Genomic DNA, 99,601 nt, shown 5'->3' with positions numbered 1-99,601 from the left:
GCCGCCCCCTCCTCGTGCTGTCGGGTCACCTCGGACTCGTGCTCGCACGTCCACGACGCAGCGAATGCGACGACGGTGGTCAGGCACCGATCCCGCCCGAGAGGGCATGGCCCAGGTCGCCGGGATCGGGCCCCGTGCTGCGGACGGCGAGCGAGGTGACCGCCGCCGTCGGTCCGGGCGACACGAGCGGGACGAATGGCGCGGGACCGGGCACATCGCCCGGCGGTGCGCCACGATAGGGGCATGACCCGAGACGCACACGAGGGGGACCCTGTGGCCGAGGACGCGACGATGGTGGACGAGCGGGCGGCGGAGATCCTCGCCTTCTGGGAGCTGGCCCGACCCAGCGCAGGGATGGCGAAGATCGGCGTCGTCACCGGCGTGACCGTGTCCGAGAGCGTGCCGCCGCCGGCGTGGTCGTTCGGGGACAACCCGGCCCTCGCCGACGACCTGCTCGCCGCGGTGCTGACGGGGGAGAAGACCGCGACGTCGTCGGCCCTGTGGGAGTACGAGGACTCGGGCGAGCCGGTTCCGCGGGAGGGCGAGCTGTCCATCCTGCTGGACGGGGGCGGGCACCCGCGCGCTCTGATCCGGACGACGTCGATCACGATCGTCGCGTTCGACGACGTCGACGCGGACTTCGCGCGTGCCGAGGGCGAGGACGACCGTTCGCTCGAGTCGTGGCGTGCCGAGCACGAGAAGTACTTCGACCGCGTGCTGGAGCGCGACTTCGCGCCGGACATGCCGCTGGTCTGTGAGCGCTTCCAGCTGCTCTACCCGCGCTGAGGCGGGGTTGAACGGTGACCGGCCGTGCCACGGTCGGCCGGTCACCGCTCGGCGGGGCAGGTGAAGAGGACTACCCCGGGAACGGAGGCGCGACGACCTGGACGTGGTCCGGTCGTCCCGCGGCGGCGAGCAGGCGGGATCGCACGTCGTGCGCGACGACGGAGCGCGCCCCGCGCAGGACCGCGAGCTCGGGGATCGCGCTGGCGACCACGGAGCCGGCGGAGAGATCCGTGCCGCGCAGCAGGCCCGCCGTCGCCTCCGCGAGGGCCGGTCCGCAGGCGACGCCCGTCGGGCCGCCGAGCACCATGGCGTCGGGCTCGAGCACGGCGACGACGGGCTGCAGGACGACCGCGACCCGGCGGGCGAGCTCGTCGACCACGGCACCGACCGCCGGCGTCCCGGCGTTCGCGGCGATCGCGGTGACGGCGTCGTCGTACGGGGTGGTCGGCCCGACGCCGGGCACGCCGGCGCGTGCGGCGATCTCCACGACGCGCAGACCCCCGACGAGGTCCTGGACGTTGACGGAGTCGTCGATGCCCGCCGCGGGGACGGGCAGGTAGCCGATCTCGCCGGCCCCGCCGGCGGTTCCGCGGTGCACGTGCCCGTCGAGCCACGACCCCAGGCCGATGCCCGCGCCGAGCCAGAGCAGCGCGAAGCTGTTCTCGTCCAGGCCGGCGTCCCGCTCGGCGATCGCGGCGAGGTTGACGTCGTTCTCGATGCGCACCGAGATGCCGAGCGCGTTCTCGAGGTGTGCGCGCAGCCCGCGGCGCGGCCAGCCCGGCAGCTCGCCCACGAGGGCGAGATCTCCGCTGCGCGGTTCGGGGGCCGCCTGCACGCCGACGGCGGCGCACGCGACGCGCTCGCGCGGGATGCCCGCCGCCGCGCACGACTCCTCCCACGCGGTCCGCACGTCGCCGAGCGCCGTCCTGTCCGGGCCGGCCTCGACGACGCTCTCGCCGAGCGTGCGACCCAACGCGTCGACGACGCTCGCCCGCACCCCGGTCGGCACCACGTCGAGCGCGAGCCCGACGACGACGTCGGTGCGTGCTGCGTACGTGGTGGCCTGGGGGCCTCGAGCGCCCTGCACGGACCCGGTGGGCTCGATGAGGCCGGACTGCTCGAGGCGTGCGACGATCTGGGAAGCGGTGGGGCGGGAGACGCCGGTGCGATCGCCGATCTGGGACCGCGTGAGGGGTCCGGAGTCGAGCAGGAGCTCGAGCGCCGCGCGGTCGTTGATCGTGCGCAGGAGCCCGGGCGTGCCCGGGAGCCTCGACGTGGAGGGCGCGGTCATCGGCAGTCCTTCGAGCGTGTTTAGGAAAGTTTCCTAATAGTGCCCGCTTTGGCCAACCCGTGCAACTCGGGCAGTTCGCCGTTCGACGGCGACGAGCGCCGGGTCCGGCTGCTCAACATCGACACCCCGGAGTCGGTCGACCCCGACGCGCCGGTGGAGTGCCTCGGTCCCGAGGCGTCGCAGTTCCTCGCCGCGATGCTGCCCGCGGGCACCGAGGTGGGGCTGGTGTACGACGACGTCCGCAGGGACCGCTACGGCCGCGACCTGGCCGGGGTGTTCCTCGACGACGCGCTCGTCAACGCGGAGATCGCGCGCGCGGGCCTGGCGAGCACGCTCGTGGTCGACGGCAACGACCGGTTCTACGACCAGGTCGAGCAGGCACGCGCCGAGGCCGAGGAGGCGGGCGTCGGGCTGTATGCCGAGGACGTACCGTGCACGCCGGCAGCGCAGGTCGCGGCGTACGAGGACCAGGTGGCCCAGACGCTCGCGCAGGCTCCCGTGGCCGGGGCGCCGCTGGCCGACCTCGACGCCTACGGCGAGACTCTCGCGGCGCTCGCCGTGGCAGGAGCGGCGCTCGACGCCGTCCTCACGAGCGACGACGGCGACGGTCGACGCCTCTCCGCTGCCGCCCTGCGCGCGCTCGTCGAGCGTCGGGACGCCGGCGTGGCCTCGGTCGGCGCCGCCCAGGAGCAGCAGCGCGCTGCGCGCGCCGCGGAGGAGCAGCGGCTCGCGGCCGAGGCCGCGCGGGTCGCCGAGGAGCAGCGGCTGGCGGCGGAGCGCGAGGCGGCACGTGTCGCCGCGGAGGAGCAGGCGCGCGCCGAGCAGGACCGTCGCGCCTCTGAGCGTGCTGCTGCCTCTGCCGGCAGCAACTCGGCGGGTGGCTCGTCGGCGCCGGCTCCCTCGGCGCCCGCCCCGTCGGCGCCCGAGCAGCCGGCGCCCCCGCCGGCCTCTGGCGGGTACGACGGCTACACCGGGTGCCGTGCCTACGGGAGCGGTGGGACGTCGGTCGACGAGAAGGGGCGCCCGTACACGAAGATCGACTGCACGACGAAGCTCCCGATCGGCTGACAGTCCGAGACGTGAGACCTGCGTCCCGAGGCGTGGCACGGGGCGTAGGCTCCCGGGCATGACGCGCACCATTGATCTGGCAGTCGTGGCCGGCGACGGCATCGGTACCGAGGTCGTCGAGCAAGGGCTCTCCGTGCTGGAGGCCGCAGTGGCCGGCTCGGACGTGAAGGTCTCCACGACGCCGTTCGACCTGGGTGCGCGGCGCTGGCACGCGACGGGCGAGACGCTCACGGACGCCGATCTGGAGGCGATCCGCGGGCACGACGCGATCCTGTTGGGTGCGATCGGCGACCCGAGCGTGCCGTCGGGCGTGCTCGAGCGCGGGCTGCTGCTCAAGCTGCGCTTTGCGCTGGACCACTACGTCAACTTGCGCCCCGGCAAGCTCTACCCCGGCGTCACGTCGCCGCTCGCCGACCCGGGCGAGATCGACTTCGTCGTCGTGCGCGAGGGCACCGAGGGCCCGTACGTCGGCAACGGCGGTGCGCTGCGCGTCGGCACGCCCCACGAGATCGCGACCGAGGTGTCGGTCAACACGGCGTTCGGTGTGGAGCGCGTCGTGCGCGACGCGTTCGCCCGCGCCCAGGCGCGCCCGCGCAAGCACCTCACGCTCGTACACAAGCACAACGTGCTCGTGCACGCCGGGCACCTGTGGCGCCGGACGGTCGAGGCGGTCAACGCCGAGTTCCCCGACGTGACGACCGACTACCTGCACGTCGACGCCGCGACGATCTTCCTCACGACGAAGCCGTCGCGCTTCGACGTCATCGTCACGGACAACCTCTTCGGCGACATCCTCACGGACCAGGCCGCCGCGATCACGGGCGGCATCGGCCTCGCCGCATCCGCGAACATCAACCCCGACCGCACGGCCCCGTCGATGTTCGAGCCCGTGCACGGATCGGCTCCGGACATCGCCGGGCAGGGCAAGGCCGACCCGACCGCCACCGTGCTGTCGGTCGCGATGCTCCTGGACCACCTCGGCCTCACGGGCGAGGCGCAGCGCGTGGAGGCGGCCGTGGCGGCCGACCTCGCCGAGCGGGGGGGCCGAGTACGCTCGACGGCCGAGGTGGGCCGCGAGCTCGCCGCTCGCGTCGCCGGCTGATCCGGAGCACGGGACGCCACGGCGCCCCGGCAGCGGTCGTCCGCAGTCCCCGCACCTCGGTCGTCATCACCCCAGGACCGGAACCCCTCCCGTTCTGACCCGGTGACGCCGTTCCCGTCGTCGTGCCCTCGCGCAGATCGCCGCGCGCGCCGTACGGTCGTGGAAAACTAGGCGGAGACCACCCGGGTCGCCAGGTGAAAGGCCTCATGATGAGCACCCTCGCAGCGCAGCACCAGCCGTCCTCCTCGACGGAGGACCTCATCGCCCTGTTCGACGTCCGGCCCACGGACACGCCGACGCCGCCCGCCGAGCGCGAGGCAGCGATCGCGGCACCCAAGTTCGGCACGGTCTTCACGGACCACATGGCGCGCATCAGCTGGAACTCGACCGACGGGTGGGTCGACCGCCGCATCGAGAAGTACGGGCCGCTCCTCCTCGACCCGGCGACCGCCGTCCTGCACTACGCGCAGGAGATCTTCGAGGGCATGAAGGCCTACCGGCACGCCGACGGTTCGGTGTGGACGTTCCGTCCCGAGGCGAACGCGGCGCGGTTCGTGCAGTCCGCGCAGCGGCTCGCGCTGCCCGCGCTCTCGATGGACGACTTCCTCGGCTCCATCACGGCGCTCGTGCGCACGGACGTCGACTGGGTGCCCACGGGGGACGAGGCGAGCCTGTACCTGCGCCCGTTCATGTACGCGTCCGAGGCGTTCCTGGGCGTCCGGCCCTCGCTCGAGGCCGAGTACCTCGTCATCGCCTCGCCCGTCGGCCCGTACTTCTCGGGCGGCGTGAAGCCCGTGTCCATCTGGGTCGACCGCGAGTACAGCCGCGCCGGCGCCGGCGGGACGGGCGCCGCGAAGTGCGGCGGGAACTACGCGTCGAGCCTCCTGCCGCAGGTGGTCGCGCAGCAGCACGGGTGCGAGCAGGTGTGCTTCCTCGACTCCGGGACGCGGACGTTCCTCGAGGAGCTCGGGGGCATGAACGTGTTCGTGGTCAAGGCGGACGGGTCCGTCGAGACGCCCGAGCTCAGCGGGTCGATCCTCGAGGGCGTCACGCGCTCGTCGATCATCCGGCTCCTCACCGACCGCGGCCACGAGGTCGTGGAGCGACGTATCCCGCTCGCCGACATCCTGGGCGGCATCCGGGACGGCTCCGTGACCGAGGTCTTCGCGTGCGGCACGGCCGCCGTCATCACGCCCATCGGCCGGCTCGCTGGCTCCGACTTCGACCTCACGATCGGCGGCGGCGAGGCCGGGACGCTCACGATGGCGATCCGGACCGAGCTGACCGACATCCAGACCGGTCGCGCGGCGGACCGGCACGGGTGGCTGCGCCGGCTCGCCTGACAGACCCTGTCACGCCAGTCCGCACCGTGGGGCGTCGCACCACAGCACGTGGCGGTGGAGCATCAGCACCGGGCGGTCCTGCTCGTCGACCGAGATGCGCACCTGTGCACGTCGCGCGGTGGGGTCGGCCCCGATGCCCCGGGCCCGCTGCACCTCGTCGTGCGGGATCTGCTCCACCACGGCCGAGGAACGGGTGCGGCACGTCTCGTCGTGGCAGGAGAGCAGGACGAGGTGCTCGGCGGTGCCGTGGAGGACGAGCGGACGGCCGGTGCCGTCCACGGCCACCTCGAGCTCGAGCACGGTGTCGATCGGCTGGGCGCTCCAACTCGCGCACGTGGGGTCGTCGCAGCGCAGAAGGGCGGCCTCGCGCACCTCGTCGTTCAGCCCCTTGGCTGCGCCGAGGGCGATCCAGGGGCGACCGTCGCCGCCCACGGCGATCGAGACGGCCCTGTCGTCCGGAGGGAACCGGTCGTGCGCGAGCACCCGAGGACGAAGAGTTCCGGAACCGTCACCGACGAGCATGACGGTGGCGTGGGAGCCGTCCACCTCTCCGTGCGCGATCGTGTAGGTCGTGCCGTCGGGTCCTACGGCGAGCCGCAGGGTCGTGTACTCACCCGGCAGGAAGCCGTCCCAGGAGATGCCGTCCACCTGGGCGTCGGCACACGAGACGTCTGCACAGGTGGTCACCTCGACCGAGCTCTCGGTGGGTGGGTCGTCCCGGCCGATCTCGTCGCCGATGTCCCTCGGCCTCCAGACGGAGGCGAACGCGATGCCCCCGCCCGAGCCGTGGGGGACCGGCGCCGCGGTGACGTGCGGGGTGCGCGACTCGTCTCGATACCCGAGGGGCCGTCTCTCGGCTGCGACGGTCGACAGGACGGTGGCGCTCGGCGGCACGTCGTACCAGGTGGGATCGGCGGCGTCCCGCGTCGACGTCTCGCGGGAGAGGCGGGCGAGGTCTCGCGCCGTGACCGTGTCCGAGACGAGCTCCGCGGGGGAGGCGTCGGGACTCTCGTCGTCCTCCAGGCGCCAGGTCACGATCCCCGCACTTCCGTCCGGCAAGGGTGCGAGCGCCGAGGGGTAGCCTCCCAGTCCCACAGCCGGGCTGCACCGGGCGCGGGTGCAGGTCGAGACGAAGCTGTGATCCCAGTCGGGTCGTGCCACGAGCAGCCCGCCGTCGACGAGCGACGCGTCGGTCCTGTCTCGCCAGTCCCACCAGATGGTGGAGAAGGGCTCGTTCCTGCTCGTGCTGGTCGGCAGCGGCGTGACGGCGCCGGCCGGGAGGCCGAGCGGACTGGTCGCCACGACGGTGCCGGTGAGCAGCGAGACCGCCAGCAGCCCGGCGACCGAGGCGTAGGTCGCGTGCGGCGGTGACGTGGTGGTCCCGACGGGATCGAGCCGGCGGACCGGCGGTCGGACCATCTGGTCCGCCTGTTCCTGCGCGATCACGAGGGCGACTAACCAAGCCGCCGTCGCGCCCAGCAGCACGTAGCCGACGCTCTGGACCGCTCCGCTGACCCACGGCGACGCGAGTCGCCACAGGACGAGCGGGACGCCGACCAGTGCCGGCGCGAACAGGGCGGTGCGTGACTTCGTTCCCATCAGACGCAGTCGATCGCGCCACTCGACCTCCGCCGCGCGGCGCACCAGGGCAGACGTCCACAGCTGCCATACCGACATGGTGCGCGGCGTCACCCGTGCGTCGATCAGTGAGGCGATCTCGGACGCCGCGGCGCGCGCCCCCACCAACGCCCCGGCGGTCACCCCGAGGGCGAGCGGCGCGAACCACCACGAGGGCGGCGTCGGGGTCCCGACTGCGAAGAGCCCACCGCTCGCTACCACGTAGGGGCCGTCGAGCAGCACGGTCGCGACGAGCAGCGCGAGCCCCCCGCCGACGACGATCGGGGCGAGCGCGAGGACGGGAGCCCGGGACGTACGGAGAGCCGCGACGGGAAGCGGGCGGGCGAAGGGCGGCGGTCCGGGGCGCATCTACGGGCTCCTGGTCGGTCGGTACGGGCAGCGCGAGCGGCTGCACCGTACCGACCGGCCGACATCGGCGGCCGTAGTTGTCCACAGGTCCCGTGGCCCCGTCGGGCGCGGGGCGTCGGAGCCTTCGCCCGCCGACGGCTCAGACCGCGGGGCGCGCGACGATCGTGCGCCCGGCCACGCCGGCGAGGAGCGACCACACGGCGATGCCGATGAGCAGGTTGATGAGGCCCGACAGCGCGGCGGCGGTCGTGTCGTCCGACCACGCGAACGGCAGGACCGCGATCACGACGACGACGAGCGCCATGATCCAGCCGAAGAACGCGCGGGGACGTGGGGTGCTCAGAACGAGCAGGTGCAGGATCCCCGCCGCCAGGATCGCGAGGATGGCGCCGTCGATCGCCCAGGCGACCTGCCGCGACTCGGTGCCGAAGAGGTCGGGCGGGGGGACGAGCGTGATCGAGAAGATCCGCTCGAAGATGATCACCCCGAGCAGCCCGATGAGCGCGGCGACGACGGCCGTGGCCGCCGCACCGGCCCAGAAGCGCCCGGGCTCGACCGTGAGGCGGGGGTCCGCGGGGTTGACCGGGGCGTGCGGCTCAGGGAAGGCCGCCTGGGAACCGTTCGGCTGGAGCGCGGGCGGCTGGCCGTGCGGCGCAGGGCCGGGTTGGGCGGGGGGCTGGCCGTAGCGGCGGGTCGGCGGGTTCTGCGGGTCGTACCCGCCGGGCGTCGGGTCGCTCATCGTCACTCCTCGGTCGGTCGCCGCTCGCACCCGTCCGGGGGCGAGCGGCTCAGTGGATGGACGCTCCTGTCCATCCTGTCGGAACCTGTGGCACCATGTGCCCTGTGACACACCTCGTCTCCCAGCTCATTATCGAGTAGCGCGCCCGGTACCACCCACCGGACGCGCTCACCTCCCGCACCCTCGGGGGGTTTTTTTGTTGCTGGGCACCACCCCCGCTCGGCGACACGGACGCCGGGCCACCCGCCTCACGAGGGCAGCAGCCCGGCATCCTGGGAGAAGGTCCAGGACGGGCGGCATCTCGCCGCCCGCGCAAGCGAACGGCAGGAAGAGGCACCATGACCTCGGCGACGACCCCCGTGACCAGCCCTCACCGCCCGCGGGTCTTCCACGTCTACGACACGACCCTGCGCGACGGCGCGCAGCAGGAGGGGATGAACCTCTCCGTCGCCGACAAGCTGGCCATCGCGCCGCTGCTCGACGAGCTGGGCGTCGGGTTCATCGAGGGCGGCTGGCCGGGCGCGGTGCCCAAGGACACCGAGTTCTTCCGGCGCGCGGCCAAGGAGCTGGAGCTCAAGCACGCCGTGCTCGCCGCCTTCGGGGCGACGCGCAAGGCCGGGCTCCGTGCGTGGGACGACCCGCAGGTGCGCGCGCTCGTCGACTCCGAGGCCCCCGTCGTGACGCTCGTCGCCAAGTCGGACGTCCGCCACGTCGAGCGGGCCCTGCGCACGACGCCGGACGAGGGCCTCGCAATGATCACCGACACGGTGTCGTTCCTCGTCGGCGAGGGCCGCCGCGTCGTCGTCGACGCCGAGCATTTCTTCGACGGCTACCGGTACGACCCCGCGTTCACGCGGTCCGCCGTGCAGGCGGCGTTCGAGGCAGGGGCCGAGGTCGTCGCGCTGTGCGACACCAACGGCGGCATGCTGCCCACCTGGGTCGGCGAGATCGTCACGGAGCTGCGCGACGCCGTCGGGCTGGGTCACGGGCGCGACGCGCTGCCCGGCGACGCGCTGCTCGGGATGCACGCCCACAACGACTCGGGCTGCGCCGTCGGCAACACGCTCGCCGCCGTCGAGGCGGGCGCCGCGCACGTGCAGGGCACCGTCAACGGCTACGGCGAGCGCACCGGCAACGTGGAGCTGCTCACCGTCGTCGCCAACCTCGAGCTCAAGTACGGGCTGCGCACCCTCGCGGGGGAAGGGCTCGACGACGCCACGCGCATCGCGCACGCCGTCAGCGAGATCACCAACATCTCGCCCTACGCGCGCCAGCCGTACGTCGGGGCGAGCGCGTTCGCGCACAAGGCGGGCCTGCACGCGAGCGCGATCAAGGTCGACCCGGACCTGTACCAGCACATCGACCCGACGGCGGTCGGCAACGACATCCGCATGCTCGTCTCCGACATGGCCGGCCGCGCGTCGATCGAGCTCAAGGGTCGCGAGCTCGGCTTCGACCTGTCGGGCCAGGGCGAGCTCCTCACGCGCGTGACGAACCGGGTCAAGGACGACGAGGCCAACGGCTACACCTACGAGGCCGCCGACGCGTCGTTCGAGCTGCTGCTCCGCGAGGAGATGACGGGCGAGCGGCCGCCGTACTTCCGCGTCGAGAGCTGGCGCACCATCGTCGAGCGGGCCGGGTCGCGCGGGACCGAGGCGACCGCCGAGGCGACCGTCAAGCTCCACGCGGGCGGCGAGCGCATCGTGACGACCGGCGAGGGCAACGGGCCGGTCAACGCGCTCGACCACGCCCTGCGGCTCGCGCTCACGCGCGTCTACCCCGAGATCGAGGCGTTCGAGCTCATCGACTTCAAGGTCCGCATCCTCGACACCGAGCAGGGCACCGACGCCATCACGCGAGTCCTCATCGAGACCACCGACGGCTCGACGTCGTGGTCGACCGTCGGGGTCGGGCCGAACCTCATCGAGGCGGCGTGGGAGGCGTTGACGGACTCCGCGATCTACGGGCTGATCCACGCGGGCGTAGATCCTCGCTGAGGTCTCGGTCTCGGTCTCGCGCGCGGGCGTGTGGGCGTGGGTCCGCGGGTGGGCCGGAGCGGGCGGGGTCGCGGGTCTACCATCCGCCGCTCGTTCCTCGCGGCTCCCGCCAGACCCACCACGACCCGCGACCCCGCCCGCTCCGCCCCACCCGCTCGTCCGTCGCCTCACCTGCCGACGTGAGTGCCCCGGCCCGCCGAGGGAGAGCTTTGGTCTGCCGAGGTAGAGCCATGGTCCGCCGAGGTAGAGCCCTGGTCCGTCGAGGTAGAGGTCTGGTCGGGGAGGCAGGGTCGAGTTCGACGGCGGTCCGTGGGTCCGGCGGGCTTAGGCTGGGCGGGTGCGCGGAGAGTACAAGGTCCCTGGTGGCAAGCTCGTAGCGGTCGACGTCGAGGTGGAGGCCGGGCGGCTCGCCCGGGTCGCGGTGAGCGGCGACTTCTTCCTCGAGCCCGACGACGCGCTCGAGGACATCGACGGCGCGCTCACGGGGATGCCCGAGACCGCGACCGTGCTGCAGCTGGCGAACGCGGTCCAGGGGGTGCTCGGGGACGACGTCTCGATGATCGGCTTCTCGCCCGAGGCGGTCGCCATCGCCGTGCGCCGTGCGCTGGGCCATGCGACCGGGTGGCACGACCACACGTTCGAGCTGATCCACGAGGGGCCCGAGAGCCCGGCTATGCACCTCGCGCTCGACCAGGTGCTCACCGAGGAGCTCGACGCCGGCCGGCGCGGACCCACGCTGCGGATCTGGGAGTGGGCGTCGCCCGCCGTGATCATCGGGTCGTTCCAGTCGCTGCGCAACGAGGTGGACGCCGAGGGCGCCGAGCGTCGCGGGGTGACCGTGGTGCGCCGCATCTCGGGCGGCGGGGCGATGTTCGTCGAGCCCGGCAACACGATCACGTACTCGCTCTACGTCCCGGCGTCGCTCGTGGAGGGACTGAGCTTCGAGCGCTCGTACGCGTTCCTCGACGACTGGGTGCTCGGGGCGCTCGCCGACGTCGGCATCGAGGCGACCTACAAGCCGCTCAACGACATCGCGTCGCCCGCGGGCAAGATCGCCGGGGCCGCGCAGAAGCGGCTGCGCGGGGGAGCGGTGCTCCACCACGTGACGATGGCGTACGACATCGACGCGGACAAGATGACCGAGGTGCTGCGCATCGGGCGCGAAAAGCTCTCGGACAAGGGGACGAAGAGCGCGAACAAGCGCGTCGACCCGCTGCGCTCGCAGACAGGGATGTCCCGCGAGGCGGTCATCGAGGCGTTCGAGGACCACTTCCGCTCCCGGTACCGGACCGTCGACGGCAAGGTCACCCCGGAGGAGCGAGCAGCCGCCGAGGAGCTGGCCCGGACGAAGTTCTCGACCCCCGAGTGGACCTCGCGCGTGCCGTGACCCTCGCGCCGCGTCGATCCGGCCCCGGACCAGGGTTCTACCTCGGCCTACCAGGGTTCTATCTCGGCGGACCGGGGTTCTATCTCGGCGGATCCGGGTTCTCTCTCGGCGGTCCGTGGTCGGCGGCGGTCGGGTCGGTCGGCCGGGTTCTCGCCCGCTGATTGTTAAGAACGTGCAACATCCGTGCGGGTGGCTTCCGTTCGCGCAGCGATGGCAGTAATCTTCACGCATACGCCTACTGGTGGAAGTAACTTTCAGCGCGACCTCTCCGGCCGCGCGGCATCAGGGCATACGACACGGCCGTCTCCCCAGCGGCCGACCAGAAAGGAAGTGTCACGGCATGCAGCGACGCAGCACGGTGGCCGTCACGGGCACCCTCTTCCTCGCGCTCGGCCTGTCCGCGTGCGGCGGGTCGAACGGTGGCGGCGACGCGGAGACCTCCGCGGACGCCGGCTCCGGCGACTTCTCGGGCGAGACCCTCACCGTCTGGATCATGGAGGGCACCAACCCCGACGCCGACGCGTTCTTCGACGAGGTGACGACCGCCTTCAAGGAGGAGACGGGCGCCGACCTCCAGATCGAGTTCCAGCCGTGGGCGAGCGCCCACGACAAGTTCACGACGTCCATCGCGGGCAACACCACGCCGGACGTCGCCGAGGTCGGCACCACGTGGACGGGCGAGTTCGCCGACGTCGGCGCGCTCGCGGACCTGTCCGACCGCATCGCCGAGGCCGGGCTCGAGGACGACCTCGTCCCGGGCCTCGTGGAGTCGGCCACGCTCGACGACGGCGTGTACGGCATGCCGTGGTACGCGGGCGTGCGTTCGGTGATCTACCGGGCGGACCTGTTCGAGGCCGCGGGCATCGAGCCGCCGACGTCGTGGGACGAGCTCGTCGCCGCGGCCGACGCGCTCAAGGCCGCGAACCCCGAGATCATCCCGTTCCCGGTCGCCGGTGACAGCCAGTACGGCGCCATGCCGTTCATCTGGGGCGCCGGTGGCGACCTCGCGGTGCAGGACGGCGACACGTGGGTCTCCGAGGTCAGCTCGCCAGAGTCCGTGGAGGGTCTCGAGTTCTACACCGGCCTCGCCACCGAGCACGGCTTCTCGACGGCCGCCGCGACGACCTGGAAGGAGACCGACCTCCTCGCCGCGTTCGAGCAGGGCCAGGTCGGCATGATGATCTCCGGCTCCTGGACGCCCGGCAAGATCCTCGCGGACGTCCCGGACATGGAGGGCAAGCTCGGCGCCTTCCCGATCCCCGGCCAGACCGAGGGCCTGTCCGACTCGTTCCTCGGCGGATCGCACCTCGGCGTCTTCGAGGCGAGCGAGAAGCAGGACCTCGCCTGGGAGTTCGTCGAGATGATGACGACGGGCGAGTTCGCGGAGGAGTGGGGCCAGCAGTCCGGGTACTTCCCGGGCCAGACGTCGCTCCTCGAGAAGGTCATCGAGGAGGACGACCCGATGGTCGCGCCGTTCGCGCAGCAGATGGTCGAGGCCGGGCGCTCCGTCCCGGTGACGCCGCTGTACGGCCAGATCCAGGGCAAGAAGACGCTGGAGACGATGCTCCAGTCGATCCTCTCGGGCAGCGCGACCGTCCAGGAGGCCGCCGACACCGCGGCCGCCGACATGGACGAGACGTTCGGCTCCTGACGACCAGGCCCGGCCGCGGGGTGAGCACCTCGCGGCCGGGCCGCCGCGCGCACCCCGACAGCACCGCACCCCCGCGACAGGATGACCATGGCAGACCTTCGAGCCGCGCCCGGCGCGTCGGTGGACCCCGACGGCCCGGGCGGCCCCGCGCCGTCGGGCACCACGACGACGCCGCGCGCCCCACGCCGCCGGACCGGCACCCTGGGCCACCGTTCCCCGCTGCGACCGTGGCTGCTGCTCGCGCCCGCGCTCGTCGTGCTCGGCGTGCTGCTCCTGTGGCCGCTCGTGCGGGTGGTCCTGCTCTCGCTGCAGGACTACGGGCTGCGCCAGATCGCGAGCGGCGAGTCCAACTGGATCGGGCTGCAGAACTACGCCGACATCCTCGGCGACAGCTACCTGTGGACCGTCGTCCTGCCGAACACGGTCCTCTTCGCGCTCGCGTGCGTCGTGCTCACGGTCGTGCTCGGCACCGCGGTCGCGCTCTTCCTCAACACGCTCGGCGGGTTCTGGCGGGGGGTCGGCGCGACGGCGATCATGGTCGCCTGGGCCGTCCCGGCGATCACGGGTACGTACGTCTGGGTCTGGATCTTCGACCCCCTCAACGGCCTGGTCGCGTCGATCCTCGAGGGGCTCGGCACGATCGAGCCCGGCACGGTGAACTGGTTCACCGAGCGGCTGTCGTTCTACGCGATCGCGACGCTCAACGTCGTGCACCACGGGTTCCCGTTCGTCGCGATCACCGTGCTCGCGGGTCTCATGACCATCCCGAACGAGCTGCACGAGGCCGCGAAGGTCGACGGCGCCTCGGCCTGGCGGCGCTTCTGGTCCATCACCGCACCGATCCTGCGGCCGGTGTTCGCCGTCGTGACCATCCTGTCGACGATCTGGGACTTCAAGGTCTTCACGCAGATCTACCTCATGCCCGGCGGCAACGGCGGGAACAAGGACGTGTTCAACCTCGGCGTGTGGTCGTACATCGAGTCGTTCGCGCAGGGCAAGTACGGCATGGGCTCGGCGATCGCCGTCCTGCTCACGCTCATCCTGCTCGGCATCACGCTCGTGTACATGCGCACCCTGTTCAAGGAGGAGGAGCTGTGAGCGCCACCGCCGTCGACGCCCGCACCGACGCCGTCCCGGGCGGCCCGGCCCGCCCGCCGCAGACGCTGCGCACCCACCGGCGCGACCCCGGCGCCGCGACCGCGAAGACGGTCGGGATCGTCGCGCTGCTCGTCTTCTCGCTGTTCCCCGCCTACTGGATGTTCTCGTCGGCGATCGACCCCGAGGCCGCGACACGCGGCGCGCGCCTGCTGCCCGTCGGCGTCACGTGGGACAACTTCGTCACCGTCATCGACGACGGCGGGTTCGGTCACTACCTGCGCAACTCCGTCCTGGTGGCGGCCGGCACGGTCGTCGCGTCGTCGCTCGTCGCGCTCCTCGCGGCCGTCGCGGTGAGCCGGTTCCGCTTCCGGTTCCGCCGCTCGATGCTCGTGCTCATCCTCATGGTGCAGATGGTGCCGCTCGAGGCGCTGGTCATCCCGCTGTTCATCCAGATGCGCAACCTCAACATGCTCAACTCGCTCCTCGGCCTGACGATCGTCTACCTCGCGTTCGCCCTGCCCTTCGCGATCTGGACGCTGCGCGGGTTCGTCGCCGCTGTGCCCGTCGAGCTCGAGGAGGCCGCGTTCCTCGACGGCGCGTCGTGGGGCCGCATGTTCTGGCGCATCCTCGTGCCGCTCGTCGCCCCGGGCGTCGTCGCCACCAGCGTGTTCTCGTTCATCACCGCGTGGAACGAGTTCATCTTCGCGCTGACGTTCCTGCAGCAGTCGAGCAAGTACACGGTGCCGATCGGTCTGCAGAAGTTCTTCGGCGAGAACACCACCGACTGGGGTGCCGTCATGGCCGCGTCCACGATCATCACGCTGCCCGTGCTGATCTTCTTCGTGCTCGTGCAGCGCAACCTCTCGTCCGGGCTCACCGCAGGGTCGGTGAAGGGATGAGCGCCGCGACCGCGTCCGAGGACGTGCTGCGCGCCGTCAACGGTGTCCTGCTCCCGGGCTTCACCGGCACGGACGCCCCGCCCGCATGGCTCGTCGACGCCGCCCGGCACGGCCTGGCCGGGGTCCTCTACTTCGGGCACAACACGCCCGACGTCGCGACGACGGCCCGGCTGTCCGCGCGCCTGCGCGAGATCGCACCGGACCTGCTCGTCGCGATCGACGAGGAGGGCGGCGACGTGTCGCGCCTCGAGGCCGCGACCGGCTCGAGCATCCCCGGCAACGCCGCGCTCGGGGTGGTCGACGACGTCGCGGTCACCGAGGCGGTCGGGCGCGCCCTGGGCCGTCTGCTCACCGCGACGGGCGTCGACCTCGACCTCGCACCGGACCTCGACGTGAACTCCGACCCGGACAACCCCGTGATCGGGGTGCGCTCGTTCGGCGCCGACCCGACGCTCGTCGCGCGCCACGGCGCGGCGTTCGTGCGCGGCCTGCACGCGGGCGGCGCGGGGGCGTGCGGCAAGCACTTCCCCGGGCACGGCGCGACGAACGTCGACTCCCACCTCGCGCTGCCCGTCGTCGACGCGAGCCTCGACGAGCTGCGCGCGCGAGACCTGCCGCCCTTCGACGCGACCATGGCGGCCGACCCCGACCCCGGCAGCGCGCCGGACGCGCGGCTCGACGCCGTCATGACGGCGCACCTGGTCGTCCCCGCCCTCGGCCCGCTGCCCGGCACGCTCGAGCCCGCGGTCGGCGCGCTCGTGCGCGAGCTCGGCTTCGACGGCCCGATCGTCACCGACGCGCTGGACATGGGCGCGGTCACGGCGTTCGGCGGCAGCGACGACGCCTACGGCTCCACGCGCGGCGTCGGGGAGGTCGCCGTGCGCGCGATCGAGGCGGGCGCCGACCTGCTGTGCCTCGGCACGACGGTCGGCCGTGACGACGAGGCGCTGTTCCGCCAGGCGCACGACGCGCTCGCGGCGGCGGTCGCGTCCGGGCGGGTGACGGTCGAGCGGCTGCAGGAGTCCGCCACGCGCACCGCCCGAGCCCGCACCGCGATCCGGGAGCGTCAGGCGGCGTCGGGCGTCGAGTGCTCGCCCGGGTCGGCGCTCGCTGCGCTGGAGGAGCTGGGCACGATCGGCACAGCGGTCGCCGCGCGCGCCGTCCGCCTGGCCGACGGTGCGCGGCCCGAGGGCACGCCCGGGGCGCTGCCGCTCACGAGCACGCCCGACGTCGTCGACCTGCGCCTGCGGTTCGACCACGCGGCCGGCCGCACGGCCCAGCACGTCCAGCGCGCCCTCGACGAGGCGTTCGGGCCCGGTGTGCGCCACCTCCGCCCCGCCGACGACGCGGCGTGGGCCGAGGCGCTCGCGACCGTGCGGGCGAGCGACCGTCCGCTCGTCGTGCTCACGCGCGAGCCCGTCGCGGGCTCGGGCGAGCGGGATCGGCTCGTGACGCTGGTCGCGGATCGGCCGGACGCCGTCGTCGTGCACACCGGGTTCCCCGGTGCCGTCGACCAGTGGTTCGGCCCCGGTCTCCGCGCCGAGGCGGCCTCGGGCAGGGCGCCCGCACAGGCACCAGGCCCGGTCGACGACGGCCCCGGCCCGGTCGTGGTCGTCGCGTGCGGGACGGGGCGGGCGAACGCCGTCGCCGCCGTCGCGCTCCTGCGCGGGGCGCCCGTGATCTCGGAGCTCGCCGCCGACTCGCCAGGGGAGGAGATCCGATGATCGTCCTCGGGCTCTCCTCCGGCACCTCGGTCGACGCGATCGACGCCGCCGCCGCCGACCTGACGCTCGGCCCCGACGGCGTGCTGCGCATGCGGCCCCTCGGGCACACCGAGTACGCGTGGCCGGCCGCGCTGCGTGAGCGCATCCTCAAGGCCCTGCCGCCCGCCGCGGTCGACGTAGCGGAGGTCGCGCAGCTCGACACCCTCATCGGCCAGGAGCTCGGGCGCGCGGGCCGGCGGGCGATCGACGACGTCGCGGGCGGCGACGTCGACCTCGTCGCCTCGCACGGGCAGACGATCTACCACTGGGTCGTCGGCGCGCGAGCGCGTGGCACGCTGCAGCTCGGCAACGCCGCGTGGGTCGCCGAGCACGTGAAGCGGCCCGTGATCAGCGACTTCCGCGTCGCCGACGTCGCGGCGGGCGGCCACGGCGCGCCGCTCGTGAGCGTGCTCGACGCGCTCTGGCTGGGGCGCGACGGCGACGCGGTCGTCGGCCCGGCAGGTGCCGGCCTGACGGCCGCGCTCAACATCGGCGGCATCGCGAACGTCTCGCTCGTCGGCCGGGTCGACGACCCCGTCACGGGCTGGGACACCGGTCCCGGCAACTGCCTGCTCGACGTCGCGGTCGCCGCGATCACCGACGGCCGGCTCGCCTACGACCGCGACGGCGAGCTCGCGGCGCGGGGCACGGTCGACGCGGTCGCGCTCGCCGCGCTGCTCGACGACCCGTACTTCACCGCGCCGCCCCCCAAGTCGACAGGCCGCGAGCTCTTCGACGCGACCTACGTCGCGCGCCGGCTCGCTCCCGTCCGGCCCGACCTCACGGGCCCCGACCTCGTCGCGACGCTCACGGAGCTCACGGCCGGAACGGTCGCCGACGCGCTCGCCGGGCACGACGTGCGCCGCGTCGTCGTCTCGGGCGGCGGGGCCCGCAACCCCGTCCTGCTCGACCGTCTCCGGGCGGCGCTCGCCGGTCGCGTGCCGCACCCCGTCGACGTCGTGACCTCCGACGCCCTCGGGCTGCCCGTCGACGCGAAGGAGGCGTACCTCTTCGCGCTCCTCGGGTTCCTGTCCGCGCACGGGCTGCCGGGGACGGCGCAAGGCGAGCACCGCCGTCGGGCGACCGGGGCGCGCCGCGCCGTCGTGCTCGGCTCGCTCACCCCGCCCACGCCGCTGCCGTGGCCCGCCGCGAGCGGGCCCGTGCGTCGCCTGCTGCTCGCGAACACCGCGCACGGTCTCGTCCCGAGCCCGCGCGAGAGGGGTCCGCTCGCGGACCCGACGAAGGGAAGCACCCGATGACCGACCCGACCGCCACGACGACAGCGGAGGAGTGGCACGACCTGCTGCGCCTCGCGTCGCCGACCGAGGAGCGCAACCCGCGCACGAGCGACGTCGACCTGCTGCCCACCGCCGACGTCGTGCGTCTCATCACGGACGAGGACGCGGGCGTCGCGGACGCCGTGCGGGCGCAGCGCGACCGGATCGCCGCGGCAGTCGACCTCGCGGTCGAGGCGTTGCGCGCCGGTGGACGGGTGCACTACGTCGGGTCCGGCACGTCAGGTCGGCTCGGGGTACTCGACGCCGTCGAGCTCCTGCCGACGTACGGCGTCGGCGAGGAGTGGTTCGTCGCGCACCTCGCCGGGGGAGTGGGCGCCATGATGCTCGCGGTCGAGGGCGCGGAGGACGACGTCGAGCTCGGCCGCGGCGACGTCGACGCCGTCGGGCCGCACGACGTCGTCGTGGGGCTCGCCGCGAGCGGCCGCACGCCCTACGTGCGCGGCGCGCTCGACCTCGCGCGCGAGCGTGGCGCGCGCACGGTCCTGGTGTCGGCGAACCCGAACGCCCCGCTCGCCGTGGATGTTGACGTGGCGGTCCTCGTCGACACCGGACCCGAGGTCGTCACCGGGTCGACGCGCATGAAGGCCGCGACGGCCCAGAAGCTCGTGCTCAACACGTTCTCGACGGCGGTCATGATCCGGCTCGGCAAGACCTACTCGAACCTCATGATCGACGTGCGCCCGACCAACCAGAAGCTGCGCGCCCGCATCGTACGGATGCTGGTCCAGGCCACGGGCCTCGAGGCGGAGGCGTGCGAGGACGTGCTGCACGCGGCCGACGGCGAGGTGCACGTCGCGCTCGTCATGCTCCTGGCCGGCGTGGACGTCGAGGCGGCGCGCGACGCGCTGCACGGAGACGGGGTCGCGGGTGTCCGCGAAGCGCTCGCACGCCTCGGGTCGCTGCCCGTGAAGTAGGGGGCCCCCGCCAGACCCCCACGACCGCGCGCGCTCCTCGTCCCTGTGCCCTACCTGGGCGTGGGGCGGGGGCCGAAGACGGCGGTGCCGACGCGGACGATCGTCGCGCCCTCGGTGACCGCGAGCTCGAGGTCGCCGCTCATGCCCATCGAGAGCTCGCGCGCGTCCGCGGTGCCCGGCGCGCCCGAGCGCACGACGGCGTCGCGCACGTCCCGCAGTCGCGCGAAGCCCGCGCGGACGACCGCCTCGTCGGGCGAGTTCGCGCCGATGGTCATGAACCCGGTGAGCCGCACGCCCGGGAGCGCGGCGACCGCCGTCGCGAGCGCGGGGGCGTCGTCGGGACGGACGCCCGACTTCGACTCCTCTCCCGAGACGTTGACCTGGACCATGACGTCGAGCGTGCGGTCGTCACGCGCGCAGCGAGCTGACAGGGCCTCCGCGAGCGCGAGCGAGTCGAGACTCTCGACGCCCGTGGCCGTCGCGAGGACCTGGTTGACCTTGTTGCGCTGCAGGTGGCCGATCATGTGGACCTCGACGCGCCCGGCGGCGACGAGGTCCGCGAGGTCGGGTGCCTTCGCGACGAGCTCCTGCACGCGGTTCTCGCCGATGAGGTCGGCGCCCGCCTCGACGACGGCGCGCACTGCCTCCGCGGGCTGGGTCTTCGTCGCCACGAGCAGCCGCACGTCCGACGGCGCACGGCCCGCCGCGCGTGCGGCGTCGTCGACCCGGGTGCGCACCCGGGCGAGGTTCTGCGCGACCTGCGCGGGCAGCACGGACGGCGGCTCGGGGAGGGGCATGCCGCCAGTCTAGAGAGTCGCGCTCGTGAGACTCGCGATGGGACCGGTCTGTCCCCTGTCACGGACGGCGCCTACCTCAACGATGAGCACGGGTAGGTGTTGCGCGGTTGCGATCTCGGCGCTCAATGCGCCAGCCAGCGTGTCGCAGACGCGCGCCCACGTGCCGTCAAGCTTCCACTCGGCAAAGTAGTGGGACGCCGTGCTCGTCGAACCGTAGGCGTCGCGGAGCATCGGCCAGGAGGCGCCGGACCGGACTTTGGCGAAGATCGCGTCAACGCTTCGCCGAACACGGTCCCGTCGGCCCGGGGGAAGGAACGGCGCGATGGACGCCCACTCGCCGTCGGAAAGGTCATGTGGCAATGCGCCGATCCCGCGTGCTCTGTGCCAGGCCCCAGCGGCGCAAGGTGAGCCGCCACGACGGGTGTCGCGATCCTTGACCACCTTCACGGTGACGTCCAGCTGGCTCAGCGCGACCTGACGTAGCTCAGGGTTCCCCAGCTCGAAAAGCGTCGCGTCCTCGGCCCTCAGCTTGCGTAACACGTCCCGAACCACGGCGGCATGAACGTCGCCACCAGTACCACGAACCCCTAGGCACCCGCACACCGTCTGCCAGACGTGGGCGTCGACGAGGTCGGCGTCGAGCGTCGAACATGTGCATGTCGCGCCGTCGGCTTGATAGCGACCCGACAGCGATACCCGCGGTAGCCCCAGGAGAGCGAGCTCGTGTCGGCGCCTGTGTACACCTCGCCGCAGGGCGAGATCATCCTTCCGGAGAGCGGGTAGACCGATGGTGGGCGTGGCGAAACCGATCGGCGAAAGCGCGCCACGAGAGCCTCCGCGTCACTCTCGCTGATGATCCTCGGGAGCGAGATGGCGACGCTCTCTCCCCAGAGTGGGCTTCCGTCCAGCCCTCGAAGGGCATGATCTCCGCGAAAGCGGACAACGGCCTCGAGGGTCGTGGCCGAGAGGATGCGACTCCGTAGGTTGGCCGCGGTCCAGGGGCGACCCGAACGAGTCAGTCGGCCCTCAGAGTTGAGGCGAGCGGAGGCCCTCGTGAAGGATGAGCGCTCGCGCAGGAGGATGTCGACGGCGGCGGTGATCGTCCCTGCTTCCTCCGGGTCGATCTCGAGGAAGGAAGCGTTTCGCAGGTCACCGCCGATGCGGTAGCCGAAGGGTGGGCGACCTCCGATATGAGGCGCGCCCGGCGTCTCCGCTTTCGCTTGGAGCCCGCCCTGGGTCCGGTGACGGATGTCGTGCACCTCAGCCGATGCGCGCGCTGCGAGCTGTTCGACGACAGGGCGTCCCAACCGATACAGGTCCGCAAGCCTGAGCGCTGATACGGCGACAGGCACGCCGAGGGCCGCCAGTGCCGAGACCGCGTCCCAGACATCGCGTCCGGCGCCCAGCCTGTCGATGTTCTCGATCACCACGACGTCGAAGTCGTGCTGTTTCGCTCCGGAGACCAGCGCTGCAAATCCGGGCCGACGGAACGGGGCGACGAGCCGCGAGATACCGAGGTCGACGAACGTGCGCTGATAGCGCCACGAGCAGTTCTCCGCGAAGCTGCGATTCTCGTCCTCTTGGCGGGCGAGGCCGAAGCGATCACCTTGCTGCCTACGGCTGACCCGCTGATATCCAACTGCTCGATCTCGAGAGCCGCTCGACGACGTGACTTGAGGCTCCACGCTGCACCCCTGCCGCTCGTGAACGGCCGATCCCCGGCTCGTTCGATGACGGGAGGGTAGCGGCCGTGTCTGACAGCGCTTGTGTACGCTCCGACCTGCGACGACTATCGCGCGATCGCCGCTGTCGAGGCTGTAGTGAGGCGCAGAAGGTCCGACGGCGCGAGGCCGACGTCGAGGCCGCGGCGGCCGCCCGAGACGTAGACGGCGTCGAACGCGAGCGCGCTCTCGTCGAGCACCGTGCGGTGCCGCTGCTTCTGCCCGAGCGGCGAGATCCCGCCGACGACGTAACCGGTCGCGCGCTCGGCCGCGGCCGGCTCGGCCATCATCGCCTTCTTTCCGCCCGCGGCCTTCGCGAGCGCCTTGAGGTCGAGCTGGCGGTCGACGGGCACGATCCCGACGACGAGCGGACCGCCGTCGACGACCGCGAGCAGCGTCTTGAACACCTGCTCGGCCGGGACGCCGATCGCCGCCGCGGCCTCCAGGCCGTAGCTCAGCTCGCTCGACGGGTCGTGCTCGTACGGGTGCAGCGTGTGCGCGACGCCTTCGCGCTCGAGGAGGACGACGGCCGGGGTCCCGGCGTGCGCGGACGACTTCGACTTCTTGGCCACGGGCCGATTCTGCCCCAGGCACTGCCGAGACGGAGGTGCGACGAAATGAGGAGCGCCCCGACGGCGCGGTGGTGTCTGATCGAGCCATGGCGATCGAGATGGGCACCCCGACGGTGGACGGGCTGGGCGAGGTCGTGGACGCCCTGCGCGTGTGGCAGGACGACGCGGTGCCCCTGCAGCTGCACCCGGGCGACGTGGGCTGGTTCTGGCGCTTCGGCGCGGCGGCGACCGCCGCCGCGCTGCGGACGTGGCGCCGCGACGGGCGGATCGTCGCCGTCGGGCTGCTCGACGGGCCTGACCTGCTCCGGCTGGGGATCTCGCCCGACGCACAGCGCGACGAGGAGCTGGCCCACCGGCTCGCCGAGGACGCCGGTCGACCCGACCGCGACGTGCTGGGGGAGGGAGCGGCGTCCGTCGAGGCGCCCGTGGGCACCCTGGTCGACGAGCAGCTGGCCGCTGCGGGGTGGCACCAGGACGAGTCGTGGGCCCTGCTGCGCCGCGACCTGACGGAGCCGGTCGAGGACCCGGGCGTACGGGTGCGGGTGGTCGGACCCGCGGAGGCGCGGGCGTGGGCCGAGGTGCTCCGCTCGGCGTTCGGTGGGTCGACGCCCGCGCCGGAGCGCTGGCACGCCCTGGCGGCCGGGCTCCCGTTCGCCGACGCGCGGTGCCTCGTCGTCCACGACGGCGCGGGTGACCCCGGGGACGGCGGCGCCGCGACGAGCACAGCGGCGGTGGGCGACGCGGCCGCAGTCGTCGGCGTGTGGTCGGCCGGCCCGGGGCGACCCGGGTTGATCGAGCCGATGGGCGTGCACGCCGACCACCGCGGCCGCGGGCTCGGCCGGGCCGTCACGCTCGCCGGGCTGGCAGCGCTGCGCGAGCTGGGCGCGTCGAGCGCGCTCGTCGCCACGCCCGCGTCGAACGTCGGGGGCGTCGCCACGTACCTCTCCGCAGGGTTCGGCCACCTGCCCGCGCGGCACGACCGGCGTCGTGACGCCGCCTGACCGTCCGCCTACCGGGCGAGACCCTTGACGGGGGCGGTACCCCACCCCCTAGCCTGCTCGATGTGACGCAGGGGGCGCGACGGCGTGCTCACGGCCGCGAGAGAGCGCGCGACGCCGTGCGCTGAGGGTCGCTCGACGGCCCCTCCGAGGTTCTCTCCTCGTCCCACCCACGGACCCGGACGAAGGAGAGCACCCATGGACGAGGCCACGACCCGCAAGGAGCGTTACGAGCAGGGTCGGGAGGTGTTCGACGCGGTCAACGGTCCGGCGGGGACCGCGGTCGTCGACGCTCTCGTGGACGTCTCGCCGGAGCTCGAGCACCAGATCTCTGCCTGGGCGTACGGCGAGATCTACGCGCGCCCCGGCCTGGAGCCGCGGGACCGTCAGCTCGTCACGCTCGGCATGCTCGCCGCGCTCGGTGGCTGCGAGCCGCAGCTCGCGCTGCACGTCGGCACCGCGCTCGACGTCGGGCTCACCCCCGAGGAGGTCGTCGAGGCGCTCCTGCAGTCGGCGGTCTACTGCGGGATCCCGCGCGCGATGAACGCGACGCTCGTCGCGAAGCGGGTCTTCGCCGAGCGGGGTCTGCTGCCGGTCGGCTGAGCACGGCGCGGAGCCGTCCCCGCGGCCAGAGCCTCGGTCGCGCCCTACAGCGGCCCGACGGCGAGCACCGTCACCACGGGCTCGCCCGCCTCGTCGCTCGCGGCGAGGTCGACGCTGGCGGTGATCGCCCAGTCGTGGTCGCCCGCGGGGTCGTCGAGCACCTGCCGGACCAGCCACGTGCCCGCCGGCACGACGCCGCCCGGGGCGTGCGCCGTCGTCGGACCCTCGTGGCCCGCCGGGAGGTCGGCGCCCGCCTCGACGACCCGGAACAGCGCGGCGGAGCGTGCGCCCGGCCCGATGCCGACGGCGTCGTCGCCCTGGTCCTCGAAGAGCGGGTCGAGGGCGTCGCCCCACGCGTCGGCGTCCCACCCGGCGGCGCCGTCGAGCGCCCCGAGCGCCCGGTAGTCCTCGCGCGACGCGAGCTCGACCCGGCGGAACAGCGCGTTGCGGACCAGCCGGCGGAACGAGCGCGGGTTGCCCGTGACGGGCCGGGTCGGCGCCTCGGCCCCGGCGCCCGACAGCGGGCCGTCGCCCACCTCGGTGTCCGCGTCGTCGTCGACGGGGTGGGCGAGGCGCTCCCACTCGTCGAGCAGCGAGGAGTCGACGCCCCGCACGAGCTCGCCCAGCCACTCGACGATCTCCTGCACCTCCTCGGTGCGGTGCTCGTCGGGCACGACCTGGCGCAGCGCGCGGTAGGCGTCGGCGAGGTAGCGCAGCACCACGCCCTCGGTCCGCTCGAGGCCGTAGACCGACACGAACTCGGTGAACGTCATGGCGCGCTCGACCATGTCCCGCACGACCGACTTGGGGGACAGCTCGGCGTCGGCGACCCAGGGGTTGGACCGCTTGTACGTCGCGAACGCGGGTTCGAGGAGATCGGCGAGCGGCTTCGGCCACGTGACCTCCTCGAGGAGCGCCATGCGCTCCTCGTACTCGTAGCCCTCGGCCTTCATCGCGGCGACGGCCTCGCCCTTCGCGGCGTTCTGCTGCCCGTAGAGCACCTGGCGGGGGTCGTCCAGCGTCGCCTCGATCACGGAGACGACGTCGAGCGCGTGCGTCGCGCCCTCGACGTCGAGCAGGTCGAGGGCCGCGAGCGCGAACGGCGACAGCGGCTGGTTGAGCGCGAAGTCGCGCGGCACGTCCACGGTGAGCCGCACGCTCGGGCGGTAGCCCTCGGGGCGGGACGCGTCGTCGACCCGCACACGCTCGACGATCCCCGCGACCCGCAACGAGCGGTAGATGCGGAACACCTGGCGCACGTGGTCGCGACGCTGGGACTCTGTGTCGTGGTTGGCGAGGAGCAGGTGGCGCATGGCGGCGACCGGGTCGCGGCGGGGGTCGTCGGCACCCACGTGCGCACCGTGCCCGTGCTGCTGCGTGCGCGCGAGCACGTTGAGCACCATCGCGTGGTTGACGGTGAAGTGGCTGGTCAGCGGCTCGGGGTCGGCGTCGCGCAGGCGCTCGAACGTCGCGTCGGTCCAGTTCACCGAACCCTGCGGCGCCTTCTTGCGGACGATCTTCTTGAGCTTCTTCGGGTCGTCGCCCGCCTTGGCGAGCATCTTGCGGTTCTCGATGACGTGCTCGGGCGCCATGACGAGCACCTCGCCGACGGTGTCGTAGCCGGCGCGCCCCGCTCGGCCCGCGATCTGGTGGAACTCGCGCGCGCTGAGGTGGCGCATGCGCTCGCCGTCGAACTTCACGAGGCTCGTGAGCAGCACCGTGCGGATCGGGACGTTGATCCCGACACCGAGCGTGTCCGTGCCGCACACGACCTTGAGCAGGCCTGCCTGCGTGAGGCGCTCGACGACGCGCCGGTACTTGGGCAGCATGCCCGCGTGGTGCACGCCGACGCCGTGCCGCAGGAACTTGCTGAGCGTCTTGCCGAACCCCGTGCCGAACCGGAAGTCGCCGAGCTCGGCGGCGATCGCGTCCTTCTCCGCGCGCGACGCGACGTTCATCGACAGCAGCGACTGCGCGCGCTCGACGGCGTCCTTCTGCGTGAAGTGCACGACGTACACCGGGGCGCGGTGCGTCGTGACGAGCTCCTCGATGACCTCGGTCAGGGGCTCGACGACGTAGCTGAAGTGGAGAGGGACCGGCCGCTGGGCCGTGGTCACCTCGGCCACGGGGCGGCCCGAGCGCTCCTCGAGCTCCTCGACGAAGCGGGTCGTGTCGCCGAGGGTCGCCGACATGAGCAGGAACTGCGTGTTCGGCAGCTCGAGGAGGGGCACCTGCCACGCCCAGCCGCGCTGCGGGTCGGCGTAGAAGTGGAACTCATCCATGACGACCTGGGAGATCGCGGCGTCGTCGTCCGGGCCTGCTGCACCGCCGTCGCCGCGGCGCAGCGCGATGTTCGCGAGGATCTCGGCGGTGCAGCAGATGATCGGGGCGTCGGGGTTCACCGCGGAGTCGCCGGTCGTCATGCCGACGTTCTTCGACCCGAACGCCGTGACGAGCGCGAAGAACTTCTCGCTCACGAGGGCCTTGAGCGGCGCCGTGTAGTACGTCCGGCCGCCCCGACCGGAGCGGTGGGCGGCGAGCGCCGCGAACTGCGCGCCCATCGCGACGAGCGACTTTCCCGAGCCCGTAGGCGTCGACAGGATGACGTGCGAGCCGCTGACCAGCTCGATGAGCGCCTCGCTCTGGTGCGGGTAGAGCTCGAGGCCCTGCTCGGTCGCCCACGTCGTGAACCCCTCGTAGAGCGCGTCCGGGTCCGGGGCCTTGCCCGTCGGGGCGGGCACGTGCGCGAGGAGAGCCGGGGTACGGCCGGTCGTGGTGGTCACAGGGAGAGTCTGTCAGGTGGCTCGGACGTTCGGTCGACCCGCGAGCCACGGCCGTCCACCTGGCGATCACCTGCTCGTCACCCTCGTCTGACACGGTGCCTCGGGCACGCTGTCCGGACGCCCGGTCCGTGCCCACCGTCCGTGCCACCCATCGATCCTGAGGACGCCATGAACCATCGGTTCCCTGCCGCGGGCGCGCGCCGCCCCGTCCCGGCTCCCGACGCGCACTCCTCCGCGCGGCAGGCCAGTGCACCCGTCCGCCGTCGGAGCCGTCGCCTCGTCGCCGGCACCGTCGCGGCGGCGCTGGCCGTCGTGGGACTCGTGCCGGCCGCGTCGGCGGTCGCCGCACCCGCGGCGCCGGACGCGCTGGACCTCGCCTCGCTGGTCGACGTCTTCGTCGGCACCGAGGGTGACCACGGCAACGACATGCCCGCCGCGCAGGCGCCCAACGGGCTGGCCAAGGTGAACCCGCGCACGACCCCGGGGCGCAACAACACCGGCTACGACTACGCGCAGTCGCAGATCTCGGGCTTCACGCACACCAACCTCGACGGTGTCGGCGGCTCCGGCGGTGGAGGCGACATCCTCGTCGTCCCGACGTCGGGCACCTACACGGCGCGTCCCGGCACGGGCACGTACGCGCACACCTTCTCGCACGACGACGAGGTCGGGAGCCCCGGCTACTACGCGGTGGGCCTCGGCAACGTCGCCGGCACGGACGGCGGGATCACGACGGCACCCGGCACGATCGAGGCCGAGGTGGCGGCGACCACGCGCTCTGGCGTGCACCGCTACGCGTTCCCCGAGGGCCAGACGCCGAGCCTCGTGGTCGACCTCGAGACCAACAACACGAGTCGCCGGTCCTCCTCGGTGCAGGTCGAGACGCGCGCGGACGGCACCGTGGAGCTGACCGGGCAGGTCACCGGCTACTTCTACAACGCCGCCTACACGCTGTACTACTCCGCGCGCACCCTCCAGCCCGCGACGGTGCAGACGTGGGGCGACGACGACCGGCTCGTCGACGCGACGTCCCAGGACGGCGTCGACACCGGCGCGATCCTCACGTTCGACCAGGCCCACGCAGGGGACGTCGGGCTGCAGGTCACGCTGTCGCCGGTGAGCGTCGAGCAGGCGCGGACCGACCAGCAGGTCGAGCTCGGCGAGCTGTCGTTCGACGAGGTCCGCGACCGCACGCGCGCGGAGTGGAACGCGACGCTCGGGCGCGTCGCCGTCGACGCCTCGACGGCCACCGACCCGACGGGCGATCTGCAGAAGCTCTTCTACACGCACCTTTACCGCATGTCCGCCATGCCGATGAACGCGACGAGCACGTCGGGCACCTACCGCGGCGTCGACGGTGCGGTGCACGCCGCGCAGGGCTTCACGTACTACGACTCGTGGGCCACGTGGGACGACTTCCGCAAGTTCTCCGTCATCGCCTACATCGACCCGGCGCTGTACCGCGACATGGTTCAGTCGCTGATCTACCTGTTCGCCGACGCCCAGGCGACCGGCACGGGCAGCGGCCTCGGCGGGTTCGTGCACTCGGTCCCGACGGTCCGCTGGGAGCGGTCCGCGGTCGTCGTCGCGGACGCGATCGCGAAGGGCTTCGACGGCTTCGACCGCCTCGACGAGGCGTACCCGGCGCTCGAGCGCCTCGTCGGGGAGTACAGCGCCGACGAGCTCGAGCGCGGCTACGTGGCGGGCAACCCCGGCGCGTCCGTGCAGCGCGGCTACGACCAGTACGGACTCTCCGTGATCGCGGACGAGCTCGGCCTGACCGACGAGGCGCAGACGATGCGCGAGCAGGCGTCGTGGCCGATCTCCACGCTCACCAAGCCGGGCGCGTGGACCGCGGCCGACGGCACGCCGGTCGGCCTCCTCACCCCGCGCGCCGCCGACGGCTCGTGGCAGACCGCCGACCACGAGAGGTTCGAGGCCGCGAGCCTCTACCAGGGCACGCTCTGGCAGTACCACTGGTACGACGCGTACGACATGGACGCACTCGTCGAGGCGATGGGCGGCGCCGAGGCGGCGCGGCTCGCGATGCGCCACATGTTCGGCGAGCACTCGCCGGACGACGGCACGGCGATGCTCCACTCGAACGCCAACGAGATCGACCTGCAGGCGCCGTACCTCTTCAACTACACGGGCGAGCCGAGCCTGACGCAGAAGTGGACGCGCGCGATCTACACCAAGGAGACCTGGAACCGGTACATCGCGACCGGGTCGTCCGGCGCGGTGCCCAGCGGCGGCGGCGAGTTCACGCCGCCCGTGAAGACGAAGGTCTACCAGCTCGACCCGCGCGGCATGCTCCCCACGATGGACAACGACGCCGGCACGATGTCGACGATGTTCGTCGCCGCGGCCGTCGGCCTGTTCCCCGTGACCGCCGGGTCGTCGCAGTTCCAGATCGGGTCGCCGTTCTTCGACTCCACGACCATCACCTACGACGACGGCGCGACCTTCGCGGTGACCGCTGACGGCGTCTCCGAGGACGCGTTCTACGTCCAGTCCGCGACGCTCGACGGCACGACGTTCGCCAACACGTGGGTCGACTACGAGACGGTCGTCGGGGGAGCGGACCTCGCGTTCCGCATGGGCGAGCAGCCGAGCGACTGGGGCACGGACACCGCGCCTGCCTTCTCGATGAGCACCGCCACCGACGAACCGGCCGAGGGCCCGCGCGTCAGCGCCGACCCCACCACCGTGCAGACCGGCGACGGCGGCGCGCTCGACGCGACCGTGACGCTCACGCTCGACGGTGCGCGGTTCGCCGGCTCCGCCGGCACGGACCTCGTCGCGAGCGGGGACGCGAGCGTCGTCGGGCTGCCCGACGGCGTCGCGGCGGCCGTGACGGTCGCGTCGCCGACCGCGCTGGCCGTCTCCCTGACGGGGACGGCGTCCGCGGACGCGCGCTTCTACGTCCACCTGCGCGACGGCGCGCTCGCTGACGGCGCCGCTGCGTCCTCGCTCCGCGGCGAGGGCATCTCGGTGCTCTCCCCGCTGCGCCTCTCGGCCGCGTCGGCCGAGCGCGACGCGCTCGCCGCGCTCGTCGACGACGCCGTGCGCGTGCGGCACGGCAACTACTCGTCGGTGACGTTCGACCGCTTCTCCACCGCGTTGACCCAGGCGCAGGAGACGCTCGCGGACGAGGCCGCGACGAGCGTCGCGCTGCGGTTCGCCGCCGACCGGCTCGGCGCCGCGATCGACGCGCTCGACCTCACGGGCGGCGGCTACCGCACGCTCGAGGCCGAGAAGTCCGAGGCGTGGTCGGGCGGCGAGCTGAAGAACGAGGCGAACGGCTCGTCCGGCAACCTCGGCGGCGTGCGCTCGGGGTCGTGGGTCCAGTACCGCGACATGACCTTCGAGACCGCCGCCGGAGACACCCCGCCGCGCTTCCTCACCGTGCGGTACGACACGAGCTTCGGCCCCACGGAGACGCCGAGCACCGTGCGCGTGCACGCCGGCGACGCGACCGGTCCCGTGGTCGCGACCGTGGACCTGGCGGGCACGAGCGGCTGGGGGAGGTACACCGAGGTGACGGCGGAGCTCGGCGACGTGCAGACCCTCGTCGACGCGAGGGCCGTCACGTTCGAGCTCCTCGCGCCGTCGGGGCGGAGCTGGGTCGGCAACGTCGACTGGTTCCGCTTCAGCGCCGAGGACCCGGCGGCCCCAGGCCAGCCGGGTGAGTCGCCCTCCGTGACGATCGAGGCCGAGGACTGGACCGCGAACTCCGGCCGCGGGCTCAAGAAGGAGTCCTCGACGTGGACGAGCGGGCCGGTGACGAACGTCGGCGGCACCGCGGACGGCGACTGGCTCGCCTACGGGGCCGTCGACCTCGGTGAGCTCCCGCTCGGCGAGCTGTCGGTCCACTACGTGCACAACACGAACCGCTCGGGGAACAACTCGACGCTGTCGGTGTACCTCGACGCGTTCGACCCGGCGAACCCGGGCGAGCCGTTCGTCACCGTGCCGTTGCCGAGCACCGGCTCGAGCTGGACGACGGACGGGGTCGCGACCGTCGACCTTCCGAGCACCGTGCGCGGCACGCACGAGGTGTTCGTCCGCCTGTCGACCGAGGCGTACGCCGACCACCCGTACGTCGCGAACCTCGACAGCCTGACGTTCTTCACCGACGTGGAGGTCCCGCCGACGGACACGACCGCGCTCGCGGCGACGGTGGCCGACGTCGAGCACCTGGAGAACGAGGCCGACCGCTTCGGCCGGATCGACCTCGGCGTGTTCACCGCGGAGCTGACGGCGGCTCGCACGCTCCTCGACCGTGCCGAGGCGACCCAGGCGCAGGTCGACGAGCAGACGCGCCGTCTGCGGCTGGCGGCCGAGCAGCTCGTCCCGCTCGAGCCGCAGCTCGTCACGGTCGAGGTGAGCCCACGTTGCCTCACCGGCACGCCGTACGTCGCGGTCCGAGCGGTCAGCACGGCCGACGAGCCGGTCGACGTCGTGCTCGCGAGCGCGCTCGGGTCGCGGACGTTCGACGCCGTCGCGCCGGGGGCGAGCGCCTACCAGTCGTTCGCCGCGCGGTCGGTCACGGGCGAGGTCGTCGTGACGGTGACCGCGACGGGGCCGGCGGGCACGCAGACGGTCGAGCAGACCGTCGTCGTCCCGGCCTGCGGCTGAGAGGCCGACCCGGGAGGCTGCTCCAGGAAAGCGGGCAGGCCTCCCGGGTCACCACCCTGGCGCCCCTGGGCACTGAACGGGCACGCTGGAGCCTCGACCGACGACGGAGGGCACGTGAACGACGAGTACCAGGGACGGCCCGCGTTCCACGCCGAGACGCCAGGGTCGTGGCGCGCGTGGCTGGCCGAGCACCACGACGACGCCGAACCCGGCGTCTGGCTCGTGACGTGGCGCCGGGAGAGCGGCCGGGACACGTACGGCTACGAGCCGTGGATCGAGGAGGCGCTCTCCTACGGCTGGATCGACGGGCAGGCGTCCACGGTCGACGACGAGCGGCACGCGCTGTGGTTCACGCGGCGCCGGGTGGGCAGCCGCTGGACCCGGCTCAGCAAGGAGCGCGTGGCGCGGATCGAGGCCGACGGGCGCATGACCGCGGCCGGTCGCGCCGTCGTCGACGCGGCGAAGGCCGACGGGTCCTGGACCCGGCACGACGACGCCGAGGCGCTCGTCGTGCCCGACGACCTCGCCCAGGCGCTCGCCGAGCGGCCCGGGGCGCGCGAGCGCTTCGACGCCTTCACGCCCGGGGCGCGGCGCGCGATCCTGGGATGGATCGTCGAGGCGCGCCGTGCCGACACCCGGGCGCGGCGTGTCGCGCAGACGGCGGAGCAGGCCGAGCAGGGCGTGCCGGCCCACCAACCGCGCAGGTAGGCCGAGCTCTCAGCTCGGGAAGCTCGCCACGCCCACGTGCACCGGCGTGAGGTCGCTCCGTGGTCGTGACGGTCGCGTCCGCCGCGTCCGGCGGGAGGGTGAGTCCGCGTCCGCGTCCGTGATCGTGATCGTGATCGTGAGCGGCCCGATCTGGGTCGACTTCATGCCATCCCAGTTGTCCGTGCTGCACGTCCGGCCGGCCGGGCTCATCACCGCGGTGAGCACGTTCCTCGACCGCGCACCCGCCGCCCACCACGCCTCATCGTGAGTGCATGAAATAGTCGCGGTCGCATCGATTCGACCGCGACTATTTCATGCACTCAGCGGGTGGGGGTGGTCAGGAGAGGTCCCAGAGGAGGCGGTAGTACGCGATGCGCTCGGGGTCGGGGTCGGGGTCGATGCCGTAGCCCGCGTAGACGTGGCCGTCGTACCCGGGACCGTAGTTCCACTCCGTGCTCCAGGCCGCGACGGCGAGGTCGGCCCACCGGTCGGCGACCCCGAGCGAGCCGAGGTCGACGTGCGCGGCGAACGTGCCGTCGTCGTGCAGCAGCGTGTTGGGCACGCACGCGTCGCCGTGGCACACGACGAGGCGGTCGACGGCGGGCGCGTCGTCGAGCAGGGCGCGTGCCCGCGCGGTACCCAGGCCGCGGTGCTCGGGGAACCACTGCGCGGGACCGTCGCCGCGCGCGAGCCGGACGTCGGCGTTCGCCACCCGGTCGTCGACCGACCACGTGAAGGGACACGACTCGACCGGCAGCGCCTCGTGCAGCGTGCGGAGCCCGCGGCCGATCGAGGTCGCCGCGACCTCGGGGTCGCCCGCCCAGCGGGCCTCGACCGCCGAGCGTCCGGGCACGGCCCGGGTGACGAGCCACGCGCCGTCGTCGTCCGCACCCTGCTCGAGGACACGCGGCACCGGGGAGCGGTCGCCGACCCACGCGAGGCGCTCGGCCTCGCCCGGCAGGTCGAGCTCCGGGGTGCCGGCGGGCACCCACTTGGCGTACCGGGTCCCGGCGTCCGCCGACTCGAGGCGGAACGTCAGGCCCCCGAGCACGTTGCGCCACACGGGGGTGACGACGTCGTCCCCCGCGAGCGCGCGGATCGCCTCCGGGACGGTGACGGGGCCGGTCGGGATCTCGGCGATGGTCAGGGCGCGGCTCACGCGAGCGATCCTTGCACGCTGCCCGAGCGAGCTCGCGATGTATTACGGGCCGGGTCGGCGCGCTCTCTCCGGACGGGGCGCGGGTGCTCCACGGCGGACGACCCGCCGGGCCCGTGGCCACGGGAGGGAACGACGATGACCACCGTCCTGACGACACTGCCGCCGTGGCCGCGCGTGCGCCGCGGCGCGAACGGGCACCCGGTCCAGACGCTCCAGCACCTGCTGCGGCACCGCGGCCACGACCTCGTCGTCGACGGGGTGCTCGGGCCGCTCACCGAGGGCGCGGTGCGCGCCTTCCAGGACGCGTCCGGCCTCGACGTCGACGGCGTCGCCGGGCCGGCGACGTGGGCTGCGCTCGTCGTGGTCGTGCGGCGCGGGAGCGTCGGGGAGGCCGTGCGGGCCGTGCAGCGCGAGGCCGTCGCACGCGACCTGTCGGGCCGGCCCGAGCCGGTGCTCGTCGTCGACGGGCAGTTCGGGCCCAGGACCGAGGCCTGGGTGCGCGGCTTCCAGGACGCGCTGCACGCAGGTTTCCCCGAGGTGCTCGTGGACGGCGTCGTCGGCCCCGTCACCTGGCGCTGCCTGGTCAGCGGGATGCTGTCGCACTGAGGGGTGCGCCGAGGAGCGCCTCGCACACGTCGATCAGGCGCTCGCGCAGCGTCGCGCCGCGCTCGGCGAACGCCCGCTGGTGGCGCACGTACTCGGCCTTGCCCTCGGGCGTCTCGATCGCGACGGGCTCGAGCCCGTAGGAGGAGACGTCGTACGGCGACGCCTGCATGTCGACGACACGCACGTCGCGCGCGAGCTCGAAGCAGTCGAGCACGAGGTCGCCCGGGACGGCCGGAGTGAGCTTGAGCGCCCACTTGTAGAGGTCCATCGTCGCGTGCAGGCAGCCGGGCTGCTCCATCGCGGGCTGGGTCTCACGCGAGGGCTGGAGCCGGTTGAGCGGACCGGCCTCGGGCGTGAAGAACCGGAACGCGTCGAAGTGGGAGCACTGCACGGGGTGGGTCTCGACGACCTGGTCGGTGCCCTCGTGCCCGAGGCGCAGGGGCAGCGGGTGCCGTTGGTCACGGCCCGCCGCACGGTCGCGGTAGACCATCGCCCACTCGTGCAGGCCGAAGCAGCCGAACCGTCCCGCGCGCGACGCCGTCGCCGCGAGCAGTCCGTGCAGGTGGCGCACGGCGTCGCCGCGGTCCGCGAGGAACGCGTCGGTGTCGAGGGTCAGCCCGTCGCCCGTCCGGCGGTACCAGCGCCACGTGGCGCGCTCCTCGTACGGGGGGCCGAGCACGACGCCCGGCCCCGGGTGCCAGCGACGCAGGTGTGCCGGGCGGGTCGGGTAGTAGGTGAAGAGGAAGTCCTCGATCGCGTGCTTCTCGCCGAGCGGCTTGCGCTGCCGCCACCCCGCGGTGAACGCGTCCGCCCGCTCGGCGTGGGCATGCTCCAGTGCGAGCCACTCGTCCGCGCCGAGCACGACCGGCCCGACGGCGGACGTCGGCCGCGCGGTCAGGGTGACGGTCGGGGGAGCGGGCACCGTTCCAGGGTACGAGAGGCCGCAGCCTGGTCGGCACGACGGATCTCGCTCCTGTGGACGTTTTCCCCGATGTCGGTCGCACCCGCAAGAATGGGCGCGTGAACGTGCTGTGAAGACCCGGCACGGTCAGGTCCCCGGGTTACCCCGAGCCATTCCCGAGTCAGTCCCGAGTCGCGGCGAGGCCGCGGAGGAGCACCATGACGCAGCCGCCCACCGGCCCGCACGACCCGTACCAGTTCGACCCCTACAGCGCGGGTCGCCCGGACCCGGCCCAGCAGGGCGCGTACGCCCCGCAGGCGGAGCCCCAGGGCGACCCGTCGACCCAGCCCTACGGCGCGCCCGCGTCGTCGTACGCCCCGGCATACGGCGCCGAGCAGCAGCAGGGGTACGGCCAGCCGCACGCCGCCGAGCCGCAGCAGGGCTACGGCCAGCCGTACGCCGGTGACCAGCAGCAGGGGTACGCCCAGCCCTACGGCGCTGACCCGAACCAGCAGCAGGGGTATGCCCACCCCTACGGCGCCGACCCCACCCAGCAGCCGCCGTACGGCGCTCCCTACGGCGGGTACCCCGCCTACGGCGCGCCCGGGCCGTCGTCGACGAACACGCTCGCGATCGTCGGCTTCGTCCTGGCGATCCTCGGCTTCCTCGGGAGCTGGATCCCGGGCGTGAACTTCTTCTGCGCGGTGCTCGGCCTCGCCGGTCTCGTGCTCGGCATCGTCGGCCTGCTGCAGGTGAAGAAGGGCAAGACGGGCAAGGGCTTCTCGATCAGCGCGATCATCCTGGGCGCGCTCGCGATCGTCGTGACGATCGTCATGTGGGTCGTGATCTTCGTGGCCGCCAACAACGCCACCTCCGAGTACGAGCAGTCGCTCGCCGAGCTCGAGCAGGACGCCTCGGAGTGGGAGGACGAGGCCGACCGCATGTCCGGCGACGCGACGGACGACATCCTCGCCAACGACCTCGGCGTCGAGTTCGGCGCGTTCTTGGGCACGGTCGACGAGTACGACTGGGTCGAGTCGTCGCTGCCGGTCACGCTCACGAACACGTCCGACGAGCCGCTCACCTTCGACCTCGACATCGACGCCGTGGCATCCGACGGCACCGTGATCGAGTCCGACTTCGCCTACACGGAGACCCTGGACCCCGGCGCGTCCGAGACCGTCGAGGTCTTCGACTACATCGACGCGGCGAACCTCGACGCGATGACGACCGCGACGTTCGAGGTCACGCGCGCCAGCGCCTACTGATCCCCAGCAGGACCTGACCCGGTGAGACGTCGGGCCAGCGAGGTACGAGACCGGAGAACGATGTGAGCCACCCGACGTGGAGAGACCAGGGCGCGCAGGGCCCGAGCTCCTTCGCCCCGCCATCGCCGAGCGCGCACGGTCCGGCCGCACGCGTGCCCGAGCAACCGGGCCCCACGTGGCCGCCCCAGGTGGAGCGCCCGTCGGCGCCCTCGTACGGGACGGGGTACACGTCGGCAGGCGGGCCGCCACCGCGACCTCCGGCCGGCAACGGCGCAGCCGTCGCCGCCCTGGTCGTCGGGATCGTGGCGCTGTCCCTGTGCCTCGTGCCGGTGATCAACCTGGTCGCGGGGCTCCTCGCCCTCGTGGCCGTCGGGCTGGGGATCGCTGGACTCTTCCGGGCGGGCCGGGTGCCCCGGGGGACCGGGCTCGCGGTCGCAGGTCTGTGCCTCGGCCTGGCCGCGGGGCTCGGGTCGATCGTGTCGACCGTCGCCTACGCCGCGATGCAGCCTGCCGACGTCACCTGGGTCGACACCGCGGAGCCCGGTGAGATCGCGGCTCCCGAGGCGGACGTCGCGGCTCCCGAGGAGGTCGACGTCCCGGCGCAGGACCCGTCAGCTGCGCAGGAGGCCCCGGTCGAGGAGCCGGTCGCCCCCACCCTCCCGGCGCTCGGCACCCCTGTGCGCGACGGTGACTTCGAGTTCGTCGTCGGGGGGATGGAGTGCGGGGTCATGCGCGTAGGCGACGACTACCTTTTCGAAACTCCGCAGGGCCAGTACTGCATCGTGTCGCTGACGGTCACGAACGTGGGCGACTCCGCGCAGACGTTCTTCGGGAGCAACCAGTACGCCTTGAACGCCCAGGGGCAGGAGTACTCGGCCGATGACGTGGCAGGTGTCTATCTCGGTGACGACGCGCAGGGATGGGCCGAGCCGGTGAACCCTGGGAACTCCATCTCGCCGCGCGTCGTCTTCGACGTGCCTCTCGATCGCGCACCGGTCAGCATCGAGCTCCACGACTCGGTCTTCTCCTCCGGAGTGCTCGCGGCGCTCGGATGACAGATCCTCGACCGGTACGCCGCGACGGCGTGTCACTCCGTGCGCTCGAGGTAGTCCTTCGCGAGCCGCTTCGGCGCGCGGGCGAGCCACGCGTCCTGCACGAGCTCCTCGAGCTCGGGCACGGGGACGCTGTCGAGGCGCCCGAGGACGATCGCGTACCCGTCGAAGTGGGACGTCGTGAAGAACGCGGCGGGGTCGTCCTCGAGCAGCGCCGCCTTCTCTCCCTCGTCGGTCACCCAGAACGCGACCGGGTCCTCCGCCGGCGCGGCGTCACCGAGCTCGGCACGGTCCTTCGCGCGCAGCGGCCGCTCCCAGACGAACAACTTGCCGTGCACCGTCCACTGTCGCGGCCCCTTCGCCGCCGTGTCCGGAAGCACGGTGACGATCCGCTCGACGTCCTCCCACGTGGCCATGCCTCCACGGTAGGACGGCGGCGCCGTACGAGCGCTCCGAGATCAGAAGGGAGCGACCTTTCCGGCGGGCGGGAAGATCTCGTCGAGCTCGGCGAGATCTTCCGTCGTGGGGGTCCATGCCCCGGCGGCAGCGTTCTGGCTGACCTGCTCGGGCTTGGTCGCACCCGCGATGACGCTCGACACCTGCGGCCGCGAGAGCAGCCAGCCGAACGCGACCTGCACCTCTGAGATCTGGCGCACCTGGCAGAACGCGCCGAGCCGCGCGAGCGCCTCCCACGGTGCGGTCTCGAGAAGGTGCGGCTTGGAGCGGACGAGGCGGCCGTCGTCGGGCCGCGCGCCGTGCGCGTACTTGCCCGTGAGGAGGCCGTTGGCGAGGGGGAAGTAGGGCAGGACCCCGAGCCCGTACGCGGCGGCGGCGGGCAGCACCTCGCGCTCGGCGGCGCGGTCGACGAGGTTGTACTGGTTCTGTGCGGACACGAAACGGACCGTGCCGCCCGCGCGGGCGGTGAGCTCCGCCTCCGCGATCTGCCAGCCCGCGCGGTTCGAGTGCCCCACGTAGAGGACCTTGCCGGCGCGCACGAGGTCGTCGAGCGCCGCGAGCGTCTCGTCGATCGGGGTCAGCGGGTCCGGCGTGTGGAACTGGTACAGGTCGATGCGGTCGGTGCCGAGACGCCGGAGCGAGTCCTCGACCGCGCGCACGACGTAGCGCCGTGAGCCGCGCGCGCCGAAGTCCTCTCCTGCCGTCCCGCGCATCGACATGCCGAACTTGGTCGCGACCACCACGTCGTCGCGCCGCGACCCCAGCGCCTGCCCGAGCAGCTCCTCGCTCAGCCCCGGGCGCCCGCCGTACGTGTCGGCCGTGTCGAAGAACGTCACCCCGGCGTCGATCGCCGCGTCGACGACGGCGCGCGTCCCCTCGAGCGTCTCGGTCACCGTCTGCGGGCGGCCGAAGTTGTTGCACCCCAGCCCGACGGCGGACACGGCGAGGCCGGAGCGGCCGAGCCGGCGCAGTGCGGGGGCGTCGTGGGTGGCGGAGGAAGTCGTCATGGGGCCGACCCTACGACGGCGCGTCCCCTCCCGCGGGTGGGGCGACGCCGTCGTCCCGGGCGGTGGGTCGCACCCCGGCCGGCGCACTGCCGGGGAAGCCGCGCGGCGCCGTCGTGACGCTCGACGCACGCGCGGCGACGGACGCGAAGAGGCGCTCGAGCGGGCCCCGCCCGAACGCCCAGCGCCACGCCGTGGCGACGGCGAGCGTCGCGAGGACGAGAGCCAGGAGCGGGCCGTTCGTCGTCTGCTCGAAGGCCTCGTCGCCCCACGACCACAGGACGACGATCTGCGCCGAGTACACCGACAGGGCCATCGCGCCGACGGCGGCGACGGGAGCGAGCACCCACCGGCCCACGCGGCCGACGAACAGGCACAGCCCCAGGACGGCGACGGCGAAACCGCCGGACCCGACCACCTCGGGCAGCGTGTCCGTGTGCGGGCCGGCGAGCCAGAGGTAGGCGCTCGTCGGCCATGGGGCGTCCCACCCGGGCGGGTCCGGTCGGTACGTGCTCGACCACGCCGCGGCCGCCTCCTCGACCGCCTGCGGCCCACCGAGCGGGTCGACGACGGCGGACGAGACGCCGTACCCGATCACCGCGGCGAGCAGGCCGCCGCTCACGAGCACGACCCGGACGGGCGTCGAGGACAGGTCGCAGCGCCCGATCGCGATCCCGACGAGCACGTACGCCATCCACACGATCGCGGGGTAGTGGCCGGAGAGGAGGAAGTCGGTGAACGCACCCGAGCCGTCCTCGGGCAGACGCAGTCCGCCGCGTGCCAACGCCTCGGACCCCCAGTAGGCGAGGACCGGGCCCACGACCGCGATCCCCGCCGCGAGCAGGACGAGGTCGCGGGGGCGCCAGTGCAGGAACGGCAGCGCAAGGACGAAGAAGGCGGCGTAGAAGCCCAGGATGAGCAGGACGCGCGTGCCGAGCAGGTCGAGCAGCGCGACCAGTCCCAGGAGCATGACCGCCCGGACCAGGATGCGCGTGCGGACCTGCAGAGCGGGCAGCCCGTCGACCGGCGTCCGGCCGCCCGAGACGATCGCGAGCGACACGCCCGCCACGAGCGCGAAGAGGATCGACGACCGACCGTGGGACAACGAGAGCCAGCCGGCGACCTCGCCGAAGTCGTCGGACGTGTACCCGACGTGCGCCGTGAACATGCCGAGGACGGCGATGCCGCGCGCGATGTCGACGCCCGCCACGCGACTCGGCCCGCCGAGCAGGAGCGCGGCGTGGCGTCGTGCGAATCCGCGGCGCGGGGAGGTCGTCGTGCCGGTGGCGGCCGTCATGGGGGGATTGTCCGCCGTCGGGTGCCGTTCGGCACCCTCGCGCCACGCCGTTCCTCGTCGCGTCCGCACGGCTGCGCCCGGTGCACGACCACGACGACCAGAGTGTGAGAACGGGGTCGAGAACGGTGCACGTCCGGCCTACGGTGCGGGTATGACGGAAACTCCTCACGGCGCGGACGTGGCCGCCGACCACCGCGACGCCCCCACCGGGGCGGGCAGCGACCCCTCGCACGAGTCCGAGTCGTACACGCACGGGCACCACGAGTCGGTGCTGCGCTCCCACCGGTGGCGCACCGCCGAGAACTCCGCGGGCTTCCTCCTGCCGCACCTCCTCGAGGGCATGAGCATCCTCGACGTGGGGTGCGGCCCGGCCACGGTCACCGTCGACCTCGCCGAGCGCGTTCCCGCCGGACGGGTCGTCGGCGTCGACGCGTCCGCCACCGTGCTCGACAGCGCGCGCGAGCTCGCCGCCCAGCGCAAGACCGGGAACATCGCGTTCCAGCAGGCCAACGCCTACGAGCTCCCGTTCGCGGACGGCACGTTCGACGTCGTCTACGCCCACCAGCTCCTGCAGCACCTGTCCGACCCGATCGCGGCTCTGCGCGAGATGCGGCGCGTCGCGAAGCCCGGTGGCCTGATCGCCGTGCGCGACGCCGACTACGCCGCCATGACCTGGTACCCCGAGTCCCCGGGCCTGACCGAGTGGAACACGCTCTATCACGAGGTCACGCACGCCTACGGCTTCGAGGCCGACGCCGGCCGTCGACTCTTCGCCTGGGTCCAGGAGGCCGGGTTCGACCCTGCCGGGATCGTCCCGACCGCGAGCACCTGGTGCTACGCGACGCCCCAGGACCGCACCTGGTGGGGCGGGCTCTGGGCGGAGCGCTGCGTCGCGTCGAACTTCGCCGTCCAGGCCAAGGAGTCGGCGCTCGCGGACGACGTCGCGCTCGAGCAGCTCGCGCAGGACTGGCTGCGCTGGGCCGAGGAGCCCGCGGGCTGGTTCGCGGTGCTCAACGGCGAGGTGCTCGCCCGGGCCTGAGCCCGGGCGGTCGCGCGGGCGTGGTGCGGATAGCCTGAGCCCGTGCGCATCGCGAGATTCACCACCGGAGACGACCCCCGCTACGCCCTCGTCCAGACGGAGGGGGACCGCACGTACCTCGCGGTCCTCACGGGTGACCCGCTGTACATGCCCGTCACGCCGACGGGCGAGCGGATCGAGCTGGGCGACGGGGTGCGCCTGCTCGCGCCGGTGATCCCGCGCTCCAAGATCGTCGCCGTCGGCCGCAACTACGCCGACCATGCGAAGGAGATGGGCAACGACGTCCCGTCGAGCCCGCTGCTGTTCCTCAAGCCGAACACGTCCGTCGTCGGCCCGGACGACCCCATCGTCCTGCCCGACTTCACGCAGGAGGTCTCGTACGAGGCCGAGCTCGCCGTCGTCATCGGGCGGCTCGCCAAGGACGTCACGCCCGAGGCCGCGCCGGGCTACGTGCTCGGCTACACCGTCGCGAACGACGTCACCGCGCGCGACGCGCAGCGCACCGACGGGCAGTGGGCCCGCGCCAAGGGCTTCGACTCCTCGTGCCCGCTCGGCCCGTGGATCGACACCGACCTCAACCCCGAGGACATCGGCGTCCGCAGCCGCGTCAACGGCGAGGTCAAGCAGGACGGCCGCACGAGCGACATGATCTTCGACATCCCGTTCCTCGTGTCGTACATCTCCGAGGCGATGACCCTCCTGCCCGGCGACGTCATCCTCACCGGGACGCCCGCCGGCGTCGGCCTGATGGACGCGGGCGACCGCGTCCAGTGCGAGGTCGAGGGGCTCGGCGTCCTGAGCAACCCGGTCGTGCGGCGGGGCTGACGATGCCGCCGGGACCGTTCCGCACCGTCGTCCGATGGATGGCGGCGTGCGCTGCGGTGCCGAGCATCCTCGTCGCGCTGCAGGCACTCGTCGTGACGATCGCGGGCGGGGCCGAGCCCGTGAGCGCGGCGGGCACCGCGATGCTCGGGATCGTGATGGTGGCCCCCGTCGGCGCTGTCGTCGGAACGGTGCTCGGCATCGTCCACGTCGCCGTCCGCGCACGGTGGCGGGCGCCGTCGGGCAACTAGGCTGGGGCCGTGATCCCCGCACCTGGTTCCTCGCCCGTCCGCGTCCGCTTCTGCCCGTCCCCGACCGGGACGCCGCACGTCGGTCTCATCCGCACCGCGCTGTTCAACTGGGCGTACGCGCGGCACGTGGGCGGCACGTTCGTCTTCCGCATCGAGGACACCGACGCCGCGCGCGACAGCGAGGAGAGCTACCAGCAGCTCCTCGACGCGCTGCGCTGGCTCGGGCTCGACTGGGACGAGGGCGTCGAGGTGGGCGGCCCGCACGCGCCGTACCGGCAGTCGCAGCGCGCGGACCTCTACCAGGACGTCGTCGCGCGGCTCGTCGAGGGCGGGTACGTGTACGAGTCGTTCTCGACCCCGGAGGAGTCCGACGCGCGCAACGCCGCGGCTGGGATCAAGACCAAGGGGTACGACAACTTCGACCGCACCCTCACCGACGAGCAGAAGGCCGCGTTCCGCGCCGAGGGCCGCGAGCCCGTCCTGCGCCTGCGGATGCCCGACGAGGACATCACCTTCACCGACCTCGTGCGCGGCGAGATCACGTTCAAGGCGGGCTCGGTGCCGGACTACGCGCTCGTGCGCGCGAACGGTCAGCCGCTCTACACGCTCGTCAACCCGGTCGACGACGCGCTCATGGGCATCACCCACGTCTTGCGCGGGGAGGACCTGCTGTCCTCCACGCCGCGCCAGATCGCGCTGTACCGGGCGCTGCTGGAGATCGGCGTCGCGCAGGTGATGCCGGAGTTCGGCCACCTGCCGTACGTCATGGGCGAGGGCAACAAGAAGCTCTCCAAGCGCGACCCCGAGTCGAACCTGTTCCTGCACCGCGAGCGCGGATTCACGCCCGAGGGCCTGCTCAACTACCTGGCGCTGCTCGGCTGGTCCATCTCGCCGGACAACGACATCTTCTCCGTCACTGAGATGGTCGAGGCGTTCGACGTCCACGACGTCCTGCCGAACCCCGCGCGCTTCGACCTCAAGAAGGCCGAGGCGATCAACGCGACGCACGTGCGCCTGCTCGCGCCCGAGGACTTCCGCGACCGGCTCGTCCCGTACCTGCACGCGGGCGGCCTCGTCCCGGCGGACTCGTTCGCCGACCTGTCGCCGCGCAACCAGGAGATCCTCACGGCGGCCGCGCCGCTCGTCCAGGAGCGCATGGTCCTGCTCGGGGAGTCGGTCGGGATGCTCGGCTTCCTCTTCACGGCCGACGACGCGCTCGTGGTCGAGGACGACGCGCGCGGCGCCCTGCGCGACGACGCGAAGGAGATCCTCACGGCCGCGATCACTGCGCTCGACGTGCTGCAGGACGGTGAGTTCGTCACCGCCGCGATCGAGGAGCGTCTGCGCGACGCGATCGTCGAGGGCATGGGCGTCAAGCCGCGCTTCGCGTTCACGCCGCTGCGCGTCGCGCTCACGGGCCGCCGGGTCTCCCCGCCGCTCTTCGAGTCGATGGAGCTGCTCGGCAAGGGCTCGACGCTGGAGCGCCTCGTGCGCCTGCGGGACGCGCTGTGACGGCGGCGGCCCCCGCGCCGATCGAGGGCGTCCTGTTCGACGTCGACGACACGCTCGTCGACACGCGCGCGGCGTTCGCCGAGGCGATCGCGGCGTCGTCGCGCGTCTGGCTGCCGCACCTGCCCGAGGAGCGGTACGACGAGGTCCTCGCGCTGTGGCGCTCCGACCCCAACGGCCACTACCGCGCGTACACGCGCGGCGAGGTCGACTTCGACGCGCAGCGCATGGCGCGCGCCAACGAGCTCCAGGCGACGTTCGGCGGCGAGCCGCTCGACGACGCCGCGTACGTGGACTGGAAAGACCTCTTCTGGGGCACGTTCGAAGCGTCGTGGACGGGTTTCGACGACGCGCGGCCGGCCGTCGACGCGCTCGCCGCCGCGGGGGTGAAGGTCGGGTCGCTGACGAACGCCCGGGTGGAGCTGCAGACGCGCAAGCTCGCCGCGGCGGGCCTGCCCGACGTCCCGCTGCTCGTCGGCGTGGACACCCTCGGGTTCGGCAAGCCCGACCCGCGCGTGTTCGCGGAGGCGTGCCGACTGCTCGGCACGGACCCGGCCCGCACGGCCTACGTCGGCGACGAGCTCGACGTCAACGCGCGCGCCGCGCTCGCGGCCGGCCTCGTCGGCGTCTGGCTCGACCGCCCCGGCACGCGCCGCGGCGGCCCGCACCCCGAGGACCCGGCGGCGGCCCGCGCGTCGGGCGTGCGCGTGGTCCACGGCCTGGCGGACCTCCCCGCGACGCTCGGCGTCCCGGCGGCGACCCACGTCGAGGCCCCCACGCCGAGGTAGAACCCCGGTCCGCCGAGATAGAACCCTGGTCATGACCAGGGTTCTACCTCGCGTGACCAGGGTTCTACCTCGCCGAGCCACCGGGCGGGCAGCTCGCGCGGCACGGTGGTGATCAGGTGAGGAGCAGGACGCCGACGAGGGCCGTCGTGGTGACGAGGAGCGCCGACAGGCCGCCGAGGACCAGGGCGCGGCGCCCGGTCCGTAGCAGGTAGGGGACGTCGACACCCAGCCCGAGCGCGAACATCGCGGCGACGAACGCGACCGTCGTCGCGGTCGCGAGCACGGCGAGCACGGGCGCCGGCACCACGCCGAGGCTGCGCAGGGCCACGGCGAGCACGAACCCGACGACGAACCACGGCACCGGGGCGACACGCGGTGCGGGCGCGGCTGCCAGGCTCCCCGTCCCGTCCGCATCACGCTCCGCAGGTGACCCCTCCTCGGCCGGGCCCCGGACCGCGCGTCGGGCACCACGGGCGACGACGACCCCGACCACCATGACGAGCGGCGCCAGCAGCGCGACCCGTGCGAGCTTGGCGACGGTCGCGGTCGCGAGCGCCGGGTCCGAGATGGTCCCGGCGGCCGTGACGACCTGGGCGACCTCCTGGACGCTCGCGCCGATCCAGAGCCCGGCCTGGTCGTCGGCGAGTCCGAGCGTCGACGCGAGCCAGGGCAGGGCGACGATCGCCAGGGTCCCGTAGACGGTGACGAGCGCGAGGGACGCCGCGACGCCGTCGTCGCCCTCCCGGACCTGGCCCGGCGACCGGCCGGGCCGCGACACGACCCCCTGCATCGCCGAGATCGCCGCCGCGCCGCACACGGAGAACCCGGTCGCGACGAGCAGCGTCGTGACCCGCGGGACGCGCAGCGCCCGTCCGATCGCGAGCGTGCCGGCGAACGTCACGGCCAGGGTGACGGTCACGACCACGAGGCCGCGCCAACCGAGCGCGAGCACCTCCGGCAGCGAGAGCTGGAACCCCAGCAGCACGACGCCGGTACGCAGGACCGTGCGCGACGTCCAGGCGATCCCGGGTCGGGTCGCGGCCACAGCCGGTGCGGCTCGACGCGTCGCGGCGACGCGGGCCAGCGCGGGCGCCACCAGCGCCCCGAGCACGAGCGCGACGACGAGCGGGGAGACCGTCGGCACGGCCCGGGCGCCGAGGAGGACCACCGCCGTCGCCGCGGCGACGAGGACGAGCCCGGGGACGAGCGGGCGCAAGGGACGGGCCATGCTCTCGAGCCTGAAGGTCGGCGGGCGCGCGCGGAAGGACGAGGTGCTTCACAAGCCATAGGCTGGGCCTATGCCCTCTCCGTCACGGGACCGCACCTCGCTCGGTGCGCTCGCCCTGCTCGTCGCGACCGACTCGCACGGGTCGATCAGTGCAGCGGCGCGCGCTCTCGGTGTCTCCCAGCCGACGGCGTCGGCCGGTCTGCGGGCGCTCGAGCGGCGCCTCGGGCTGGACCTGCTCGAGCGCACGACGCGCGGCGCCCGCCTCACGGAGACGGGTCGCGCGACCGCGGCGTGGGCACGTGAGGTCATCGAGGCCTCCGACCGCTTCGAGACCTCCGTCGTGTCCCTCCGGGAGGCGCCCACGACGCGGGTCCGGGTCGCGGCGAGCCTGACCGTCGCCGAGTATCTCGCGCCGCGCTGGCTGGCGCGGCTCGCGCTCACCGAGCCCGGTGCCGGGGGAGCGCCCGACGTCGAGCTCGTGGTGCGCAACTCCCGCGAGGTGACGGACCTCGTCCTCGACGGCGGCGTCGAGCTGGGGTTCGTCGAGAGCGCGACCCTGCGTCGCGGGCTGCGGAGCCGGACCGTCGCGCACGACCGGCTCGTCGTCGTCGTCGGCCCCGGCCACCGGTGGGCGCGCCGCAGCGCGCTGCGCGTCGACGAGCTGCTCGCCGGAGGGCTGGTCGTGCGCGAGCGCGGCTCCGGGACGCGCGAGACGCTCGAGCGGGGGCTGGCCGCGCTCGACGAGCGACTGCCCGACCATCTGCCCTACCTCGGCTCGACCGCGGCGCTCAAGACGGCCGTGCAGCACGGCGGCGCCGTCGCGGTGCTCTCCAGCCTCGCCGTCGCGGACGACGTGGCGCGCGGGGCGCTCGTGCGGGTCGCGGTCCCGGGGCTCGAGCTCGACCGCAGGCTGCGCATGGTCTGGAAGGACGGGACGGCGCTCTCGGCGCCCGCGCGGCGCATCGCGGCCGCTGCAGCGGCGTCGTCGGGGTGGCCGTAGGGCCCGGTGAGCGCCTCGGTCGTGGTAGCCCCCTCAGAGCACGGTCGCGTCCCAGCGCCAGCGCGTGAGGCGCTCGCGACCCTCGAGCGCGCCGCGCCCCGTCGCCCAGAGCAGGACGAGGTCGGGGTCCTCGCCGGGGAGCGGAGACGCCCCCGGGAAGAGGCGTGCGAGCACGCGCGCCGCGAGGCCCTCGGGGAACGGCGTGTGCTCGCCCGTGAGCCCGAGGAGCACGTCGTGCCCGTGCACGAGGACCTCGACGGCGCCCATCGCGGCGAAGCCCTCGGGGTCCGCGAGGCCGTACGGATGGTACGCGCGGACATGGTCGGGGCGGGTCTCCGCGAGCGAAGCCAGGAGCTCGGCACCACCGACGAGGGCCTCGGCGAGCCCGGGCGTGCCGGACGCGCGGTCGACGTGCGCGATCTCGTCCTCGCCCCGAGGGCCGACGAGCGGGACGTAGGCGAGCCGGGGGAGCGCCGCGAGCTGCATCGCGTACGCCAGCAGGTCGTCGACGACGTGCTCGGCGGTGGTCCAGCACGACCACCGCACCGGGCCCGCCTGGGCGTCGAAGGCGTCAGTCGGGTGGGCGACGAGCCGATCCACGAGCCAGCGGGCGGCGACGCGGACGTCGTCACCCGTGACGCTCTCGCGGACGGACGCCGGACCACCGTCCTCGACGGAGGCGGCGAAGTCGGTGCGGGAGCCCGGGTCCGGAGCGTGTGCGGGAGCCATGGTCACGACGCTGCCAGACGAGACCCGGTCCGTCGAGGGGCCGTGCCGGACGATGGTCCTACGGGATGGACCTACGGGATGGACCTACCCGGATGGTCCGAGCGGCCGGACGGGCGGCGGTCGAAGGGCGAGGCTGACCAGCGGGTCCGCGAGCGGCGCATTTGGTCTCGGTCCCGACGTCCGGTAATGTTCTCGCCCGGTGAGACCTCCACAAGAGGGAGTCAGGGGACCGGTGAATTCCGGTCCGATCGACCCCCTCCACGACGGCGGTCCTACCCCCATGGGGTATGGTGTAATTGGCAGCACGAGTGATTCTGGTTCACTTAGTCTAGGTTCGAGTCCTGGTACCCCAGCGAAGAGCTCCGGCTCTTGCAACGAGCGGTCAGAACCGCGCCGAGCATGAGGTAGAGTTCTCACCGGAGAAACGGCCCGGCAACGGACCAGAGCTCCACAGGCCCCCATCGTCTAGCGGCCTAGGACGTCGCCCTCTCACGGCGGTAACACGGGTTCAAATCCCGTTGGGGGTACAGAGGAAGGCCCGGTCACCACACGGTGACCGGGCCTTCGTCGTTCCGTCTGGTCGTTCCCTGCTCGTCGGCGCGGCTCGCCGGCGTGTCTCGTCAGGGGGCCTCGTCGCGCCCCGGGCCCGGCTCGTACGGCTTGGGGACCGGGGTCGCGATCGGACGGGGGTGGACCACCGGCACGTACGTCGCGCGGTGCTCGCCGGACACGGCCCAGCCACGCTCGTCGTCGTCGTGGCGCACTGCCGGGTAGTGCCCCGCCCCGTGATGCCCGGCATCCTTGCGGCCGCTCACCTCGATGGGCTGGGTCGGCCCGCTCGACTTCCCGGCGGCACGTTCGGCTCGACCGGGGACGACCACTACCGGTTCGTCACCGCGGGCGGGTGCGGGCGGCACGGGCGGTGCCGGCGCGACGTCGGACGGCGTGCGCCCGTCCCACGCCGGAGCGGGTGGGACAGGCGAGGGCTCGGCGGGGCGTCGAGGTGCGTCGGCCGCCGGCGTGGCCGGGGCGACCGAGACGGGTGGTTGCTGCGGGATGCCAGCCGGCGCCGATGGAGGGAAGCCGGGCCGCCCGGACGCCCCGCCCTGGCCGAAGAGCGTGTCGCAGAGCTTGCGGTACGTCGCGTCGGGGCGAGACACCCAGTCGATCTGGCGCAGCGCCTGGTCCTGGCCCGCCGACTCGAGCAGGAACTGGCCGTAGCCGAGGAACCGCCCGAGCAGCGACCGCCCGTAGTTCATGTCGGTGACCTTGGTGAGCGGCATCATCGCGACCTTGTGCGTGATCAGCCCGTAGAGCAGGAGGAGCCGCTTGTCCGTGGCGACGAACCACTCGTTGCGCCACTCGAAGACCTTCCACACCAGCCGCGCGGCGAGGATCAGCCAGAGCCACCACAGGACGAGGACGCCGTCGCCGACCGCGGGACCGGCCTGCGCGACGAGCCACCCGATGACCAGGGCTCCGGCCACGGTCGTGGCCACCGGCTCGACGAGCATCCCCCAGTGGTGCCGCGTCGCGATCACGACCCGTTCACCGCTCAGCACGTAGCGTTCGAGGATCCTGCTCCGGGGGCCGCCGAGAGCCACGGTCAGTCCAGGAGCGAGTTGAAGAACTGCCCGATGGAGCGGAAGGCGCCGAGGATGACGTCCCAGATGCCTTCGACGATGTCGGCCGCGCGGTCGGGGCTCTTGATCACCGCGTAGACGACGAAGATCACCAGGACCCAGATCAGGATCATCTTCGCCTTGGGATGCATCGGGACTCCTCGCGGTTCTGAGGTCGGTCAGGACGAGCGCCCCCTGCGCACGCCAGGCCGCACGGGTCGTTCAGCACGCACAGCATGGCAGCAGACCGTGTCATTTTGACAGTGCCCGTCCCGTTTGCGCCCGCGGCGCGCCGAGGACCGCCCGGACGGGACGGCGTCGATCACTCGCCGGCGCGGCGCAGCACCTCGGTGAGACGGTTCGCGGCAGCGACGACCGACCCGGAGTGCAGGCGACCGGGCTGGCGGCTCAGGCGCTCGACCGGGCCCGAGATGGAGACGGCGGCGACGACGCGCCCGGACGGCCCGCGCACGGGCGCCGAGACCGAGGCGACCCCCAGCTCGCGCTCGGAGACGGACTGGGCCCAGCCGCGGCGTCGGACACCGGAGAGGATGGTCGCCGTGAAGACGGCCTCGCGCAGCCCGCGGTGGAGCCGGTCGGGCTCCTCCCAGGCGAGCAGGATCTGGGCGGCGGAGCCCGCGTTCATCGTGAGGGTCGCGCCCACCGGGATGGAGTCACGCAGGCCGACCGGCCGCTCGGCCGCGGCGACGCAGATGCGGTGGTCGCCCTGGCGGCGGTAGAGCTGGGCGCTCTCGCCCGTGTGGTCGCGCAGCGCGGTGAGCACCGGGTTCGCGGCGGCCAGCAGGCGGTCCTCACCGGCGGCGGTGGCAAGCTCGTTGAGCCGCGGGCCGAGCACGAACCGGCCCTGCATGTCACGCGCGACCATGCGGTGGTGCTCGAGCGCGACGGCGAGGCGGTGCGCCGTCGGACGGGCGAGGCCCGTGGCCGTGACGAGCTGGGCCAGGGTGGCCGGTCCGGACTCCAGGGCGCCCAGGACGGAGGCCGCCTTGTCCAGCACGCCGACTCCGCTAGTATTGTCCATAGGTCGATATTGACGTCTCATGCTCTGAGATGCAAGCCGGAGCTGAGATGCAGGTCCGGCACGGATGTTCCACCCGCTGGACGTTCTCCCCGACGGGGCGCCGGAGGACGGACGATCGACCCAGACGGCCCGCCGTGCCCCCGCGGAGGTGCCGTGACAGACGACGAGGAGATGAGCAACATGGCCGGCACGCTGGCAGAGAAGGTCTGGGACGCGCACCTGGTGCGGCGAGGCACCGACGGGTCGCCCGACCTCCTCTACATCGACCTCCACCTCGTGCACGAGGTCACCAGCCCCCAGGCGTTCGAGGGCCTGCGGCTCGCGGGCCGTCCGGTCCGCCGCCCTGACCTCACCATCGCGACCGAGGACCACAACACCCCGACGCTCGACATCGACCTGCCGATCGCGGACCTCACGAGCCGCACCCAGATCGACACGCTGCGTGACAACGCGCGCGAGTTCGGCGTCCGGATCCACTCGCTCGGTGACGCCGACCAGGGCATCGTGCACCAGGTCGGGCCGCAGCTCGGCCTGACGATGCCCGGCCTGACGGTGGTATGCGGCGACTCGCACACCTCGACGCACGGCGCGTTCGGCGCGCTCGCGTTCGGCATCGGCACGTCCGAGGTCGAGCACGTCCTCGCCACGCAGACCCTGCCGCTCGCGCCGTTCAAGACCATGGCGATCAACGTCGACGGCGAGCTCCCGCCGGGCGCCACGAGCAAGGACATCATCCTCGCGATCATCGCCAAGATCGGTACCGGCGGTGGCCAGGGCTACGTCCTGGAGTACCGCGGCGAGGCCATCCGCACGCTCTCCATGGAGGCGCGGATGACGATCTGCAACATGTCGATCGAGGCCGGTGCGCGCGCGGGCATGATCGCTCCGGACGACACGACGTTCGAGTACCTCAAGGGCCGCCCGCACGCGCCCGAGGGCGCCGACTGGGACGCCGCCGTCGAGTACTGGCGCACGCTGCGCTCGGACGACGACGCCGTCTTCGACACCGAGGTCACGCTCCAGGCGTCCGACCTCGAGCCGTTCGTCACGTGGGGGACCAACCCCGGCCAGGGCCTGCCCATCTCGGCGACCGTGCCCGTCCCCGAGCAGATCGCCGACGAGAACGAGCGCGTCGCCGCCGAGCGCGCCATCGAGTACATGGGCCTGGTGCCCGGCCAGCCGTTGCGCGAGATCCCGGTCGACACGGTCTTCATCGGGTCGTGCACCAACGGCCGCATCGAGGACCTGCGTTCGGTCGCCAAGGTCGTCCAGGGCAAGCGGAAGGCCGACAGCGTCCGCGTGCTCGTCGTCCCGGCCTCCGCGCGCGTGCGCCTCCAGGCCGAGGCCGAGGGGCTCGACAAGATCTTCCTCGACTTCGGTGCCGAGTGGCGCAACGCCGGCTGCTCGATGTGCCTCGGCATGAACCCTGACCAGCTCCAGCCGGGCGAGCGTGCCGCGTCGACCTCGAACCGCAACTTCGAGGGTCGCCAGGGCAAGGGCGGGCGCACGCACCTCGTGTCCCCGCTCGTCGCCGCCGCCACCGCGCTCCGGGGAACGCTGTCGTCGCTCAGCGACCTCGACCTGCCCGAGGGCACCGACATCACGTCCTTCGACGGCACCCCGCTCGCGCCGCTCGACCCGCGCGTCCTCGTGCAGGTCTGAACGACAGCACCGCGCTGAGCGCACGCCCGCCCCGTCGCCCCCGAAGACTCGAAGAGGTTCCTGCCATGGAGAAGTTCACGACCCACACCGGCGTCGGCGTCCCGCTGCGCCGCAGCAACGTCGACACCGACCAGATCATCCCCGCCGTCTACCTCAAGCGCGTCACGCGCACCGGGTTCGAGGACGCGCTGTTCGCGGCGTGGCGCGGCGACCCCACGTTCGTCCTCAACCAGGACGCGTACCGCACCGGCTCCGTGCTCGTCGCCGGCCCCGACTTCGGCACCGGCTCGTCGCGCGAGCACGCCGTGTGGGCGCTCAAGGACTACGGCTTCCGCGTCGTCCTCGCGTCGCGCTTCGCGGACATCTTCCGCGGCAACTCCGGCAAGCAGGGCCTCGTCGCCGGCATCGTCGCGCAGGAGGACATCGAGCTCCTCTGGAAGATCCTCGAGACCAACCCCGGCACCGAGGTGACCGTCGACCTCGTCGCACGCACCGCCTCCGCGCAGGACATCACCGTGCCGTTCCAGATCGACGACTACACGCGCTGGCGCCTCATGGAGGGTCTCGACGACATCGGCCTGACCCTCAAGCACGCCGACGAGATCTCCGCGTTCGAGGCGACACGTGCGTCGTGGCGGCCGAAGACGCTGCCGGCGAAGACGCTGCCGAAGGTCGAGATCGAGGCGGCTCGCCCCGTCGGCTGAGAGGTTCTACGGCTTGGGGGCGGGCCCTGGGGAGGTGGCGACGGGTCTACCATCCGCAGGGCTCGTCCCTCGCCCTGCTCCCGCCAGGCCCACCACGACCCGTCGCCACCTCCCCAGCACCCGCCCGTGGTCGTGTCACCGACACGTCGGTCGTGATGATCGGGTCGACGGCGCTCCTCGTCGTGGTCGTCCGTCTCGCCGTCGCGACGGGGTGACTGGTTCAACGGAGACGACGGCGGTCCGTGCCCCGAGCGTCCGGCTCGCCGGGGTTCTCGCCGAACCAGGGCGTGCGCCGTCAGGGGCGCGGGGGTCCGGCGTGGATCGCTTCGAGCAGTGACTCGGGTGTCGCGGTGTCGGGGTTCCAGCGGGACTCGACCCACCAGGTGGCGCCCGCGTCGGCGAGGCCGGCGAGCTGGTCTTGCGCTGCTGGTCGGTCGGTCGGGAGCTCGCCCTGGACGACGACGTCGAACGGGCGCGTCGCGTCGATGCCCAGCTCTGCGCGGCGGGTGGCGAGCCACGCGACCAGGGCGGAGACGTCGTCGGGCGTGGGGACGTCGAAGCCGCGGTCCCCGCGGAGCTGGAGGACGATCCCGTCGGCGCGCAGCGTGCGGTCGAGCGAGCGCAGCGGTGGGCGCTCGGCGTCCCAGACGCCGACCGGCCAGACCGGGATGCGGTGGTCGACGGCCGCACGCTCGACCGGGCGGGGGAGGAACAGCATCTCGCCCGTCTCGACGTGGGTGCCGGTGAAGCTGAACGGCTCGCCTGACCAGGCGCGGTCGAGGTAGGCGAGGGCGTCGTCGAGCAGCTCGGCGCGCTCGCGCAGGGCCTGGGGCTGGCCGGGGACGGCGGAGAAGCCGCCGTCGTCGAGCACGCCCACACCTACGGGCAGGACGAGACGCCCGCCGGAGAGGTGGTCGACCGTCAGCGTCTGCCGCACGACCTCCCACGGCTTGCGGCGCGGCAGCGCGAACACCATCGCGCCGAGCGTGATCCGCTGTGTGCGTACGGCGGCGGCCGCGAGGATCGCCCACGGGTCGAACGTGTCGACCGGCATCGACAGCAGGCTGAGGCCGTCCCACGAGAAGAAGCCGTCCCAGCCTGCTTGCTCGGCCCCCACCGCCATGTCGACCACCTGCGTGGCGGAGCCGAAACTCCCGACCACCCCGACCTGGATCCCCGTCGATGTACTCATGGACCCGACGCTACGACCCCCCACCGACACCCGCTGAGTGCATGAAATAGTCGCGGTCGAATCGATCCGACCGCGACTATTTCATGCACTCAGCGATTGGTGAGCGACGCGGAGCGTGGGCCGGGCGGTCAGTCCTCGGTGGGTGCCTGCTCGGGGGCCGGCTCCTCGGTCGCCGCCGGTGCGGTGTGCTTGCGGCGGGGGATCAGGTGCAGGACGGCGACGACGATCCCGCCGACGACGATGCCGATGATCGCCGACCCGAGGGTGTCGACGAACCACGCGAGGACGCCGCCGATGCCGGGCACCCCGACGACGCCGTCCTCGAGGTGGTGGAGCAGTTCGTACGGCGCGTGCCAGCCGAGGTCGTTGGCCCCCTGCAGCAGGATGTGCCCGCCGACCCACAGCATCGCGATGATGCCGACGAACGAGATGACCGCCATGACCTTGGGCATCGCGCCCACGAGGCCGCGCCCGAAGGACTGGACCCATCCGGTCCGCCGCCCGGCGAGGTGAAGGCCGACGTCGTCCATCTTCACGATGAGCGCCACGATCCCGTAGACCACGCCGGTGATGAGGAACGCCACGACGACGAGGATGATCAGGCGCGACCAGAACCCCTCCGACGCCACCTCGTTGAGCGCGATGACCATGATCTCGGCGCTGAGGATGAAGTCGGTACGGACGGCGCTCGACACGACGGTGTCCTCGTCGACGGCCTTCTTCTCCGCCTTGTCCGCGACCTCGGCGTGGTGCTTGCCGGAGACCAGCTCCCACACCTTCTCCGCACCCTCGAACGCGAGGTACGTCCCGCCCAGCATGAGGAGCGGCGTGAGCAGGAAGGGCAGGAACTCGCTCAGCAGGAGGATCGCCGGGAGGATGAAGAGCAGCTTGTTCCGCAGCGAGCCGACGGCGATGCGCTTGATGACGGGCAGCTCGCGCTTCGCGGCGAGGCCCTCGACGTAGCGCGGGGTGACGGCGGTGTCGTCGATGACGACGCCCGTCGCCTTGGCGCTGGCGCGGCCCGCGGCCGCCCCGACGTCGTCGATGGAGGCGGCCGCAAGCTTGGCGAACGCGGCGATGTCGTCGAGCAGGGCGGCGAGGCCGACGGCCATGGGAGTCTCCGGTGCGCGGACCCGGGGCGCCGCGATCGGGTCCGCCGGTCGTGTCGGGACGCGGCCGCAGCATCGTATCGGTCGCGTCCCGGCCCGCGCTCCCGGGTCCGCCCGCCGGCCGCTCGTCAGGAGGTCGCAGGGCGCGTGACGACGTTCACCACGTGCGGCGCACGCACGACGACGCGCACCACCTCGCGCCCCGTCGTCGCCCGGGCGACCCCCGCGGTGGCGAGGGCGAGGTCCTCCAGCGCGCGCTCGTCGACGTCGGGGGAGACGCGCACCCGGGCACGCACCTTCCCGTCGACCTGGGCGACCGCCTCGACCTCGTCCGCGACGAGCAGCACGGGGTCGACGTCCGGCCAGCCGGCCTCGGCCACCGACGGCTCGCGGCCGAGGCGTCGCCACGACTCTTCGGCGGTGTGCGGGGCGAAGAGGCTCAGCAGCACGGCGACCGTCTCGGCGGCCTCACGGACCGCACTGGCGTGCGCGGATCCGTCCTCGCCCGGTCCGGGCCTGGACTCGAACGCCCGTCGAGCGGCCGTGACGAGCTCCATGATGCGCGCGACGACGACGTTGAACCGGCCCCGGTCGAGCAGCTCCTGCGCCTCGTGCACCGTCCGGTGCGTCGTGCGGCGCAGCGCGTGCGCCCGCGATCCGGGCGCCACGGTGTCGAGCGGGTCGGAGTCGGGCGTCCCCGGCCTCGCGGCCCGCCCGACGGCGTCCGCGAGCCGCAGCACGCGCGCGCAGAACCGCTGCATCGCGCCCGGGTCGACGTCGGCCCAGTCCACGTCGTCCTCCGGTGGGCCCGCGAACACCATCGCGAGGCGCACGGCGTCCGCGCCGTGCCGGTCGAGCTGCTCGCCCAGGTCGACGCCGTTGCCGAGCGACTTGCTCATGGCCCGGCCGCCGTTCAGGACCTGGCCCTGGTTGAGCAGCGTGGCGAACGGCTCCACGACGTCGACCAGCCCGAGGTCGTGCAGGAACTTCGTGACGAACCGGCTGTACAGCAGGTGCAGGATCGCGTGCTCGACGCCGCCCACGTACTGCGCCGCGGGCATCCACCGGCGGGCGTCCTCGGGGCGGAACGGGACGTCGTCGGGCGCGCCCTCGCCGCCCAGTGAGCAGTACCGCAGGAAGTACCAGGACGAGTCGACGAACGTGTCGAGCGTGTCCGGGTCACGCTCCGCGTCGGCGCCGCAGCGCAGGCACGGCACACGGCGCCACGCGTCGGCGGCGGGGGACGCGAGCGGCGAACGGCCGCGGGGGAGCAGGTCGTCGCCCGCGAGATCGGGCAGCCGGACGGGCAGCTCGTCGTCCGGCACGGGCACGACGCCGCACGCCGGGCAGTGCACGACGGGCACCGGGGCGCCCCAGTAGCGCTGGCGCGAGACCAGCCAGTCGCGCAGCCGGTACGACGTCGCGCGCTCGCCCGAGCCGTCGGCCTCCAGCCGGGCGATCGCGTCCTCGACGTCGGACCACGTCTCGCCCGATCCCGCGGGCAGTCCGTGCGCGGCGGCGAACCGGGCGTCGCGGTCGTCGTGCGCGGGCACGCCCATGACGGCGCCCGTCCCGTAGCCGGGCAGCACGTGGTCGGTCGCCCAGAGGGGCTGACGCTCGCCGGTGACGGGGTGGCGGACCCACGCCCCGAGGAACGTCCCGGCGCTCGGGCGCTGGGCGTTCGTCCGCTCGATCTCGCCCGACGCCAGAGCGGACTCGCGGTGCCGCGCGAGCGCGTCCGCGTGCTCGGGCGCGCGCAGCGCGCTCGCGAGCGGACCGTCCGGCGCGACGGCGACGAACGTCGCCCCGGGCAGCGTGTCAGGGCGCGTCGTGAAGACCTCGACGTGCGACGGACGACCACCCGCCCCGGGCGAGCCGGTCGGCGCGGGGCGCGGACCGCCGTCGGGCACGACCTCGAAGCGCACGCGGGCGCCCGCGCTGCGCCCGATCCAGTTCCGCTGCATCGTCAGCACGCGCGCCGGCCACGCGCCCTCGAGCGCGTCCATGTCCTCGAGCAGCCGGTCCGCGTACGCCGTGACGCGCACGAACCACTGCGTGAGCTCGCGCTGCACGACGACCGCCCCGCACCGCTCGCACCGTCCGCCCACGACCTGTTCGTTGGCGAGCACGGTCTGGTCGGCCGGGCACCAGTTCACCGGGGCGGTCGCGCGGTACGCGAGCCCGCGCTCCAGCAGGCGCAGGAACAGCCACTGCGTCCAGCGGGAGTACTCGGGCCGGTGGGTCTCCAGGCGGCGCGACCAGTCGAACGACACCCCGTACCGGTGGGCGGTCGCGGCCTGCGTCGCGATGTTGGTCTCGGTGAAGACCGCGGGGTTCTCGCCGCGGCGGATCGCCGCGTTCTCGGCGGGCAGCCCGAACGAGTCCCAGCCGATCGGGTTGAGCACGTCGTACCCGCGTAGTCGCCAGTACCGCGCGACGACGTCCTCGAGCGCGAACACCTCGGCGTGACCCATGTGCAGGTCGCCGGACGGGTACGGGAACATCGTCAGCAGGTAGCGGCGGGGGCGCGCGCCATCGTCGCGTGCGCGGAACGTCCCGTGCTCGGCCCAGTACCGCTGCCAGCGGTCCTCGATCTGACGGGTCGACGGGGGAGTGGCGGGGTGGGTTGGGTGTGCGGCGTCCACGGTGAGGCTCCTCGAAAAGGTGGGCTTCGTCGTCGGGCACTCGCCTGAGCCGCGGGGACGCGCAGGCACCGCCGCGCTGAGCGTGCCCGCCCGGCGGGCTCAGCGCGGCCGGCGAAGGAGGAGCCGCAGGTGTCGCATCCCGGACATCGTGACCCGCCCGACGGCGCAGGGTCAACCCTCGCGGGCCCCGCAGGTGTGGCGGACGTCGCCCGCGCGGGCGCGCCACGGCCGATCCCGCGCCAGTACGCTTGAGGCCATGGCATCCCACTACGACGTCGTCGTCCTCGGTGCAGGCCCCGGTGGTTACGTGGCCGCGATCCGTGCAGCCCAGCTGGGCCTGTCGGTCGCGGTCGTGGAGGAGAAGTACTGGGGTGGGGTGTGCCTCAATGTGGGCTGCATCCCCTCCAAGGCGCTCCTGCGCAACGCCGAGCTCGCGCACCTGTTCACCCACGACGCGAAGACCTTCGGTATCTCCGGAGAGGTCAGCTTCGACTTCGGCGCGGCGTTCGACCGCTCGCGCACGGTCGCGGAGGGGCGCGTCAAGGGCGTGCACTTCCTCATGAAGAAGAACAAGATCACCGAGTACGACGGCCGCGGCACCTTCCGCGACGCGCACACGCTCGACGTGAAGCTCTCCGACGGCTCGACCGACCAGGTCACGTTCGACGACGTCATCATCGCGACCGGCTCCAAGGTCCGCCTGCTGCCGGGCGTCGAGCTGTCCGAGAACGTCGTCACGTACGAGAAGCAGATCCTCACGCGCGACCTGCCGAAGTCGATCGCCATCGTCGGAGCCGGCGCGATCGGCATGGAGTTCGGCTACGTCCTCAAGAACTACGGCGTGGACGTCACGATCATCGAGTTCCTCGACCGCGCGCTGCCCAACGAGGACGCCGACGTGTCGAAGGAGATCGCCAAGCAGTACAAGAAGCTCGGCGTCAACCTGCTCACCTCGACCGCCGTCCAGACGGTCAAGGACGACGGCACCTCCGTGACCGTCTCCTACAAGGGCGTCAAGGACGACAAGCCGGGCGAGCTCGTCGTCGACAAGGTCCTCATGGCCGTCGGCTTCGCGCCCAACGTCGAGGGCTTCGGCCTCGAGAACACCGGCGTCCAGCTCACCGAGCGCGGCGCCATCGCGATCGACGACGTCATGCGCACCAACGTCGAGCACATCTACGCGATCGGTGACGTCACCGCGAAGCTCATGCTCGCGCACGTCGCCGAGGCGCAGGGCGTCGTCGCGGCCGAGACCATCGGCGGCGCCGAGACCCTCACGCTCGGCGACTACCGCATGATGCCGCGCGCGACGTTCTGCCAGCCGCAGGTCGCGAGCTTCGGCCTCACCGAGCAGCAGGCGCGCGACGAGGGCTACAAGGTCAAGGTCGCGTCGTTCCCCTTCATGGCGAACGGCAAGGCGCACGGCCTCGGCGACCCCGTCGGCTTCGTCAAGCTCATCTCCGACGAGACCTACGGCGAGCTCCTCGGCGGCCACCTCATCGGCCCCGACGTCTCCGAGATGCTGCCCGAGCTCACGCTCGCGCAGAAGTGGGACCTCACCGTCCACGAGGTCGCGCGCAACGTGCACACCCACCCGACGCTGTCCGAGGCCGTCCAGGAGTCGATCCACGGCCTCGCGGGGCACATGATCAACTTCTGATCGACCGGACTGGTCGAGCCGGGCGAGATCGCCTGCCAGAGGCCCGGAGCCGCGGAATGCCGCGGCGCCGGGCCTCCGTCCGTCTGGAGCTTCGTACACAAACGGGGACTGGCACGAGCTTGGGAGGTGGGGATGGATTGCCGGTAGGTGCTCAGAGGTACCGGGGGAACACCGTGGCGAACTTCTCCGCGGTCGCAACGAGCCACTCGACAAGCTGGGCCGCCTGCTCGTCGTCGCGGAAGTCGCCCTGCCGTCGCAGGATTATCCTGCTCGCCTTCCTCGCGGGCAGCTCTTGCCAGTCGAGGGGCGCGCCCACCGCGGCCTCGATCTCCGCTCGCTTGTCGTAGAGGTCGGCGAAGAGCTGCTTGTCGTTCACGATGTACAGCTCGCAGGCAATGGTGGGTGGTGTCCGCGAGCTCACCGTGAGGCCCACGTGCGCGCGTCCCGTACCGATGCTGATGTCGAGCCAGTGCTGAGGTTGGGGCTTTGGCCAGGACTTCACGACCGTGCCGATTGCTTCTCCGAGGTCGCGTACGCGTCCGTAGAACGCGAGCTGTTGGGCCGTGAGGTTGCTCGTGCCACTCGGCACCGGCGACGAGCCGGACGTGCGCCAACCCCCTTCGTCGACGTCGAGGCCAGTGAGTATGGCCAGCTCAGTAGCGTCCGTGAACTGATCCGGAGAGGCATGACCGGCGTCGTCAAAGGTGAGGCCCTCGGACTTGAGATGCTCCATCGGGTCGTCGGTGCGGTCCGGCTCGTGCCAGCGGAACCCGGGGGAGATAGTCCCTCCGGCCTGCAAGACGCGCCACGCGTTCATCATCGGGTAGCTCCCGATGATGCCGGCGACGGGTTGCGGATAGGTGCCGGCGACGATGGCGACCTCGCCGTAGGAGGTCCACCGCCCTGCTGGGATCTCCGCGACGATGGACGCCACCCTGGTGCTGATCGCGGACGGCGCGTCAGCGACGGGCCCGATGACGGCCTCGTCGGGCCCCGGCCACAGTTCGATGATCTTCTCGGCGAGGGCTGCGCCGCGCGCAACGATCTCGGTCGTTCCCCAGGCATCGTGCGCCGCGATCTCCTGGTTCATCCGGAGGCCGCTCTCGGCGAGCATCGACCGCTTGACGCGGAACTCCTTGTTGCTGAGCTCGCTGTTGTACCCGCTGAGGGTGAGGTTTCCCAGCGTGTGCACGATCCGCTCGTGCTCGTACGTGACGTCCGCGTCGTCGGCAAGTCCGGCGGCGAAGTCGTCGCGGACGGCCTCTGTGAGCGTCTGGGGCAGGATGTGCTCGATCGTGAGGTGCGTCGGGTCGACGGCCTCCTTCGATCTGTACGACTCCTCGATCCACTGCAGGATGAGCTTCTTCTGGGCTGCGCGGCCTTGCCAGTAGAACGGAACCGTGCTGGCGGCCTCGCGGACCTGCTTGTCGGTGGCGAAGTACTTGCGTCCGCGGGACAGGAACTCACGGAGCGCTGTATCCACCGGTTCGTCGCCCGAGATGGCGCCGACAGCCTGGAGGAGGGTGCGGTTGAGGCTGGCTGTGGCACGCCCGATGACGATGCGGCGCACGAAGTAGGACTCTAGATATGTCAGCGCCCGCGCGACCTGCTCCGCGGTGGCGGCGCCCGACGCGCGACTGTCGAGGAGTCGCATCACAACGGGATACACGGTGGTCGACCCCCACGCCCGGATCCGGCCGAGGCGCCGCCGAATCTCGGCGTCGCCCTCGCGCGACGGCTGGAGGATCGTCGCCAGGACGTCGCCAAGTGCGGCGACGCGCACGACCTCCGCCTCGATCTCCTCCGCCGTCGTGAACCTCTCCAGCCGCTTCTGCTGGCCGACATAGGTGTCGGCCTGCTTGGCACGTTCGTCGGACTGGACGAGGTCGAGCCAGAACAACAGCTCGAGGTTGTCCGCGCCGAGCTTCCTCTCCAGCGGGAGCCACACGCTGTCGTAGACGGCATCAGCCCGCTCGCCGAGGCGCATGAACAGGTAGTTCTTGAGGAGGTCGGACTGGTTCAGCTGCAGGCCGGTGTTGTTCAGCGACTCGAAGATGCGGTGGGCGTTGTCGCCCGGTTCCGCGGTCACGACGACGATGGCGAGCCCGCGCACGACGGCGTTCTCGATCGCCTCGAGGTCGTATGGGTCGTCCGGGTCGTCCGCCGCCGCGATCTTCGAGCGAAAGTGGTTGTACGCCTCGCCGACAGTGTCTGCGCCGCCCGCGTGCGGGGCGGAGTGCACCACCGCGAGGTACGACTCGCGGTCCGCCTGGGTGGGGAGGACCTTCGTCGGCTTGCCCTTGTCGTACACGTTGACGAGGTACTGCGCGTGCACACCCTCGGCGCGCTCGGGGTCACCCGTCTCGCCCAGGTGGTCGCGCAGCGCTGCGAGGAGCAGGGTGAGAGTCGTCAGCCGTTGCTGCCCGTCGACGACCAGCAGCTTCGAGACACCGACGACGGAGAAGTCCGGGCTCGCGGCGAGGACCAGCGAGCCGATGAAGTGGGTGGCACCCGGTTCGGTCTTGCGCACCTGGGCCAGCTCGACGATGTCGCTCCACAGCTGGTCGAGCTGCTTCGTGCCCCAAGAATAGGTGCGCTGGTACAGCGGGACCTGATACTGCTTCTTGCCCTCGAGCACTCCTGCGAGATTCGTCTCCGTCGCCTTGACCACCGCATGCCTCCGCATCGCCTGCACGTCCACCGCTGGCTCACCGTAGCGGGTGACCGGCGTTCCGTGACCATGACGTGCCGGCTCCGCCGGTAGGGTCAGTGGAGGTAGCTTCCGACGTCCCGGCGGACGGTCCAGGGAGACGTTGCGACGCGCCGACGACGGCGGGTGACAGGAGAATCAGAGCATGAATCGTGAGACCCAGAGGGCCGAGCTGCACAAGACCATCTGGAGGATCGCGAACGACCTCCGCGGCAGCGTGGACGGCTGGGACTTCAAGTCGTACGTCCTCGGGTTCCTGTTCTACCGGTATATCTCCGAGAACCTCACGGCGTACCTGAACGCGGGAGAGCACGAGGCCGGTGTCGCGGACTTCGACTACGCCACGGTCTCCAATGCGGACGTCGACGACCCGGACCTCGTCCGCGAGATCGTGGCAGAGAAGGGGTTCTTCATCCGCCCCTCGGAGCTGTTCGTCAACGTCCGCGCTCGCGCGTCGCGGGACCAGAATCTCAACGAGACCTTGGAGAGGGTCTTCCGCAACATCGAGGCCTCGGCCGTCGGTACCGATGCGGAGGACGACCTCAAGGGCCTGTTCGACGACGTCGACGTCAACTCGAACAAGCTCGGCGCCACGGTGGCCAAGCGCAACGAGAAGCTGGTGAAGCTGCTGGACGCGATCGGTGACCTGAACCTCGGCAACGGCGCGTTCAGCGAGAACAAGATCGACGCGTTCGGTGACGCCTACGAGTTCCTCATGCAGATGTACGCCTCCTCGGCGGGCAAGTCGGGCGGGGAGTACTACACGCCGCAGGAGGTCTCCGAGCTCCTGGCGCGCATCACCGTCGTCGGCAAGACGAGCGTGAACAAGGTGTACGACCCGGCCTGCGGGTCCGGGTCGCTGCTGCTGAAGTACCGCAAGGTGCTCGGCAAGGATGGCGTCCGTCAGGGGTACTTCGGCCAGGAGATCAACCTGACCACGTACAACCTGTGCCGGATCAACATGTTCTTGCACGACGTGAACTACGAGCAGTTCGACATCGCCCACGGCGACACACTCATCGACCCCGCGCACTGGGACGACGAGCCGTTCGAGGCGATCGTCTCCAACCCGCCCTACTCCATCAAGTGGGAGGGCGACGCCAACCCGCTGCTCATCAACGACCCGCGCTACGCCCCGGCCGGTGTGCTCGCCCCGAAGTCCAAGGCGGACCTGGCGTTCACCATGCACATGCTGTCGTGGCTGGCCGTCAACGGGACCGCGGCGATCGTCGAGTACCCCGGCGTGCTCTACCGCGGTGGTGCCGAGCAGAGGATCCGCAAGTACCTCATCGACAACAATTACGTCGACGCTGTCATCCAGCTCCCGCCCGACCTGTTCTTCGGCACCACGATCGCGACCTGCATCATCGTGCTCAAGAAGTCCAAGACCGACAACGCCGCGTTGTTCATCGACGCCTCGGCTGAGTTCGTGCGTGGCGGGAGCAAGAACAAGCTCACCGAATCGAACCAGCAGCGGATCCTCGACGCGTTCACCGCCCGCGAGGACGTCGCCCACTTCGCCCGGCTCGTCGAGAACGAGGCGATCGGCGAGAACGCCTACAACATCTCGGTCTCGTCCTGGGTCGAGGCCGAGGACACCCGCGAAGCCGTCGACATCACGGAGCTCAACGCCCGCATCGCCGGCATCGTCGAACGCCAGGCCACCCTGCGCGAGCAGATCGACGCCATCGTCACCGACCTCGAAGGCGCAGACGCATGAGCCGCATCGACGACCTCATCAGGCGGTACGCACCCGACGGCGTCGAGTACAAGACGCTCGGCGACGTCGGCACGTTCGTGCGCGGCAACGGGCTCCAGAAGAAGGATTTTGTCGAGGAGGGGTTCCCGTGCATCCACTACGGGCAGATCTATACCTACTATGGCACCTCGACGGCCACAACCAAGTCGGCCGTCTCGAATGAATTAGCCGCGCGTCTTCGTAAGGCCAAGCACGGTGACCTCGTCATCGCGACGACGAGCGAAAACATGGACGACGTCGGCAAGGCCGTCGTCTGGCTCGGCGAGGGTGAGATCGCCTTCGGCGGGCATACCAGCATCTACACCCACACACTCGATCCGCTCTACATCGCGTACTTCTTCCAGAGCGAGTCCTTCCAACAGCAGAAGAAGAAGCACGTCAGTGGTACGAAGGTGAAGGAGCTCCCGTTCGCCGGCATGGCGAAGATCAAGGTTCCCGTGCCGCCGACGGAGGTGCAGCAGGAAGTGGTCCGAATCCTTGCGACAATGGAGGCGCTGGAGGCGGAGCTGGAGGCGGAGCTGGAGGCGGAGCTGGAGGCCCGTAGGCAGCAGTATGCCCATTACAGGGATGCTCTCCTGTCGTTCAATGAGAGAGAGAGAGAGAGAGAGAGTCAGGTGGGTCGCGATGAATGACCTCGGGACGTTCGTTCGAGGTCGGCGCTTCACCAAGGAAGACATGGTTGCTGCTGGCATACCGAGCATCCATTACGGCGAGATCTACACGCACTACGGCGTGTATGCGACAAACGTTCGGTCTCATGTCCGTGAGGAGATCGCAGGAAGCCTGCGATTTGCGAAACCGGGGGATGTGGTGATCGCAGGCGTCGGCGAGACGGTCGAGGACGTTGCCAAAGCGGTCGCATGGCTTGGTGACACCGATGTTGCGATCCACGACGACTCCTTCGCGTTCCGCTCGGAGGCGGACCCGACGTACATCGCCTATGTCATGCAGACGGCCGCCTTTCACGCACAGAAGGAGAAGTACGTCGCGCGCGCGAAGGTCAAGCGTGTCGGTGGTCAGAACCTCGGCAAGATCGTCATCCCGGTCCCATCGCTCGACGAGCAGCGGCGGATCGTCGGCATCCTCAACACGTTCGACGCTCTGGTGAACGACTTGTCGTCGGGGCTGCCGGCGGAGATCGAGGCTCGTCGTCAGCAGTACGCGTACTACCGGGACCGGCTGCTGTCGTTCGAGGAGGCCACAGCATGAGCGAGGTCGTCCCCGCGTCGAGTGGATCGTCGCGGTTCGAGCCGATCGCGCTGTCCTCGGAGTCGACGGTCGTCGCGGAGTTCGAGGCCGACCCGGTGGAGGCGACGCGGTACCAGTCGGAGGCCCAACTCGAGGCCGAGTTGATCCGGCTGCTGCAGGAGCAGGCGCATGTGTACCTGCCGATCACGTCCGAGGAGGACCTCGTCGCGAACCTGCGCGTACAGCTCGAGGCGCTGAACCACATCACATTCACCGACGTCGAGTGGGCGCGGTTCTTCGCCGAGAAGATCGCGGGGGAGAGGGATGGGATCGTCGAGAAGACGGTCCGGATCCAGGAGGACCACGTCCAGCTGCTCAAGCGCGACGACGGGACGAGCAAGAACATCACGCTGCTGGACAAGACCCACGTCCACAACAACCGGCTGCAGGTGATCAACCAGTACGAGGTTCCGGGCGGTCCGGCGTCAGACGTGGACGGTCGGCCGCAGCGTGCGAACCGCTACGACGTGACGATCCTCGTCAACGGACTACCGCTGGTGCACGTCGAGCTCAAGCGACGTGGCGTGGACGTCCGTGAGGCGTTCAACCAGATCAGCCGGTACCAACGTGACTCCTTCTGGTCCGGGTCGGGCCTGTTCGAGTACGTCCAGCTCTTCGTGATCTCCAACGGGACGTTGACGAAGTACTACTCGAACACCACCCGCGCCCTGCACCTCGACGAGCAGGGCAAGGCGAAGCGGGGCAAGAAGACGTCGAGCTCGTTCGAGTTCACCTCGTGGTGGGCGGACGCGACGAACCGGCCGATCACGGACCTGGTCGGGTTCACCAAGACGTTCTTCGCCAAGCACTCGCTGCTGAACGTGCTCACGAAGTACTGCGTGCTGACCGCAGACCGGATGCTCCTGGTGATGCGCCCGTACCAGATCGCCGCGACCGAGCGGATCCTCACGCGGATCGAGACCTCGTCGAGCCAGAGGCGGTTCGGCACGCTGTCCGCCGGCGGGTACGTGTGGCACACGACCGGGTCCGGCAAGACGCTGACGTCGTTCAAGACGGCCCAGCTCGCGTCGAGGCTCGGCGATGTGGACAAGGTGCTGTTCGTCGTCGACCGCAAGGATCTGGACTACCAGACGATGCGCGAGTACGACCGGTTCGAGAAGGGCGCGGCGAACTCGAACTCCTCGACGGCGGTCCTCAAGCGTCAGCTCGAAGACCCGTCGGCGCGGATCATCATCACAACGATCCAGAAGCTCTCGACGTTCATCGCGAAGAACAAGGGCCACGCGATCTACGGCGGGGACGTGGTGATCGTCTTCGACGAGTGCCACCGGTCCCAGTTCGGGGACATGCACACCGAGATCACCAAGGCGTTCAAGCGCTACCACCTGTTCGGGTTCACCGGGACGCCGATCTTCACAGCCAACGCAGGCACGGGGCGCAATCCGCTGCTCCGGACCACGGCGCAGGCGTTCGGAGACAAGCTGCACACGTACACGATCGTGGACGCGATCAACGACAAGAACGTGCTGCCCTTCCGCATCGACTACGTCAACACCGTCCAGGTCGGTGCCGTCGACGACAAGCAGGTCACCGCGATCGACACCGAGAAGGCCCTGATCGACTCGGAGCGCATCCGCAGGATCACGCGGTACGTCTTGGAGCACTTCGACCAGAAGACCCGTCGCAACCAGACCTACGCCCTCAAGGACCGGCGAGTGGCGGGGTTCAACGCGCTGTTCGCCACCGCGTCGATCGAGGCGGCCAAGATCTACTACAACATGTTCGGCCGCCTACAGGGGGACCTGCCGGAGGCCAAGCGGTTGAAGGTCGGGTTGATCTACTCCTACGCGGCCAACGAGGCAGAGGACGAGACTGCGGCAGGGCTGCTTGGCGAGGAGCAGTTCGAGACCGACGCGCTGGACGCCCCGTCGCGAGACTTTCTCGAAGACGCGATCCAGGACTACAACGAGATGTTCGGGACGTCGTTCGACACCAACGCGGACGGCTTCCAGAACTACTACCGGGACCTCTCCCTGCGGATGAAGAACCGCGAGATCGACCTGGTCATCGTCGTCAACATGTTCCTGACCGGGTTCGACGCGACGACGATGAACACGTTGTGGGTGGACAAGAACCTTCGGGCGCACGGGCTGATCCAGGCGTACTCGCGGACCAACCGGATCCTCAACTCGGTCAAGACCTACGGCAACATCGTCTCGTTCCGTGACCTCGAAGAGGAGACGAACGACGCCATCGCCTTGTTCGGTAACAAGGACGCGGCAGGGATCGTCCTGCTCAAGCCCTACCAGGAGTACTTCGACGAGTACGCCGCGCAGGTCACCGAGCTGCGCGAGCGGTTCCCGCTCGGCACGCCGATCGTGGGCGAGCAGGCGCAGAAGGACTTCATCGCCCTCTTCGGAGCGCTGTTGCGGTTGCGCAACATCCTGGTGTCGTTCGACGACTTCGCCGGCAACCAGATCCTGTCGGACCGGGACCTGCAGGACTACCAGTCGATCTACCTGGACCTCGACCAGTCCTTCCGCCGCACTACAGCAGCGGAGAGGGAGTCGATCAACGACGACGTCGTGTTCGAGATCGAGCTGATCAAGCAGGTCGAGATCAACGTCGACTATATCCTCGTGCTCGTCGAGCAGTATCGGGAGTCCAAGGGCGACGGCGACGACAGGGAGATCAGGGCGACCATCGACCGTGCCATCGACTCGAGCCCGTCCCTGCGCAACAAGAAGGACCTCATCGAGGAGTTCGTCGACCGCCTGTCCGTGGACGAAAACGTCGCCGACGAGTGGCGCGCCTATGTCGCGGCCAGGCGCGAGGCCGAGCTCGAGCGGATCATCGCGGAGGAGAACCTCAAGCCGGACGAGGCGCGTGCCTTCGTCGAGCGCGCGTTCCGCGACGGGCAGGTCAAGGCCACCGGCACCGCCGTCACCACGATCCTGCCGCCCGTGTCGAGGTTCGCCAAGAACGCCGGCCGCTCGACGAAGAAGCAGACCGTCCTCGACAAGCTGACCGCGTTCTTCGAGCGCTTCTTCGACCTGGCGTGAGCACCACCTGCTGTCCGGGGCCCCTGGGTGAGGCCACGGGACTTGTTGCTTACCGTAGTCAGGTCTAGCCTTCCTGTATACGGTGAGGAGAGTGGCGGGATGTCGGTCCTGACGATCGAGTCGGCACGTGCGGCCGGCCTGCGCAAGGACGAGGTCTACCGGATGGCCCGAGCGGGTGAGCTGGAGCGGATCGGATTCGGCGTGTACATCCGGCCCGGCGAGGTGGACCCCACGGTGGTATCGCTCGCGGGCGCCACGGCGGTCAAGCCTGCCGCGACGATGTGCCTGACGAGCGCACTGGTGCACCACGGGTTGAGCGACGAGATCCCGCTCGCGACCGACATCGCACTGCCGCGGGGTACCAGGTTTCCCGCGGGCTTCGAGCATGTGACATGGCACGCCTTCGGGAAGGCGACGTTCGAGGTGGGTCGCGTCGCCATGGCGGAGCACCCCGACCTGACGGTGTACTCGGCAGAGCGGACCATCGTCGACTCGTTCCGGATATCGCACCTCGAGGGAATCGACCAGGCGCACGAGGCGCTGCGTCGTTGGGTGCGCCGTCCGACGAGCTCGCCTGCGGACCTCCTCCGCACCGCACAGCACTTCCCACGGACCGTCAGCGCCATCCGCGAAGCGCTCCAGGTGCTGCTGTGAGCCCGAACCCGACACGCGAGACACCAGCGGGCCGCGCGTACAACGACCTGCGCAACCTCGCGAAGGCGCAGGGGCGCGATCCGGCGGAGTACCTGGCGCTGTACGCGCTCGAAGGATTCCTGACCCGCCTCGCCGCCTCAGGCCGTCGCGATGATTTCGTGCTCAAGGGCGGCGTGCTCCTTGCGGCTTTTGCAGCGCGTCGGCCCACCCGTGACATCGACCTGGCCGCCGCGGGGTTCCCCAACGACGTCGACGACGTCGAGCGCCGGGTGCGGGAGATCCTGACCCTCGACGTCGTCGACGGTCTGGAGTTCGAGGCGGGGACGCTCCGCAGCGAGACCATCCGCGACGAGGCGGAATACACCGGCGTACGTGTCCACCTGGTTGCAGCCGTGTCGAAGGCGCGGGTCCCGATCCATGTCGACGTCAACTTTGGCGACCCGATCTGGCCGGCGCCGCAGACGACGACGGTGCCACTGCTCCTCGGGGGCGAGGTGGAGCTGAAGGGCTACCCGGCGCACATGGTCCTCGCGGAGAAGATCGTCACCGCGATCGACCGGGGCGCGGCGAACACGCGATGGCGTGACTTCGTCGACATCGCCTCGATCAGTCAGACTCAGACGATCGCCGCGGGCGATCTCGTCACCGCGATCAGCGTCGTGGCGGATCATCGGCACGTCGAGCTCCGAACCCTCGGGGAGTCACTCGCCGGGATGGCTGAGATCGCGCAGTCGCGGTGGAGCGCGTGGCGGCGCAAGCAGCGTCTCGCCAGCACCACGCCGGAGAGCTTTCAGGCCCTGCTCGACGAGGTCGAGGCGTTCGCGGAGCCTGCCCTGGACGGCTCGGCCAGTGGTCTCACGTGGCAGCCGCCAGTGCGCACCTGGGTGCGCGAGTCGCCCATCGGAGGCAAGCCCAGCGATCCATCGCCTGGATAGAAACCTGGCAGGCGTCAGTCGAGTGTGAGTGAGTCGTATCCACGCCGAGGCCGGTCCCGATCCGTCCTCGAGCTGCCATGGACATTCCTCGGACGCCCCGGAGAGCCTCAACCCCAGAAGATCGGGTCCTCGTGGCTGCCGATGTAGTCGAGCAGGCCCTGGACGTTCTTCGTCGGCCGCTTGCGCTTGTACTCGTGAAACTTCAAGTTTCTGTCACGCCAGTAGATGCTCCACTGCCCAGTCACCGCGGTGTACCGCAGCCGCGCGACCGGGAAGCGGGTCCAGTCGCCCTGGCCGTCCCACGGTGGGTGCGTCTCGATGATCGTCACGTGGCGGTCGGCGATCTCGGCCTCGACGCGCACCTGGTCCCAGAGGTGCTCGGGAACCTGCTCCCGGCACCACCGTCCGATGCGCAGCAGGTCGGCCTCGGGCATCGTCATGCTCGTCATTCTGGATGACGGCGCCGGCGGGCACACGCGAGAACGTCCCGCCTCGCGGCACGATGTCCAGAGAGGGGTACCCGAGGAATCGAGGCGTTCGGCGACGCGAGCCGGTTCGCCGCCTCGAGCGTGGGCCTGGCGAGCCGAAGGCAAGCCCATCCCCCGGGAGAGCTACCCGGGCTGCTCGCCTGCGGGTGATTCGCCCGTGTACGTGCGCTTCTAGCGTTGTTGCTGGTCGCCGATCCGGGCGGCCGCGCAGCGACGGAGGACCTCATGAGCACGACGACCACGGAACCCCTGCCGGACACTCAGAACGGTGATGGGGGTCGCCGGGCAGCCCGCTTCTTCCGGCACCCCCTGACGTGGATGCTGATCGGTGTGGTCGGTGTCGGCGTCGTCGCGGGCCTGACGGCGCCGGCCGAGCCGTTCCTGCTGCTCCCCGTGCTCGGCGCGGCGCTCGCGGTCGTCGTCTACCGGGTGGTCATGCGCTACGTCGCCCGACGCCGCACGCCCGAGATCGCCGCCCGTCGCGCCGTGCCCGAGGCGCTGCTGGGTGCTGCGGTCGGGCTGGGCTTCGTGGGGGCGTCCGCGTCCGTCGTCGCGGCGCTCGGCGGCTACACGTTCCGCGTCGCGGACGTCGACCTCCTCGCCGTGGTGGCGCCGATCGTCGCGGTCACCGTCGGCGTCGCGGTCACCGAGGAGCTCATGTTCCGCGGCTTCGCGCTCCAGGCCCTCGAGCGTCTGCTCGGCAGCTGGGTCGCGCTGGTCATCACGGCCCTGTTCTTCGGCCTGACGCACCTGTTCAACCCGGGCGCGACCCTGTGGAGCTCACTGGCCATCGCGATCGAGGCCGGTGGCCTCCTCGGCGCCGCGTTCCTCTGGCGTCGCAACCTCTGGTTCGTCATCGGTCTGCACTTCGCCTGGAACGCCACGGTCGCGCTGCTCGGCATCCCGGTCTCGGGTCACGCCGCTCCGGGCCTGCTGGTCGCGGACGTCTCCGGGGCGCCCGCGCTGACCGGCGGCGCGTTCGGCATCGAGGGATCCGTGGTGACCGTCGCGCTCGGTGTGCTGATCGCCGTCCCGATGCTCGAGCTCGCCCGGCGCCGTGGGACGCTGGTCCCTGCCCGCCGCCGTCGCCCGTAGGCTCGGGACGTGCCTGCCACCTCCGCCGACGTCCAGGGCGCGCACCCCGCTTCGTCGCCTCGGCGGTGGCACGTGAGCCGACAGGACGCCTGGGACGCGCTGCTGGCGGTGTCCCTCGCGGGGCTCGGGTTCGTCCCGACGCTGTCGACGATCGGCGTCGAGCTCGGAGACCTGCCCGAGCGGCCGGCGGACGCGCTGGCCGCGACGCTCCTCCTCGCGCAATGCCTGCCCCTCGCGCTCCGGCGCCGCAGACCCGGGGCGTGCCTCGTCGTCGTGGGTGCAGCGTTCGCCGCGGACCAGGTCCTGTCGTACCCGTCGACGTTCGCGGGAGTCGGCCTCTATGTCGCGCTGTACACCGCCGGGGCCCATCTGGTGCGGTTCCGGCGGGGTGTCGCCGCCCTGGTGACCGGGGGCTACGTCGTCTTCGCGGCCACGCTGTCCGCCCTCGGTTCGCCCAACCGGCTTCCGGCGTTCCTCGCGTTCTACCTCGTCCTGGTGGTGATCTGGATGGCCGGCACGGGGGTGCGTCGCTGGCGGGCCGAGGAGGTCGAACGCCGACGGCTGGCCACCGCCGTCGCGACGTCCGAGGAGCGAGCCCGGATCGCGCGGGAGCTGCACGACGTCGTCACCCACCACGTGACGGCGATGGTGGTCCAGGCCGACGCCGCGCAGTACCTCCTGCCCGCGACGCCGGACCGTGCGGCCGAGGGCCTCGTCGCGATCAGCGGGACGGGACGACGCGCCCTGACCGAGCTCCGGTACCTCCTGGGCGTGCTCGAGGCGACCGGCGAGACGGCGCCTGCCGGGCGGGCGCCGACCCTCGGCCGGGTGAGCGACCTCGTCGAGCAGGCGCGCCGGTCGGGCCAGCCGGTGGAGTGGACGGAGGACCGCGAGCGCCGACCTCTGCCCGACGCCGTCGAGCTCGCCGCCTACCGGGTGGTGCAGGAGGGGCTGACCAACGCGCTCAAGCACGCTCCCGGGCGCCCGACCGCCGTCCGCCTGCGGTACGACGCCGAGCACGTCGAGACCGAGGTGACCACGGGCGGGCCTGTTCCGTCGGACAGCACGTCTCCCGTCCCGTCGGCAGCCGGGCCGGCCGGCGAGCCGGCGGTCCCGCCTGCCGGCCGCGGACTCGCCGGGCTCCGCGAACGTGTCAGCGTCCTCGACGGGCACCTGGAGGCGGGCCCGACGCCCGACGGCGGGTTCCGCGTGCGCGCCCTGATCCCGACCACCCCCACCAGGAGCAGCTCATGACCGTCGCGCCGTCGGAGGTACCGTCCCCGATCCGCGTCCTCGTCTGCGAGGACCAGGAGCTCGTGCGGATCGGGTACGTCACGATCTTCTCTGCGCAGGCCGACATGGAGGTCGTCGGCGAGGCGGAGGACGGGCGGGCTGCCGTCGAGGCCGTGCGCCGGCTCCGCCCCGACGTCGTGGTCATGGACATCCGGATGCCCGTGCTGGACGGCCTCGAGGCGACGCGGCAGATCGCGGGCCCGGACGTCGAGACGCCGGCCAAGGTGCTGGTGGTGACCACCTTCAACGTCGACGAGTACGTCTACGAGGCGCTGCGCGCCGGGGCGAGCGGGTTCCTGCTCAAGGACGCTCCACCCCCGGAGCTGATCGAGGGCGTCCGGACGGTCGCCCGGGGCGAGTCCCTGCTCGCCCCCACCGTCACCCGCGCGCTCATCGGACGTTACGCCGAGCGGGTGCGCCCGACCGACACGTCCCGGCGGGCCAGGGACGAGGTCGTCCGGGTCCTGACCCCGCGCGAGCGGGAGGTGCTCGAGCAGCTCGCCGCCGGGCTGTCCAACGCGGAGATCGCGAGAGAGCTCGTCATCACCCCGGAGACGGTCAAGACGTACGTGTCGCGGATCCTGGCCAAGCTCGGGCTGCGCGACCGGGTGCAGGCGGTGGTGCTCGCCTACCAGGTGGGCCTGGTCGCGCCGACCGGCCAGTGACGACCCGCCACGGCTAGGCGGTCAGCGCGTGCGGGAAGACCTGCTCGCGACCCTGAAAGCTCAGGATGCTCTCGTTGGTGACCACCCCGTCGTGGATCTCGATCGCACCCGAGATGGTGAGGCTCTTCGCCCAGGAGGCCGGACCCTCCATGACGGTGCGCAGGAACGGCAGGACCGCCTCGCTGATCTCCCACGTGGCCGAGTTCCACAGGTACGACGGGCTGTGGTCGACCGCGTAGTAGTTCACGCCGTGCCCGACGGTGAACATCGGCTCGTCGAAGGTGGTGGGCCTCGCCCACTCGAAGCCCATCCTCTCGTCGCACGAGACGTCGATGATCAGGCTGCCGGTGGCGAACCCCTCCAGATCCTCGGTCCGCAGGTAGGTCAGCGGTGCGGCGACGTCCTGGAGCGTGCAGTTGACGACGATGTCGTGCGAGGCCAGGAACTCCGGGAGCACGACCTCGCCGTCCTGCGTGAGGACCGTGCTGAGGTGGGTCGCGCCCTCGTCGGTGTTGAGCTGGATGATGTGCGCGGCGTGGATCGGCGAGCCGACCGCCGCGACACCGCGCTGCGTGAGCACCTGGACGTCGTGGACCCCGTGCGCGTTGAGCGCGGTCACGGCACCACGGGCCGTCGCCCCGAAGCCGATGACGACGGCGCTCAACCGTGGCCCGTAGTCACCGGTCGAGCCGACGAGGCGCAGCGCGTGGAGCACGGAGCAGTAGCCCGCGAGCTCGTTGTTCTTGTGGAACACGTGCAGCGCGTGCTCGCCTCGACGAGTCCAGTGATGCATCGCCTCGAACGCGATCAGCGTGAGCCGACGGTCGATGGCCGTCTGCGTCATGCCGGCGTCCTGCACGCAGTGCGGCCACCCCCACAGGACGCGGCCCTCGGGGATCGCGGCCACGTCGGCCGCCTGAGGTTTGGGCAGGAGCAGCACGTCGGCGGAGGCGATCACCTCGGAGCGTTCCGCGACCCTGCCCACGCGCGACTCGACGTAACCGGGCTCCAGCTGGAAGTCGGCGCCGTAGCCGCGCTCGACGGTCATCCGCGCGCGCACGTCCGGGTCGATCCGGTCCAGGTGACGTGGGTGGATCGGGAGCCGCCGCTCGTTCTCCATCGAGGAGCCCGCGAGCAGCCCGAGGGTGAGCAGGTCGGTGCTCGGTGAGGCGCCCTGCGGTGACTCGGCAGGAAGGGCCAGGGACAGTGGAGCGGCGCCGGACATCCGGACTCCCATCATCGGGGAACCAAGGTCAGCTCCGGTCTCGACTGTACGCCGACTCGGGACCTGTCAGGTCCGGCGTCAGACGGGCAGGGGAGAGGATGGGAGCGGGGATCGACCCGAGAAGGAGACCCATGCCCGCGCCCACGACGCCCACCCGCCACTTCGTCACCGGTCTCCCCTCGAGCTGCACCTGCACCTCGAGGGGACGCTCGAGCCCGACCTCAAGCTGCGGCTCGCGCAGCGGAACGGGATCGATCTCGGCCAGACGACGGTCGAGGAGGTGCGCACGGCATCGACGCGCACCTCGTCCTGTGCTTCCTGCGCGACCACTCGGCAGAAAGTGCGGCCGAGACGCTGGAGGCTTCCGTGCCGTTCCAGGACAAGATCCTGGGCGTCGGGCTCGACTCGGACGAGCGCGGCAACCCGCCGCAGAAGTTCGCCGAGGTGTTCGCGCGTGCCCGTGAGCTCGGGTACTGGCTGACCATGCACTGCGACATCGACCAGGTCGGGAGCATCGGCAACATCCGCACGGTGCTCGACGAGATCGGCGTGGACCGGGTGGACCACGGGACGAACGTCGTCGAGGACCCGGCGCTCGTCGACGTCGTACGCTCGCGGAGGCGGCGGATCTGACCACGGCGGAGGTCGATCGCTACGTCGCGGCATACGAGCCGCCGACCGCCTGAGGGTCGACGCGCATGCCGCGCCACGCCGTCCGGACGGCCTCGCGGCAGCGTGCGACGGCGTCCGGGTCGTCGAGAGCGACGCCGCGCACGACGTACTGGTAGTAGAAGACGCCGTTGAGGAGGTCGATGCAGGCGTCGACGTCGAGATCATCGCGCAGGACCCCTCGGTCGATCCCCGCCTGCAGGACCGCGACCAGCCCGGCTCGCCGACGCGAGACGTGCGAGCGCCAGTAGGCCTGCGCGAGCTTGCGGTCGGTCATCGCGAGGCGCAGGCGCAGGCGGAAGCGCTGCTCGGTGTACCCGCGGCCGGCGGCCTGTGCGGTCGGCGCGAACGCCGCCAGCAGGTTCTCGAGCAGGTCGCCCTCGAGCGGGATCACGTACGGCTCCCGTCCGCGGTCCAGAGCCGCCGCGACGAGGTCGGTGATGCTGGGCCACCGCCGGTAGATGGCCGCGCGGCTGACGCCGCTCTGCTCGACCACCCGATTGAGGGTGATCTCCTCGCCCCGTTCCACGAGCGCGACGGCGGCGTCGAGGATGCGCTCGTCGTGACCCTCGGCACGGGGGCGACCAGGGCCGCGACGCGCAGTCGCGGCCCCGGGCTGCTCGGCTCCGACCGCGCTCACGCCGCCGTCGGGACGACGGCGGTCTCGCCGAGCGCGCGCTCGCGCAGCCGCGCGACGAGGCCGGCCGTGAGCCCTGCCGCGCGCAGCGGTGCGAGCGGGTCGCCGTGCCGCTCGGCGAGCGCCGCGAAGAGCTCGCGCATCGGCGCGTCGGAGAACTCGGTGCGGACGGCGGCTCGCGCGGCCTCGTCGAGGTCGAGCCCGAACCGCTGCATCAGCGGCTGCATCAGGGGCGCGATGCGCGCCATGATGGCGGCCGAGTTCTCGCCCGTGCGCGCGTAGTCCCCGACGATGTCGTCCTGCTCGGCGCCGAGAGCCAGCAGCAGCGACGCCGCGAGGACGCCCGTGCGGTCCTGGCCCGCGGCGCAGTGGAAGGCGACGGCGCCCGGCGCGTGGGCGATGATCGCGAGCGACGTGACGATCTGCGCGGCTGCGCCCTCGAACATCCGCAGGTAGAGGCGGCCGAACCGGCTCTGGTCGATCATGTCTGCCACGTCGCCCGCACGGTCCGAGGGCATGCCGATGTTCGCCATGAACGGCACGTGGTGGTACGTCACCGTCGGGTGGACACCGAGCGGGCCGCGGCCGGTGAGGGCGACCTCGTCGGCCGAGCGCAGGTCGATCACGGCGCGCAGCCCGCCCGCGACGAGCCGCTGGGCGTCCGCCTCGGTGACGATCGCGAGATCGTCGGCGCGGACGGCGAAGCCCTCACGGACGGCGCCGCCGGGGACGGGGATCCCACCGAGGTCGCGGAGGTTGACGGGGGAGCTCAGGACGAGGTCCGCCGGGACGGCGGACGTGTCGACGGAGGTGTCGGTGAGGGTCACGTGATCTTCCTTCGGATGACGGCGCTGGCCTGGTCGATGACCGTGACCAGCACGATGATGCAGATGACGATCGCGGACAGGTGCCCGTAGTCGTACATCTTCATGGCGGTGGTGAGCTCCAGGCCGATGCCTCCGGCACCGACCATGCCGAGGATGGTCGCGCCGCGGACGTTGCCCTCGAAGAGCAGCAGCGTGTACGACACGAGCAGCGGCCCGGCCTGCGGCAGGACGCCGTACTGCACGACCTGACGCCTCGAGGCCCCGACGGCCTCCATCGCGACCACGGGTCCGTCGTCGACGGACTCCATGGCCTCGGCGAAGACCTTGCCGATCGAACCGATGGAGCCGACGGTCATCGCGAGGATGCCCGCGAACGGGCCGAGGCCCACGGCGGAGACGAACATGAGGGCGAACACCAGGTCCGGGAGCGAGCGGATGATGTTCATGACCCAGCGGGTCGGGTAGTACAGCCATCTCGGGGCGATGTTCGACGCGGCGCCGAACGCGACGACGAGGGAGAGCACGGCGCCGAGCACCGTGCCGACGATCGCCATCTGGAGCGTCTCGACGAGGAGCTCGAGGATCACGTCGAGCTGGTCCCACGTGGGCGGGAACATGCGCGAGAGGAACTCGCCCATGTTGGCCGCTCCCTCGCCGAGCTTCGCGAAGTCGAACTCCGCCCCGACGAACGACCACACGAGCAGGACGAGCGCGATCGGGACGCCGAGCATGAACCGCGCGCGGGGCACCCGGAAGGCGCGCTCGAGGCGTTCGCGCTCGCGCGGGTCGAGCTGAGGACGGTCGGCGGCCCGACCGCGCGGTGGGCTCTTCGACGACGAGGTGGTTGCGAGGTGCGCGTCGGCGCCGGGCGAGGCCCCGGGCGTCGTCTCAGGCGAGGTCAGCGTCATGGCCGTCCCCCTCGTCGTCGTGGGCGTAGAGCGCGTCGAGCTGCCCGGCGTCCAGGTCGCCGGTCGGCGCGCTGACGATCACCTCGCCGTGCCGCAGCCCGACGATGCGGTCGGAGTGCTCCAGGGCGAGCGGCAGCACGTGCAGGCTGACGAGGACCGGGATGCCGTCCTCGCGGGCGATCTCGTGCAGCAGGTCGAGCACCGAGCGCGACATCGTCGGGTCGAGGGACGCGACCGGCTCGTCGGCGAGGAGGAGCCGAGGCTGCTGCATCAGCGCACGGGCGATCGCGACGCGTTGCTGCTGCCCACCCGACAGCGTCCGGGCCTGGTCCGGGGCCTTGTGCGCGATCCCGACGCGGTCGAGCAGCTCCAGGGCACGCGTGCGGTGCGCGCTGGTGAACCCACCGCCGAGGTTGATCGGCCCGGCGTCGTGCAGGGCGCCCGTGAGCACGTTCGTCAGCACGCTGAGCCGGCCCACCAGGTTGAACTGCTGGAAGATCTGGCCGACGGACGCCCGCAGGCTGCGCAGCTGCCCGCGCCGCAGGTTCGTCAGGTCGTAGCCCGCGACGCGCACCGAGCCGGCGTTCACCGGTGCGAAACCGGTGAGGCTCTTCATGAGCGTCGACTTGCCCGACCCGGAGGAACCGAGGAGCGCGACCATCTCGCCGGGGTACAGGTCGAGGTCGACGCCGTCGAGCACGAGGGGACCGTCACCGTAGGCGACCTGGAGGTCGCGCACCGCGACGAGGGGGAGCCGTGGACCGCCGTCGGCCGCAGGGGGGTCGCCCGCCGTGGCCGTGGGGCCGGGGAGAGTGGTCCCGGGGCTGGTCGTCATCGTCGGTCAGCCCAGGTCCGAGATGTCGACGTCGGCGATCGCCGCGAGGTCGACGAACGGCTGGAAGATCTCGTCACCGGGCTCGAGGATCGGCTCGGTGCCCTGCATCGCCTCCATCATGGCGCCGAGCGCCTCGGCGTTCTCCTCGCTGAACACGTTCGGGAGCGCCTCGAGGAGGAGCTCGCGCTTGTCGGCGGCGATCTCCTGATCGGCGAGGACGGTGACCGCGACCGGCATCGACGCGCTCTCACCGATCGAGCGGGTCTCACCGACCTCGAACGGGAACATGCCGTTGCCCGTCCCCGCCATCGTCGGCATGATCGTCGACGTGCAGGCCACGTCGACCTGACCCTCCTTGAGCGCGATGAAGCTCATGTCGTGGCCGCCCGAGAACGTCGCGGTGTAGTCGACGTCCTTCTCCAGGCCTGCCTCGTGCAGCATCGCGACGGGCATGAAGTACCCGGAGCTCGACGCCGGGTCGGCGAACGCGACCACGGTCTCGGGCGTGACGTCCTCGAGGGACTGCAGGGGCGAGCCGTCGAGCACCAGGCACGTGGAGACGGGGTCGTCGTTCCCGGGCCACGCGACGAGGGAGTCCACCTCGCCGGTGTTGACGGCTAGCGCGGACGGGAACCCGCTCATGAAGCCGATGTCGACGTGGTGGTTGCGCAGCGCCTCGACGACCGCGGTGTAGTCGGGGACGTCGACGATCTCGACCTCGCGACCCGTCTCGGCCTCGACGAGCTCGGCGAACGCGTCGATCGGGTTCTCCGCGGTCGGGTCGTCGCCGAGGGGAGTGGTCGCAAAGGTGATCGGTGCGTCGGGCTCGGCGTCGGGCTCGGACGCGGACGAGCTCGAGCAGCCGGCGAGGACGACGGCGGCGCCGACGCCGAGGAGGGCGAGGGCGGGGAGGGCGCGGGCGCGCATGGGAGTTCCTTTCGAGGTGGGCCGTGCCGGCCCGGCGGGGTATCGCGACTGGCGATGCCGGAATCACACCTCCCGAAGGTGACCGGAAATTACGAGACTGCCGGACGTGGAAAGGAAGACTCGATGAACGGCGGATGACTCGCGACGGCGGCGAGGTCCGTGTGGTGGTCCTGTGGAGGACGTGGCGCGAACGCGCTCGCCGGGCTGCCAGCGGTGTCGAGAGCGCGGCAGTGGGTGAATAATCTCCGGGTGCCTCGTGTTGGCGCACGAGGGCACGGGTCTCGTCCGGCCCTCGGAACCACCCCGCTGTCGAGAGGGCTACCTGAGCTGATGAACGACGTGCTGTACGTGAACGGCGGGAACCCGCTGGACGGGACGATCACCGTGCGGGGCGCGAAGAACTTCGTGTCCAAGGCGATGGTGGCGTCGTTGCTGGGGGAGTCCCCGAGCGTGCTGCGCAACGTGCCGCAGATCCGCGACGTCGGCGTCGTGACGGGGCTGCTCGAGCTGCACGGTGTGGCGGTCAAGTCCGACCCGGACGCGGGGATCCTCGACCTGGACCCCTCCAACGTGGAGTCGGCGCACGTCGCGGACATCGACGCGCACGCCGGCTCGAGCCGCATCCCGATCCTGTTCTGCGGCCCGCTGCTGCACCGTCTGGGCGAGGCGTTCATCCCCGACCTGGGGGGCTGCCGGATCGGCGACCGGCCGATCAACTACCACCTGGACATCCTGCGCCAGTTCGGCGCGGTCGTGGACAAGCGGGAGAACGGCATCCACATCCGGGCGCCGCGCCGCCTGCAGGGCACGAAGATCGCGCTGCCGTACCCGTCGGTGGGCGCGACCGAGCAGCTGCTGCTCACCGCGGTGCGCGCGGAGGGGATCACCGAGCTCGCGAACGCGGCGATCGAGCCCGAGATCATGGACCTCATCGCGGTCCTGCAGAAGATGGGCGCGATCATCTCGGTCGACACCGACCGCGTGATCCGCATCGAGGGCGTGGACCGCCTCGAGGGGTACACCCACACCGCGCTCGGCGACCGCATCGAGGCGGCGTCGTGGGCGTCGGCCGCGCTGGCCACCGGTGGCGACATCACGGTCAAGGGTGCGACACAGCCCGAGATGATGACGTTCCTCAACACCTTCCGCAAGGTCGGCGGCCGGTTCGACGTCGCCGGCGACGGCATCCGCTTCTGGCACCCCGGCGGCGACCTCGACCCGATCGTCCTCGAGACCGACGTCCACCCCGGCTTCATGACCGACTGGCAGCAGCCCCTCGTCGTCGCGCTCACCCAGGCCAAGGGCCTGTCGATCGTGCACGAGACGGTCTACGAGAACCGGTTCGGCTTCACCGACGCGCTGCGCGGCATGGGCGCGACCATCCAGGTCTACAAGGAGTGCCTGGGCGGGCGCGACTGCCGGTTCGGGCAGCGCAACTTCCACCACTCCGCCGTCGTCTCCGGCCCGACGCCGCTCGTCGCCGCCGACATCGAGGTCCCCGACCTGCGCGGCGGGTTCTCCCACCTCATCGCCGCGCTCGCCGCCAAGGGCACCTCGACCGTGCGCGGCATCAGCCTCATCGACCGCGGCTACGAGAACTTCCAGGACAAGCTCGTCGCCCTCGGCGCCGACGTCCGCCGCGGCTGAGGCCCGCCCGGGATGCGGCGCCGCCGTCGGCCGCGCCCGACGTCGCACCTCATGACGACTGTCACGGCGTCGCGCGCTCCGGGCGTGCGACGCTGGACGTCGTGATCACCCGTCCGCGCACCTTCCTCGAGGTGTGGAACCGCCGGACCGCGCCGGAGCGGTTCGACGCCTACACGCGTTGGTCGCTCTACCTGCTCTCGGCGTCCGAGCCGCTCGCCGCGCTCGCCGTCGTCGGCATGGACCCCACGTTCGACGTGACGGCGGTCCGGTACTGGCTCCTGGTCGTCCTGGCCCAGACGGGGGTGTGCGTCGCCGCGCTGCGCGCGGGGATCGTGCACTTCCTCGGCGGGCCGAACGTCCCGCGCGTCCTGCTCGGCGTGCTCGGCGTGCTGACGGTCGCCGCGGCGGTCCTCGCGTTCTGGGCGTTCCCCGTCGGCTCGTCCGACGACGTCGCGGGCAGCGGGCGCTACTTCGGGTTCCTCGTCGGCCTCGGCTTCGGGACCCTCGCCCTCGTGCCGCTGCTCACCTTCGGACGGCTCAGCGCTGTCGCGGTCGTGCTGGCCACGCTCACGGGGTGCTCGGTGTGGGTCGGCACCTGGCCGGTGACCCCCACGACGGCCGGCGTGGCGCTCGCGCTCGCGCTCTCGACCGGGGTCATGCTCGTCGCGATCTTCGGGTCGTACCGCGTCTCGGTGTGGATGCTCGGCATCGTGTGGGAGCAGGAGCGCACGCGCGTCCTGCACGCGCGGCTGGCCGTCGCCGAGGAGCGCCTGCGGTTCTCGCGGGACCTGCACGACGTCTTCGGTCGTACGCTCTCGGTCGTGGCCGTGAAGAGCGAGCTCGCGGCCGAGCTCGCGGCCCGGGGTCGCCCCGGGGCCGAGGAGCAGATGCTCGAGGTGCGCCGCATCGCGCAGGACGCGCTGCGCGAGGTGCGCGCGGTCGTGGCCGGGTACCGCACCGCCGACCTCGCCGCCGAGCTCGTCGGCGCCCGCTCCGTCCTGCGCTCCGCCGGGATCGAGACGACGATCCACGGCGAGGAGACGCCCGTCGGCCCGGCCGCGCAGGAGGCGCTCGCGTGGGCCGTGCGCGAGGGGGTGACGAACGTCGTCCGGCACTCGACCGCGCGCACGTGCACCATCACGGTCCACCGCGACGGGGAGGCCAGCGTCGTGGAGGTCGTCAACGACGGCGTGCCCACGGGTGTCGCCGCGACCGGCGGGCGTGCCCGCAGCTCGGGCTCGGGCCTGGTGGGCCTCGCTGAGCGTCTCGACGGCGCCGGCGGGCGCCTCGAGACCTGGTCCGACGGCGGCCGGTTCGGCCTCGTCGCTCGGGTCCCCGACAGCACGACGTCCCCGTCCTCCCGTTCCGCACGTACCCCCGAGAGGACCACCCCCGCGTGATCCGCATCCTGCTCGCCGACGACGAGAACCTCATCCGCGACGCCGTCGCCTCGCTGCTCGCCCTCGAGGACGACCTCGAGGTCGTCGCCCTGGCGGCGTCCGGGCCGGAGGCGGTGGCCGCCGCCGTCAAGCACGCGCCCGACGTCGCGGTGCTCGACCTCCAGATGCCCGGCCTCGACGGTGTCGAGGTCGCGGAGCGGCTCGCGACGGAGCTGCCGGGGTGCGGCGTCGTCATCGTCACGAGTCACGGCCGTCCCGGCTACCTCAAGCGGTCGCTCGAGGCGGGAGCCCGCGGGTTCCTGCCCAAGACCGTCTCGGCACGCGTCCTCGCGGACGTCGTGCGACAGGTGCACGACGGCGGCCGGTACGTCGACCCGGAGCTCGCCGCGGAGGCCATCGCCGCGGGCGCGAGCCCGCTCACCCCGCGCGAGGCGGACGTGCTCGAGCTCGCCGCCGACGGCTCGCCCGTGGAGGAGATCGCGACGCGCGCGCACCTCGCGCCCGGCACCGTGCGCAACTACCTGTCATCGGCCGCCGCGAAGCTCGGTGCGGCGAACCGGCACGAGGCCGCGCACACCGCCCGACGGCACGGCTGGATCTGAGCCGACGGCCGGGCTCCGACCGGTAGGCTCGGTGACCGTGCCGAGCCTGCCCGAGACCCCGCGCGCCTACCGCGTGATCGCGTTCCTCCTCATCCCGATCCTCAACCTGATCACCCGTCGGGACTGGCGGGGCGCCGAGAACCTGCCCCCGCGCGGCTTCATCGCCGCGGCGAACCACGTGACCGAGGTCGACCCCGTGACGCTCGCGCACTTCCTCTACAAGCAGGGGCGTGCACCCAAGATCACCGCGAAGGCGTCGCTGTTCACGGTCCCCGTCCTCGGCGGCATCCTGCGCCGCACGGGGATGATCCCCGTGCACCGCGGCACCGCGGGCGCCGCGCAGTCGCTCGTCGACGCGACGGCGCGGCTCGACGAGGGCGAGTGCGTCGTCTTCTTCCCCGAGGGCACGCTCTCGCGCGACCCCGACGGCTGGCCCATGGTCGGCAAGACGGGGGTCGCACGCCTCGCCCTGACGAGCAGGGCGCCCGTCGTCCCGATCGCGCAGTGGGGCGCGCACGAGCTGCTCGCGCCGTACGGCAAGCTGTTCAAGCCGATCCCGCCGAAGCGCGTCTCGGTCCACGCCGGGACGCCCGTCGACCTGTCCGACCTCTACGACCGTCCCCAGGACACCGCGACGCTGCGCGAGGCGACCGAGCGCATCATGGCGGCCGTCACGAGCCAGCTCGAGGAGATCCGCGGCGAGAAGGCACCCGCCGAACGGTTCGACCTGCGCAAGAACCCCGGCTCGGAGAGCCACCGATGAGCGCCGACACCACCGCGCCTCCCGCCGAGCGGGTCGTCGCCGCGGTCCTCGGGTCGGGAAGCTGGGGCACGACGTTCGCGGCCGTGCTCGCGGACGCCGGGTGCGAGGTCCGCCTGTGGGGCCGCGACGCCGACGTCGCCGAGCAGGTCAACACCACGCACCGCAACGAGAAGCGGCTCCCGGGGGTCGACCTCCCCGAGGGAATCCGCGCCACCACCGACGCGCGCGAGGCGCTCACCGGGGCCGGGCTCGTGGTGGTCGCGGTCCCGTCCCAGATAGCCCGGGCGACGCTCGCCGACCTCCGGACGTTCCTGGAGCCGGACGCCGTCGCGGTCTCCCTCATGAAGGGCGTCGAGCTGACCACGGACCGCCGCATGAGCGAGGTCGTCGCCGACTCCCTGGGGCTGCCGCTCGAGCGCGTCGCGGTGGTCTCGGGCCCCAACCTGGCGCCCGAGATCGCGCACCGCCAGCCCACGGCGACCGTCGTGTCGTGCGTCGACGAGGACGTGGCGCGCTACGTCGCGCGCGCCTGCTCGTCGTCGTACTTCCGCCCGTACACGAACCGCGACGTCGTCGGGGTCGAGCTCTGCGGTGCCGTGAAGAACGTCATCGCGCTCGCCGTCGGCATCGCGCAGGGGCGCGGCTTCGGCTGGAACACGACCGCGACCGTCATCACGCGCGGCCTCGTCGAGATCACGCGTCTCGGTCTCGTGCTGGGCGCCGACGCGGTGACGTTCTCGGGCCTCGCGGGCATGGGCGACCTCGTCGCGACGTGCTCGTCGCCGCTCTCGCGCAACCACACGCTGGGCAAGCACATCGGCCAGGGGATGACCCTCGACGAGGCGATCGCGGCGACGGGAGGGACGGCCGAGGGCGTCAAGTCCTGCCGGGCCGTCCTCGAGCTCGCGCAGAAGGTCGGCGTCGAGATGCCCATCACCGCCGGGGTCGTCGCGGTGCTCCACGAGGGCATGCCGGTCGACGACATGGCGCGCGGGCTGCTGTCGCGGCCCCAGAAGTCCGAGGGTGTCTCGGCGGAGCGCTGAGAAGCGCCGACGTCGCTCAGTCGTCGTCGCGCACGTCGACGACGACGCGCGTCGGGTCTTCGAGCGCGAACACGCGGAAGGGGCGACGCTCGTCGTCCACGCCGACGAAGGCCTGCGTGTATCCCTCGAACACGCCGCGCAGCAGGACCTCCTCGACCTCGCCGTCGTCGGGCCCGACCACGGGGTTGGGCTCGGTGTACTCCTCGACACCGGTGTCCATGGGGTAGCCCGAGCCGGAGATCATGACCTGCAGGTAGGCGTCCCCGGCGACCGTCGCCAGGTTCCCGCTGCCGTCGTCGGTCGGCTGGTCGACGTACTCGACGCGCCAGCCGGGGGTCCCGGTGCCGCCGAGCTCGAGCACGACGCGGTCGAAGCCCTCGTGGTGACCGATGCGGATGTCCGTGACGTTCAGCGCGGCGTCCGCGGACGGGTCCTGGGTGTCGGGATCGGTGTTCGCGGGGAACGGGACCGGCGCCTCGGTCGCGTCGTCGGCCGGGTTCGTGCCGTCGTCCGCGGGGGCGGGGGACGCCGTCTCGTCGGGGGTCTCGGTCGCGCCGGGCGACGTCGTCGCCGTCTCGCTCGGGTCGGTCGTCGGCGAGTCGTCCGTGCCGCCGCCCGTGCCGCACGCGGCGAGCGCGAGGACCAGCAGCCCGGCGGCCGTCGCCGTGAGCGGTCGCGGCCCGAGCGCCCTCCGGGATCGTCCGCTCTCGGACCGGGTCGCCGACGGCACCGCTGCTCGTGTCCTCATGCCACGATCCTAGAAACGGCTGGTCACGCCCGCGCGGCGGCCCGGGCACGGTCCGGTTCCGGTCCGGTCGCGGCGCGGTGACGGTCGGTGACGTTCGAGCCTCGTACACCCCCCAGCGGTACGCTCGGACGATGCTCCAGGGGACCGGTCCGGCCGTCGGTGGCGCGCTCGTCGTCGTGGCGCTCGTCGCGCTGCTCGTCCTCGGGATCATGCGCTACACGTCCGGCGCCGAGGCGCGCGCACGGCGCGACGCCGAGGGTGGCGAGAGCGCGGGCTCGGGGATGTTCGGGGAGATCGTCGAGATCTTCCAGCCGAGCCGGACGCACGTGACGGAGGAGAAGGAACGCCAGCGTCTCGACATCGTGCAGCGCCCGGCCGAGGGGCGGCCGTTCGACGTGGACCTCGACGACGGCGTGTTCTACGTGCCGCGGGCGGAGCCGCCGGACGGCGGGCGCTAGCGGGCCGCGCGGAGCGCCTGGTCGAGGTCGCGCCACAGGTCCTCGACGTCCTCGATGCCGACGGACACGCGGAGCAGGTCCTCGGGGACGGTGTGCGACTCGGTCGCGAACCGGCGGCGGCGCTCGAGGCTGGACTCGACACCCCCCAGGCTCGTCGCGGGGACCCACAGCCGCACCGCCGCGGCGACGGCGTCGGCCCCCGCGGCCCCGCCGCGCGGCCGGAGGCCGAGGATCGACCCGTACCCCGCCATGAGGCGCGTCGCGCGCTCGTGGCCCGGGTCGTCGGGCAGGCTCGGGTGACGCACCTCGACGACGTCGGGGTGGTCGGACAGGCGGCGTGCGAGCTCGACCGCGTTCGCCTGCGACCGTTCCACGCGCAGCGCGAGCGTGCGCAGCCCGCGCAGCGCGAGCCACACCTCGAACGGCCCGGGGATCGAGCCGTGCAGCGTCCGGTACGCGCGCAGCGCCGCCGTGAGCTCGCTCGTCCGCGCGACGGCGGCGCCGAGCACGACGTCGGAGTGCCCGGCGAGGTACTTCGTGACCGAGTGCACGACGACGTCCGCGCCGTGGGCGAGCGGCTGCTGCCCGAGCGGGGTGGCGAAGGTGTTGTCGACCGCGCTGAGCACGCCACGCTCCCGCGCCGCTGCGAGGAGCGCGGGCAGGTCCGCGACCTCGAGCATGGGGTTGGTGGGCGACTCGACGAGCAGGAGGGACGCACCGTCGAGCGCGCCGACGACCTGGTCCGTGTCGGCGATGTCGACCCGGACGACCTCGACCCCGGCGCGCGCGAGGTCGTCCGCGAAGCCGAGCGTCACCTGGTACGCGTGCCGCGGGAGCACGACCTTGCCGCCCGCGGGGACGAAGGAGAAGACGGCGGCGATCGCCGCCATCCCCGAGCTGAAGACGACCCCGGGGTGCTCGCTGTTCTCCAGAGCCGCGAGCGCTTCCTCGAACGGGTGCCACGTCTCGGTGTCCATGCGGGTGTACAGCAGCTCGCCCGGCTGTTGTTCACCCTGTGAGACGTACGTCGACGACAGGACGATCGGCCCGTTCACCGGCGCGCCCTGCGCACGCTCGGGCCGCCCTGCGGCGACGACGACGGTCGCGGGGGAAAGGACTGCGGGGACCGGTGCGTCGCTCATGAGCGGCAGGCTACGCTGCTCGCGCGACGCGTGCCCCGGGCGACCAGGACCTGGCCGAGCATGCGGTCGCGGCCCGTCGCCGTCGCAGGTCAGTCGAGCGGGCCGAGGAGGGACTGCGCGAGCGTCGAGTGCGCGGACTCGTCGTCGGACGGGTGGAAGATGCCGGCGAGGACGTCGCGGTACAGGCGGCCGAGCTCGTTCCCCGCGAAGTAGCTCGACCCGCCCGCGACCCGAACGGCCTGGTCGACGACGGTCTTCGCCGTCTCCGTCGCCCGGACCTTGAGCCCGGCGGTCGCGCGGAACCAGCCCGCGCCGCGGTCCACCAGGGCGTCGATCTCGCCCGCGGCGACGTCGATCTGCGGCCAGACGGCGTCCAGCGCCAGCGCGGCGTCCGCGAGGCGCCAGCGGATGTCCGGGTCCTGCGAGAGCGGCGCCCCGTCGTTCTTCATCGACGTCCGACGCCGGGCAGCTGCGACACCGAGCTCGAGCGCCCGTTCCGCGATCCCCGTGTACACGGACGCGAGCAGGATCTCGAACGTCGTGAAGATGCCGACGACGAGCGGGTCGAGCGTCGGCCCGGGAGCGAGGCGCCGCACGACACGGTCCGCCGCAGCAGGAGCGCCGTCGAGCACGGTCGAGCGCGACTGCGACGCGCGCATGCCCATCGTGTCCCAGTCGTCGAGCACCTCGACCCCGCCCGCGTCGCGGGGCACGAACGCGTGCACGAGGCGCGGGGCGTCGTCGGACACCGAGTCCAGGCCGAGCACGCCGAGACGGGTCCACGCGGGGGAGTTGGACGTGAAGATCTTGCGGCCGTGGAACGTGTACCCGCCTGCGCCGTCGGGGCGGGCCTCCGTGCGCGAGCCGAGCAGCACGAGGTCGTTGCCGCCCTCGGAGTACCCGAACCCGAAGACCTCGCCCCGGCCGGCCTCCTCGAGGAGCCAGTCGAGGGAGTCGTCACCGCGCTCGTGGAGGTAGCGCGCGACGCCGGTCCACACGTGGTGCATGTTCACCGCGAGCGCCGTCGCCGGTGCCGCACCGGCCAGCCGAGCCTGCTCGTGCGCGACCTCGCGCAGCCCGAGTCCCGCACCGCCGAACGATTCCGGCACGAGAGCGCGCAGGTAGCCCGCGTCGGCGAGCGCGGCGAGGTCCTCCGTGAAGAACGCGTTGTCACGGTCGTACCCCGCGGCGCGGGAGCGGACCTCTTCGAGAAGGTCGTCGGTGAGGAGTGAGCGGGGCACCTGGAACGGCACGGCGAACGGGCGAGCGAACGGGACGGGCGTGGGCATGGCCTGCCTTCGGTCGAGGTGTGCGGAAGGCCCCGGCGACTCGTGTCGCCAGGGCCTTCCCACCGTACGCCGCGTGTCAGCCGACGAGCGCGGGCTCGTCGGGGCGGGGGAGCAGACGACGCAGCACGTCCGCGAGCGTGACGACCCCGACGACATGCCCGTCGCGCGTCACGAGGGCGAGCTGCTCGCTCGTCTCGCGCATGCGTGCGAGCGCGACGTGCACCGTCGTCGACGCGTCCAGGAGGAACGGCGTGCGGGCGAGCGGCGCGACGGGAGCGTCGTCGGGCTGGAGGAGCGTGTCGCGCACGTGCACCACGCCGCGGACGCCGTCGCCGGACCCGAGGAGGATCCGCAGGTGGCCCGACCGGACCGACGCCGCGCGGACGTCCGCAGCGGTCGCGTCCGGCGACACCGCGGTGGGCGCGGACCCGCTGGGGACGAGCTCGTCCACCGTGAGCGTCTCGATCTCGAGCGCGCTGGAGATCTGCGCCGTGTACGACGCGTCGAGCGCCCCGACGTTCGCCGAGTGCTCGACGAGGTGCCGCAGCGCGGCCGGGTCCTGCCCGTTCTCGACCTGGTCCACGGGCTCCACGCCGACGGCGCGCAGGCACCTGTTCGCGAGCGCGTTGAGCCAGCGCAGCACCGGGCGCGTGACCCACATGAAGGCCCGCATCGGCAGCGCGAGGAGCGTCGCGGACGTCTCCGGGTGCGCGATGGCCCAGGACTTCGGCGCCATCTCGCCGACGACGAGGTGCAGGAACGTGACGATCATCAGTGCGAGGACGAAGCCGGCGACGTCGGCGCCCCATGGGAGTAGGCCCCACGACTCGAAGACGGGCGTCAGCCAGTGGTGCACGGCCGGCTTGGTGATCGCGCCGAGCGCGAGGGTGCACGCGGTGATGCCGAGCTGGGACCCGGCGAGGAGCAGCGTGAGCTCGGCAGAGCTGCGCAGGGCGGCCCGCGCCGAGCGGCTCGTCGCCGCGGCGTCCTCCAGCCGGTGCCGCTTGGCGCCGAGGAGCGCGAACTCCACGGCGACGAAGAACGCGCTGAGCGCGATGATGAGGACGGTCGCGACGACGACGACCCAGGGGTTGCTCATCGGGACTCCTCCTCGGGGGTCGTGCCGTTCGGGACGGGTCGCTGGTCCTTTCTCTGGCCCTGTGGTGCGTCGTCGACGAGCCGGACCCGCACGAGCCGCGGCACGTGCCGCTCGACCGACAGGACGTCGACGACGAGGCGACGGACCACGGGCTCGTCGTGCACGAGGTCCGCCGGGTCGGCCGGGAGTTCCACGACGACGGTGTCGCCCGCGCGGGGCAGCGACCCGAGCTGGGAGATGAGCAGACCGGAGACGGTCTCGTGGTCCCCGCGCGGCAGGTCGTGCCCGACCGCGCGCTCGGCCTCGTCGAGGTGGACGTCGCCGCCCATGATCCACGCGCCGTCGTCCTGGGCGGACACGGTCACGGGCTGCTCGGGGTCGTGCTCGTCGGTGATCTCGCCGACGAGCTCCTCCGCGAGGTCCTCGAGCGTGAGCACGCCCGCGAACCCGCCGTACTCGTCGACGACGCACGCGAGCTGGTTGCTCGAGCTCGAGAGCTCGGCGAGCGCGTCGGGCAGGGCCATGAGCGTCGGCAGCACCGCGACGGCCCGCATGAGGTCCGTGACGGGGGCGTCGTCGGGCAGCGAGGTGCGGAGCAGGTCCGCGAGCTGCACGACGCCGACCGCCTGGTCGGTCTCGTCGACCACCGGGTAGCGCGAGTGGCCCGTGGCCATGAGGACCCGGACCGCGCCGACCGTGGCCTCGGGACGCACGGTTCCCACGCGCGAGCGCGGGATCATGGCGTGCTCGACGTCGTGCTGCGGGAAGTCGAGGATCCGGTCGAGCAGCACGGACAGCTCGTCGGGCAGGTCCCCGCTCTCGCGCGAGTCGGCCACGATGTGCTCGAGGTCGCGCGCGGTCGCGGAGTGCTCGACGTCGTGCACGGGCTCGATGCGCAGCGTGCGCAGGAGCACGTTCGACGCCTTGTCGAACACGGCGATGAGCCAGCCGAAGACGGTGAGGTAGAGCGTCGTCGAGCGCGCGAGGCGCAAGGCCGTGGGCTCGGGGCGGGAGATCGCCAGGTTCTTCGGGAACAGCTCGCCGAAGAGCATCTGGACGAGCGTGGACAGCACGAGGGCGAGCACCGTCCCGACGGCGACGCCCACGCCGGTGGGCACGCCGACCCCGCCGAGCATGGTTCCGAGCGCGTCCCCGACGAGCGGCTCCGCGACGTAGCCGACGAGCAGGCCCGTCACGGTGATGCCGAGCTGGGCGCCGGAGAGGACGAAGGACGTGCGGCGCGTCACCGCGAGGGCGCGCTGCGCCGTCGGGTCACCGGACTCGGCGCGCGCCGCGAGGCGCGAGCGGTCGACGGTCATGTACGCGAACTCCTGCGCCACGAAGTAGGCGGTGACGGCGGTGATCGCCAGGATCACGACGATGCCGAGCAGGAGGGAGAGCAGGGGGATCATGAGGTCCGCACCGCCCTCGGGTGGCGGGCTGCCGGAGCAGCGCCTGCCGGGTCGGGGCCGGTGCGGCCGGGACTATGGTCGGGGTCGTCGGCCGAGGGGGCCTCGACGGAGGTGTCTTCCACGGCACCCTCAACGCGGATCGCGCGCGAAAGGTTCCCGAGGCACCGAGCCGCGTGCGGGCGGGCGTCCGGTAGGGTCGTCCGCGATGTCCAGCCAGAGCCCAGAGCCGACCGTGCCGACCGTGCCGACCGCGTCGAGCGCGCCGTCCGCCGACGGTCCCGCCGCCCACGACGCCGCCGCACCCGGCGCGACCCGCAAGCCCCGCGTGCTCGTGCTGTTCGGGGGGCGGTCGGGCGAGCACGCCATCTCGGCCGCGACCGCCGCCGGTGTCCTGCGCGCGATCGACCGCACGCGCTACGACGTCGTCCCGGTCGGCATCACGCCCGACGGCGAGTGGGTCCTCGCCGCCGACGAGCCCGCCCGCTGGGAGATCACCGACGGGCGCCTTCCGAAGGTGGAGTCCACCGGCGAAGAGGTCATCCTGCCGCTGTCCACCGGCCGCCGGGACCTGCGCGTGATCACCCCCGGCGAGGTGCCCCGCGTGCTCGGCGACGTGGACGTCGTCTTCCCGCTGCTCCACGGCCCGTACGGCGAGGACGGCACGCTCCAGGGGATGCTCGAGCTCGCCGACGTGCGCTACGTCGGCGCCGGCGTCCTCGCCTCCGCGGTCGGTATGGACAAGCACTTCATGAAGCTCGTGCTCGCGGGGGAGGGCCTGCCCGTCTCGCCGTACACCGTCATCCGGCCCGGCGAGTTCGAGCGCAACCCTGCGGCGTGGACCGACACGGTCGCGGCGCTCGGCCTGCCGGTCTTCGTCAAGCCCGCGCGCGCCGGCTCGAGCCTCGGGATCTCCAAGGTCGACGACCTCGCCGACCTGCCCGCCGCGATCGCCGCCGCGCAGGCGCACGACCCCAAGGTCGTCGTCGAGGCGGGCGTCGTCGGGCGCGAGATCGAGTGCGCGGTGCTCGGCGGGCGCGGCGGGTCGCGCGCTCGTGCCTCGCTACCGGGCGAGATCGTCGTCACCGGCGAGGCGCACGACTTCTACGACTTCGAGGCGAAGTACCTCGACGAGGCGGGCGTCGAGCTCTCGTGCCCCGCCGACCTGCCCGAGCACCTCGTGGAGCGCGTGCGCGAGATCGCGATCCGGACGTTCGAGGCGGTCGGTGCCGAGGGGCTCTCGCGCGTCGACGTGTTCGTCACGCCGGACGAGCAGGTGGTCGTCAACGAGATCAACACCATGCCGGGGTTCACGCCGTTCTCGATGTACCCGCGCATGTGGGAGAAGTCGGGCCTGAGCTACCCCGACCTCATCGACGAGCTCGTCGCTCTCGCGCTCGAGCGGCCCACCGGCCTGCGCTGAGCGGCCCGGCCACGGGCGCTCAGCCGAGGTCGCTCACGCCGACGCACGCGCGCGTCTGGGGAACCTCCATGACGGCCCGGCCGAGGTCGGCGACGAACGCCGTCGAGTGGGTCTCGGTCACGGCGGGCGGGACGACGACCTGCACCGCGGGGTCCCGCCCGTAGGTCGTGAACGTCCACGTCCCGTCGTCCTCGACGACGAGCCAGTCCACGGTCCCGGCCTCCGACTGGACGCTCTGGCACTCCGTCGTCGTGGGGCCGGGCACCTCGACGCCGCACCGCAGCGTGACCGCGGCCCCCGGCTCGCCCCAGGCGGCCGTCGCCTGGCTGGTCGTGCCGACCTTCGGAAGGTCCTCTGCGAGCGAGTCCGGCAGGGCGAGGACGACGTCCGCGCACAGGGGGTTCGCCGCGTCGTCGGCCACCGGGACCCCGATGGTCGGTGCGCACGCGCTCGTGACGACGACCGCCGCGAGGAGCGGCACGACGGCGCCCGCGCGGAGGGCCCGGCGACGCACCGGGTGGTGCACGGCGCGGCGGGGCTCGTCGGACGGACGGGACGGGAGGGGACGGGCGACGCGCACGCGACCACCGTAGCCGCCCGGCCGGGGTGCCGGTGACCGCTCGCGCGACGACTAGGGTTGCCGGGTGAGCGAGACGCCCCTGCTGGTCCGCGACGTCACCGAGGAAGCGCTCCTCGCCCGGATCTTCCCCCTGCTGCCCGCGGCGCCGACGACGCTCGTCGGTCCCGGCGACGACTGCGCGGTCGTCGCCGCGCCGGACGGGCGCTACGTCGTCTCGACCGACGTCCTCGTCGAGGACCGGCACTTCCGCCGGCGCTGGTCGACGGGGTACGACGTCGGGTGGCGGGCCGCCGTGCAGAACCTCGCCGACATCGCGGCGATGGGTGCCCGCCCGGCGGCGCTCGTCGTGTCCCTGGTCATGCCGGGAGACCTGCCCGTGGAGTGGGTGACGGGGCTCGCGCGCGGGCTCGCGGCGGCGTGCACGCCGCACGGTGCGGCCGTCGTCGGCGGGGACCTGTCCGGGGGTGACCAGGTGGTCGTCGCGGTGACCGTCCACGGCGACCTCGAGGGCCGTGACCCCGTCCTGCGCTCGGGCGCCCGTCGAGGTGACGTCGTCGCGCTCGCGGGGACGCTCGGACGCTCCGCCGCGGGGCTCGCACTGCTCGACGCCGGGCGCACCGACGTCGACGACGCGCTCGTCTCCGCCTACCTGCGTCCCGACCCGCCGCTCGCCGCCGGGCCCGCGGCGGCCGACGCGGCCGCGACGGCCATGATGGACGTCTCCGACGGGCTGCTGCGCGACGCCGGGCGGATCGCCCGGGCGAGCGACGTCGTCGTCGACCTCGACCCGGCCGCGCTCGACGCCGACCGCGAACGCCTGCGCGCGGCGGCCGCCGCGCTCGGGGGGGACGGTGTGGCCGACGACGCGACGGGCGCGCACGACCGGGCCGACGGGTGGGTCCTGTCCGGGGGCGAGGACCACGCGCTGCTCGCGACGTTCCCCGACGGTGTCGCTCTCCCTGCCGGGTTCCGGGCGATCGGAACCGTCCGGCGTGCAGGGCGCGACGGCGCGGACGTCCGGCTCGACGGCGCGGTCCCGCACCGCGGGACCGGGTGGGACCACTTCCGCGCCTGAACCTGGTCCGTCCGCACCAGGACCAGGTGTGACGTCAGCTCCGGCGGTAGCGGACGGCGGTGAGGTCCTTGCCGCCGATGTCGTCGCGGCGCTCGACGCCGTCGGGGGAGAAGCCGTGGCGACGGTAGAAGCGGCGGGCACGCTCGGCGTCGGCGAGCACCCACAGGGTCACCGTCACACCGGGCCGGACGTCCGCGAGCATGGTGCGCATGAGGTCGCGCGCGACGCCCCGGCCCCACGACTCCGGGTCGAGGTAGATGGCGTAGATCTCGAGGTCGCCGGGCTCGGCGTCCTCGTCGCGGCTCGGACCGAGCGTCGCGAAGCCGATCGTGCGGCCGTCGGCGTCGGCGAGCCACGTTCGGGCCCCGGGAGTGTTCAGGCTCTCGACCCAGTGCTTCTCGCGCTGGTCGTGGTCGAGCGAGGCCAGGTACTCGTCCGGCACGATGCCCGCGTAGGCGCCCCGCCAGGACGCGATGTGCACGGCCGCGATGTCGCTCGCGTCCGTGGGATGGGCCGGGCGGATCGTTACCTCGCTCAGTTCCGTCACCATGGACAAAGACTGCCACCGAGGCCCTGATCTACCAAACCGGTTTGTCCCGATCTTCAGGAGATCTCCGCAATCCGGACGGCCGCTCGTCGATGTGGGCGGACCAGGAACGACGAGAGCGCCCGCCGGAAACCGGCGGGCGCTCTCGAAGATCGGCTCGAGCGAGCTCAGGCGGGGCGGGTGACCTTCCCGGCCTTGAGGCACGAGGTGCACACGTTGAGGCGCTTGGGCGTCCCCGCGACCACGGCGCGCACGCGCTGGATGTTCGGGTTCCAGCGGCGCTTCGTGCGGATGTGGGAGTGCGAGATGCTGTGCCCGAAGCCCGGGCCCTTGCCGCAGACGTCGCAGTTGGCAGCCACGGTTTCTCCTGATCGTCGTGCACGTCGCGCAGGCAGCGGCGACGTAGTGAATGGTCTGTAGGGTGTCTCGCCCGGTGAGCCCCTACGGGCGGCAGGGCGCGCGAAGCACCCGGGCAACCTCGTCAGGGTACCGGATCCGACCGTGTCGACTCAAGCCGACGGCGTCGAGCGCCCGTGACGTGCGGCACGGAGCCGTCGGCAGAGCCTGCACGAGGGCTCCGACGGCTCGCCGCGGACTACGGTGTTCTCGACGACCGCCCGGTCGTCCGGGCCGTCGCACCGACCGTGCGCGTCCGCCGTCCGCGAGCGAGGAGCCGGACCGACGTGAGACCGGGAGCCGAGGTGGTCGACGCCTCGGCCGTCGTCGCGTGGGCTCGCCACGGGGTGAGCGTCCTGCACGCGGCCCGCGGCGCCCTCGACCGCGTGAACGTGTTCCCGGTCGCGGACGCGGACACCGGCACGAACATGTACCTCACGTTCCTCGACGCGGCGCGCGCGCTGCCCGGCACGCCGGCGGAGGGCGACGGGGCGGGCGACCTGCTCGTCCGGATGGCGCGAGGGGCGCTCGTCGGGGCGCGCGGCAACTCCGGCGTCATCCTCAGCGAGTACCTGCGCGGCATGGCGGTCGAGCTCGCGGGGCACCGCGAGGTCCCGCCCGAGGCCCTCGCCGGAGCGCTCGACCGCGCGGCACGCACCGCGCGCGGTGCCGTGGCCCGTCCCGTGCCCGGGACGATCCTCACTGCGGCCGACGCCGCGGCCCGGTCCGCCGCGGAGGCGGTCGCGGGTCTGCGTCGCGACGTCGACGGTGTCCTGCCCGGGGGCGGTGCCACGGCCGTCGCGGCCGTGGTCGCGGCCGCCCGGGACGGCGCACGCGCCGCAGCGCTGCGCAGCCCCGGAGAGCTCGACGTCCTCGCCCAGGCGCGCGTCCTCGACGCCGGGGCCCTCGGCCTGGTGCTCGTCCTCGACGCGCTCCTCGCGGCGCTGCGCGGTACCACCCAGGACGCCCCCGGCAGTGCCGTGTCGGAGGTGCTCGGCATGATGTCCGCGATGGAGCCCGTACCCGGGGCGGTCGACGTCCCGGGCACCGCGCAGCGGGCCGCGCACGAGGGGGGCGAGTTCGAGGTGATGTACGTCGTCGACGGGTCGGCCGTCGCGCAGGCGCCGCGGGGCCACGGGGAACGGCGACCCCGCGCTCTCGACGCCGACCCCGCCGACCTCCTGCGCGCCGAGCTGGCCCGCATCGGCGACTCGGTCGTCGTGGTCGGCGGCCCGGACGCCACCGGTGCCGAGGGTCCAGGTCTCTGGCAGGCCCACGTCCACACCGACGACCCGGGGGCCGCGGTCGCCGTGGGCCGGGCGGCGCTCCCGAGCTTCCCGGGCGGCGTCCAGGGCGAGGCGGCGACCCTGCGCCAGGTCCGCGTCCGCCACCTGCCCGGTCGGCACGGGCACCCGCCGGGACCGTCCTCGGCGGACGTCGGGTTCGTGGCCGTCACGTCCGCCCCCGGCCTCGTCGCCGACCTCGCCCGCGCGGGCGCCGTCGTGCTCCTGCGCGAGCCCGGCAGCGCCCCCGACCTCGCCGCGCTGCACCGCGCGGTGCTCGACGCGCACGCGGCTCACGTCGTCGTCCTGCCCGGCGCCGATCTCCTCGACGACGACGTCCACGCCGTGCGCGTCGCCGTGCAGGGCGACGCGGTCGACCGGCTCGACGTCCTGCCCGCCCGGACCGACGTGCACGTCGTCGTCGGGCTCGCGGCAGCCCTGCTCGCCGAGGACGACGGCGCAGGCGTGGGCGTGCGGCATCTGCACGCCGCGCGGGCGGCGGTCGCGGGCGTGCGGGTGGTCGGCGCCGACGCGAGCAGGTCGGCGACCGCACTGCGGCACCTGCTCGCCGAACCTGCCGAGGTCCTCACGGTGCTGGCCGACGACGACGTGCCCCAGGAGGTGCTCGACTCCCTCGCGGCGACGGCGTCCGACGCGGGGGCCGAGGTCGTCCCGCTCCGCTCGGGCCGCCCCGGTGGCGCGCTGATGCTCGGTGCCGAGGCACCTGTCCACCACCCGGTCGAGGAGGGCCGCGCATGACCGATCGTCTCGCCGAGCCGCTCAGCAGGGCCCTGGGCGCACGGAGCGCGGGTCCGCTCGCGAAGCTGGGCCTGGAGACCGTGGGCGACCTCCTGCGGCACTACCCGCGCCGGTACGGCGACCCCGGTCGGCTCACCGACCTCGGCGGGCTCGCGCTCGGGGAGCACGTGACGATCGTCGCGCAGGTGCGCAGCGCGACCGTGCGGCGGATGCGTGCCCGATCCGGCGCGATCCTCGAGGCCGTCGTGACCGACGGCCCGCAGCAGCTCTCGCTGACGTTCTTCGCGAAGAGCCCGAACGTCCTGCGGTACCACGAGCAGCGGCTCGCGCCCGGTCGGCACGGGCTGTTCACCGGCGTCGTCGGCCTCTACCGCGGCACGCGGCAGCTCACGCACCCGGACTACAAGATCATCGGGATGGACGACGACGCCGAGGACACCGAGAGCGCGCTGCTCGAGGCGAGCCGTCCCATCCCGATCTACCCGGCGAGCGCGAGCATCCCGAGCTGGAAGATCCAGCCGGCCGTGCGGACCGTGCTCGACCCGCTCCAGGAGGAGGACGTCCCGGACCCGATCCCGGAGGCCGTCCGGGCCGGGCACGGCTTCGGGTCGCGCCTCCAGGCGCTGCGCGACGTGCACGAGCCGTACGACGAGCGCCAGTGGCAGCGCGGCCGGGACCGGCTGCGGTACGAGGAGGCGTTCGTCCTGCAGGCCGCGCTCGCGCAGCGACGGGCACGCGCCGCGGCGGAGCCCGCGACCGCGCGCCCGGCCCGGGCGCCGGGGGAGCCGAGCATCCTCGCCGACTTCGACGCCGCGCTCCCGTTCACCCTGACGCAGGGGCAGCGCGAGGTGGGGGAGGAGATCGCCGCGGACCTCGAGCGCTCGCGCCCGATGCAGCGGCTGCTGCAGGGCGAGGTCGGCTCGGGCAAGACGGTCGTCGCGCTGCGCGCGATGCTCCAGGTGATCGACGCCGGGGGGCAGGCGGCGCTGCTGGCGCCGACCGAGGTCCTGGCGGCCCAGCACGCTCGGACGCTGCGCGCGCTCCTCGGACCGCTCGCCGAGGGCGGCTTCCTCGGTGGCGCCGAGCACGGGACACGGGTCGCGCTGCTCACCGGGTCGCTCGGCGCGGCCGCGCGCAAGGAGGCGCTGCTCGACGCGGCGAGCGGCGCGGCGGGCATCGTCGTGGGCACGCACGCGCTGCTCTCGGAGAACGTGCAGTTCGCCGACCTCGGGCTCGTCGTCGTCGACGAGCAGCACCGGTTCGGCGTCGAGCAGCGCGACGCCCTGCGCGCCAAGGCGCGGACCAGCCCGCACCTGCTCGTCATGACGGCGACGCCCATCCCGCGCACGGTCGCGATGACCGTCTTCGGCGACCTCGAGACGTCGTCGCTCACCGAGATCCCGGCCGGCCGTGCGGGCATCACGACCCATGTCGTGCCCGCGGGGAACGCGGCCTGGATGGACCGCACGTGGGCACGCGTGCGCGAGGAGGTCGACGCCGGGCACCGCGCCTACGTCGTGTGCGCGCGCATCCACCCCGACGAGCCCGACGCGGCGGGCGCAGCGAAGTCCTCCGCGCCGAAGGGCGCCGACGACTTCGACGAGGTGCCCGACTTCCTTCTCGACCCGTCCGAGCCCGAGGTCGAGCGAGAGCCGCTGCGCGCGGTGCTCGAGGTCGCGGAGGAGCTGCGCGCCCACCCGCGCCTCGCCGGGCTGACGGTCGGCGTGCTGCACGGTCAGATGCCCCCGGCGGACAAGGACGCCGTCATGGCGGACTTCGCGTCGGGCGCCGTGCAGGTGCTCGTCTCGACGACGGTCGTCGAGGTCGGCGTCGACGTCCCCGACGCCACGGTGATGGTCGTCCTGGACGCCGACCGGTTCGGCATCTCCCAGCTCCACCAGCTCCGCGGTCGCGTCGGCCGAGGGTCGGCCGCCGGACTGTGCCTCCTCGTCTCGACCGCGGAGCCCGGCACGCCCGCCGCCACGCGGGTCGAGACGCTCGCCCGCACGACCGACGGCTTCGAGCTCGCGACCGTGGACCTCGAGCTGCGCAGCGAGGGCGACGTGCTCGGCGCGGCCCAGTCGGGTCGCACGAGCTCGTTGCGGCTCCTGCGCGTCGTCAAGGACGCCGACGTCATCGAGACGGCCCGCGCCGACGCGGCTGCGGTCGTGGCGCAAGACCCCGACCTGGTCGAGCACCCTGCGCTCGCGGACGAGATCCGTGCGCAGCTCGACCCCGAGCGCGAGGAGTTCCTCGAGCGCGCGTGAGCGTCGCGACCCGCGCGTCTAGGCTGTGCGCGTGACGAGGATCGTGGCGGGAGCTGCCGGGGGACGCACGCTGCAGGTCCCGCCGCGCGGTACACGCCCGACGAGCGAGCGCGTGCGCGAGGCGATCTTCTCCCGTCTCGAGCACCTGGGCGTCGTCGACGACGCCCGCGTCCTCGACCTGTACGCCGGCTCGGGCGCGCTCGGGCTGGAGGCGGCGAGCCGGGGGGCCGCCGACGTGACGCTGGTGGACTCCGCACGCGTCGCCGCCGACGTCGCCCGGCGCAACGTCGCCTCACTGGGGCTGAGCGGTGTGCGCGTCGTCGCGCAGCAGGCCGAGTCGTTCGTCGCTGCCGCTGCCGCTGCTGCTGCCGCCGCAGCAGCCGCAGTCGCGTCCGGTCGGTCGACGGACGGGTCCACCGACGGACACCGCGGGCCGGCGCACCCTGGCACCGCTGCGAGCGAGCCGTACCACCTCGTCCTCGTCGACCCTCCCTACGACGTCACGGCCGAGGCGCTCGAGCGCGTCCTCGATCATCTTGCGGTGCCCGGCGTGCTCGACCCGACGGCCGTCGTCGTCGTCGAGCGCTCGACCCGCACCCCTGAACCGACCTGGCCGGCAGGCTGGGAGGTCGTCGCGCGCAAGGACTACGGCGAGACGGCCGTGTACTTCGTCGGCCCCGAGCTGCCCGACGACGCCGCGACGTAGAGCCCGTCTGCCGAAGTGGACCCGGGTCGGCCGAGGTAGAACCCTGGTCACGCGAGGTAGCTCTCCGGGTGGCCGATGGCCCCACCATGGCGGGGCGGAAGACGAACACCGCGCCCGCCGTCATATCTCCGCAGGTGGGAGCGGTGCGGTGTTCTTTTTCCGAGCCAGAACCGTGGT

The 99,601-nt window shown here is 72.4% G+C and carries 87 protein-coding genes and 2 tRNA genes; 51 read left to right on the top strand and 38 right to left on the bottom strand.

All coding sequences use genetic code 11. The annotated features are described in order from the left end of the window. Positions 1-243 precede the first annotated feature (243 nt). Positions 244-786, top strand: coding sequence for an ASCH domain-containing protein (locus tag AC4H2H_RS11455; protein ID WP_494370936.1), 543 nt, complete (start codon positions 244-246; stop codon positions 784-786). A 70-nt stretch (positions 787-856) separates the two neighbouring features. On the opposite strand, the gene AC4H2H_RS11450 is transcribed toward AC4H2H_RS11455, so the two are convergent. Further along, positions 857-2,077 carry an ROK family transcriptional regulator gene (locus AC4H2H_RS11450; protein ID WP_494370935.1) on the bottom strand — a complete coding sequence of 407 codons (1,221 nt, stop codon included), beginning with the start codon at positions 2,075-2,077 and terminating at the stop codon, positions 857-859. Positions 2,078-2,116: 39 nt separating this feature from the next. On the opposite strand from AC4H2H_RS11450, the gene AC4H2H_RS11445 reads away from it, so the two are divergent. The 3 genes from AC4H2H_RS11445 to AC4H2H_RS11435 all read left to right on the top strand — a co-directional run bounded on the left by AC4H2H_RS11445 (position 2,117) and on the right by AC4H2H_RS11435 (position 5,590). Then, the gene (locus AC4H2H_RS11445; protein ID WP_494370934.1) at positions 2,117-3,145 is read left to right on the top strand and encodes a thermonuclease family protein; all 1,029 of its coding nucleotides are present in this window, start codon (positions 2,117-2,119) and stop codon (positions 3,143-3,145) included. Positions 3,146-3,203: 58 nt separating this feature from the next. Next, positions 3,204-4,247: a 3-isopropylmalate dehydrogenase gene (locus AC4H2H_RS11440; protein WP_494370933.1), complete on the top strand. Its 1,044-nt coding sequence runs from the start codon at positions 3,204-3,206 to the stop codon at positions 4,245-4,247. Positions 4,248-4,456: 209 nt separating this feature from the next. Then, positions 4,457-5,590 (top strand): branched-chain amino acid aminotransferase, encoded by a 1,134-nt coding sequence (locus AC4H2H_RS11435; protein ID WP_494370932.1) that lies wholly within the window; start codon positions 4,457-4,459, stop codon positions 5,588-5,590. Between the two features lie 9 nt (positions 5,591-5,599). Here the strand turns inward: AC4H2H_RS11435 and AC4H2H_RS11430 are convergent, their stop codons facing one another. Continuing rightward, positions 5,600-7,576, bottom strand: coding sequence for a hypothetical protein (locus AC4H2H_RS11430; RefSeq protein ID WP_494370931.1), 1,977 nt, complete (start codon positions 7,574-7,576; stop codon positions 5,600-5,602). Between the two features lie 139 nt (positions 7,577-7,715). Then, complete coding sequence (locus tag AC4H2H_RS11425) at positions 7,716-8,315, bottom strand: hypothetical protein (protein WP_494370930.1); 600 nt, start codon at positions 8,313-8,315, stop codon at positions 7,716-7,718. A gap of 338 nt (positions 8,316-8,653) precedes the next feature. Here AC4H2H_RS11425 and cimA point away from each other — a divergent pair, with 338 nt between their 5' ends. From cimA to murQ, 8 genes are all read left to right on the top strand, one after another. Continuing rightward, positions 8,654-10,312 (top strand): citramalate synthase, encoded by a 1,659-nt coding sequence (cimA, locus tag AC4H2H_RS11420; protein ID WP_494370929.1) that lies wholly within the window; start codon positions 8,654-8,656, stop codon positions 10,310-10,312. A 337-nt stretch (positions 10,313-10,649) separates the two neighbouring features. Then, a complete protein-coding gene (gene lplAB, locus AC4H2H_RS11415; protein WP_494370928.1) occupies positions 10,650-11,699 on the top strand; it encodes a lipoate-protein ligase LplAB in 1,050 nt (349 codons plus the stop codon). A 340-nt stretch (positions 11,700-12,039) separates the two neighbouring features. Continuing rightward, positions 12,040-13,350: a sugar ABC transporter substrate-binding protein gene (locus tag AC4H2H_RS11410; RefSeq protein ID WP_494370927.1), complete on the top strand. Its 1,311-nt coding sequence runs from the start codon at positions 12,040-12,042 to the stop codon at positions 13,348-13,350. Positions 13,351-13,437: 87 nt separating this feature from the next. Beyond that, positions 13,438-14,448, top strand: a complete 1,011-nt coding sequence (locus AC4H2H_RS11405) for a carbohydrate ABC transporter permease (protein ID WP_494370926.1) — start codon at positions 13,438-13,440, stop codon at positions 14,446-14,448. A gap of 65 nt (positions 14,449-14,513) precedes the next feature. After that, positions 14,514-15,347: a carbohydrate ABC transporter permease gene (locus AC4H2H_RS11400; RefSeq protein ID WP_494370940.1), complete on the top strand. Its 834-nt coding sequence runs from the start codon at positions 14,514-14,516 to the stop codon at positions 15,345-15,347. Further along, a complete protein-coding gene (locus AC4H2H_RS11395) occupies positions 15,344-17,071 on the top strand; it encodes a glycoside hydrolase family 3 N-terminal domain-containing protein (RefSeq protein ID WP_494370925.1) in 1,728 nt (575 codons plus the stop codon). The genes AC4H2H_RS11400 and AC4H2H_RS11395 overlap by 4 nt, the downstream gene beginning before the upstream one ends. Continuing rightward, positions 17,068-18,369, top strand: coding sequence for an anhydro-N-acetylmuramic acid kinase (locus AC4H2H_RS11390; RefSeq protein WP_494370924.1), 1,302 nt, complete (start codon positions 17,068-17,070; stop codon positions 18,367-18,369). Before AC4H2H_RS11395 ends, AC4H2H_RS11390 begins: the two co-directional genes overlap by 4 nt. Continuing rightward, positions 18,366-19,322 carry an N-acetylmuramic acid 6-phosphate etherase gene (gene murQ, locus AC4H2H_RS11385; protein WP_494370923.1) on the top strand — a complete coding sequence of 319 codons (957 nt, stop codon included), beginning with the start codon at positions 18,366-18,368 and terminating at the stop codon, positions 19,320-19,322. Before AC4H2H_RS11390 ends, murQ begins: the two co-directional genes overlap by 4 nt. Positions 19,323-19,372: 50 nt before the next feature. Here the strand turns inward: murQ and AC4H2H_RS11380 are convergent, their stop codons facing one another. The 4 genes from AC4H2H_RS11380 to ybaK all read right to left on the bottom strand — a co-directional run bounded on the left by AC4H2H_RS11380 (position 19,373) and on the right by ybaK (position 22,412). After that, positions 19,373-20,119, bottom strand: a complete 747-nt coding sequence (locus AC4H2H_RS11380) for a YggS family pyridoxal phosphate-dependent enzyme (protein ID WP_494370922.1) — start codon at positions 20,117-20,119, stop codon at positions 19,373-19,375. A 9-nt stretch (positions 20,120-20,128) separates the two neighbouring features. Then, positions 20,129-20,659: a transposase gene (locus tag AC4H2H_RS11375; RefSeq protein WP_494370921.1), complete on the bottom strand. Its 531-nt coding sequence runs from the start codon at positions 20,657-20,659 to the stop codon at positions 20,129-20,131. 47 nt (positions 20,660-20,706) lie between these two features. Next, positions 20,707-21,804 (bottom strand): recombinase family protein, encoded by a 1,098-nt coding sequence (locus AC4H2H_RS11370; RefSeq protein WP_494370920.1) that lies wholly within the window; start codon positions 21,802-21,804, stop codon positions 20,707-20,709. A gap of 104 nt (positions 21,805-21,908) precedes the next feature. Next, positions 21,909-22,412, bottom strand: a complete 504-nt coding sequence (gene ybaK, locus AC4H2H_RS11365; RefSeq protein WP_494370919.1) for a Cys-tRNA(Pro) deacylase — start codon at positions 22,410-22,412, stop codon at positions 21,909-21,911. 86 nt (positions 22,413-22,498) lie between these two features. Here ybaK and AC4H2H_RS11360 point away from each other — a divergent pair, with 86 nt between their 5' ends. Beyond that, a complete protein-coding gene (locus tag AC4H2H_RS11360; RefSeq protein ID WP_494370918.1) occupies positions 22,499-23,413 on the top strand; it encodes a GNAT family N-acetyltransferase in 915 nt (304 codons plus the stop codon). Between the two features lie 195 nt (positions 23,414-23,608). After that, the gene (locus AC4H2H_RS11355; RefSeq protein ID WP_494370917.1) at positions 23,609-24,013 is read left to right on the top strand and encodes a carboxymuconolactone decarboxylase family protein; all 405 of its coding nucleotides are present in this window, start codon (positions 23,609-23,611) and stop codon (positions 24,011-24,013) included. A 44-nt stretch (positions 24,014-24,057) separates the two neighbouring features. Here the strand turns inward: AC4H2H_RS11355 and AC4H2H_RS11350 are convergent, their stop codons facing one another. Beyond that, a complete protein-coding gene (locus AC4H2H_RS11350; RefSeq protein WP_494370916.1) occupies positions 24,058-26,796 on the bottom strand; it encodes a DEAD/DEAH box helicase in 2,739 nt (912 codons plus the stop codon). A 168-nt stretch (positions 26,797-26,964) separates the two neighbouring features. On the opposite strand from AC4H2H_RS11350, the gene AC4H2H_RS11345 reads away from it, so the two are divergent. Together AC4H2H_RS11345 and AC4H2H_RS11340 are read left to right on the top strand one after the other, a co-directional pair. After that, positions 26,965-31,437 carry a glycoside hydrolase domain-containing protein gene (locus AC4H2H_RS11345; protein ID WP_494370915.1) on the top strand — a complete coding sequence of 1,491 codons (4,473 nt, stop codon included), beginning with the start codon at positions 26,965-26,967 and terminating at the stop codon, positions 31,435-31,437. A gap of 114 nt (positions 31,438-31,551) precedes the next feature. After that, complete coding sequence (locus AC4H2H_RS11340; RefSeq protein ID WP_494370914.1) at positions 31,552-32,145, top strand: YdeI/OmpD-associated family protein; 594 nt, start codon at positions 31,552-31,554, stop codon at positions 32,143-32,145. Positions 32,146-32,154: 9 nt separating this feature from the next. Here the strand turns inward: AC4H2H_RS11340 and AC4H2H_RS11335 are convergent, their stop codons facing one another. Further along, entirely contained in the window at positions 32,155-32,310 is a 156-nt protein-coding gene (locus AC4H2H_RS11335; protein WP_494370913.1) for a hypothetical protein, read from the bottom strand. Between the two features lie 172 nt (positions 32,311-32,482). After that, a complete protein-coding gene (locus AC4H2H_RS11330; protein WP_494370912.1) occupies positions 32,483-33,304 on the bottom strand; it encodes an aminoglycoside 3'-phosphotransferase in 822 nt (273 codons plus the stop codon). Between the two features lie 135 nt (positions 33,305-33,439). Here AC4H2H_RS11330 and AC4H2H_RS11325 point away from each other — a divergent pair, with 135 nt between their 5' ends. Beyond that, positions 33,440-33,910, top strand: coding sequence for a peptidoglycan-binding domain-containing protein (locus AC4H2H_RS11325; protein WP_494370911.1), 471 nt, complete (start codon positions 33,440-33,442; stop codon positions 33,908-33,910). On the opposite strand, the gene AC4H2H_RS11320 is transcribed toward AC4H2H_RS11325, so the two are convergent. Beyond that, positions 33,888-34,832, bottom strand: a complete 945-nt coding sequence (locus AC4H2H_RS11320; protein ID WP_494370910.1) for a 3-methyladenine DNA glycosylase — start codon at positions 34,830-34,832, stop codon at positions 33,888-33,890. The two genes, AC4H2H_RS11325 and AC4H2H_RS11320, sit on opposite strands and share 23 nt — an antisense overlap. Positions 34,833-35,029: 197 nt before the next feature. Here AC4H2H_RS11320 and AC4H2H_RS11315 point away from each other — a divergent pair, with 197 nt between their 5' ends. Together AC4H2H_RS11315 and AC4H2H_RS11310 are read left to right on the top strand one after the other, a co-directional pair. Further along, positions 35,030-36,079 carry a DUF4190 domain-containing protein gene (locus AC4H2H_RS11315; protein WP_494370909.1) on the top strand — a complete coding sequence of 350 codons (1,050 nt, stop codon included), beginning with the start codon at positions 35,030-35,032 and terminating at the stop codon, positions 36,077-36,079. A gap of 152 nt (positions 36,080-36,231) precedes the next feature. Next, positions 36,232-37,134, top strand: a complete 903-nt coding sequence (locus AC4H2H_RS11310) for a DUF4190 domain-containing protein (protein ID WP_494370908.1) — start codon at positions 36,232-36,234, stop codon at positions 37,132-37,134. Positions 37,135-37,166: 32 nt separating this feature from the next. Here the strand turns inward: AC4H2H_RS11310 and AC4H2H_RS11305 are convergent, their stop codons facing one another. From AC4H2H_RS11305 to AC4H2H_RS11295, 3 genes are read right to left on the bottom strand one after another with little or no spacing between them, the layout of a single operon-like run. Further along, complete coding sequence (locus AC4H2H_RS11305; protein WP_494370907.1) at positions 37,167-37,547, bottom strand: MmcQ/YjbR family DNA-binding protein; 381 nt, start codon at positions 37,545-37,547, stop codon at positions 37,167-37,169. Between the two features lie 42 nt (positions 37,548-37,589). After that, the gene (locus AC4H2H_RS11300; RefSeq protein WP_494370906.1) at positions 37,590-38,594 is read right to left on the bottom strand and encodes an aldo/keto reductase; all 1,005 of its coding nucleotides are present in this window, start codon (positions 38,592-38,594) and stop codon (positions 37,590-37,592) included. 10 nt (positions 38,595-38,604) lie between these two features. Then, positions 38,605-39,888: a heparan-alpha-glucosaminide N-acetyltransferase domain-containing protein gene (locus AC4H2H_RS11295; RefSeq protein ID WP_494370905.1), complete on the bottom strand. Its 1,284-nt coding sequence runs from the start codon at positions 39,886-39,888 to the stop codon at positions 38,605-38,607. Positions 39,889-40,039: 151 nt separating this feature from the next. Here AC4H2H_RS11295 and AC4H2H_RS11290 point away from each other — a divergent pair, with 151 nt between their 5' ends. The 5 genes from AC4H2H_RS11290 to AC4H2H_RS11270 are packed head-to-tail and all read left to right on the top strand — an operon-like array spanning position 40,040 to position 44,297. After that, positions 40,040-40,927: a methyltransferase domain-containing protein gene (locus AC4H2H_RS11290; protein WP_494370904.1), complete on the top strand. Its 888-nt coding sequence runs from the start codon at positions 40,040-40,042 to the stop codon at positions 40,925-40,927. Between the two features lie 42 nt (positions 40,928-40,969). Continuing rightward, entirely contained in the window at positions 40,970-41,752 is a 783-nt protein-coding gene (locus AC4H2H_RS11285) for a fumarylacetoacetate hydrolase family protein (protein WP_494370903.1), read from the top strand. A 2-nt stretch (positions 41,753-41,754) separates the two neighbouring features. Next, complete coding sequence (locus tag AC4H2H_RS11280) at positions 41,755-42,000, top strand: hypothetical protein (protein ID WP_494370902.1); 246 nt, start codon at positions 41,755-41,757, stop codon at positions 41,998-42,000. A 9-nt stretch (positions 42,001-42,009) separates the two neighbouring features. Next, a complete protein-coding gene (gene gltX, locus AC4H2H_RS11275) occupies positions 42,010-43,512 on the top strand; it encodes a glutamate--tRNA ligase (protein ID WP_494370901.1) in 1,503 nt (500 codons plus the stop codon). Beyond that, the gene (locus tag AC4H2H_RS11270) at positions 43,509-44,297 is read left to right on the top strand and encodes an HAD family hydrolase (RefSeq protein WP_494370900.1); all 789 of its coding nucleotides are present in this window, start codon (positions 43,509-43,511) and stop codon (positions 44,295-44,297) included. Before gltX ends, AC4H2H_RS11270 begins: the two co-directional genes overlap by 4 nt. A gap of 112 nt (positions 44,298-44,409) precedes the next feature. Here the strand turns inward: AC4H2H_RS11270 and AC4H2H_RS11265 are convergent, their stop codons facing one another. Continuing rightward, complete coding sequence (locus AC4H2H_RS11265; RefSeq protein WP_494370899.1) at positions 44,410-45,525, bottom strand: YeiH family protein; 1,116 nt, start codon at positions 45,523-45,525, stop codon at positions 44,410-44,412. A 70-nt stretch (positions 45,526-45,595) separates the two neighbouring features. Here AC4H2H_RS11265 and AC4H2H_RS11260 point away from each other — a divergent pair, with 70 nt between their 5' ends. Further along, positions 45,596-46,525, top strand: a complete 930-nt coding sequence (locus AC4H2H_RS11260; RefSeq protein ID WP_494370898.1) for a LysR family transcriptional regulator — start codon at positions 45,596-45,598, stop codon at positions 46,523-46,525. A gap of 33 nt (positions 46,526-46,558) precedes the next feature. On the opposite strand, the gene AC4H2H_RS11255 is transcribed toward AC4H2H_RS11260, so the two are convergent. Next, a complete protein-coding gene (locus AC4H2H_RS11255; RefSeq protein WP_494370897.1) occupies positions 46,559-47,254 on the bottom strand; it encodes a hypothetical protein in 696 nt (231 codons plus the stop codon). Between the two features lie 281 nt (positions 47,255-47,535). Here AC4H2H_RS11255 and AC4H2H_RS11250 point away from each other — a divergent pair. Continuing rightward, positions 47,536-47,607: transfer RNA gene (locus AC4H2H_RS11250), tRNA-Gln, on the top strand. A gap of 101 nt (positions 47,608-47,708) precedes the next feature. Continuing rightward, positions 47,709-47,781, top strand: a tRNA-Glu gene (locus AC4H2H_RS11245). A 93-nt stretch (positions 47,782-47,874) separates the two neighbouring features. Here the strand turns inward: AC4H2H_RS11245 and AC4H2H_RS11240 are convergent. The 3 genes from AC4H2H_RS11240 to AC4H2H_RS11230 all read right to left on the bottom strand — a co-directional run bounded on the left by AC4H2H_RS11240 (position 47,875) and on the right by AC4H2H_RS11230 (position 49,918). Then, positions 47,875-48,795, bottom strand: a complete 921-nt coding sequence (locus tag AC4H2H_RS11240; protein ID WP_494370896.1) for a PH domain-containing protein — start codon at positions 48,793-48,795, stop codon at positions 47,875-47,877. Positions 48,796-48,860: 65 nt separating this feature from the next. Then, positions 48,861-49,028, bottom strand: coding sequence for a hypothetical protein (locus AC4H2H_RS11235; RefSeq protein WP_494370895.1), 168 nt, complete (start codon positions 49,026-49,028; stop codon positions 48,861-48,863). A gap of 170 nt (positions 49,029-49,198) precedes the next feature. Beyond that, positions 49,199-49,918 carry an IclR family transcriptional regulator gene (locus AC4H2H_RS11230; protein WP_024840729.1) on the bottom strand — a complete coding sequence of 240 codons (720 nt, stop codon included), beginning with the start codon at positions 49,916-49,918 and terminating at the stop codon, positions 49,199-49,201. 180 nt (positions 49,919-50,098) lie between these two features. On the opposite strand from AC4H2H_RS11230, the gene leuC reads away from it, so the two are divergent. After that, positions 50,099-51,580, top strand: coding sequence for a 3-isopropylmalate dehydratase large subunit (gene leuC, locus AC4H2H_RS11225; protein WP_494370939.1), 1,482 nt, complete (start codon positions 50,099-50,101; stop codon positions 51,578-51,580). 65 nt (positions 51,581-51,645) lie between these two features. Then, the gene (gene leuD, locus AC4H2H_RS11220) at positions 51,646-52,284 is read left to right on the top strand and encodes a 3-isopropylmalate dehydratase small subunit (protein ID WP_494370894.1); all 639 of its coding nucleotides are present in this window, start codon (positions 51,646-51,648) and stop codon (positions 52,282-52,284) included. 295 nt (positions 52,285-52,579) lie between these two features. On the opposite strand, the gene AC4H2H_RS11215 is transcribed toward leuD, so the two are convergent. The 3 genes from AC4H2H_RS11215 to AC4H2H_RS11205 all read right to left on the bottom strand — a co-directional run bounded on the left by AC4H2H_RS11215 (position 52,580) and on the right by AC4H2H_RS11205 (position 57,230). Further along, positions 52,580-53,476, bottom strand: coding sequence for an LLM class flavin-dependent oxidoreductase (locus AC4H2H_RS11215; protein ID WP_494370893.1), 897 nt, complete (start codon positions 53,474-53,476; stop codon positions 52,580-52,582). Between the two features lie 128 nt (positions 53,477-53,604). Further along, positions 53,605-54,588, bottom strand: a complete 984-nt coding sequence (locus tag AC4H2H_RS11210) for a DUF808 domain-containing protein (RefSeq protein WP_494370892.1) — start codon at positions 54,586-54,588, stop codon at positions 53,605-53,607. Between the two features lie 125 nt (positions 54,589-54,713). After that, positions 54,714-57,230 (bottom strand): leucine--tRNA ligase, encoded by a 2,517-nt coding sequence (locus tag AC4H2H_RS11205; RefSeq protein WP_494370891.1) that lies wholly within the window; start codon positions 57,228-57,230, stop codon positions 54,714-54,716. A gap of 256 nt (positions 57,231-57,486) precedes the next feature. Between AC4H2H_RS11205 and lpdA the strand changes: the two genes are divergently transcribed. Further along, a complete protein-coding gene (gene lpdA, locus AC4H2H_RS11200; RefSeq protein ID WP_494370890.1) occupies positions 57,487-58,890 on the top strand; it encodes a dihydrolipoyl dehydrogenase in 1,404 nt (467 codons plus the stop codon). A gap of 151 nt (positions 58,891-59,041) precedes the next feature. Here the strand turns inward: lpdA and AC4H2H_RS11195 are convergent, their stop codons facing one another. Beyond that, the gene (locus AC4H2H_RS11195) at positions 59,042-61,591 is read right to left on the bottom strand and encodes a DUF4268 domain-containing protein (RefSeq protein WP_494370889.1); all 2,550 of its coding nucleotides are present in this window, start codon (positions 61,589-61,591) and stop codon (positions 59,042-59,044) included. Positions 61,592-61,745: 154 nt separating this feature from the next. On the opposite strand from AC4H2H_RS11195, the gene AC4H2H_RS11190 reads away from it, so the two are divergent. The 6 genes from AC4H2H_RS11190 (at position 61,746) to AC4H2H_RS11165 (ending at position 69,219) form a co-directional block, all read left to right on the top strand. Then, on the top strand, positions 61,746-63,320 hold the full coding sequence (locus AC4H2H_RS11190) for a type I restriction-modification system subunit M (protein WP_494370888.1): 1,575 nt from the start codon (positions 61,746-61,748) through the stop codon (positions 63,318-63,320). Further along, positions 63,317-63,991 (top strand): restriction endonuclease subunit S, encoded by a 675-nt coding sequence (locus tag AC4H2H_RS11185; protein WP_494370887.1) that lies wholly within the window; start codon positions 63,317-63,319, stop codon positions 63,989-63,991. Before AC4H2H_RS11190 ends, AC4H2H_RS11185 begins: the two co-directional genes overlap by 4 nt. Further along, positions 63,984-64,568: a restriction endonuclease subunit S gene (locus AC4H2H_RS11180; RefSeq protein ID WP_494370886.1), complete on the top strand. Its 585-nt coding sequence runs from the start codon at positions 63,984-63,986 to the stop codon at positions 64,566-64,568. The genes AC4H2H_RS11185 and AC4H2H_RS11180 overlap by 8 nt, the downstream gene beginning before the upstream one ends. Continuing rightward, positions 64,565-67,630: a type I restriction endonuclease subunit R gene (locus AC4H2H_RS11175; protein WP_494370885.1), complete on the top strand. Its 3,066-nt coding sequence runs from the start codon at positions 64,565-64,567 to the stop codon at positions 67,628-67,630. The genes AC4H2H_RS11180 and AC4H2H_RS11175 overlap by 4 nt, the downstream gene beginning before the upstream one ends. A 99-nt stretch (positions 67,631-67,729) precedes the next feature. Continuing rightward, entirely contained in the window at positions 67,730-68,284 is a 555-nt protein-coding gene (locus tag AC4H2H_RS11170; protein WP_494370884.1) for a type IV toxin-antitoxin system AbiEi family antitoxin domain-containing protein, read from the top strand. Beyond that, complete coding sequence (locus AC4H2H_RS11165) at positions 68,281-69,219, top strand: nucleotidyl transferase AbiEii/AbiGii toxin family protein (RefSeq protein WP_494370883.1); 939 nt, start codon at positions 68,281-68,283, stop codon at positions 69,217-69,219. Before AC4H2H_RS11170 ends, AC4H2H_RS11165 begins: the two co-directional genes overlap by 4 nt. A 107-nt stretch (positions 69,220-69,326) precedes the next feature. Here AC4H2H_RS11165 and AC4H2H_RS11160 read toward each other — a convergent pair whose 3' ends face one another. After that, positions 69,327-69,659: a DUF3024 domain-containing protein gene (locus AC4H2H_RS11160; protein WP_494370882.1), complete on the bottom strand. Its 333-nt coding sequence runs from the start codon at positions 69,657-69,659 to the stop codon at positions 69,327-69,329. A 273-nt stretch (positions 69,660-69,932) separates the two neighbouring features. Between AC4H2H_RS11160 and AC4H2H_RS11155 the strand changes: the two genes are divergently transcribed. Genes AC4H2H_RS11155 through AC4H2H_RS11145 form a run of 3 tightly spaced genes read left to right on the top strand, consistent with a single transcriptional unit; the run spans position 69,933 to position 72,760 of the window. Beyond that, positions 69,933-70,802, top strand: coding sequence for a CPBP family intramembrane glutamic endopeptidase (locus AC4H2H_RS11155; RefSeq protein ID WP_494370881.1), 870 nt, complete (start codon positions 69,933-69,935; stop codon positions 70,800-70,802). A 9-nt stretch (positions 70,803-70,811) separates the two neighbouring features. Then, on the top strand, positions 70,812-72,056 hold the full coding sequence (locus tag AC4H2H_RS11150; RefSeq protein WP_494370880.1) for a sensor histidine kinase: 1,245 nt from the start codon (positions 70,812-70,814) through the stop codon (positions 72,054-72,056). Then, positions 72,053-72,760 carry a response regulator gene (locus tag AC4H2H_RS11145; protein ID WP_494370879.1) on the top strand — a complete coding sequence of 236 codons (708 nt, stop codon included), beginning with the start codon at positions 72,053-72,055 and terminating at the stop codon, positions 72,758-72,760. Before AC4H2H_RS11150 ends, AC4H2H_RS11145 begins: the two co-directional genes overlap by 4 nt. Before the next feature lie 13 nt (positions 72,761-72,773). Here AC4H2H_RS11145 and AC4H2H_RS11140 read toward each other — a convergent pair whose 3' ends face one another. Beyond that, the gene (locus tag AC4H2H_RS11140) at positions 72,774-73,880 is read right to left on the bottom strand and encodes a N(5)-(carboxyethyl)ornithine synthase (RefSeq protein WP_494370938.1); all 1,107 of its coding nucleotides are present in this window, start codon (positions 73,878-73,880) and stop codon (positions 72,774-72,776) included. Between the two features lie 168 nt (positions 73,881-74,048). Between AC4H2H_RS11140 and AC4H2H_RS11135 the strand changes: the two genes are divergently transcribed. Next, complete coding sequence (locus AC4H2H_RS11135; RefSeq protein ID WP_494370937.1) at positions 74,049-74,618, top strand: hypothetical protein; 570 nt, start codon at positions 74,049-74,051, stop codon at positions 74,616-74,618. A 19-nt stretch (positions 74,619-74,637) separates the two neighbouring features. On the opposite strand, the gene AC4H2H_RS11130 is transcribed toward AC4H2H_RS11135, so the two are convergent. Genes AC4H2H_RS11130 through phnD form a run of 5 tightly spaced genes read right to left on the bottom strand, consistent with a single transcriptional unit; the run spans position 74,638 to position 78,788 of the window. After that, positions 74,638-75,294, bottom strand: a complete 657-nt coding sequence (locus AC4H2H_RS11130) for a TetR/AcrR family transcriptional regulator (protein ID WP_494370878.1) — start codon at positions 75,292-75,294, stop codon at positions 74,638-74,640. Beyond that, positions 75,291-76,118: a tyrosine-protein phosphatase gene (locus tag AC4H2H_RS11125; protein WP_494370877.1), complete on the bottom strand. Its 828-nt coding sequence runs from the start codon at positions 76,116-76,118 to the stop codon at positions 75,291-75,293. Before AC4H2H_RS11125 ends, AC4H2H_RS11130 begins: the two co-directional genes overlap by 4 nt. Further along, positions 76,115-77,026, bottom strand: a complete 912-nt coding sequence (gene phnE / locus AC4H2H_RS11120; RefSeq protein WP_494370876.1) for a phosphonate ABC transporter, permease protein PhnE — start codon at positions 77,024-77,026, stop codon at positions 76,115-76,117. Before phnE ends, AC4H2H_RS11125 begins: the two co-directional genes overlap by 4 nt. After that, positions 77,007-77,861: a phosphonate ABC transporter ATP-binding protein gene (locus AC4H2H_RS11115; RefSeq protein ID WP_494370875.1), complete on the bottom strand. Its 855-nt coding sequence runs from the start codon at positions 77,859-77,861 to the stop codon at positions 77,007-77,009. The genes phnE and AC4H2H_RS11115 overlap by 20 nt, the downstream gene beginning before the upstream one ends. Positions 77,862-77,867: 6 nt before the next feature. Then, positions 77,868-78,788, bottom strand: a complete 921-nt coding sequence (gene phnD, locus AC4H2H_RS11110) for a phosphate/phosphite/phosphonate ABC transporter substrate-binding protein (protein WP_494370874.1) — start codon at positions 78,786-78,788, stop codon at positions 77,868-77,870. Positions 78,789-79,118: 330 nt separating this feature from the next. On the opposite strand from phnD, the gene murA reads away from it, so the two are divergent. The 5 genes from murA (at position 79,119) to AC4H2H_RS11085 (ending at position 84,243) form a co-directional block, all read left to right on the top strand. Further along, the gene (gene murA, locus AC4H2H_RS11105) at positions 79,119-80,435 is read left to right on the top strand and encodes a UDP-N-acetylglucosamine 1-carboxyvinyltransferase (RefSeq protein WP_494370873.1); all 1,317 of its coding nucleotides are present in this window, start codon (positions 79,119-79,121) and stop codon (positions 80,433-80,435) included. A gap of 101 nt (positions 80,436-80,536) precedes the next feature. Further along, positions 80,537-81,835 (top strand): sensor histidine kinase, encoded by a 1,299-nt coding sequence (locus tag AC4H2H_RS11100; RefSeq protein ID WP_494370872.1) that lies wholly within the window; start codon positions 80,537-80,539, stop codon positions 81,833-81,835. Then, positions 81,832-82,437: a response regulator gene (locus tag AC4H2H_RS11095; RefSeq protein WP_494370871.1), complete on the top strand. Its 606-nt coding sequence runs from the start codon at positions 81,832-81,834 to the stop codon at positions 82,435-82,437. Before AC4H2H_RS11100 ends, AC4H2H_RS11095 begins: the two co-directional genes overlap by 4 nt. Before the next feature lie 37 nt (positions 82,438-82,474). Next, entirely contained in the window at positions 82,475-83,200 is a 726-nt protein-coding gene (locus tag AC4H2H_RS11090; protein ID WP_494370870.1) for a lysophospholipid acyltransferase family protein, read from the top strand. Next, complete coding sequence (locus AC4H2H_RS11085) at positions 83,197-84,243, top strand: NAD(P)H-dependent glycerol-3-phosphate dehydrogenase (RefSeq protein WP_494370869.1); 1,047 nt, start codon at positions 83,197-83,199, stop codon at positions 84,241-84,243. The genes AC4H2H_RS11090 and AC4H2H_RS11085 overlap by 4 nt, the downstream gene beginning before the upstream one ends. Positions 84,244-84,259: 16 nt before the next feature. Here AC4H2H_RS11085 and AC4H2H_RS11080 read toward each other — a convergent pair whose 3' ends face one another. After that, on the bottom strand, positions 84,260-84,991 hold the full coding sequence (locus AC4H2H_RS11080) for an AMIN-like domain-containing (lipo)protein (RefSeq protein WP_494370868.1): 732 nt from the start codon (positions 84,989-84,991) through the stop codon (positions 84,260-84,262). A 131-nt stretch (positions 84,992-85,122) separates the two neighbouring features. On the opposite strand from AC4H2H_RS11080, the gene AC4H2H_RS11075 reads away from it, so the two are divergent. Further along, positions 85,123-85,449: a DUF6191 domain-containing protein gene (locus tag AC4H2H_RS11075; protein WP_494370867.1), complete on the top strand. Its 327-nt coding sequence runs from the start codon at positions 85,123-85,125 to the stop codon at positions 85,447-85,449. On the opposite strand, the gene AC4H2H_RS11070 is transcribed toward AC4H2H_RS11075, so the two are convergent. From AC4H2H_RS11070 to AC4H2H_RS11055, 4 genes are all read right to left on the bottom strand, one after another. Beyond that, complete coding sequence (locus AC4H2H_RS11070) at positions 85,446-86,591, bottom strand: trans-sulfuration enzyme family protein (RefSeq protein ID WP_494370866.1); 1,146 nt, start codon at positions 86,589-86,591, stop codon at positions 85,446-85,448. The two genes, AC4H2H_RS11075 and AC4H2H_RS11070, sit on opposite strands and share 4 nt — an antisense overlap. An 89-nt stretch (positions 86,592-86,680) precedes the next feature. Next, positions 86,681-87,880 carry an acyl-CoA dehydrogenase family protein gene (locus tag AC4H2H_RS11065; protein ID WP_494370865.1) on the bottom strand — a complete coding sequence of 400 codons (1,200 nt, stop codon included), beginning with the start codon at positions 87,878-87,880 and terminating at the stop codon, positions 86,681-86,683. 76 nt (positions 87,881-87,956) lie between these two features. Continuing rightward, positions 87,957-88,979: a CNNM domain-containing protein gene (locus tag AC4H2H_RS11060; protein WP_494370864.1), complete on the bottom strand. Its 1,023-nt coding sequence runs from the start codon at positions 88,977-88,979 to the stop codon at positions 87,957-87,959. Beyond that, a complete protein-coding gene (locus AC4H2H_RS11055; RefSeq protein ID WP_494370863.1) occupies positions 88,976-90,391 on the bottom strand; it encodes a hemolysin family protein in 1,416 nt (471 codons plus the stop codon). Before AC4H2H_RS11055 ends, AC4H2H_RS11060 begins: the two co-directional genes overlap by 4 nt. Before the next feature lie 205 nt (positions 90,392-90,596). Here AC4H2H_RS11055 and AC4H2H_RS11050 point away from each other — a divergent pair, with 205 nt between their 5' ends. After that, positions 90,597-91,811 carry a D-alanine--D-alanine ligase family protein gene (locus tag AC4H2H_RS11050; RefSeq protein WP_494370862.1) on the top strand — a complete coding sequence of 405 codons (1,215 nt, stop codon included), beginning with the start codon at positions 90,597-90,599 and terminating at the stop codon, positions 91,809-91,811. Between the two features lie 19 nt (positions 91,812-91,830). On the opposite strand, the gene AC4H2H_RS11045 is transcribed toward AC4H2H_RS11050, so the two are convergent. Continuing rightward, on the bottom strand, positions 91,831-92,391 hold the full coding sequence (locus tag AC4H2H_RS11045; protein WP_494370861.1) for a DUF3515 family protein: 561 nt from the start codon (positions 92,389-92,391) through the stop codon (positions 91,831-91,833). Positions 92,392-92,455: 64 nt separating this feature from the next. Here AC4H2H_RS11045 and AC4H2H_RS11040 point away from each other — a divergent pair, with 64 nt between their 5' ends. Further along, positions 92,456-93,466, top strand: a complete 1,011-nt coding sequence (locus tag AC4H2H_RS11040) for a thiamine-phosphate kinase (RefSeq protein ID WP_494370860.1) — start codon at positions 92,456-92,458, stop codon at positions 93,464-93,466. A 34-nt stretch (positions 93,467-93,500) separates the two neighbouring features. Here AC4H2H_RS11040 and AC4H2H_RS11035 read toward each other — a convergent pair whose 3' ends face one another. Both AC4H2H_RS11035 and rpmB read right to left on the bottom strand, forming a co-directional pair. Next, positions 93,501-94,016, bottom strand: a complete 516-nt coding sequence (locus AC4H2H_RS11035) for a GNAT family N-acetyltransferase (RefSeq protein WP_494370859.1) — start codon at positions 94,014-94,016, stop codon at positions 93,501-93,503. 164 nt (positions 94,017-94,180) lie between these two features. After that, the gene (gene rpmB / locus AC4H2H_RS11030) at positions 94,181-94,372 is read right to left on the bottom strand and encodes a 50S ribosomal protein L28 (RefSeq protein ID WP_024840757.1); all 192 of its coding nucleotides are present in this window, start codon (positions 94,370-94,372) and stop codon (positions 94,181-94,183) included. Positions 94,373-94,696: 324 nt separating this feature from the next. Between rpmB and AC4H2H_RS11025 the strand changes: the two genes are divergently transcribed. The 3 genes from AC4H2H_RS11025 to AC4H2H_RS11015 are packed head-to-tail and all read left to right on the top strand — an operon-like array spanning position 94,697 to position 99,424. After that, positions 94,697-96,451, top strand: coding sequence for a DAK2 domain-containing protein (locus AC4H2H_RS11025; RefSeq protein ID WP_494370858.1), 1,755 nt, complete (start codon positions 94,697-94,699; stop codon positions 96,449-96,451). Next, positions 96,448-98,718: an ATP-dependent DNA helicase RecG gene (locus AC4H2H_RS11020; protein WP_494370857.1), complete on the top strand. Its 2,271-nt coding sequence runs from the start codon at positions 96,448-96,450 to the stop codon at positions 98,716-98,718. The genes AC4H2H_RS11025 and AC4H2H_RS11020 overlap by 4 nt, the downstream gene beginning before the upstream one ends. Before the next feature lie 31 nt (positions 98,719-98,749). Continuing rightward, a complete protein-coding gene (locus tag AC4H2H_RS11015; protein WP_494370856.1) occupies positions 98,750-99,424 on the top strand; it encodes an RsmD family RNA methyltransferase in 675 nt (224 codons plus the stop codon). Positions 99,425-99,601 lie beyond the last annotated feature (177 nt).

It is taken from the genome of Cellulosimicrobium sp. BMG9.22, from assembly GCF_059159975.1.
Note: the sequence above shows the minus strand (reverse complement) of the source record. Positions and strands in the feature narration are given on the sequence as shown.

Coding starts and splice junctions, on each gene's coding strand:
- AC4H2H_RS11455 (WP_494370936.1), top strand. CDS start 244: ATGACCCGAGACGCACACGAGGGGGACCCTGTGGCCGAGGACGCGACG.
- AC4H2H_RS11450 (WP_494370935.1), bottom strand. CDS start 2,077: ATGACCGCGCCCTCCACGTCGAGGCTCCCGGGCACGCCCGGGCTCCTG.
- AC4H2H_RS11440 (WP_494370933.1), top strand. CDS start 3,204: ATGACGCGCACCATTGATCTGGCAGTCGTGGCCGGCGACGGCATCGGT.
- AC4H2H_RS11435 (WP_494370932.1), top strand. CDS start 4,457: ATGAGCACCCTCGCAGCGCAGCACCAGCCGTCCTCCTCGACGGAGGAC.
- AC4H2H_RS11430 (WP_494370931.1), bottom strand. CDS start 7,576: ATGCGCCCCGGACCGCCGCCCTTCGCCCGCCCGCTTCCCGTCGCGGCT.
- AC4H2H_RS11425 (WP_494370930.1), bottom strand. CDS start 8,315: ATGAGCGACCCGACGCCCGGCGGGTACGACCCGCAGAACCCGCCGACC.
- cimA (WP_494370929.1), top strand. CDS start 8,654: ATGACCTCGGCGACGACCCCCGTGACCAGCCCTCACCGCCCGCGGGTC.
- AC4H2H_RS11410 (WP_494370927.1), top strand. CDS start 12,040: ATGCAGCGACGCAGCACGGTGGCCGTCACGGGCACCCTCTTCCTCGCG.
- AC4H2H_RS11405 (WP_494370926.1), top strand. CDS start 13,438: ATGGCAGACCTTCGAGCCGCGCCCGGCGCGTCGGTGGACCCCGACGGC.
- AC4H2H_RS11395 (WP_494370925.1), top strand. CDS start 15,344: ATGAGCGCCGCGACCGCGTCCGAGGACGTGCTGCGCGCCGTCAACGGT.
- AC4H2H_RS11390 (WP_494370924.1), top strand. CDS start 17,068: ATGATCGTCCTCGGGCTCTCCTCCGGCACCTCGGTCGACGCGATCGAC.
- murQ (WP_494370923.1), top strand. CDS start 18,366: ATGACCGACCCGACCGCCACGACGACAGCGGAGGAGTGGCACGACCTG.
- AC4H2H_RS11380 (WP_494370922.1), bottom strand. CDS start 20,119: ATGCCCCTCCCCGAGCCGCCGTCCGTGCTGCCCGCGCAGGTCGCGCAG.
- AC4H2H_RS11360 (WP_494370918.1), top strand. CDS start 22,499: ATGGCGATCGAGATGGGCACCCCGACGGTGGACGGGCTGGGCGAGGTC.
- AC4H2H_RS11355 (WP_494370917.1), top strand. CDS start 23,609: ATGGACGAGGCCACGACCCGCAAGGAGCGTTACGAGCAGGGTCGGGAG.
- AC4H2H_RS11345 (WP_494370915.1), top strand. CDS start 26,965: ATGAACCATCGGTTCCCTGCCGCGGGCGCGCGCCGCCCCGTCCCGGCT.
- AC4H2H_RS11335 (WP_494370913.1), bottom strand. CDS start 32,310: ATGAAGTCGACCCAGATCGGGCCGCTCACGATCACGATCACGATCACG.
- AC4H2H_RS11325 (WP_494370911.1), top strand. CDS start 33,440: ATGACCACCGTCCTGACGACACTGCCGCCGTGGCCGCGCGTGCGCCGC.
- AC4H2H_RS11315 (WP_494370909.1), top strand. CDS start 35,030: ATGACGCAGCCGCCCACCGGCCCGCACGACCCGTACCAGTTCGACCCC.
- AC4H2H_RS11305 (WP_494370907.1), bottom strand. CDS start 37,547: ATGGCCACGTGGGAGGACGTCGAGCGGATCGTCACCGTGCTTCCGGAC.
- AC4H2H_RS11300 (WP_494370906.1), bottom strand. CDS start 38,594: ATGACGACTTCCTCCGCCACCCACGACGCCCCCGCACTGCGCCGGCTC.
- AC4H2H_RS11295 (WP_494370905.1), bottom strand. CDS start 39,888: ATGACGGCCGCCACCGGCACGACGACCTCCCCGCGCCGCGGATTCGCA.
- AC4H2H_RS11290 (WP_494370904.1), top strand. CDS start 40,040: ATGACGGAAACTCCTCACGGCGCGGACGTGGCCGCCGACCACCGCGAC.
- AC4H2H_RS11280 (WP_494370902.1), top strand. CDS start 41,755: ATGCCGCCGGGACCGTTCCGCACCGTCGTCCGATGGATGGCGGCGTGC.
- AC4H2H_RS11265 (WP_494370899.1), bottom strand. CDS start 45,525: ATGGCCCGTCCCTTGCGCCCGCTCGTCCCCGGGCTCGTCCTCGTCGCC.
- AC4H2H_RS11260 (WP_494370898.1), top strand. CDS start 45,596: ATGCCCTCTCCGTCACGGGACCGCACCTCGCTCGGTGCGCTCGCCCTG.
- AC4H2H_RS11255 (WP_494370897.1), bottom strand. CDS start 47,254: ATGGCTCCCGCACACGCTCCGGACCCGGGCTCCCGCACCGACTTCGCC.
- AC4H2H_RS11235 (WP_494370895.1), bottom strand. CDS start 49,028: ATGCATCCCAAGGCGAAGATGATCCTGATCTGGGTCCTGGTGATCTTC.
- AC4H2H_RS11230 (WP_024840729.1), bottom strand. CDS start 49,918: ATGGACAATACTAGCGGAGTCGGCGTGCTGGACAAGGCGGCCTCCGTC.
- leuC (WP_494370939.1), top strand. CDS start 50,099: ATGGCCGGCACGCTGGCAGAGAAGGTCTGGGACGCGCACCTGGTGCGG.
- leuD (WP_494370894.1), top strand. CDS start 51,646: ATGGAGAAGTTCACGACCCACACCGGCGTCGGCGTCCCGCTGCGCCGC.
- AC4H2H_RS11215 (WP_494370893.1), bottom strand. CDS start 53,476: ATGAGTACATCGACGGGGATCCAGGTCGGGGTGGTCGGGAGTTTCGGC.
- AC4H2H_RS11210 (WP_494370892.1), bottom strand. CDS start 54,588: ATGGCCGTCGGCCTCGCCGCCCTGCTCGACGACATCGCCGCGTTCGCC.
- lpdA (WP_494370890.1), top strand. CDS start 57,487: ATGGCATCCCACTACGACGTCGTCGTCCTCGGTGCAGGCCCCGGTGGT.
- AC4H2H_RS11190 (WP_494370888.1), top strand. CDS start 61,746: ATGAATCGTGAGACCCAGAGGGCCGAGCTGCACAAGACCATCTGGAGG.
- AC4H2H_RS11185 (WP_494370887.1), top strand. CDS start 63,317: ATGAGCCGCATCGACGACCTCATCAGGCGGTACGCACCCGACGGCGTC.
- AC4H2H_RS11180 (WP_494370886.1), top strand. CDS start 63,984: ATGAATGACCTCGGGACGTTCGTTCGAGGTCGGCGCTTCACCAAGGAA.
- AC4H2H_RS11175 (WP_494370885.1), top strand. CDS start 64,565: ATGAGCGAGGTCGTCCCCGCGTCGAGTGGATCGTCGCGGTTCGAGCCG.
- AC4H2H_RS11170 (WP_494370884.1), top strand. CDS start 67,730: ATGTCGGTCCTGACGATCGAGTCGGCACGTGCGGCCGGCCTGCGCAAG.
- AC4H2H_RS11160 (WP_494370882.1), bottom strand. CDS start 69,659: ATGACGATGCCCGAGGCCGACCTGCTGCGCATCGGACGGTGGTGCCGG.
- AC4H2H_RS11155 (WP_494370881.1), top strand. CDS start 69,933: ATGAGCACGACGACCACGGAACCCCTGCCGGACACTCAGAACGGTGAT.
- AC4H2H_RS11145 (WP_494370879.1), top strand. CDS start 72,053: ATGACCGTCGCGCCGTCGGAGGTACCGTCCCCGATCCGCGTCCTCGTC.
- AC4H2H_RS11140 (WP_494370938.1), bottom strand. CDS start 73,880: ATGGAGAACGAGCGGCGGCTCCCGATCCACCCACGTCACCTGGACCGG.
- phnE (WP_494370876.1), bottom strand. CDS start 77,026: ATGACGCTGACCTCGCCTGAGACGACGCCCGGGGCCTCGCCCGGCGCC.
- AC4H2H_RS11115 (WP_494370875.1), bottom strand. CDS start 77,861: ATGACGACCAGCCCCGGGACCACTCTCCCCGGCCCCACGGCCACGGCG.
- phnD (WP_494370874.1), bottom strand. CDS start 78,788: ATGCGCGCCCGCGCCCTCCCCGCCCTCGCCCTCCTCGGCGTCGGCGCC.
- murA (WP_494370873.1), top strand. CDS start 79,119: ATGAACGACGTGCTGTACGTGAACGGCGGGAACCCGCTGGACGGGACG.
- AC4H2H_RS11085 (WP_494370869.1), top strand. CDS start 83,197: ATGAGCGCCGACACCACCGCGCCTCCCGCCGAGCGGGTCGTCGCCGCG.
- AC4H2H_RS11080 (WP_494370868.1), bottom strand. CDS start 84,991: ATGAGGACACGAGCAGCGGTGCCGTCGGCGACCCGGTCCGAGAGCGGA.
- AC4H2H_RS11075 (WP_494370867.1), top strand. CDS start 85,123: ATGCTCCAGGGGACCGGTCCGGCCGTCGGTGGCGCGCTCGTCGTCGTG.
- AC4H2H_RS11070 (WP_494370866.1), bottom strand. CDS start 86,591: ATGAGCGACGCACCGGTCCCCGCAGTCCTTTCCCCCGCGACCGTCGTC.
- AC4H2H_RS11065 (WP_494370865.1), bottom strand. CDS start 87,880: ATGCCCACGCCCGTCCCGTTCGCTCGCCCGTTCGCCGTGCCGTTCCAG.
- AC4H2H_RS11060 (WP_494370864.1), bottom strand. CDS start 88,979: ATGAGCAACCCCTGGGTCGTCGTCGTCGCGACCGTCCTCATCATCGCG.
- AC4H2H_RS11055 (WP_494370863.1), bottom strand. CDS start 90,391: ATGATCCCCCTGCTCTCCCTCCTGCTCGGCATCGTCGTGATCCTGGCG.
- AC4H2H_RS11050 (WP_494370862.1), top strand. CDS start 90,597: ATGTCCAGCCAGAGCCCAGAGCCGACCGTGCCGACCGTGCCGACCGCG.
- AC4H2H_RS11035 (WP_494370859.1), bottom strand. CDS start 94,016: ATGGTGACGGAACTGAGCGAGGTAACGATCCGCCCGGCCCATCCCACG.
- AC4H2H_RS11020 (WP_494370857.1), top strand. CDS start 96,448: ATGACCGATCGTCTCGCCGAGCCGCTCAGCAGGGCCCTGGGCGCACGG.